The organism is Akkermansiaceae bacterium (genome assembly GCA_024233115.1).
Taxonomy (GTDB): Bacteria; Verrucomicrobiota; Verrucomicrobiia; order Verrucomicrobiales; family Akkermansiaceae; genus Oceaniferula.
On record JACKQB010000003.1, the window covers coordinates 346,029 to 461,371 of the forward strand.

The window sequence follows — 115,343 nt, forward strand, 5'->3', positions numbered from 1 at the left end:
CTCTTCGAGTAAGCCGAGCCCCTCCCCTCTATTCCATGTCCGATTTTGATCCCTATAAAATCCGTGCTGACTTTCCGATCCTCGATCAGAACATCAATGGCAAACCGTTGATCTATCTGGATAATGCCGCCACAAGCCAGACACCCCGGCAGGTTGTCGAGGCCAGCGCATACTACTATGGCAATACCAATGCCAACATCCATCGCGCTGCGCACAAACTTGCCCGAGAAGCCACCCAGGCTCACGAGAGTGCCAGAAAAACGGTTGCCGACCATCTTAACGCTACCCATGCACATGAGGTTATTTTTACCTCGGGGACAACCGACTCGATCAACCTCGTGGCAAACACGCTTTCCTTGTCGGGAAAAATCACACCGAGCGACAGTGTCATCATCTCAGGCTTGGAACACCACTCGAATATTGTCCCGTGGCAGATGCTGTGCCAGCGCACGGGTGCCCAGCTTAAAGTCATCCCGGTGCTTGACGACGGGACACTCGATATGGACGCCTATGACCAGCTATTGGACGAGCATGTGAAGCTCGTGGCGGTCAACCATGTATCCAACGCACTCGGGACGATCAATCCGATCGAACAGATCATCTCCAAAGCCAAGCACCACGGAGCACTGGTGCTCATCGACGGCGCCCAGGCCGCCCCGCATCTCACGGTGGATGTGCAAAGCCTGGGATGTGATTTTTACACCTTCTCGGGCCACAAGACCTACGGTCCTACAGGCATTGGAATTCTCTACGGGCGTGAGGAGATCATGAATGATCTGCCCCCATGGAGAGGAGGCGGTGAGATGATTAAGGAGGTTACTTTCGAACACACCACTTATAACGAACTGCCCTTTAAATTCGAAGCCGGCACGCCCGACATCGAGGGTGCTGTCGCTTTGGCCACAGCCATCGATTACATGAATACCCTTGGTATGGAAAACATCGCGGCACACGAGAATCAGCTCCAACAACGCGCGACTGATGCCTTGCAGGGAATAGAGGGCATCCGGTTTTTCGGAACAGCTGCACACAAAGCCGCTGTGGTTTCGTTTTTGCTCGATGGCGTGCATCATTATGACCTGGGGACCCTGCTCGACCAGATGGGTGTCGCCGTCCGGACGGGACACCACTGCTGCCAACCACTGATGGCTCGGTTCGGTATTACGGGCACAGTCCGCGCATCCTTCGCTGCATATAATACGGAACAAGAGGTCGATGGTTTCATAGCCGCCGTTAAAAAGGCGGCGATGATGTTAGGTTAAACCTATGCCCGCAAACTATCGTCTGGCCTTGGCCAGGCGTTTGACAAACCCCTCCATCTGTTCCTGTTTGGCTTCGAGCAGCTCAACCAGTTTAAACTGGGTCCTGGCACGGTCCAGATTATGATTTTCCCGATGCGTCTTGAAGTAGACGTCACCTTCCAAGTGGTCGGTCAGGAAACGGATACCAATCTCCAGGGAAATCAGCAATCCGGAGAATGCAAGATTATCAATTTCAGCGTCACACAAGCAGTCACAAGCGTCGAGGTACCCTTCTGCAAGGGCTTCAAACATGGGCATCCGCAGTTCTACTTTGGTCAGGTCTTGTTCATCTTCCGCCGCAGGACTGACCGCCGTGCGAACCAGGTCACCAAAATCATACAGTGACAAGCCCGGCATCACCGTATCGAGGTCGATCACACAAACCGCTTCGTCCGTATCCACATCGATCATCACGTTGTTGATCTTGGTATCGTTGTGTGTGATTCGCTCGGGGAGTATCCCGGCGTCACGTAAATCAATCAATTTGGAAACGATGCCTGCCCGCGCTTTGACAAAATCAACTTCCTTCTGCACGCCAGCAAGCCGCCCCATGGGATCAGCCTCAACGACTTGCATCAAGCGGGCAAAACGTTTGGGCGTGTTATGAAAATTCGGGATGGTTTCCTCGATATCCTCGACGGGGAAATCGCTCACCAGGTCCTGGAACGAGCCGAAAGCATGCGCCGCCTGATAGGCCTGGCGGGTGTTCTCCACGATCTCATAGGTCCGGCATCCTTCGATGAAGTTATAGCAACGCCAAATGCCCCCACCTGCACCAGTCGCGTAAAACCGACCACCTCGCGCCGGATAAAGATTGAGGGTCTGTCCGCCGATGTCACGTTTGACGCGCATCACCTTCCAGTTGATGTGGCGGGTTACCATTTCCACGTTACGCATCACTGCGTGCGGGTCTTTAAAGACATTCTCATTGATTCGCTGAAAGATATAGCGACTCAACCTGCCATCATGTTTTCTGAAGGTCGCCATATAGGTGGCGTTGATATGACCACTGTCGACCTCAGCTCCCTCGACAAATTCCCCTGCAATGGCGAATTCATCGGCAACTTCCTCAATCTGGTTTTCGTTCTCAATCATACTGAAAATTCCTATCCGTTATTTGTCTAATGCTTTGATAATGCCGGGAATAGCAAGATCGATCACTTCGGCCACTTCTTCATAAGCTTCGCGTCCCATACCGATGGGATCAGGCACATCAGCACCGGCCAGGCCTTCATCCTGATGAATGAAATCACAGAGTAATCGCACCCGGCGCGCGCATCCGGGGAAGTAGCGCTTCACCATCGCCGCATGTGAACCGGTCATCGCAACAATCAAACTCGCATCCGCAAGTAGTGCCTGATCAACCTGCCTGCTTTTAAAGCCTTTCAGCGGGGCATTTTTGGCCTTGAGGACAGCCCGTGTATCACTGCTGACCCTGTGCCCCGGCATAGCCGCTACTCCGGCCGAGCCGACATGGACATCCTTGCGATCCCTAACAGCCGCCCGCATCAACCCCTCTGCCATCGGGCTACGACAGGTATTTCCTGTGCATACAAAAAGAACGCTCTTACGCGATGCGGGTTTAGGCATGAGATTCGGAGTGAAAATAACAGCAGGGTTTTCACGTCTCCGGAAAACCCTGCCATCGGTTGATTTGCTGCTGAGTGGCTCTTGTTTAATGCGCCTTCAAGTGCATGGAAACGCGAGTGCGACCACCTTCATTCCGTGTATGGAGGGTCAGCGCATCGAGTGAGCTGAATGCCTGCATGGCTTTCTCGATCATCGGCTTGTTCGCGGTGAAGTCTTCGCGTGCCCTTTCGGATGGAATGATTTCATCTTTATTTTTATCAATGAGCTCGAGCCACTGTTGGGCATACTGGTGAAGCACCTTGAAGTCAACTTGCATCCATGCTCCCTGACGGGCTTCGCCGCCACCTTTTTTGAATTGCTCGGCAAGCCCTTCGGAGAAAGTCTTGGAGGTGGAGGCAAAAAACAGATTGTCACTCACAGAAACAGACGGCACAAAGTCATCGTTCTGGAACGGGATGGGAACAAACCATGTTTTGAGATCATTCTTCTCACTGCTCATTGGCACCTGCATCGGGATTTCCTCCCCTGACATCTCGCTGATGGTCTTCAGGATGTTCTCCACGGAAGTATTGAGACGTTTCCAGGACGCTTGAAGCTTGGCCCGGTCATCCACGGTGCTGACGTAGGCAATGCGTGGCATTTTGCCTTCCTTCAAGACCAGCTCGGGCACGTTGGGCACCTTGGGAAGCGCCCCGTTGATGTCGACGACCAAAGCGGTCTCGGCTCCCAGTCCGTCAGCCATGTCACCCCGGAGAGCTTTCCAGATTTCCAGGGCGTCATCACGGAATGACTTGTCGAACATTTCCAAACCTTCCTTGAAATCGCTGAAGTCACCGTCGTCGATATCGAGGGCTGCTACCCGCTTGGCAACCAGGTAACTGGTCTCTCCGAGTGTATCGACGTATTCCATCACCTTGTTGTTATAGGCTTCATTGCTTGTCCAATTGGCAAACAACAGCGTGCCTTCACCCGCAGCCATAGGAGCAAGCGTATGGCTTGCGTTCATGTCAATGGCGGGCATATTGGAACCGCCAAAAGCCTCGGCCTTGAGGCCGTCTTCCAGAAACGCAACATAACCGGCATCGGTTCCGGAGAACATGGATGCTAGCTTTTTACCCTGCTCGTAAAGACTCTCAAGGATCGCCTGGAGATCCTGGGTGTCACCCAGCGATGCGGCGTCCCCTAGACCATCACTCACGCCTTGGGCAATGGAGCTGATGAAGCGATAAGCGACGGCTTCAATACTACCCACCGTCTTGATGACCTTGTCGTCCCTAAAGCCTGCTGCTAGAATATCCTTGTCGAGGTAGTTATCAAGGTAAACGATGTTGTCGCTTGCGCAGATGGACTTGTTAGCGTCATCGACCAATACAAAATCCTCTTCGGACTTACCAAAGAACAGGATCACGTAGTCGCCCACGGTTCCCGCAACGGCAATGATGTTCTTGGTGGCAAGTGTCTTCTTAAACGCTTCAATATCAGCGATATCAAACACTTCCTGCATTTCCTCGACAGCGTTCTCATCGATCATCTCGGCGAGTTTGGCTCCGGACACCTTATATCCGGAAAACTCCTTATCACCGCGTTTAATGGTAATTTCCTCGGAAGCCTCCTCAAGGAAACTCAGCACGGATACCAACTGCTCCATCTGGGCCATAACAAGCTCACGGGCTTCGTCATCGGACACCTTGGCACCCTGGTAGAAGGCCGGCATATCAAAATCGGCAATCATCTTGATCAGCTCTTTGGGCGCGCCTTTAAGCGGGCCTTCCATGATGGGTTTGGGCCCCTCCGGTTTGAAGTCCTGACCGTCGCGCACGAAGCCATCCGCCATGAACACGCCAAAGCGGGAGCCGTAATAACCCAGTCGCTCGACAAATTGCATGCCCAGCTCAAACGTCTCGCCGGTTCCAGGGCCATAGGCGGAGAAATACTCCTCACTGTACATGGCAATCTGGGCGGCCACCTCGTCATTGCCCTCAAGGTCGTCGAGGGACATTCCCTCATCGGCCAGGCGCTCGAGGATAAACTCGCCGAGAGGTGTCTTGAGAAGTTGGTCAAACGCCTTCCGGCCATTGAAAATGGCATCGTAGACGGTGATGTTCTGCGGTAACTGTTTGGCAAACCCTAGCTTGGCAGCCCGATCTTCAACGGAGGCTGAAGGTTTGATCGGATCGGGAGTCGGGAGACCGGGAACAGCGGGTTGCTGCGTCTGGTCACTGCCGGCCTGACCGGAAGAGTCGGCGGGGGTTGTTTTTTCCTTACATGCGGTAAAAGCCACTGCTCCCGCCAGAATAGGGATGAATAGGTATTTGCGTTTCATACGGCGGAGATTAACGGGTAAATCCGTGATTTTTCAATTACAATCCGTGATATTTTTCATAATGACGCTAAAACTTCAGCCATGCCCGAGTTACCCGAAGTAGAAACAACCCGACGGGGTATCGAACCCCACATGCTGGGCAAGCGGATTCACCACGTTGACATCCGGGACCGGCGCATGCGCTGGCCTGTGGAAGATGATGTTCTGAACATCGAAGGGAAAGTCATCTCCAGGATCGGCAGACGAGCCAAATACCTGCTGCTCGGCTGCGATGCCGGCACCCTGATCCTCCATCTCGGCATGTCCGGGAGCTTACGTATCTGCCCACATGAGGTGGACCTCAAGAAACATGACCACTTTATTCTGGGCATCGATGGCGGTATGGAAATGCGCCTCCATGACCCGCGCCGCTTTGGTGCCGTCATCTGGCATGACGCCGCGGCTGGCGAGGTGCTGACCCACCCACTGCTCGCCCATCTCGGGCCGGAGCCACTGGAGGATGGTTTTCATGCCGATTATCTTTGGCAAACATGCCGAGGGAGGAAAACATCCATCAAACAGCATATCATGAATAACAGGGTGGTGGTCGGGGTTGGAAATATTTACGCCTGCGAGGCATTGTTTCGCAGCGGGATTCGCCCCACCCGGCCAGCGGGCAACCTATCCAAACCCCGGCTCGCCAAACTCACCTGGGAGATCCAATCGGTGCTGGGTGAAGCGATCGAACAAGGGGGCACCACCCTGCGCGACTTCCTGCGCGAGGATGGCAAACCCGGCTATTTCAAACAAAACCTCCACGTCTACGACCGGGAAGGCCAGGGCTGCCACTCCTGTGGTGCGGCGATCAAAAGAATCGTCATTTCCAACCGCTCCACCTTCCATTGCCCGAAATGCCAGAGATAATTCCATTCGACGGCTTGACATTTTTCTCAATTGCCGCAGATTCTCGCCCGTCTTCAAGCATCATGCCGGTGTGGCGGAATTGGTAGACGCGCGTGATTCAAAATCACGTTTCCTCGGAAGTGCGGGTTCGATTCCCGCCGCCGGTATTTTTTGATGCTTTTTGAAGACTTGGTGTTGATGCTATTGAAGCCTTCACGGATACCGGGCTTGGGACGTTGCTTGGGACGTCATCTCTTTCGCCGCCCCCTTCGGAGTCGCTCCACGTGTTCATTGACATCGTGCATCGAGTGATCCTCTAATTTTCCAAACTCGCTGATGAGATACTCCCTCCCCCTGATTTGATGGAGTTCAAGTACCAGCAGTGAACGCGCAGCCTGGGAATCCGGGTGTTTTCCTCCGCAGCTTTTACAGTCGGCCCAGAGTTTCTTGTTTTCAAGTTCTATGGCACCACGGGATCGTTTAAGGATCGAGCTCTCGATGGTTGCAGAAATTTTCTTCTTGTTGTTGATCCTGCCATTGGCCAGATCGACGAGGATGTAACGCCCCCAGTAGGTGCGGATGAAAAAATATTCCCTGCCATCGAGCTTGATAAATTCCCGCCAGGAAAACTGCGACCAGAAAGTGCCGGCCGTGGTATCATCACAATAGGCTGTTACCTCCGCCTTCGGCAGGTAATCGAAAACCTGGCCGAGTTTAATTTGCTCACCTGACTTACGGATGAGCCATATGGTTTCGTAAACCCCATCCTGATGACCTCGCCCTGGTCCGACACGTAGAGCGATCCCCCCCGGCTCATCATCGTCGCCGGTTTTGAATTGCCAGAGTCGCTTTTGGGTCAGCGTGTCACGGAGTTCAAACGTACAGCTGTAGTGAGCGCTCTCCGGTAAAACCGGAGGCAGAGTCTGTGGGAGCCTGCTCCGGAATAATTGCATGATTGATCGTCATAACAATCATGGTATGGTGAGATGTACCACTCGAGCCAGAGAATGAAGGACTAGACGACTCAAAGCTTATGCAATCAACACACAGATCAGCTTCGGACCCAAAGCCGGGAGATCAAGCCCCATCAAATCAATGTGAGCTTCATCATGAGCCACTGCAAGAAGGCCATGCCTACTTTGTGCATGACTCGTTTCTCAAAATGAACATGGAGTATATGAGCGCTGCACAAAAACGGTTTCCGTGTGCAAACAGCATCAGTATTTTTGGTAGCCCGTCATTCGAGGACGTTGGCCCTTTGCCGAGCACTACAAACACTCTGTATTGCCCGAAATGCCGACTGGCTGAGAAAAAGTGGCAGCAGCGCGATCGGTTTCGAAATTGGAGAAAGCGTTTGTTGGGTTTTTAATTGGACCCTATCACAATGTCCATGCATTGGCCTATACTCCAGGGATTTTTTATTCTCAGTTTTTATTTGGAGTCTTGCTTCGCGATCAGGTCACCATCTTTAGTGAGCATAACATAGCCTCCATCATCACGTTTAGCATCCGGATCGATCACATACAGACGATCTCCCCGTTTCTCAACCGTCCCTTTGAGGATACGTTTGTGAATGATACTCCTGCAAAAATACACAGCTATTGTCCAGAATTTAGCTGCTTATCCAGACAAATACTACAGTCCCCCGCCAGTAATAAACGAGGCGCACAGTGCTTCAATCGTCCCCACGCTGGCTACCCCCTCTGAAACATATCCACCAAGGGATGACACCCGGGTTTTCACCTCATCGCAGGCGTTACCCGGGCACGCTAACAGACTCGCCATCGCCGGATCCAACATATCAAGATCGTTATGGCTGTCACCGATGGCAAAGGTCTTATCCGCTGACAGTCCGAGTTGCCGGGCCACCTCCACCATCGCGCTTCCTTTGTGGTAGTGGCTGTGGCTGAAACGCAGGTAAATACCGTTACGTTGATAGGACAACAGCGGTTTGGAGCTTATTTCCTGGTCGATTTTCTGGACAATAAAATCCATCTCGCTCGCGGTGGAGGCAACGATGCCTGCCGGTTCGCCTTCTTGCATCCCCCACACAGCAGCGGTTTCAGTCTCAATCCATTGCTGGAGCTTTTTCAACACCCTGCGACACCTGCGGAAGAGTTTATGATGCTCTTTTTCACAACGCGAATTCCAGTCGGGCAGACCCACCCATCTCCCAAATTCATTGGGTGTATAGATCTCCCTTTCGCGGGCAATAATGTAGTCGGGAAGAAATGGAAAACGGGCATCCGCAAGACCTTGGACCGTTTGCATGAGTGACCTTCCCGTATTAATCCCCCAAAAGGCTTTATGGGAATCGCGCATCATCTGCATCAGTTCATAAAACTGTGGTTGCACCGGAGGATTGGCTTCGGGGATAGTGAGTGTGCCATCGAAATCAAAAGCTAACAGCCACTCGGCGGGGTTGGCTGGACTGAAGGGTGCTAGGGATTTCACAAACAAGGATGACGGTCAAATTCGTTGGATCATGCGGCGCAGCATCGATGGACTATTCCTCCACGGGCACAGCACGGCTAGGAGCCGGCACGCTGGGCTCATCCTCGGGCTCAACAATTGCCCGTGGGGGAGCAGGTGGCGGAGTTATCGCCGGGGGCTCGTCCTCTTCGACCGGAATGGCCTTCACAGGAGGTTTTACAGCAGGTTTTATAGGGGGGCTAACAGGAGGTTTTGAAACAGGCTTCGCTGCTGCTTCGTTATTCATTTTATCTCCGGACACCTCATCTTTGGGGTGGCTCTTGCGCATTTTAATCTCAACCCGCCTGTTAGGCGCCTGTTCATCAACCGTTCCCTTTTTCACCAGCGGCTGCGACTTGCCAAAACCTCGCACCGCGATGCGATCGTCTTCGAGGTCAAGCGTCTCCACCAACCACATTTTCACAGCCATGGCACGTTTCTGAGAGAGCACCAGGTTGGCCTCCTCGCCACCTATCAGGTCGGTGTGACCATCCAGCCAGCATACCAGGTTCGGATGTTTATCAATCAGCAGGGCAACCTTCATCAAGCTCACGCGGGCACTCTGCCGCAGGGTGGCGCTATTGAAATCAAACAGCAGATCACTGCCAATCAGAGCCTTACTGGTCAGCAGCGAATTGCCGTCCATCCTGGCCATGGCGTCAAGAGAAGTGAAGTCCTTGAGTAAGCCGTCGTCCGAATTCCCATCCGCGCCTTTGCGCAGGGTGTCCGTGTATGCGTCAGGATCATATTCCTCCGCATTTCTGGCACCCGGGTCCACCGTCACCTGGCTATCGTTGGCTCGTGGAAAAAAGTCCTCGGTTTTGCCCATCTCAGGGAGTTCAGGCTCAAAAACCGGGGCTTTCATGGGCTCGATACTCTCCCCCTCCGGCTCCCCTGCTGCGGCGGGATCTGACATCGGCACCTGGATCGTCTCAATGTCAGGACTGATGTCGATTTCCACATCGGGCAGGTTTTCCAACATGTCCAGCTCATCCGCCGGTGGGACAATGGGGGCCGGGTCCTCGATTTCCGGCTGCTCGGGAGGCAAAACCTCCGGCCTCGAATCATCGACATCCACACTACTAACCCGGACAACCTGGGTCCTCAGTTCCGATTCCTCGATAAATTCAGGGAGAATCACATCAATACGACTCAGGCCGACAATGATCAGGACATGAAGCAAGATGGCAACGATCATGGATATCATCACCCATTTCCCCATGCCTTCATTTTCAGGAAGCCTGAATGAGGAAGTCCCCCTCAGGCCACCGTTCCAGCTGTAGTCGTTGTCCATTGGCCCCCATTCTAGCGCAATTGGGAAAAATGGCAACCGAGGGTTTTGCCGTGGGTTTTGCGGGCGTTGACCGAATGACGAAAGACTTGGCACTGACCAGGGTGATCCCCCTGGATTGGATCGGGAAATTTTTCGGCTCGGCTGGCGTATCCCTTCGTGGGTAAGATAACGACACATGACAGATGATCCTACGCCAACAACCGAATCCCCCACTCCGGAAAATCCGAGCTCCATCCTCAAAAAGCTCCCCCCCTGGCGATGGGCATGGATCGGATTCGCCCTGGCTGCCGTCATTTGGTTTGGCTCCAGCTCTTATTTTCTCAAAGTCCATCAGTTTACGGAAATCGAATACCAGGCAGGAGGGATGGAAGAAGCTGACTACGATGCCATTACCCGTAGTCGTGCCCGCTATGCCATGGCTTGCAAGATATCGGCCGGCGTCCTGTGCCTGGCTTCACTCACCTACCTGATCAGTCAAACAGACATCCACCGCCCACGACATAACAGCTAAACCCTTTCACCCATGAACAAATCACTCCTCAGCGCACTCGGTATTTCATACACCCTTCTCATACCCATATCAGCGGGCGACCGCCAGGGAGCGCAAGCCTCTACAGCAGCCGACCGCCAGGGAGCGCAAGCCTCAGTCAAACCGAACATCTTGTTCATCCTCGCCGACGACCTTGGCTGGACCGACCTTTCCACCGGAAGTACCAACCACGGTAACGGCTCGGATTTTTATGAAACGCCAAACATCGACCGACTTGCCCGGGAGGGGATGTCATTCACCTCGGCTTATATGCAGCCCAACTGCGCCCCCACCCGGGCAGCGCTTCTGAGTGGCCAGTATGCCCCCCGCTCTGGCAATGGGGTTTATAACGTCAGCTCACTCGATCGTGGTAAAAAAAATGGCCTCGTCCCTCCACGGCAAAACGAGGACGTGCCGGCAAGCAGCACCACCGTTGCGGAAGCCTTCCAACAAGCGGGTTACGTGACCGCGCACTTTGGCAAGTACCATGCGGGTGGTCACGAGGGCGGTGCCCGCACCTTACCCGAGGCGGCCGGATTCGACTACAATTTCGCCGGCGGCAAAGCCGGACACCCCCCGGGCTATTTCGCTAAAAAGAAAAAAAACAAGTGGGCCTTTCCAAGGGGGTTCAGTCCGTCACTGGATCCCTTTTCCCAGCCCTACGATGCCGCCTACGTCAACAAACACGCGCTTCCAGCATCCGCCGTCGGCAAACCCAAACATCTCACCGACGCGCTCGCGGATGCCTTCGACCACTTCCTCGCCAAACATGTGAAATCGGATAAAAAAAACCAGCCCCTCTACATCCACTACTGGCTCTACGCCGTCCACACTCCGATCCAACCGCAACCTGACATCGCGGAGAAATTCGCCCAAAAGAAAAAGTCCTCACCATCGAAAACAGGACACGACAACACCAAATACGCGGCCCTTGTCGCCGACATGGACCGTGCCGTCGGCAGAATCATGACAGCTCTCGACGACCCCAACGGCGATGGCGACCACTCCGATTCCATCACTAAAAACACCCTCGTGGTTTTTTCCTCCGACAATGGTGGCCACCAAGGAGCCACATCCAACCGACCACTGCGGCGGGCCAAGGGAACCTTCTACGAAGGCGGTGTGCGCGTCCCCCTCATCATCCGCCAACCCGGCACCATCGAGGCGGGCAGTTGCAGCGATACCATGGTGCACGCTGTCGACTACTACCCGACCTTTCTCGCCACCGCCGGAATTCCCAGTCCACAGGGTCATTACCTCGACGGGCATTCCTTTGCCGAAGTGCTAACAGATCCAAATACCACGCGAGTGCGACCACCGATCTGCTACCACTTCCCCGGATACATGGACGATCGGGCATCTCCGTCATCGACGATCATCTCTGAAATCGGCGGCCAACGCTACAAGCTCATCCATTACTATGAAGACGGGCACAGCGAACTCTATAACATCAGCAAGGACATCAGCGAAACCACTGACATGGCGCGGAAACAACCCGAGGGGGCAATGGCCGTCAAGCGACAGCTCTACACCCAGCTCCACGCCTGGTTGACACAGACCACCCCAGGCTGGCAACCAGCCTATCCAGCGGACCGCGCCACCGGCGAACAACTCACCGCCCCCACGCCTCCCCGTTGATGACTTTCCCTGATGCCACTTACTTTCTGCCACTTACTTTCTTGACCTCGCGCCCGCGGCTCATAGGATTCCGTTGCATCGTTTCTTATCCAGGCGGAAAAAACCACCAACCACTAATCAAAGCACTCTACCTCTATGCAAATTTCATGCCCACACTGTAACATCGCACTCGATGTCACCCAGGAACACCTCGGCCAACAGGTTCAGTGTCCCGCTTGTCAAAATCGATTCGAAATCCCCAATGCCGCCGCCCCAGCCGATTCAGCCAACCAGAAGCCCGCACGCACAGGCTGGGAAGAAAAGGATCATGCCAACGTCAACTTTGGAAAAAGCCTCCTGATTGGCGCAGGTATCACCGTTCTCTATATGCTCCTTATGGTTCCTTTCCATAACACACGGCTCGGTGCCCTATTCCTCGACCGTGGCTGGGTCAACTACGCCGAGACCTTCCTGTTCTTCTGGGGTATCGTCATCCTTTTCATGAAGTGGAAAAAAATCCAGCACCAGTCACAGGCCACCCTGCTGAATCTCTTCCCCTCCCATATCGGTGAGGAAATCAATTCCTCCAATGTCGGTGCCTTCATCGACAACATCTACAGCGTCCCCCTCACCATGCGCGACAGCATCATTGTGAACCGACTGAGAAAGGCGCTCGAACTCTTCGAGTCCCGGATCGACAACGGTGAGGTCGCCTCCTTCCTCGGCACCCAGTCTGACCTCGATGCCAACCGTTCCACCGGCTCCTACTCGCTGATCAAGGTCTTTCTCTGGGCCATCCCGATCCTCGGATTCATCGGAACCGTCATGGGGCTCTCCGTGGCGGTTGGCTCGCTCGCCATGGGTGACACCGCCGACCCCGAGGCATTAAAAGCCTCCATCAACAGCCTGACCGGTGGCCTTGGTGTCGCCTTCGACACCACCTTGCTCGGTCTGATCCTCAGCATCCTGATGAGCTTCCCTCTGGCTGCCGTGCAAAAAAGAGAAGACGAGACCCTCACCATCATCGATGCGTTCTGCACGGAAAAACTCCTCCCCAAGCTCAACGACAGTCGTCACCCTGGCACCGATGCCCTGCTCGAGCAGGCCGAGAGCATTCCCCAGCTGGTGGCCTCCCTCGCGCGGGCCCACGAAACCTTCCTCGACAACCTGAACGAATCGACCCGACAGTTGAGCCAGTCGGGAGCGGCCCTCAAGACCAGCCTCGACACCCATCAAAGCACCATCGAGAAGTCCTTCACCGAGGCCGTCACCAAACTGTCTGACTCGAGTAGTGAAATCTTCCTCAAGTCCCACATGAACCTCAACCGGGCCTTTGAAAGCATTGCCAGTGGCATTGAGTCCATCAACCGCTCGCTCCGGGATCTCGGGGAAAACCAGATCCCTAACGAAGCCAAGAAAAAGCGCGGCTTTTTCTCAAGAAAATAGATCATCGTGGGCAGACGCCGGACCAGTAACGAAAGCGGGGTATCCCTGTTCCCCTTCATGAGCATCCTCGCATGCCTCATCGGCATCCTGACGTTGATGATCAGCGTCTCGATGCAGGTCCAGCAGATGGAACACGAAGGCAAGACCGAGGAGGAACTGGAGCGGGCACTGACCAACCGGGACCTCAAGAAAAAGGCGGTGAAGATCGACCAGGAAATCAAACAACTTGAGCAACAGCTCAAGGAGGATCACTCCACGGTCGCCGAACTCGAGAAAATCAAGGACCGGATCATCGCGCTGACCATGGAGCTCAAGGAACTTAAAAAAGCCAACGATCCTGAAAAGTCCGACGCCGCCTTACAGAAGTTGGTCGAGAACCTCAAAAGAGAAATCGTTGCGCTTAAAAGGGAACGCCCGCCCCTGTCCAAGCGCCTCAAGGAACTGCAAGCCGAGCTCAAAGCCAGAAAGGAAGCTCCCAAACCCAAGGAATCTGTCGTCATCCGCCCACGCGGTGTGGGTGAGCGTGGTGCGAAAAACATCTTTTTCATCGAATGCAATTCCACGGGCATCGTCATTATCACCGACGGAAAACCCGGCACCGCCATATCCACTGCGGCCATTCCCACCAGTGACGTCTACAACAGACACCTCGATACCGTCAAAAAAACACGCGACTCCATGGTTCTTTTCCTCGTCCGGAAATCGGGGTTAGCCGCCTACCAATGGGCCGCAGGCAGGGCCGAAACCCAGTACAAGGTCACCACAGGCAAACTCCCCATCCCCAACGACGGCGAAATCGACCTCTCATTCTTCAAATAACGATCTCACAGTGGCACGGAAACGAAATTCAGATTCAGAAGATGGAGTCAACCTTGACTCCCTCATGGATGCGCTCACCAACGTCGTGGCGGTGCTGATTCTCGTGCTTATCCTGGTACAGGCGGACGTCAGCCAGAAGGTGGTTCAGTTTCTTGAGGGCCTCCTGCCTGCGACACCGGAAGAGGTCGTGGCCTCGACCCAAAAAGTGGAGGAACTTGAAAAGAAAAAACTCAAGATCAAGAACCTGCTCTCCGAGGATGCGCCGACACCTGAGGACATTGAAACCGAGCAACGCCAACTGGCTTTGCTCGAGAAACAGACCAAGGAAAACAAAAAACTGTTGGTTGAAATTTCCGAACTCATCAAGCTTGAGGAAAAAACGCGCAAAGAGCGTGACGATGAAAACAAGAAGACCTCGGCGATTCAAAAGGAGATCGCACGGCTCGAGGCTCTCCTTGATGCCACCCCCCCGGTCAAAGCCCCGCCGCCGGCCGAAGTCAGTATTCCCATCAGCCGGTCCATCCCGAAGAGTGCCGAGATCTATTATGCGATCGTGGTTCACGACCGCGTCCATTTTATCGACCCCTTCACCCCGGTTGAACTTTTTGAAGCTGAATTCAAAAAACACAAACGCAAATGGCTGGTTGAACGCATCAAACGCCAAGGTGCCGACCGCTACATCTACAACCAGGCGAAAATTGCCGAACACTTCAAAAATTTCGATTTTAAAAACTCACGTAAGCAAACGGTCCGCTTGCTCGCCAATCCGTTAGGCACGCGCATGCGTATCGAAATCAAACCCGACCTCAAAGCCGGGGGCACCGCCCTTGCAGACATCAACAACCGGGAGAGCACCTATTTCAAAATCCTCAAGAAACTGGCTAACAATAACAGGGCGGTGATCCTGTACCACGTCAACCCCAACTCGTTTAACACTTACCTCCAAGCCCGTATCCTTTCGGACAAGGCCGGCATCGCCGCGGGCTGGGAGATCAATTACAGCCAGGCTCATTCCATTGTCTTGGCGGATGTTGAAGTGAAACGCTTGCAAGACCCACCACCTCCGGACCCCAACGCAAAACCCAAACCTCCCAAACCGCCCAAACCACCACGGATTGATCCAAAGCTCGATTAGGATCGATGATCATTGAGCCTGAATTGCATGGACCACCTGTGCACGTCCCCCGGGGCGAGAATACGGTGGCACCCCGACTCCACCGCTTCTAACAATTCATCATAAGGAGCTGTAGTTGGTTCTATTCCCAGATTAAAATACGGGGGCACATCGCAGCCGGACCACCCCCTCAGGTTCAGCCACAGGCCTAGGTAGGGTATGGTTTCAAGGTCCCATGAGAGTTCCAGGACACCTCCATCGGCAGCTTCGATCTTCAGCGAATCGACATCGCCTTTGGTCGTGAATATTTTATGGGCCATCGCTGCAACAGAAGCGTCACTTTGTGGGTCCGCAATATCAAATCGGCTTCCACCCGACGAGAGGTGTGTGATGGGAAGGTCTGGGATTGGGGTTGTGTCACGGGTTAGAAACCGCTGCGTTGGCACTTCAAGCACCATCCCCGGCTCCAGCGCGATCAGCGGGTGGCATGCCCACAGGTATGGCACCGCTTGGGCCTGTAACGACTCGAGCGCGTAAGCGACCCGGACCAGACTATCTTCGAGAGTGATTGTCCGTATGAATTTTGTGTTAATGGCACGGCCCAACCAGGTGGTGACAAGTGTGTGAGGACCAGTTTGCTGCACAGTTGCAGGCAGGAAAACGAGTTCTCCATGGTCCGGGATTTTGGTTCCATCAGCGAGTGTTACCGGGGAAATCGAGGGGAATATCTCGTCCCAGCCACCAAAGTCGATATTTTTGGTATAGGATTCCCCGTAGACCGGCTGACGGATTGTCAGGTGTGGGTTTTTCCACAACCATTCACGTCCGGTTCTCCGGTCTACGAGAGATGAGATTTTCCCACCCGGCTCGGGAAGGACTTCAAGGGAGATATACTTGTTTTGCAATAACACAGGATCGGTTTTGGCAGTCATCTTTCGCGCATGGAATGCTATCCCACAACAGGCATCCCTACAAGGCCGGAGCCGCCTCATGCAAAGTGGCTATTCCTTTCCACCTTGAGAAGGCTTACTACTCACCCCCTCCAAGGCATCCATCTTCTTGACCCTGGCCGCGAGTTCTGTGAGAGGTTCCCTCCTGATGCGGTCTATCAGGATACAGTCTTGCTGGGATCCGGGCACTCCGGGGTAACAGACAATGGTGATCAGCATATCCTTGGTGTAAGGCACAGAAACCGGTTGGATTCTTTGCCATTTCGATTGCCTTTGTCGATAGACAAAACCTTGCACATGGCTCAGTGTGCCGGGTGCTTTGATGACGGCAGCCCGCCCGGGTCTAGCGAAGTGAGGCGTCTTCGAGTCACCCAAGGCAAGCCCGACATTGGACTGCGTAAAATTCACCAGACGGGGTGCTGTTTTACCAGTGGTCAGCATCGGGGTTTCGAGTATAATCACCTGGGCATTGCTCCAGCTTTTCTTGTCGGGCTGTCGAGCCATGTAAACGGTGAATGCGCCGGATTCCCGGGGCAAGGTGATTTTTGCAAACGGGGCGGCGGAACCCTTGATGTTAAGCACGAGCGAAGGGGACTTTACCCGATAGGGTCTAGTCGCCACATTCAGCATCAGGTGAAGCGACTGCTGGTAGGATGTCTCCTCCTTGTTGGATGCCTTATCCTTCGTCACATTCCCTAACATAACACCGGGCGGGAGGATCGCTTCCTCATCCTGGATTTTAAAAATCGGATTGTCCCCTTCTCTTCCCACTATTTTGGGTAAGGGGGGCTTTGCCACGGCAACAAAACGCACCAGTAAAAGTGGTTTTTTATCCTGGGCGGCACATGGAACAGACAGTAATATTGTTAGAAAAACCGACAAAACAGCAAACAGGCGGACAACGGGTCTGGCTCTGGTCATAATCAAATGATGGTTGTCGTTGTTAGACCTCATCGTGGTGCAACCAACGGAATTGTGTGATGATGTAACGCCGACCATAACGTCGGGATTCTTCAGATAGTTGTGTGTTAAACGCCCTATCCGTATTGGCAGGGTTGCTGGATGTGGCGACGGTCAGGGGCTCCATGGCATCGTCCTCGGGATTCACGTAATCGGTGCTCCTTTGCACCACAGCCTCACACCAGGCTCTGGCTAGAACAGTGCCACTGTTTGCAGCCGACCGGGCTTCACCGTATGCACGGATCACGAAGGTATCCCCACGGGTGGTCATGGCAGAACCCAAGCTACTTAGGAGCGCCCCCTGGTCAAGGTATCCTGGCAGTCCGGCTGTTTTCCATCGGTTCATCAGGCGCTTGTCCATCCAGTGACTGAACGGGTCGCCCAGCCTGTCATCGGCCGTATTTCCGAGCGGTGCATTATCGGCTCCGGTCTGCAAGCTACTGTTGATACCGGAAAGCTCGATGGCTGCTTCAAGTGGGCTCATCAAAGCGGTCCCCTCGGTGGCTGTCAATTGGGGGCTGGTCCCGGAATCGATCGTCACCAGACGACGATTGACAAAGTCGCCCAAAGTCAGGAATGGGCCGCGAAGCTTCACTTGTTCCACTATCGCCTCGGCGAGGTCCTCAATTTCGGAGTCATCCAGCTCCCTGTAACCGGCGAACACCTGGCTGTCGGTATTGCTGGCTGCTTTTTGTCCTTCACTGATACCGGGGAACAACAGACCACTGAAAGCCGTCCCGCCATAACCGGCGGACGATTTGCCATCCACAGCAGCTTGCCTATGCAGTCCTCGCAAGGAGTTCAACATCACCTTCCACGCGTCCACCGAGGTCGAGTTTACATTAAACGCACCGCGGTTCATCAGATACCGACCGCTTTGGTGGTAGGCAAAAAACCCGGGTCTGCTACCCGAAAGCCCGTCCTCGAACTGCCGGGATGCGTCCTCTGCCGTTAACCCGAGATGGAGCCGGTTGTTTGCCAGGGGGTCATCTTTGTACCAGACCGGATTTCCCGATGCATCGTAGGGAATACTCGAAAGAAAAAACCGGTCCCACAGGGCATGGTTCACCTCGTAGGCGATGTCGTAGACGAGGATTTCATCGTCATGGGTCGAGGCGGTCGATGAAAAACTCCCGGGGTCATCCAAAGAAGCCTTCACTTTGCCGATGACGGACCTGTCCTGGTTCAGCCATCCCCAGCTGGCGGTGGGGTTTTTGCGGTTGTGCTGTTCCGACGACACCACGTTTTTAGTCCAGCGTTGCGAGCTCTCGGGGGTCAGGGTGCTGAAGCCCAGTGCCGAGTAGGCATTGGAGGCCCTGATGATGGTGGCATCGGGATCCGACCTGCCATCGGCCTTGCCGCGACCCACAATATACGCCGGATGCCATGGTGAGTAACTAAGCTCGGCGTGCCGCAGGTCAGCCAGAGACATCAGTGGGATCTCGGGACGGGGAAGATGGTAGATGACGATGCGCTGATCTTGCACAGGCTCCGAGCCCCTCCCTTCCCCGGCACTCAGCGGGTTGGCCAGATACTTTCCGTTCACCGGACCAAAGGGGGCGTCGGCAGCATCGCCACCCGTGATCAAGGGGAACATCGCTGGCTTGTAGTGGGTTCCTGTTGACCAAAGAGACCAAACGGCGTTCTGGCTGATCCAACTGGTGTGGCTGAAGGCGGCACGGGGGTTCCAGGAATCGAAAAGTGACATGCCGTTGATCACCTCACCAGCGGTATTGGAGCCAGAGTTGTTGCCATAAAAGTCGGGATAGAAGCCGTCCATGATCCCACCGAGTTCATCGTAGTAGTGCAGCCTCATACCATAACGCCAGAACCGTGGCGGTGGCCCGATGTCCTCCTCGGTGAAGACACTGAGCCGTTTATTGCCGACGCCATTGGCCGGATAATGAGCCAAGGCCGTCCCTCCAGTTTGACCCTCCATGGTTTTCAAACCAAGGTAACTCGCATGTTGCACGCCATTCATATCATAGAAGAGGCCGGCGGGACTGGTGTTGAGATAGGCGACGGTAGGAAAGTTTTTGGCACTTCCCGGACTGACTGCCACGGTCTTATAGTCCAACCCCCCAGTTGTGCCGGAGGGAACGGCCTTGAGCATGGCCTGCTCCCCGGCACCCGTCTCCGGTGTCCACATATGCGAGCCCTCAAATCCGTAGGTTGAGTGCCGCGTGCCGAATATGTTAGGGAAATCGAGATAGAAACTGCCCTCACCCGGATAGGCGGAAGCGGTCATCGGGTTGTCGGAAAAATCAAAGCCATACTTCGCCGTCCCCCGTGCACCCGGGCTGCTTAGGGTGGCTTTCCCCGATTTCCAATCCGGTGAGAACACCACGGTCTCGCCTGGCTCGATGGTCACGGATTTGACAAGAAACCCAAAATAGCGCCTGATTTCCCCGGCATCCAGTGGGTTGCCTTTGGCTCCGGCGTCATGGGAACCCATGTGGTTACGGAACGCCTGCAGGTGCTCGGACCTCTGGTAGGCAGCCGGCACCCCGGCTTTGAAGTCCATGGTTTGCGCCAGGTTGTTACCGCTCGGCAATCTGGAGTCACCAATACACCTGATAAGATACACGTAGTCGGGAATCTTGAGGCTTACATTGTAGGGGTTCCAGAGTTTGACGGTCGGGTAAAGGTGGGCACGCACACCATATTTTCTGGCAGGGTCCGTAGCACCGGGAATATCAAAACATGAAAAGTCAAAGGCACAGGACGCCTCCGCCATGATCGGGTGGATGTTAGGCCGGTCGACCGCTGTCAGGTCAGCCGCGGTGCCTCCCAGCTCCACCCGTTGATACTGGCCCAGATCACGCTGGCTAACACTCATTGAATAGCCAATGTCCCCGGGCAGCCGGTCCATGGGATTGATCGTGGCCTGAGCACCGCTGGCTGAGTCATTTTTCACCACGTGCCGGATCAGGTTGTATCGACGCAGCGCATCGAATTTAGGCCCTGTCTTCAGATGCCGCTCACCGGGGATCATCGAGTCCGCCCCGCTAATGCCGTCCGCCCTGCCTGCTGCGGACTCAGCAATACCGGTGACATTCATCGGTTACCCGATGAATGCGGACAAATCCTTTTTAAAACCTCCATCCAGCGGATTGGTCAGCAGACCTTCACTGTAGTTGGTCAGGGAAAAATAACTACTCCTAAGCGCGTCCCGCCCCGTCCTGGTATCCGCGCTTAAACGGGCAAGCAGGTTCTCGTTGTAGGTCAGCAATCTCGACCAGGTTTCGCTGGCAACCCTGTCATATTTGGGAAATAAGGAGCCGGTAGCATCCTTCAAGGCGTTGAGGTCCGACTTGGGTGATGTTCCCAGTAACGCAAGATACCCAGGGCTGTTTTCATTGGGAAGAGGTGCTGGGAGTTGATGGTCAATCCGGGCCTTGACGCTTTCGTCACTCACCCAGTAGGCGTAGGCACCTTTTGTGCTTTTCACCAGCGGTACCTCCACAGCCCTTGACTTTGTCGATGACCCGGCTCCTACCAATTCTGCGTATTCCGTCACGGCATCCACACCGCTGTCAGGCTGGCTCACCAACCAGTCTACAAACAGCTTATCCTTCACATAATCCGTCCCTGCCGAACGTTTGTCGGTGATATAATAGTCCGTTTCATGCCTTGCGATCACAGGCTTTATCTCACCCTCTTCACGCACCCGGTAGACACCCGTCCAGTGCTCTTTGATCCCTTGTTCGCTGCCCGCCATTGACGGGGCGGTAGCCCGGTCGTCTGCTCCTGTAGCACTCTGTAGCTGCCCGAGAGCCATCATCAACGCCATCCGTGCGTTTGCCCTTGCCTGGGCCATCGCTTTATTGCCGTCTGTAGTTCTCGTTTCAATAACAGCCAGGCTAAGCATCGCCAGTGCAATCATCGCCAGAAGAACCATCACGGAAATGGTTGCAATCAAAGCAAACCCATTTTTTGCAGGTTGCAGTCGTCTCGAGTTCTCGGATTTCATGTTATTTGTGTGTGTTAGGAGAGTCAACAACTCCCATACCATGTTAAATTGTTTTTCTGTAAGCACTATACAGTATGGACAGTATAGAGCCGTATCGAACGCGATTTACGTTTACAATATATTGACTACATCGTGCACCACTATGCCGAAAGCATCGAAGGTCAAGCTCCAAGCATCAGAATAGCTTTATGAGCAAAAAATACAGTTCAATATGACAAGTTTTACACGTTCCCCCCTTGACCCGCACACTTCGGCCCCGCATGGATAACCACCCCTAGCCTGACCCCGCTGGGTAAGAAACCTTGCAAAGCCGCCGCATTCGGGCTTCAAGTAAACACCACCCACCTTCTTTTCTTTTTTTCGGTTCCTTCTCCACTTAAACCCATGTTCCCCAGAGTAAACCTTCCATCCCCCCCACTGGCCGGGCTGACTGTCCTCGCCTTGTTCTTTCCCGCCGGCGCGGTCGGTGCAGCACCAGATGCCCTCCGGGCGGACGCAGACAAAGACAAGCGACCTAACATTATTCTTTTTTACGTCGATGACATGGGCTGGCAGGACACCTCGGTGAAGTTCCACACCTCCGGCACCATCTACAACCGCCGCTACATCACCCCGAACATGGAGACGCTCGCATCCCGCGGCGTCAAGTTCACCCAGGCCTACTCGGCGGCAAGCATCTGCCAGCCCGCCCGCTATGCGCTGATGTCCGGTCTGCTGCCGGCCGCCAGCGGATACACCTACAACGGCGCCGGTGACACCACCGCCACTATCAGGCCGCCGAAGTTCGATCCGCCCCCCATCGACCAACTCAACACCCTGCCCAGGGCGCTGCAGGCGCTGGGGTATGAGACCATCCACATCGGGAAGTGGCATATCATGGGGACGCATCCCGATTACTCACGCAACATCCTCGCGGCGGGATTCAACCGGAAAATCGCCGCCAACGACGCGGGGCAGCCGGGTAGCTTCCTCGGCACCGAGAACTTCGGGGAGCCCGGCAAGTTTCACGTACCCGGTCTTGAAGCCTACCACGGGAAGGACATTTACCTGACGGAAGCCATCACCCGGGAAAGCAACAAGGAGATCGCCCGCTGCGCTGCAGTCGGCAAACCCTTCTTCCTCTACCTCGCGCACTACGCCATTCACAAACCCATCCAGCTGGACCGCCGCTTTGCCTGCCACTACGACGGCCGGGAGGACGGCGGGCATTTCATCGACAACGACATTGAACGCTCCTACGCCACCATGATCGAGGGCATGGACAAGAGCCTGGGCGACATCATGAACCAGCTCAAGGCGCTCGGCATCGACGAGGAAACGCTGATTGTCTTCAGCTCCGACCACGGCGGCCTGACCTTCACCGACCGCGGCCCCTCCGCCTACCCTGAGGGCACCTTTCCCCCGACGGGAATCGCCGTTTCCAACCAGTCGCACAACTACCCGCTGCGCTACGGCAAGAGCTGGCTCTACGAGGGGGGCGTCCGGGTGCCCATGATCGTCTCATGGGCATCACCCAACGCCGCCAACCCCGTGCAGAAAAACTACCCGGTCCGCGTCGCCGCCACCGAGGACCGGCCGGTCAGCCAGCTCGATTTTTTCCCCACCCTCGTCAAAGCCGCCGGCGGCACGCCCCCCGGGTCCGTGCACGGTCACGATATCAGCCACTATTTCTCCGGCTCACGCGGCAGCGACCGACCGGCCATGTTCCTCTGGCACCAGCCGCACTACCGACCCGATCACAACATCCCGCACCTGACCGCCATGCGCTTTGGAAAATGGAAAATCGTCCACCGGATCGAATCCGCCACCTGGGAACTCTACGACCTGTCCACCGACATCCATGAGTGCCGCAACCTGGCACCAACACATCCCCGCGAGCTGGCCAGGTTCAGCCGCATGATGGTCCGCGAACTCGAAAAAGCCGGCGCCCGCCACCCGACACGGACCAGCGACGGCAAGGAAATCCGCCCGGTCCCCACGCCCGCCACACCTCTTCAATAGCCTGAGTTGATTTTGTTAGATTGCCCCGGATGCAACTTGTTGGTTTTTTGAAAAAAACCGCACCCCGACTAACAAACCCTATTTATCGGTTGACACGTTGCCCTGAACCACCTGCCCACGCCTTCTTGACTTGTCATATCGGGCTGTTTTTTTACCCAAAACCGCTATCCCGGCAAAGATGGGTTGACTCTCCCCGCTTTTATATCGTATGGGTCATGATCGTGGTGATCAGGTCGTTCAGGCATCATCGTCACCCAAACAAACACAATGCCATGCATGGCTAACAAAGCAGCAACCAACGCACAACATCCAACCCAGCATCCCCTCAATGAAACGATTAATGACCAAACTCCTCGCCGCCGCGCTTATGACGTCCACCGCATCCGCCGCGAGCCTCGCATACACAACAGGCCTCGACGTCTGGCTTGACGCATCAGACATCGACGGCTCCAACAACTCCACCCTGACGGATGGGGGCAACGTTAACACCTGGAAAAACAAAGGCACCACAGGTGTGAATGATGCCAGCGCAATACTCACCGGTGGGTCCGGAGGCACAAATGGGGTATTTACCGCAGGCGGAGGAAACGGCGGCCAGGACGCCGTACTGCTCGCCAACACTCGCTACCAGTTCGGGCAGGAATTTATGGATTCTCCGAATGTGACGATGTACTTTGTGGTGCAACGCACGGATACGAATGATACCCGCCAAGGTGCCCTGTTTAACGACTACGGCGATGGCAACCGGTTATGGCTGTTGAATACCAATTTATCAGGACCAACTACCCGCAACTTAATCCGCGATGTAGATGGTGATTTACTTACAAACTCTCCGGCGGCACTCACCATCAACACCTGGGCAACTATCTATTCAGCTGTCGATGCGACTGCCAAAACATCCTACTACGGACTCGTCGGAGGCACGATCGACAGCGATACCAATGCTGCTTACGATTCCACTACCTGGGATACTTCCGACTCTGGAAACACCTCCAGAAGACCCACCCTTTTCGGGTTTCACGACGGTAACAATACACACGACTTCAACGGCTATGTTTCCGAGGTCCTGATCTACGATCACCTGCTCGACGCCGGACAACGTGCCCAGGTTGAGAGCTACCTGGCAAGCAAGGTCCCCGAGCCATCCTCCGCAGCCCTGCTCGGCCTCGGTGGACTCGCGCTGCTTTTCCGCCGCAGGAAATAATTCTGTTAGTTGCGAAAAAGCATACAACCAGCCAGGCCGACTTATCACGGGCTGCGGACCTTGTTCCGCAGCCCTTTTTGCGACCATTCTTCTATAAGCCGGGAACAGTCACGGCTTCGTCTTTTTGTCATATCGAGCTAATTTTTTACCCTATCATGCTATTCTTGGATCTCATCTTGACTCAGCTTGACTCAGCTGGGCGTATTCGCTAATCATCCAAAGGCAAAGGATTGCGCTCGAGTTTTATCCTTCGCACACGCCTCGATCCCACTAGCCCCCCCCCTATGGGAACATCCATCACACCAAAACAAACCATGAAAAACACAACCATTGCCATCGCTTCATTGCTCTGCGTTACGGGTTCTCTTCACGCAGCCACAATATCCTTGGACGCCACGGCGGACACATCGCTCGTACCGGAGAGCCCCGACAACAACTACGGCAGCAGAACAGAAGTGCTGATCGGAAATGCTGGTGGCAATGTGCGCGCCGGCCTGCTACGCTTTGACACAACGGCACTGGCTGGAGCCACGATCAACTCCATGACCTTGCGTTTTGTTATTTTCCGAACCTCTACTACGGGGACTTGGAACGTCAACATGTTGCGTGAAGGCAACTCCGGATGGGTCGAGGGAACCGTAAACGGTGCAGTGCAAAATGGCTCGGCGACCTGGAACCACAAGGCGAACCCCGGCACCACATGGCTCGGTGGCAGCAGCGGAGCTAACGCAGCGGCTGACCGCTACGGCAGCATGGGATCCTTCACCCTCACCAGCGGCACAGATGTCATCGATGATGTGATCGACACCACGCTCACGGTCGGTGGCACAGGTTTCTCCGACCTTACGGCTCTCGTTGACCACTGGAACACCGGATCGAACAACGCAGGCTTCCAAATCTACGGAGGAACAGGCCAGTGGGGATTCGACAGCAAGGAGGGATCGGGTGCCGCCCAGTTGATCATCGACTACACACCCGTCCCCGAGCCCTCCTCCGCCGCCCTGCTCGGTCTCGGCGGCCTTGCGCTGATTCTTCGCCGCAGGAAATAGTCCGGCGACAACTGAAAAGCACCCATCTAACAAAATCACCAAGGGCTGTGGACATCGTTCCGCAGACCTTTTTTCGCCCGTCCTGTCGTCATAGAGCAAACAACGTTTACCCTATCACGCTGAACTCTTACCCTATCATGCTATTTCAACGTTTCTCGTTGCCCCGGGAGCATGCGCAATGTACATGCCATTCGCAAAACATTGCGCACGGATTCTCCCCCCCACTTCGTCCGACCAGGTCAAATTGACACTAACCAAATCCACACAAACCATAAAACTAAATTGCCATACCATGAAACTGAAAACCCACTTGATCACTCTGGCGTCGATGTGTGCAGCATCAGCCGTCACAAGCGCCGCCACCGTGGTGGCGTCCGAGAATTTTGACGCCCTCACTGCCTCTAGTTTTCCAGGCACCTCCCTCGCCGGACAAGGGGGATGGGTCAGCGACAACGGAAGCCTCAAGCTTCGCAACGATTACACCACAGGCAGTTTCGATGGTAACGTTGCCTACAATGGCGGCGGTGCAGCCATTATGCACAGGTACGATGGAGCCTCGTATTTAACAGCCACAGACACCTCCATCATCATCGAGATCACCGGACGCGCCGCTACCAACCGCCTATCCCGTGCCGGTGTCGCCTATGACAATGCCGGGACATCCAACCCCGGAATCTACTTTGGCTCAGGAAGCTCCGGCGGGTGGAGTGTTTACCTGGGAAGCGGCACCACGGGTGGATCAGCACTGGCAACCTCCACCAATGGTCTTGATGCTGGCGGCGATGTCTTTGACATGCGCCTCACCATTGACCTGGTCGCGGAGACCGGACATTTTGAGTTTAAACCGGACGGTGGTTCATGGACTACCCCAACAGGCATGGGGTCCATTGATTTGTCCGCGCTGGACACCGGCGCAACCGACGGCACCAATCCCCTCAATTGGAATAGCCTCTACATACGCACATCACTTGCAGGCGATACCATCGACAACATCGTGGTGTCCGCTGTGCCCGAGCCATCCTCCGCCGCCCTGCTCGGCCTCGGTGGACTCGCGCTGCTTTTCCGCCGCAGGAAATAATCCGGCGACAACTGAAAAGCATCCATCTAACAAAATCACCAGGGGCTGCGGACATCGTTCCGCAGCCCTTTTTTCGACTGATCTATCAACCGGAAACAGGTCCGGCCTCGCACAATACTTGTCATATCGCGCTATAATCTTACCACATAGGGCTATATTGACATCCTGTATTGACTCTGACATTCTCATTCATTTAGTGTTCAAAATGAAGTGAGCGTCGTGGATTTTTTCCATTGCGGATTCTTCAATCCCCCCCTTCCACACGAGGGTTCCACACTGGGGGCACTACCCATAAAAAAACAATGAAAATGAAACCTAACAAATACATCATTGCAACCGCAGTTGCATCTGCGATCACGGCGACCGCCCAGGCGGCCGTTGTTTTTCAAGTGGACATCCACATGACCGGCGGAACGAGCCAGGAACTGCAGTCCGGCTGGACTGCCTGGGATGTCGACAAGGTAACGACCAACAACTCGATCTCTACAACCCTCTCAGGCATAGGTGTGAGCATCACGTCCAATGGTGGTGGTTACGTCACCGCCCGTGGCGGTACCACGGAAGATCGTGACGGAGAGATCACGGGCACCAGCTGGGATGATGTGGTGGAGGATTTTGCTGTTGCCCGGGCTGGTAACGGGTCTGCCACCTTGAGCTTAACGGGCTTGGACAACACCAAGACCTACTCCCTTACCATTTACAACAACGACTGCTATGAGATCTCTGGAAACCCAGGCTTTGCCGGCGGCACACTGACCCCCACCATCACCACTGGGGCGATCGTTGGCGTTGCCGATGCGGGCACCATCACCAATGTCAGGGAAGGCGCACGCACGGATGGCGATTTCGACAATCAATTCATCAGCTTCACTCCTGATTCCGGCGGCAATGCTGACATCCTGATCACCAGTAGCTCCAACTTTGTGCTCTTCAGCGGCATGCAGCTCGATGTTGTGCCAGAGCCGTCCTCCGCAGCCCTGCTCGGCCTCGGTGGACTTGCTCTGATTTTCCGCCGCAGGAAATAATTCTGTTGGCTGCGAAAAACCTATACGACCAATCAAGTCGACTTATCACGGGCTGCGGACTTTGTTCCGCAGCCCTTTTTGCGACTGATCCATAAGCTGGAAACAGGCGCGGTCTGGCAGCCCCCTTTTTGCTATATCGTGCTATATTTTTACCTCATCGAGCTATTCTCACGTCTATTATTGACTTCGTCACACGTATTCACTAGCAGTACCAATATAAGGAATTGCGTCCGGATTTGTCCTTTGCAAATTCTTAAGTCCCACCCTGCCCTCGGAACAGAAGGGTAATATCCCACCAAACCAAACCATGAAAAACACAACCTTTGCCATCGCATCATTGCTCTACGTCACAGGTTCTCTCCACGCTGCCACCATCGTCTTCAAGGAAGGAGCCAACGTCGTTTCCTCCGATGGAGCCATTAACATCGCCACCTACACGGGCACGGAAGACACCTCTGTCGTGCAGGAATCTCCGAACAACAACTACGGTGGACGCACCACCATTCTCGTTGGTGTGCTTGGCGCTGGCAAGGTTCGCGCAGGCCATGTGCGCTTCGATGTGACATCGTTGGCGAGCCAGTTCGTCACGATCGATTCCATCAAATTCCGTTTCTATGTCGAAACGACCGGCGGCACCAGCCAGTCCATCAGCTATGGTGCCCATAAGGCTGTGAGCGGAGACTGGGTGGAAGGAACTGCAAACGGCGCTGGTCAAACCGGCTCCGCCACCTACAACTACCAAATCCACAGTACCTTGGGATGGGCAAGTACAGGCGGACGTGGCTCCAGTGATGCATGGCCCGACCAGTTACTGCCGGTTTCCAGCGGCGGCTATGGTGCTGCGGGCACCTGGATCGAGATGACCCTCGACCCCTCGGGCTACGACCCCTCGCTCGATACACCCACCGAATTGATCCAGTCCTGGATCACCGATGGTGCCCAGAACGACGGTATTTTGATGACCTACTCCAACAACGTGAGCAATCCGCAATGGCAACTGGCCAGCTCGGAACACGCCACCGCGGCGTGGCGCCCGGAACTGGTGATCGAATACACCGCCATCCCCGAGCCGTCCTCCGCAGCCCTGCTCGGCCTCGGTGGACTTGCTCTGATTTTCCGCCGCAGGAAATAATTCTGCCAGCTGCGAAAAACCTATACGACCAATCAAGTCGACTTATCACGGGCTGCGGACTTTGTTCCGCAGCCCTTTTTGCACCCACCAGGCAAACGGATGGCAGGCGGTGGCGAGTTCTATTGTCGCTGTGCTACCGCAATGAATGACCTGCCTTGTCTCGAGCTTTGTAAATATCCGCATGGGCTTGATTTATTCCAATAAGGCATCACACTCCCCTCGTGCCATCCAGATTCAATTCCCATGAAACCGGCGAAGCCTTCACAGAATGCTGCGATTGCGGCTGCGCACTCCTTGATGCCGGCATGTATATCATCAATCAGACCTACGTGGGCAACGAGTGTGTTTTCGAATTCGCCATGTGCCATGAATGTCGGGAGAAAATGAATGAAAAACTCTCGGAGAAGTCCCGGGTCGCCATGTTCGATTTTATGCATGACCACGCTGATATGGAAACACGCGAGAATGAGCTGGGCACGGAATCAGAAACCGATGCTTATCTCGCCTCCTGCCTGACCTGCGGCAAAGCCCGCATCGAATCTGAAGGTTACACGGTCGGAGCCATGTTCAGTGCCGGTTTCCTGATCAAAGGACCATTCCCCATGTTGATTTGCAGCGATTGTGAAAGCAAACTAGGTGAAAGCATCTCCGATGAGACCCGCGATGTCTGGGACAAATTCATCGGCGACCATTTCCCGGGACCACCGTCCGAGGTCAAACTCCCCACCCACAAACCCGTCCTGATCTAACCCGCCTACCGCCTACCGCCTACCGTCTACCGCCCCCTGAAAAAAAATGACCACCGTTCTCGACACCATCGAAAAAGGAACCTCCTACCTGGAAAGCAAGGGGATCGAGGACGCGCGTCGCAACATGCAGCTCCTGGTCACCCATCAGCTCGGCTGCTCACGGGTCGAGCTCTATATGCAGTTCGACCGGCCCATGACCGAGGAAGAGCTGGTCCCGCTGCGGGAAAAACTCAAACGCCGGGGCAGCGGCGAACCACTCCAGCACCTGCTCGGCACCGTCGAATTTTACAAACGCGAATTTAAAACCGATGCCCGGGCCCTCATCCCCAGGCCCGAGACCGAGGAGCTGGTTTCCCTGATCCTGAAACACCCGGTTCTTCAAATTGACCGCAGCGCAACAGAGCCCCCCCCCGCCACCGGCGAACCACTGGAAGAGACGTCGGCAGAACCGGTCGAGGCACCTGGGCAGGTAGAAGCCCGCTCTGACCAGCTCAGGGTTCTCGATATGGGGACCGGCTCGGGCGTGATCGGGCTCAGCCTTGCCGGGGAATTGGGTGGTCGGTGCCTTGAAGTCGTGCTGGCCGATATTTCTCCGGGTGCCTTGGCTCTGGCATCGGAAAACGCCCTCTTGCTCGGCACGCCGCGTCACACCCTGGTCAAAACCTCGCTTTTCTCCCATCTCGAGGGCGAAAAATACCATCTGATCGCGGCCAATCTCCCCTACATCGCAGAACGGGACCTCGACACACTCACACCTGAGGTCATGCACGATCCCCATATCGCCCTCTTCGGGGGAAAAGATGGGCTGGACATCCTGCGTGATTTCATTCAGCAAGTCCCCTCGCATCTCCACCCAGGCGGACTGCTCGCTCTGGAAATCGGATACGACCAAGCCCAAGCCGTCGAAGCCATGCTCAAACAAGCCGGTTTCGAAAACATCCTCACTCACAAAGACCTCAACGGTATACCCCGTTTCCCTCTCGCAACCCTCCCGGTTTCCTAATCCCCATTCTCACTCCCACCCATGGACAAACTTCTCGTACGCGGCGGAGCCACCCTTCAAGGCTCCGTCCACATTTCCGGCTCAAAAAATGCCTCCCTGCCCATTCTTGCCGCCACCCTGCTCACAGATCAACCGTGTATCATCCGTCGGGTGCCCGATGTCTCCGATACCAACTACATGATCCAGATCCTCGCCGCCCTCGGTGCCGAAGTGGAACGCTCCAGCGGCACGGTGCGTATCACGGCAGGCAGCATCAGCCACGATGCCCCCTACGAGATTGTCCGGAAAATGCGCGCCTCCATCTGTGTGATGGGGCCTCTGTTAGCCCGACTTCACAAGGCCAGCGTCTCGCTCCCCGGCGGCTGCGTCATCGGTGACCGTCCGGTCGACCTCCACCTCAAGGGACTTGAGGCACTCGGTGCCACCATCGACATGGAGGGAGGAAACATGCACATCAGCGCAACCGATGGCCTCCATGGAAAAGAGGTTGATCTCCGGGGAAAACACGGCCCCACGGTACTGGGAACGGACAACCTGATGATGGCTGCCGTGCTGGCAAAAGGCACCACCATCATCGAGTCCGCCGCCTGCGAACCGGAAGTTGTCGACCTTGCCAACTTTCTCAATAAAATGGGGGCTAAAATCGAAGGCGCCGGCACCCGTCGGATCACGATCAAAGGGGTGAAGAAGCTGCATGGTGTCGAGCACACGGTCATCCCGGACCGCATTGAAGCAGGTACCTTCATGGTGGCAGCCGCCATGGCCGGCTGCCCGGAAAACGGAGTGACCCTGCACCGCATCTGCAAAGACCACCTCGGACCATCGACCGAGAAGCTCCTCGAGGCGGGACACTCTGTCGAATTCAACGCCAAGGGAACGTCTTGCACCGTGAAACCCGGTAACGCGCCCAAGGGAGCCAACATCGTTACCGCCCCCTTTCCCGGTTTCCCCACCGACATGCAGGCCCAGTTTACAGCCTTGTTCGCGGTCACACCGGGAATATCAGTGGTCGAGGACACCATCTTTCCACAGCGTTTTATGCACTGTGCAGAAATGACGCGCATGGGTGCGGATATCAAGGTCGACAACGGTACTGCGGTAATCAAGGGCACCACCAAAATGTCGGGCGCCCCGGTAATGGCCTCTGACCTGAGAGCCTCCGCCGCCCTCGTCCTCGCCGGACTTTGCGCCCAGGGGAGCACCGAGATCAACCGTCTTTACCACATCGACCGTGGTTACGAAAACATCGATGATAAACTCATCATGCTGGGTGCTGACATCGAGCGTGTTAGAGAATAGGCCACGCTGCGGGTTACGATGTAAGTACAATACCCCGGCATCCTTTATTTTTAGAGCATCCAGGGCGTTAATGTGGCAAGTTTTCCCTTGACCTCGGCGTATCTCTCATGGAGATTCGCGCCCCGTCGGGTTTTCTCCGGCTGGCCCTACAATGGGTGGGGTGTGTCCGTCCCTCAGACACCACCCCTCATTTACCACATATTTTACCACTCCCATGGCAACAAAAAAAGCAGCGGCAAAAAAGGCAGCAGCCAAAAAAGCTCCCGCTAAAAAAGTGAGCAAAAAACCAGCCAAGAAGGCACAGGCCAAAAAAACACCTGGCAAGAAAACCACCACAAAAGCTGGTAAAAAAACCACCAAGAAAGCTGCCCAAAAAGCCACTGTAAAAAAGGCCACTGTAAAAAAAACAACGGCCAAAAAGACAACGGCCAAAAAAACAACGGCCAAAAAAACAACGGCTAAAAAGACAACGGCTAAAAAGACCACCAAAAAAGTTGTCAAAAAAGTTGTCAAAAAAGCCCCTGTAGAAAAGCCCCCCGTTGAGGATGCTCCGGCGCAAAAAGCCGTGGTCAAAAAGGACGCCCCTAAAAAACCTGCCGCCAAAAAGGCACCCAAGAGCCGGATCGACACCCCGGAGATCCAGGAAAAAATCCGTGAGCTGATCAAACTGGCCAAAGAGCAGGAATACCTCACCTATGACGATGTCAACGAGGTTCTCCCCAATGACCTTGTTGATCCGGGTGACGTCGAGGCCATCCTCGACCGGCTGCGCAAGATGGAGTTCGACGTCATCGACGCCTCCGAGGTGGACTCCTACCGCGACCGCAAAAAGGACGCCGACGATGTCAATACCACCAAGGCCGACCAGAAGCTCGATATTCTCGACGATCCGGTCAGGATGTATCTCAAGCAGATGGGCCAGGTCCCGCTTCTTACCCGGGAGCAGGAAGTTGAAATTTCCAAGCGTATCGAGGATGCCGAGATCGCAGCGAACGCCGAACTCCACAAGTTTGGCTTTATCGCCGCCTGCTACCTCGATCTCGCCGACCGCCTCGGCCGCGGCAAAGAACGCTTTGACCGTGTCATCCAGGACAAGAAAATCGAAAGCCGCGAGCGCTACATGCGTGCCCTTCCCAAGCTTTGTGAGCAGGTCCGTAACCTCCACGAGGAAAACGACCAGATTTTCCGCAAACTCCAGGCAAAGAATCCGCGTGGCAAAAAGAAACTCGTCGACAGCTTTGATAAAAACCTCATTTCCATCGCCCGCCTCTACAACCGCTTCTACTACAAACAGAAAGTCGTCGAAGACTTCAACGTTGAAGTGGAGGAAAACCAGAAGAAACTCTGGAAATACGAGAGAAAACTAAAGTCCAAGCCTGGCGACAAGGAATTCGAAACCAAGGTGCGCGAGATCCAACAACTCTCGTGGCACAAGGCCGATGACTTCACCGTTTCCCGTAAAGGACTGCGCCAGCGCACCCGTGAAGCCTATCAGGCGAAAACCGAAATGGTCGAAGCCAACCTCCGGCTTGTTATCTCGATCGCCAAGAAATACACCAACCGCGGTCTCTCGTTCCTCGACCTCATCCAGGAAGGCAACATGGGTCTGATGAAGGCGGTGGAGAAGTTCGAGTACCGTCGCGGCTACAAATTCTCAACCTACGCAACATGGTGGATTCGCCAGGCGATCACCCGCTCGATTGCCGACCAGGCACGGACCATCCGGATCCCGGTCCACATGATCGAAACGATCAACAAGCTGATGCGCGTGCAGAAGCAGCTGGTCCAGGAATACGGTCGTGAACCCAGCCCCGATGAAATCGCCGAGGAGATCCACCTCCCTGTCGAGCGTGTCCGCGCCGTGCTGAAAATGGCCCAGCAGCCCATCTCTCTCCAGGCTCCCGTCGGTGATTCAGACGATACATCCTTCGGTGACTTCATCGAGGACAAGGCCGCTGAAAACCCCATGGAGGAAGCAGGTTTTGCCATGCTCAAGGAGAAAATCGGCGATGTGTTAGACACCCTCACCGAACGTGAGCGAGAGGTGCTGGAACAACGCTTCGGACTCAAGGACGGCTACTCCCGCACACTCGAGGAAGTGGGCCGACAGTTCCAGGTGACCCGCGAGCGTATTCGTCAGATCGAGGCCAAGGCCCTGCGGAAGATGCGCCACCCAACGCGTATCCGCAAACTGGAGGGTTTCATCGAGCTTCCCAACCTACCGTAGGGCGGGTTTTCAATTTGCCGGCAACCCAGGCATCTTTGTAAACAGGCGACCTTATCATGGGCCGCCTGTTTTTTTGTTTCTATTCTCTGCCGGTATGCGTAGCAATCAGGTGACTGGGTGATCGGCTCCGTTGGAAAATCTCCACCCATCCGACGAAATTTGTCCTCCTATTCGTCATTGAATACAACGAGGTTCCCGCTAGATACACCGCATGAACAAAGTCCCGGTCGAAGTTTTTGATACACCTGAGTCTGCCGTCGCCCAGCTCGCTGCCGATACGGCCCAGCTCATCCGGACCAACGATGCCGTTGGAAAAGCCACCGTTCTGGGTCTCGCGACGGGTGCCACCCCATTGCGGTATTACCAGGAGCTCATCCGGCTCCACAATGAAGACGGGCTCTCATTTAAAAACGTGATCACGTTTAACCTCGATGAATATGCAGGTCTGCCGCGTGATCACAAGGAAAGCTACTGGCACTTCATGCATACACACCTTTTTGATCATATCGATATCAAACCAGAAAACATCAACCTCCCATCAGGAACGGTATCTGCGGAGGACATCCCGGCGCACTGCGAGCAGTATGAACAAGCGATCATCAACGCCGGTGGCATCGACCAGCAAATCCTCGGTATCGGTCGCACTGGCCACATCGGTTTCAACGAACCAGGCTCACCCAAGGACTCGCGGACCCGGGTGATCCATCTTGACCAAATCACCCGTGAAGATGCCGCTCCTGCCTTTGGCGGCATTGAAAACGTGCCGTCAACGGCCATCACCATGGGCTGTGGAACCATTCTCGCAGCCCGCCGTATTGTGCTGATGGCATGGGGCACCGGCAAGGCCGCCATTGTCAAAAAAGCCGTCCAGGGGCCGGTCAACGACATCGTATCCGCCTCATACCTTCAAGAACACGACAACGCCGTGTTTTACATCGATGCGGCCGCAGCCTCCGAGCTGTGAGTGAGCCACTCAAGTCAATGGCCATGCCCCTGTCTCAACCACAGGGGCATGATTTTGTCCACAGACCGTGTCATTACTTCACGGACTGAAAAACCTGCCATTTTTTATCGTATAATGCTACCGTCCAATCTTAATGTAGCCATCATGCGATTCCTCATCCGACTTACCACCCTGCTCTCACTTCTCCTCCTCGGCATTGTTCCTGCGCACGCCAAGAAAAAGATCCTCTTTCTCGCAGGGCCGCCAAGCCATGGCAACGGAGAGCACGAATTCCGCGCCGGCTGTATGCTGCTTGCCGATGCCCTCAACGCCAGCGGTGCCGATGTCGAAGCCAAAGTCCACTACTACGGCTGGCCGAAGGATGAATCCATCTTCGAGGGGGTCGACGCATGCATCATTTACGCCGATGCCGGGGGCCAGCTTGGAAACAAGGTCGGGTTTCTCGATCAAAAAGTCAAAGCCGGTATGGGGATCATGTTTATGCACTACGGGGTACACCCCAGCAAAGAAATCGGAGAAAAATACTTCAAACACTGGATCGGCGGATACATGGAAACCGGCTGGTCGGTGAACCCACACTGGATCGCGGACATCGAAGCCCGGAAAAACCACCCGGTTGCCCATGGCCTCGCCAAACCCATTACCGCTTTTGATGAATTTTACTGGAACATGCGCTTCCCCAGCAAAGATGAATGTGACTGTTGCCATCCGCTTGCCACCGCCACCCCTACCCCTGAAAAAGTCGTCCGCTATATCAACCTGTGGAACGAGCATGGTGAAAAATGCTTCGGCACCGAGCAGGCGCTGATGTGGTGCCGTGACCCGAAACCGGGCGCGGGTGGACGCGGCATCGGCTTTGTCGGCGGCCACTACCATCGGAACTGGGCCATCGATGATTTCCGTAAACTTGTACTCAATGCCATCGTCTGGCTTGCCCGGGCTGAGGTCCCCGAAAACGGAATCCCATCAAAACCAGTCACCCTCGATATGCTCAATGCCAATCTGGATCGTCCGGTGAAAGGCAAACCCGTCCAGCTCCCCACAGAGGCACTGCTTCAGCAAAAACCGATGCCGCTCCCAGACCTCAAAGCGAAGTCCGCAGGCAAGAAGAAAGCCCGGGGCAAGAACAGGGATGCTGGTAAAAAAAAACGCTAGGTCACTCAGGCTCGAAACCACTTTACCAAAGCCCCAGGCTCCTGGCTGCCGATAAACAACGCACCCACCAGGTCAGCGTCGATATCACGGGCCTGACTGAAATCGAACTCCACATCGGAGACCTGGGCAACTACTCCCACGACTGGGCCAACTGGATCAATCCATCCTTTGTCAACGCCAGTGGCCAATCCATCCCAGCTACCGAAAAATACGTCTCCGCCTCCAAGCAGGGCTGGAAATCACTCGCCTTCGACCGTAACATCGGGGGCAAACCCCTCACCATTGCTGGCAGGAAATATGACCGTGGCTTTGGTTGTCACGCAACTTCATGGGTGACCCTCAAGGTGCCGAAGGGCGCCGTAAAGTTCACCGCCCTTATTGGCCTCGATGACGGTGGTGCCATCCGCGGTGGCAAATTCACCCCGGCCTCCGTGCAGTTCAGCGTGCGCACGCCACGCGGACCGGACGCCCCATGGGAATCCGACCAACAACCCGAACTGGTTAGTCTGGAGCATTTCAAACTCCCCGCCGACCTCGAAATCTCGGTCTGGGCAACCTCCCCCCACCTTTACAACCCGACGAATATCGACATCGACCACAAAGGTCGGATCTGGGTGGCCGAAGGAGTCAACTATCGCCGACACAATGGCCGCCGACCAGGAGGTGACCGCATCGCTGTGTTAGAGGACACCAACGGTGATGGGAAATGCGACAAGTCACACACTTTTGTTCAGGAAAAAGGCCTCGTCGCCCCTCTCGGTGTCGCTGTTTTTGATAACAGGGTTTATGTATCACAGCCACCCGAGCTCATCGTCTACACCGACGTTAATCGTGATCTCAAATTCGACCCCGCGGTCGACAAACGCGAAGTCCTGCTCACTGGGTTCAATGCCCGCAACCACGACCATTCACTGCACTCACTCACGGCCGGGCCTGACGGGAAATTTTACTTTAACAACGGCAACTGCGGCGCGGTTTTCAAAGACCGCTCAGGCAGGAATTTCTACATGGGCGGCCCCTACAAAGGTGGCGGTGGCGATTGGCTGGTCGATCACCTCGCCGTCTCCGGAAAACGCTCCGATGACGGTCATATCTGGACCGCCGGCTTCACCGTGCGCATCAACCCGGATGGCACCAACGCCGAAATCGTCGGCCACGGCTACCGTAACTCATACGAGCAGTCGCTCGATTCCTACGGCAACGTTTTCCAAAACGACAACGACGACCCGCCCGCCTGCCGCGTTTCCTACGTCCTCGAATACGGATGCGCCGGGTATTTCACCCGCGACGCAAAACAGCTGTATCGCACGGTCAAACGCCCCGGCCAGGATCACGGACGCGCCCACTGGCGCCAGGACGACCCTGGTACCATGGATGCCGGCCACATCTACGGTGGCGGCTCGCCCACCGGCGTCACCATGTATGAAAACGGCGCCCTGCCGGAGAAATACAACGGTGCCTTCTTCTCCTGTGAACCAGGAAAAAACACCATCTTCCACTACAACCCCACCCCCAAGGGCGCTACCTTCAAACTCGAACAGGACAACCTCGTCACCACCAATCCGGACAAGAAATACGCAGGCTCGGATTTCGTTGGTGGTGGAGCCGATGCCAGCGACAGCAAAATACTCTTCCGTCCATCCGACATCTGTGTCGGCCCCGACGGTGCGCTTTATGTGTGCGACTGGTATGATGCCCGTGTCGGCGGCCACGCCGATCGCGATGACTCGTGCTCGGGCACCATTTACCGCATTGCACCGAAAGGCTTCAAACCTAACATCCCCGGCTTCGATCTCGAAACCATCGAGGGGGCGGTCACCGCCCTCAAGAGCCCCGCCGTCAATACCCGTTATCTCGGCTTTCGCGCCCTGAAAAATCACGGCGAAACCGCCCTCCCCGCCGTTGGCAACCTGCTCAACGAAACCAACGAGCACATTGCCGCCCGTGCCATCTGGTTGCTCCCGCACCTTGGGAAAAAGGGCCAGTCGGAGTGTGTCAAACTCCTCAAGGTCGGCTACCCGCATATCCGCCTGACCGCCTATCGCGCCCTAAGGCGGGCCGGCATGGACATCCTCCCCTACGCGCAACAGCTCGCCACCGACCCCGATCCCGGTGTCCGCCGCGATGTCGCCCTCTCCCTCCGCGACCTTCCTGCGGAACAAACCAAGGGCATCTTCGCCGTGCTCGCCGCACAGGTCGACCACACGGATAAAAACGCAGTTGAAGCCATCGGACTTGGTGCCGCCAACCAGGAAAACGAAATCTGGCTCGCGATCAAAGCCGCCATGAAACCCGGCGCGCCGCACGCATGGTCGGATCAATTTGCCAGACTCACCTGGAGACTCTGGCCGTCCGCCGCTGTCCCCGATCTCGTGGCCCGGGCCATCCATCCCAGCCTAACACCTGAAGCGCGTAAACTCGCCGTCGAGTCCCTCGCATTCATCAACCACCGCTCATCCGTCGATGCCATGCTTGCCTTGGCAGACAACCCGCTTACCAAAGCCAGCGCCACCTACTGGCTGCTGCGCAATGGGCTTGGCGAATGGAAACAGTACAACATCGCCGCCGAGCTCAAAAAACGGAACATCTATGATCCTTCAAAAATCAAACCTGTCGCCGTCACCGTCGCGGCACCTGCAAAACCCCAATTCAGCGTCAAAGACGTGCTCGCCCTCAAAGGCGACGCCACCCGTGGCAAGGCAACCATCACCCGCTGCGTCATGTGTCACCAGATCGGGGAAACCGGCCCTAACTACGGACCTTCCCTCAAAGGCTGGGGTGCCGGACAAAGCTCGGATGTCATCGCACGCTCGATCATCGAACCCTCTGCCGACATCGCCCACGGATACGAGGGAACGGTCATCCCGTTGAAGGCAGGTGGCGAAATCCACGGTCTGCTCAGCAGTGACTCCGATCCGCTCATCATCACCTCCACGGGTGGACAGACCCAGATGATCCCCCGCCACCTCGTCAAAGGCAAACCCCGCCACCTCAAGCGCTCGCTGATGCTCAGCGCCGATCAGTTAGGCCTCACAGCCCAAGACGTCGCCGACCTCATCGAGTATATGAAAGTCTGGAAATAACGCCATAAGGATGCCCAGCAAACCAACTCCATAGACCATTTAAACGGGCACCATTTCCTTCAAGGCCGTGGAGAGCAGGAAGCAGGTGATGTCTTCCTCCGGCACCCCGGTAATCCGGTGCATGGCCGTGCGGTAGGTGTCGAGTTGCCCGGAGTATTTCCCGGCAAGTGACTCGGTACTCTCGTCACGGTCGGTTTTAAAGTCGATGATGGTGATTCTGACGGGTTTGCCGTTCTCCAAATGAATGACAGCGCGGTCGATGACACCACTGATCCATTGGTCGTCTTGCCGCGTTTCGAAGGGTTGTTCGCGGAGCAGCTGGTAATCGCCTTGCGGGCGCATGAAGTGGGGGCGGATCGACTTTGTCTCCAGACATTCCAGCACAAGGCCGGCTGCCGCCTTGTCATCAAGTTCAGGAAGCTCATCCAACCAGGTGATTTTCTCAAAGTGGGCGTGTACCACATTGCCAAAACGCATGCCTTTCCCGTTCCTGAGTAAATCTCCAGCTTGTTGCTTCTTCGTTTGGCTGGCAATCTTCCTGGCCAGTCGTGGCGTCGCAGGCTGGAGCGGCTTTGTTGGAACCTCCCCGACACCTGTTTCCTGCCTTCTGCCTCCCGTCGGCAGCCCCCCCCCGGATTCATAGAGAACCTTGTATGGGACCTCACCTAACAAAACCTCACGAGCCGTAAACGATGCGGTTGCTTCACGTATCCAATCGTCATACTTCTTCCGTGGCTCCCACCCGTCTTTCACGGGATCGAGAATGCAGTAGGTGGCCTGTTTGGCCCGGGTCAGGGCGACGTAGAGGTTACAAAAACGTTCGTAACATTGGTCGGCCTCCCAGGCAGCCATCATCTCGCGAAGTGCGGGGTCGGCTTCGCAGATGTCCTTGGTGGGTTTTTTAATCACGTATTCGGTGGTGCCGAGATGCCCTTTTTTTTCCAAGGCATCCAGGCGACCCGCGTCAGTGAACTCCTTGCCCCCCCCGAGTTCAGGCAGGATCACCATATCGAAGCCAAGCCCCTTGCACTTGTGGATGGTCATCACCTGAATCACCCCCTCACGCGTGGTTTCGCGCAGTGAACGGCTCTCTAACATACTTACCCAGTCGTCAAGACTTCCACCCTTAACTGAAAAGTCGTTGGCGGCTGCGAGGATCTCATCAAGCCGGGACTGGCCGTAGTCGGATATTGTTAATCGATCACGCAGGGATATAACAATCTTACCGACAAGTGCCTCCACCCCATGTCTAGCCACCTCGCCGGTAAGCCAGCGCCACTGGTTTTTCGGGTCATTTGTATCACACAGCTCGTTAATAATCTCCCCGAGCGGCGACATGGAAACGTGGATCTGGCCAAAGGTGTGGGCGGGATTTCGTAACCACCGGAACAGGTCGAGAATCACCGCCCCCTCCGGCCCGTCTGCCACGACACTTTCTGATTCAGAAGCCACAGGGATATGGGGAAGTTCCGTGCGAAGAAAATCAACGATGTCGGTGACCTGATCGTTTTTGCTCACCAGTATAGCGCAGGTCAACCCGTGGGCCAGCGGCTCGGTTTTTTCGATGAGGGATTTCATACAAGCGAAACGGGCCCCGGTTTTTTCATCGCCATCCGTGTCCTTGGCATCGAGTGTTGTTTCCAAAACCAGGGTGTGACCCGGTTTGTCCCCGCTAGGTTCATGGGGGTGATAGAGCCACCGGTCGATGGCTGCGGGGGGGAATATGGACCGCCATTTGGGGGCCGACAGATCACAGACGGTATTGACCAGGTCCAGCACACTCTGGGACGAGCGGTATGAGCGATCCATATCCCACTCGGCGAGTCGCTCGCCGTAGTGCTCCTTGAGGTCATCAAAGAGCCGGGGCTCACCACCGCGCCAGCCGTAGATGCTTTGTTTGCTGTCACCTACCACAAAGACCGAACGTTGGCCGTCGGTGTCCTGCATGATTTCATCCACCAGATTGGAAACCGCCTGCCACTGCGGCTGGGAGGTGTCCTGGAATTCATCTAACAACCAATGGTCGTAGCGGGCATCGAGCCGGAAGTCGATCAAGCCCCTGACATCCTCCTCCCACAGTTTCATCGCGCCCTCACCTGCCAGCAGCAGGGTCAGGTCGGAGAAGCAGAGTCGGCCCCGACTCCGCACATGCTGGTGGTAGCGTTTTTCATAGGCCGAGATCACCGAGTAAAGCCCCTGGGTGCGTTTCATCTGGACTTCGATTTCATCCCGGATGAAACCGCCCGCCATATCGGCGATGGCCGCGGCCAGCTCGCCTTTGATCACTTGCTCGCGCTTTGAAAACACAGTGAGATAGCGACCCATTTTAAAATCATCCATGGAGACAATCGCATCGGTCAAGCGGGCCGGCAACGTGCCCACCGGGGTTCCTTTCACGCGGGTTTCCATCCAGTCGCATGCCTTTTTCCAAGAGTTCAAGTAGGAGCCATGCGCATTTTCAATATCGCCTAACAAAGACCTGACACGCCCGGCCCTGGCGGTGTAATCGCCACCCTCCGGATAGGGACATCCCTTTTCCCAGAGCCTGTCGATCCCACCCCAGCGTTCAGGATCAGGCGCGGCCAGCCAGCGGTTCTGGTGTTTTTTGACAAAGTCTTCCAGTGTCTGGCAGAGTCGATTCTCCTCCTCGCCCCAGGTCGCTTGTTTAAACGATTGGAGAAAGGCCTCGCGCTCGTCCTTGCGGGTTTGATGGTTGGAAAAAATGGTGGCCATCACACTCAGGCGTTCGGCTGAGATGGCGGTGTCCTCCATCAGGTCAAACCCACTGAGGCCTAGTTCGAGCGAAAAATTGCGCACAATCCGGACGAAGTAGCTATCGAGAGTGGATAGCGCCAGACGGTCGAGGGCATCGATAAGCGTTTCCAGTTTCCCTTGGAAAAACCCGGCATCCATCACGGGCAGCCCGGCGACCGAACCTGAGACGAGCGCCGGTATGCTGTCGGTGCCCCGGATGATTTCCTCCAGTTGCGCGGCGAGCGCGGTCGCACCATTTTCATCTGCTGCCCCGTCGGCCAAGCGGGTCATGATCCTCCCGGTGAACTCCCCCGCCGCCTTACGGGTAAAGGTGAGCGCGATGATTTTTTCCGGCGCAACGCCGAGAACCATCAGGGCGAGAAAGCGGTTGGCGAGTTGGAAGGTCTTCCCGCTACCAGCTGAGGCGCGGATCATGGTACTCTGAATGGTGCCTGGCATGTGTGGGTGATTGAACCGCTTGTGCCGGTATGTTTCAAGTTTACAGTTTGCGCAATAGCCGATTCTCGCTATCAAGAGCCATGCTTGCAGCCTTCGAACTCTACGGCATCGGCCATGTGGGAGCATTGATCTCGCTCGCCGCAGTTGCGGTGCTGGTGGTCCGCCGGTGTGGAAAAGGCGAACACACGGCCCGGGCAAAATCGGCGATCTCGCTGCTGGCCTTCTGTTGTTTTGCCGCCTACCCGGTCAATCAGGCCGCCTGGGAGTCGGTGGGCGGCACGGCGTCACTGACAGCGATCATCCCTCTTCACCTCTGTGATGTTGCGGCATTTCTCTGCGGCTTCGCCCTGATCACACGACGCGCACTGCTGTGTGAACTATCCTATTTCTGGGGGCTGGCTGGAACCGTGCAAGGATTGCTGACACCCAACCTCCCCTACGACTTCCCCCACCCCGTGTTTCTGGCCTTTTTTATGCAGCACGGCGTGGTTGTGATCACCGCTTTGCTGCTGCCGCTCGGGCTCGGTTGGCGGCCGCGCCAAAGGGCGTGGCTCAGGGCATTCGCGTGGATCATGGTCTATGCCGTGGCCGCCACGATCGTCAATCTGGCGCTGGGTACGAATTTCGGTTTCCTGATGGGCAAACCGACCGAAGCCAGCCTGCTGGACATCATGCCGCCGTGGCCGGGCTATATTCTCTTCCTGGTTGCACTGGCTGGACTCCTTTTTTACCTGCTTGAACTACCCTTTAAAAAGAGTCAGCAAAAATAGGGCGTGCCTTTTACCTCATTTTAGATTTAGTTCCCGTCTGCCCCTCAAGGCACCCACCGTCATGATTGATCCCACACCCCAGCCGTCCCCCGATCTCCCGAAAAAGAGGCAGCGCGTCAACCTCCGCCGTCCCGATGTGATGGCCATGGTCCAGGCCGAGGTGGAACAGCACTACAGGTCATCAATCGTCGAAAAACTCCGCTCCCATGGTGGCGAACTGACGATCGGCAACACCACCGTGCGACTCGCGAAGCAGTTTGGATTTTGTTACGGTGTGGAACGGGCCATCGACCTCGCCTACGCCACCCGCAAGGTGTTTGCCGACCAGCGCATTTTTTTGATTGGAGAAATCATCCACAACCCGGAAGTGAACCAACAACTCAGCGACATGGGTATTGTCTCACTGCCGTGGAAGGATATGTCCAGGGAGTATGACGATCTCAACGACGAGGATGTTGTCATCGTCCCCGCCTTCGGGGCCCCGATGAGCTTCATGGACAGACTCGCGGAGATTGGTTGCCACGTAGTCGATACCACCTGCGGCGATGTCATGAAAGTCTGGCGCCGGGTCCGCGAGTATGCCCAGAATAATGTCACCTCGATTATCCACGGCAAGGCAGGCCACGAGGAAACACGGGCGACGGCATCAAGGGCCCTGGGCAAGGAAAAAAACGGGCAGTATCTGATCATCCTCACCCTCGCCGATGCCGACTATGTCTGCGATTACATCCGGGGGCATGGTGACAAAGCCGAATTCATGGAAAAATTCGCCAATGCCTGCTCCCAAGGATTTGACCCCGACCAACATTTAACACGTCTCGGTGTCGCCAACCAGACCACCATGCTTCAAAGCGAAACCGAGCACCTTCAAGAGAAGATCCGGCAAGCCCTCGTTGACCGGGATGGCAACGAAGCGAATTACCACGTGTTCGACACCATCTGCGGTGCCACCCAGGAGCGACAGAACGCGCTCTTCACCATGCTTGACACCTCCAAGCAGAAGCCGATGGACATCCTGCTAGTCGTCGGTGGTTACAACAGCTCAAACACCACCCACCTGGCGGAAATCGGTCAGGAGAACCTGCCCACATTCTTTATCCGCAATGCCAAGTGTATCGAGTCGCTCGAAAGCATCATGCACTACGACCTCGAGCATAAGGAGGAAATCCAAAGCGAATACCCCGGACTATTCCTCCAGGACAAACCCGCCGTGATCGGTGTCACGGCAGGCGCTTCTTGTCCTAACAACCTGATCGAATCCACCATCGTCCGGGCCATGGAGCTACGGGGCATCAGCAAGGAAGATCTTGAGGCGGTGAAGTAGTCGTACCGTGAGGAGCTACTGTCGCCCGTCCAACTGGGAAGCTGGGGTGATCGACGCATAACCCCTTCCACCTCACCGTTTCCTAACCAGCTCGATGTGTTTCTGCACCCGGGCCGCGTCTTCCTTTTTCCCCAGAAGCTCGAGGCAGCGTTTTGCACCTAACAAAGATGACATATTGTTAGGGTAACGCTTCAACCCCTCTTGATAGGCTTCATAAGCAGCTGCGTTATCCCCCGTACGAAGGTAGTACTCAGCGAGCCGGTTTTCCATGGGGGAAATCACAGCGGGCGGCATCATCAATGAGGGAATCCCCTGTTTATCACGGGCCGATCTAAACCAGTTGGATGCCGCCATCCTCATGTCTTCCGGGCCATTCAACGCAATTAACCCTGCGAGCTCCATATCATAAATGGCCAGACTGCTACCGGCATTGAAATAGTGTGAGTAATCGCTCGACCGCATCGCCCCCTCGGCCACCTTGGCCATGGAAACAATCCGGCTCCGGAATGTCACATCGCGCAACGTCTTGGCGGCGGTGAGGTCTTGTGCGGCGATCGCTTTCCTGCTGCCAATATAGGCACTCAGTGCCTCCACATAGACTCCGGCCAGGGTAGGATACTTGGCATGGGCGGCGTAGGGAGCCAATGCTTCCTTGCTGGGAAATGATTCCAGCGCACGGTTCAAGTCCCCGTCAGCTCCATGGGCTGCATACAGGCGGGCGGGAAGCGTATATCCACACCAAAGAAGAATCTGGTTTCCCGGAGAACGTGGCCTCTCAGGATCGAGTTTCATCGCCCTGATCTCCTTGGCTACCCTCATGGCACTAGGAAAATCACCGCGCTGGTAGAGGGTATTCGCCAGATAACATTTTGCTCTGATATACCCCTCACAGTCATTCGGCCCGACCCCTTCCCGCTTCATCCATTCGGCATAAAGCTCGGCTGCCCGGGTAAAGGCCCGCTCGGCAAGCAGATAGTTCCCGGCACGCCATTCGAAGTGACCCAGCGTGTGTTGCCACGATGGCACGCGTGGGCACTTTTTCACCAGTTGCCTGGCGTAGGGAAGTATTTCCTTTTTAATATCCATCGCCTGGTTGGGGACCTCGGCATTCAGTGCCAACCAGAAGCCGAGCACCATCGGATTGTCAGGATGCAGTTTCAGAAGCTCACGCGTTTTCTTAATGGCAAAGTCCTGCTCCAGCGAGGGGTTGCCTAACACGTCATAGCCACCACGCGTCATAAACACCGACAACAACCGCGCCTGGATCGCTTGCGGATACTCCTCTGCCACTTTGTGAAACAAGGCACCCGCCGTGCGGGGACTGGTCGACAACGCAGCCGTCGCCAGGACAAATTTCTTTTCCACCATGGGATAACGCCCCGCCTTCCCCTCCGCAACAGCTTTGTCATCGGCATCCAGCAGATCCAGCATCCGCTCCACCGCTACCCTGCGGTATTCCGAATACTCACTGTAGGGTTTGGCCAATGCCAGCGCCACGCCACAGTATGCCATCAGACAATCCTCGTCCTCGACCAGCGCAGCGCAGAAATGCCGGTAGGCTTCAAAATCCCACTGGGCATGTACCAGGGCCAGCCCCTGCTGGACATGCTCACGTGCCTTCGGCGATGGGGATGAAATACTCATCTTGATACCCACCATGTCCGGGCGAGGCTCGGGCACCGCCATCTTGGCCACACGGGCATCCACAACCTGATTGAGTGAAAAAGGAACTTTTTTCTCCGGCTTTCCGGCAGCCGGGGTGACCGGGACTTCCTTGCCAAAGCCCACCGTCGGCACCAAAGCCATGGCAAGCAGTAAAATGAGTGAGTGCCTGCAGGACAGTCTGCGAAAGGTGGTGCGAATCATGAGCGGACTATTCATCATAAACATAGACCCTGCCAGAGGAAAAACGTTGGAAATCGATGCCCCCTGGTTCGCATAGCCCTGCGATTTTTCCATACACGTCACAATCGCGCATTGAAAGATCCTGCGAACCTGCCAGATTCCCTCCCAGATATGTCCAATAGTTTCGGCCAACTTTTCCGTATTTCCACCTGGGGTGAATCCCATGGCGGTGGTGTCGGCGTCGTCATCGACGGCTGCCCACCCCGTATCCCGCTCTCAGAAGAGGATATTCAAACCGACCTCGACCGCCGTCGTCCGGGGCAAAGCGATATCGTCACACCACGTCAGGAAAGTGACACCTGCGAGATTCTTTCCGGTGTTTTTGAAGGCCAGACGCTGGGCACCCCCATCGCCATCCTTGTCCGTAACAAGGACCAGCGCCCGTCATCGTACACCGAGATGAAGGATAAATACCGCCCGTCCCACGCCGACTACACCTATGACGCCAAGTACGGCACCCGCGCGTGGCACGGTGGTGGCCGTGCCTCGGCCCGCGAAACCATCGGCAGGGTCGCAGCCGCAGCGGTCGCCAAAAAAGTCCTCGCCAAGCTCTACCCCGACCTCGAAATCCTCGCCTGGGTGCAATCCGTCAAAGACATCGAGGCATCCGTCGACGCCCATACCGTCACCGCCGAAACCATCGAATCCAACATCGTCCGCACCGGAGACCCGCACGCGGTTGAACCGATGACCAGGCTGATCAAGGAAATGCGCAATACCGGAAATTCAGTCGGTGGCGTGGTCGAGTGTATCGTCCGTCACGCCCCGGCCGGTCTCGGCAACCCGGTTTTTGGGAAACTCGAGGCCACCCTCGCCCACGCCATGATGAGCCTGCCGGCGACCAAGGGTTTCGAGATAGGCTCAGGTTTCTCTGGCACCCAGCTCACCGGAGCCGAGCACAACGACCCGTTTTTCATGGACGGCGATACCGTGCGTACGACGACCAATAAATCCGGCGGTGTCCAGGGTGGTATTTCCAATGGTGAACACATCATTTTCCGCACCGCATTCAAACCGACGGCCACGATCATGACCGAACAACAAACGGTCACCACCAGCCACGAGGACACCGAGCTCAAAGGCCGGGGGCGTCATGACGCCTGCGTGCTTCCCCGCGCCGTCCCAATCGTGGAGGCCATGACCGCACTCGTCCTCTGTGACCACGCCCTCCTGCACCTCGCGCAGTGTAGTGCGACGTAACGATTCCATCCCGCATTTCATCTGATGAACTTCCAAGATCTGGGCGCCACGGGGATCATCGTCATCGTGATTGCGGCCTTTGCCGTCATTGGCTTTCTCAAAGGATTGATCCGCACCGTCCTGGCTATGGTTTGCCTTGGGATCGCTGGCTACACCGCACTCTGGGGGCACGAGCATGCCAGCGACCTCACCGGGCCGTGGATCAACAACCCGGGCCAGTGGCTGCCCAAGATCATCGCCCTGATCACAGGAGTCGTGGTCTTTTTCATCTGTCGCCACGCGCTGAAATTCGTCGTCGATCCCTTCAACCAGTCCTCGACCGGTAAACGTATCGGCTTCGGCCTACCTGCTGCGGCCCTGAGCCTTTGCTCGGGACTTGCCATTCTCTGGCTCGCCTTCACGGGCATCCGCTACGGTGGCTCAATCGCCGAACTCCGTCACACCCAACACAAGATCCTCAAGGGCACTGCGGCCCCCGTCGGCACACAACCCACAGACGTAACCGGTGCCTACGCCACCCCCTTGCTGCTCAAAGCCAAACACGCACTTGATGCCAGCTCGGTGGGCAAATGGCACCAACATACCGATCCCTTCTACAGACCGGGAAAAGTCGCCCTCTGCCAGATTCTCATCCTCTACCATAACTCCCAGACACGCAGCAAAATGCTTAAAACCCCTGAGCTGAACGCACTCCTCAATCGTTCCGATTTTCTCGAGCTGGCGTATGAAAGCTCCATCAAGGAACACGCCACCTCGGGTAATCCAAGAGCCCTCTATTCTGCCGGACAGATTCCAAAAACCCTCGCCAACCCTGAATTCATGGAACATTTACAGCAGGTAAGCCCTGAACAACTGTCGAAATTCATCTCCAAATAAGCGGGTCCATCGAGCACATTTCTGCGCAATAATCCGCGCAGCGATCTACAGGATACGCGAGGCAGTATTGAAAAATCTTGATACACTCACCGAGTCTTCCTAAGACCCCGTGCACATGAACGTCCTCGCGCTCACCATCCTCATCAGTGTTTGCCTTGCTGCAATCTTCATCGTCTGCTTCATCGGCGAGTTGAGGAAACCCCGCAAACGAGGCATCGAGCACCATGCGCTAATGCCCCTCGATGACGATATGCCCCTTTCCAAACATCCGATAAAAAACCAGCCTACACCGCATCAATAAAACCTCTAACCACACACCATGAATACACCCACCAATGCCGCTACCACCACGATTGTCTATGATGACAAGACCGTGCGACGCTTCATGATCGCCTCCATCATTTTCGGCCTCGTCGGAATGCTGGTCGGCGTTATCGCCGCCTTCCAGTTGAACTTCTGGCAAATGAACGGCAAATTCCTCGAATACATTACTTTCGGATACTTCAAATCCGAGGGCGTAAGCTTCCTGACCTTTGGTCGACTACGTCCGCTGCATACCAACGCAGCCATTTTTGCCTTTGTGGGTAATATGATGTTTGCCGGTATCTACTACTCGACCCAGCGTCTCTGCAAGTGCCGGACCGCATCCGATTTACTTTCCAACATCCACTTCTGGGGCTGGCAGCTGATCATTGTTGCAGCGGCTATCACCCTGCCAGCCGGCCTGACCCGTGGCAAGGAGTATGCCGAGCTGATCTGGCCGATCAACATCTGCGTTGCACTCATCTGGGTAGTGTTCGCTATCAACTTCTTCTGGACTCTGGCCAAACGCCGCGAGCCCAACCTCTACGTTGCGATCTGGTTCTACATTGCCACCATCATCACGGTGGCCATGCTCTACATCGTCAACCACCTCTCCCTGCCCACCAGCCTGACGCACTCATATCCCGTTTTCGCCGGAGTCCAGGATGCCCTGGTCCAGTGGTGGTATGGTCACAACGCCGTGGCCTTCTTCCTGACCACCCCGATCCTCGGTATCATGTATTATTTCATGCCCAAGGCCGCCGGTCGTCCAGTCTACTCTTACCGACTGTCCATCATCCACTTCTGGGCACTTGTCTTCATTTACATCTGGGCCGGTCCTCACCACCTGCTCAACACGGCCCTCCCCCATTGGTTGCAAATGCTCGGCATGCTCTTCTCCCTGATGCTCTGGGCTCCTTCCTGGGGTGGTATGCTCAACGGTCTGCTCACCTTGCGGGGTGCCTGGGATAAACTCCGCACCGATCCCGTGATCAAATTCTTCGCCGCTGGAGTCACCTTCTACGGGATGGCCACTTTCGAGGGACCTCTTATGTCCATCAAGGCGGTCAACCAGCTCTCGCACTACACCGACTGGACCATCGGCCACGTTCACTCCGGAACACTCGGTTGGAACGGTTTCATGGCTGCCGGTATGTTCTACTGGATGGCTCCAAGACTTTGGAAAAACAGCAAGGGCTCCGACGGCGGCAGTGTTCTCTGGCGTGAGAGCTGGGCGAACATGCACTTCTGGATCGGCACTGTGGGTATCCTGCTCTATGTCGCCTCCATGTGGGTTTCCGGAATCATGGAAGGCCTGATGCTCAGTGCTACCAACGAAGCCGGCACCACACTGAAATACGGCAACTTTGTCACCGTTACCCAGGCCAAGCACATCATGCTGCTATTCCGCGGTATTGGTGGACTGCTCTACCTCTCTGGATTCATCATGCTGGCGATCAACATCTTCAAGACCATCCGCATGAGCTCTGCCGTGGATGCAACGGCTGAAGTTCCTGCCGAGGCTCCCGAAGGCACGGACGACGCCCGCGGACTGAGCCTTGTTTTCCGCAACGATCCCATCACCTACACTTTCTGGGTGATCATCTTCGTGATTCTCTGGATTTTCCTACCCAAGGGAATGGACATCGGTGCCCTGGTGATCGCCTGCGGTTTGACGCTCCAAGCCATCTGGGTCTTTTCAAGAAACCCCGGACGTTGGGCCGACCTCTACGACTCCCTTGAGAAGAACTGGGTTCCCTTTACCGTCCTGGTATTCATCGCTGCCGCCTTGGGTGGCGCGGTGCAGATCATCCCCACCGTCATTGCCCAGAAGGGTGAATACATGGATGATCGCAGGCAGGTGCTCTACACACCACTGGAGCTTGCCGGTCGCGACCTCTACATCACCGAAGGCTGCTACAACTGCCACTCGCAAATGATCCGTATGCTCGAGGGTGACATCCTGCGCTACGGCAAGTCCCAGCTTAAGGACAAGGACGGCAATAGCCTCGAAGGTGGCTACTCCCGCATCGGCGAGTCCATCTACAACCACCCGTTCCAGTGGGGCTCCAAGCGCACCGGGCCAGACCTTGCCCGTGAAGGTGGCGTCCGTTCCGACGGCTGGCACTACAACCACTTGGTCAACCCAAGAAGCACCTCTGACGGATCGATCATGCCGGTTTACGATTGGATGCTGGACAAGAAAACCGACGTCAAAGCCCTGCCAGGCAAGATTGCCGCGCTTACCAAGCTTGGCGTGCCTTACGAGGCGATGACCGAAGACGTCATCGAGGATAAAGCCAAACTACAGGCCCTCGAAATCGCCCGTGGTCTGGTTGCCGCCGAAGTTGTCCTGCCCAAGGACCTGGAACAGATGGACGACGAAGCTGAAATCGCATCAGCCCTTGCTGAACGCCAGATTGTTGCCATGATCGCCTACCTGCAGAAGCTCGGTGCTTATGAAGTGATCGATAACAAGGACGCCGCTGCACCCGCCATTACCAATCCGGATCAGAAACACGCGGCCGGTGAGCCTGAGTCCAAGTAAGCCTCCAGCTAAAACCCAACCCTACAACATCATGTTCAAAGCAATAGTCACCGATGAAGGGGCCGTCGTTCAAGCGAGCGTCGCCTTCTTCCTCACCTTCTCCGTTTTTTTCCTGATTATGATCAGGGCATGGCGTGTCCGCCGTGTCGACGACGACCGCGTTGCCAACCTGCCACTTGAAGACGATTCAGAAACATCCCACACCCACTAGACCATGAGCCAAGACTCCAACACCCCATCCAAAAAGCCTGCTGCAAAAGGCGGCCCCGTTCTCCGCGATCACGTATTTGACGGCATCCAGGAGTTCGACCAAAAACTCCCTAACTGGTGGCTTTTCACCTTCTACATCGCGATTGTATTCTTCGTCGGATACTGGGTCGTTTATTACAGCACGAACTCCATGCAGACACCTACCCAGTCGATCGATGCCAGGATGGCAGCCATTGAGGATAAGAAAAAACAGGAACTCGTCGCCATGATGGACAAGCTCGACGACAAGGTGCTCATCGAGTGGAGCCAGAACAGCGATATCACAGCGGAAGGCAAAGCCGTCTACGAGCAGTATTGCATCGCCTGCCACGGTCCAGACCTCAACGGTGGCGTCATCGGACGTTCACTCATCGACGACCAATGGGAGTACGGCGGCAAGCCCATGCAGCTTTTCAACCTTGTCCTCAACGGCAGCCCCGCCGACGCCAAGGGGTTCAATGGCCAGAAAATGCAAGCTTGGAAAGATCTCCTCGGTCCAGAGAAAGCGGCCAAAGCTGTGGCCTACGTTGTGAGCAAATCACCTCACGTTGACAAAAACTAAGTTTAACCTAGTTTTAGCCTAGCATTAGCCCGACACAGCTTACCCCCCTGTGCCAATGAACCGCAGGACCCATGGCCCAACACAAAAATCCGAACCTCGACTCCGTCACCACCATCAATGAGGACGGGTCCCACTATAAGCTGCACCCAGCCAATGTATCCGGTAAGTTTACATTGGCCCGGCGCGTCGTTGGTTTCATCATCATCATCATTTATGCCGCCCTGCCGTGGATAACCATCAATGGCAACCCGGCGGTGTTCCTCGATACCGCTAACCGGGAGTTCCACCTCTTTGGCATCAGCCTCGATGTCCAGGATCTCTGGGTTCTCTTTTTCTTCATCTCCGGACTCGGCTTCTCGCTCTTTTTTGTCACGTCCTTGTTAGGCCGGGTCTGGTGTGGCTGGACCTGCCCATACACCGTATTCCTCGACCACATCTATCGTGCGATTGAGCGATTCATCGAAGGCGATGCTCCGGCCCGCAAGAAACTCGACAACGCCCCGCTGACGGGAGGAAAAATCTTCAAGCGTGCGGCGAAACACACCTTGTTCATCCTGTGCTCCACCATCATCGCGCACATTTTCATATCCTACTTCGTTTCCCTGAAGGGTCTTTACGGATTCATCCAGGAGGGCCCGGGTGCACACACCCTTTCCTTTGGTGCGATCGCTTTCCTCACCCTCGTTCTCTATTTCTGTTTTGCCTGGTTCCGCGAGCAGTTCTGCGTGGTGATGTGCCCCTACGGACGGATTCAGTCGGCTCTGTCCGACGACGATACCATGGTCATCGGCTACGACAGCAATCGGGGCGAACCCCGCGGCAAGGTCAGTGATCCCAACAATGGCGACTGCATCGATTGCCGCCGCTGTGTCAACGTCTGCCCCACCGGCATCGATATCCGTGACGGGCTGCAACTCGAGTGCATCGGCTGTGCCGCGTGTATCGATGCTTGTGATGAAATCATGGACAAAATACACCGCCCGCGTGGCCTGGTGCGTTATTCCTCACACAATGCACTGCATGGCATTGCCACTAAAATCCTTCGTCCGAGGTTCTTTGCCTATCTGGCATTAATGCTGTTAGGAACCACCGCCTTCGGGGTCACCATGTATAAAAAGGCGCGCCCCTTTAATGCGCAAATCAACAAAATGGCGGGCTCCCCGTTTCAAAAGGACAACACCGGGGTAAGAAACATCTATCAGATCCACCTGTCCAACAAACGCAACATTGAGAGTGCCTTTGACATCACCCTCAAGGATGCCCCTGAATGGATCGCCACCAGCGGCACGACCGAAGGAATCGTCCTCAAGGCCAAGGAAAAGAAAACCTACAATCTCGTAGTGATTGCGCCGGCTGACAAATACGATGGCACCTTCAAGTTTAAAATCGTCGTGCAGTCCCGCACCGACAACTCGACGGTTGAGAACGAAGTCAGCTTCCTCGGGCCAAGCCCCAAGCTCTACCGCAAAAAAGCACTTCAGGCCAAAGAATCCGCTGCCCTCCCCGCAGCCCAACCTGCTCCGTAGGCAACCACCTGCCTTGAACGTCACACCATGCTTGAACTCCCCAAAAAGCGCCCATGGCTTCTCATCATCCTGTTCTACCTCCTGGTCGTAGGTGGCTGGGTTGCTTTTTACGTCCTGGCCAAAAACCATTCGGGAAACAAACGCACCCCTGAAGAAGCCGAGGCCCTCCTCAAAGAGGCCGGCTGATACGTTTTGAGTTGATCATCACTCAACTCTTGCAACCCAGAATTCTCCTATCCGCCCGCCATGATTGAAACCATCAACACGCCGGCACTTGCCTTTGTGGCCGGTGCCATCACCAGCGTCCACTGCGCGGGTATGTGTGGTCCGATCGCCTGTTCTCTGACGGCGTTAAAAAAAGAGGAATCCAGCCGCTACGGAGCCGCCGTTTTCTATCACGGGGGACGCCTGGTTTCTTACGCCGGCATCGGTGCCATGTTAGGTGCTGTCGGCTCCAAACCCCTGGAGTTCTTCCACCACTCCTCCATGAGTTTCCTGCCGTGGGTACTGGTCGGTGTCTTTATCGCCATCGCATTGGGGTTGGAGAAAAAAATCCCCCGTCCTGCATTCCTTGATCGCTGGGCGGCAAGGCTTCGCTTCAAGGCAATGAAGGTATCCGCCTCAAAGGGAGCCCTGGCAATGGGACTGGCCACACCGCTTCTGCCCTGTGCTCCCCTCTACATCTTTTTTGCCGTATGCCTGGCGACAGGATCTGCCATTCAAGGTGCCGAGTTCGCCCTCTCCTTTGGCCTCGGAACCGTCCCCCTCCTGTGGGCAACCCAGTTGGGTATGCAGAAACTCCAGCTGAAGCTCGGCCCCAAATATGTCACTCTGCTGCAGCGTGGTCTGGCTGTGATTGCAGCGCTTTTTATCGCCAAACGGCTTCTATTTGACCCCACTCCGCTGCTTTTACCGGAGCCAGCCACACCAGGTGCCGAGCCCACAGAGCAAAGCGCCCCCCAAGCCAGCCCGGACGGCAAATACGGATGATGCAGCTAACATCGCACTTGCCCTCCGCAGTTGCGGGACGGGGCAAATCCTTATGCAAACCCCGGAGCGAAGGTTTTTCTTTGCCGGACTGACGCAGCGCGTGCCAGGCCGCGATGAGTGGGAAGTCGTCTGCTGGGTTCAGAGCGAGTTTAGATCCCTGACGCTGTTGCCTTCCATAATTTCGAGGGATAATAGCTTCATGCCCATTGGGCGCAGTCCGCCATCGATCCATTGTTTAAAACATTTTCTCACCGCCGCCTCAGAGTGCTTCTGCATGTGCGGCTTTGGCCACATCCACTCGGACTGAATATGATGCTCAGTACATAAAACAGAGAGGTCCCGAGGTATTGAAATTTTACTCGCTGTGCAAAATCCGTAAAGTGACAGTAAGTGAACCGCCTGCACCGGTATGACCGCCGTTGGCTCAAACCGCTTCAGCGAATCACGCCAAAAACGGAACCAGTCAGTCGGTTCCGAGCTAACAAAATTGGGAATATCCAGAATCACATCACGTCTATCATCATTTGATCCGATAAACCGGTGATATCCAGCGGTAACCGCTTCGTGGAAATAATTTGCGATCGGTTCCGTGTGGTAGTTCGGGATCATAATCCGACGATGCCCGTGGCGATACAGATAGGAAATGAGCTGATCGATCTGGTGGCAAAAATCAAACCCATGTGCCGTGGCGTTTTTCATATCCCCCGGCCACAATCCTCCCATGGAATAGGTTGGCAATAGTCTGGCGGCTTCCTCGAGCCATTCAGAGCGCGGAGCGATCAGCACAATGGCAACGGCCTGGTAGCGTTTGATAAGCTGCTTGAGTTGGTTTTTGGGTTTGCTGTAGCGGTCATAGTTGACCACTTGAAAAGCCACATGACCACCCCCATCGCTCCACGTGGTTTGCAAAACATTCACGTTGCTGAGGTGGCGGGCGCTAAATTCCTGCTCGGAGCAATGCAGCACCAGGAGTGTTCCTTGATGCGGATCATTTTTCCTGGGCTGGGGCGATGGACGGATGAGGATATTGCGCTTTTTCCCTACTTCGGCGGGGGCAATGACCTCCTCCTCCTCCAGGAGCAGCATGCTGGCCATGCAGGTCTTGCGACTCACCCCGTAGTGGTTTGCCAGGCTCCTGCACCCAGGTAGATGATCGCTCCACAGTCCCTTTTCAATATCATCACGCAGCCTAACGGCAACACGCACAGGTAGGGGTAAAGTGGCTTCGATGGGCTTCATTTCAGCTGAAGTCTTGGGAGAAAAGTCGCGAAATGTCGAGCCTAAACCGGACTACTGAGGGGACCGGTGAAACGTGGTAAATCCCCATTGTGCATGCTTGGGGGATATCTATTTTGCAGCAGTGCTGGTTATCAAACGAGCACCCGGGAAAAATAAACCACACAACCAATCAAACATGATGAAATCTACATTACTATCAGTCGCAGCCAGCACCGCAGTCACTGCATTTGGCATCCAGGCCAGCACGGCTGCTGTTCTCGCCAGTTATGCAACCGACAACGTATTCCCCATCTTCGCCTCCTCAGGTGAAATACCGGAGTCAAGCGCATCTTCACTGTTCACTGACAACATAGACACAGCCCAGATGACCGACCAGGGCAGCTCTATCCAGGTGCGCTCCGACCAGTTCAACGCAGGTGACGCACCCACCACCGGGGCAAGTGACCGGCGCTTCTTCTGGATAATCGATGCGGGGGCGGGCAATGAAATAGCGCTCGAAAACGTGCAATGGCGGTTTGGTGCCACGACAACCAACCAGTATGTCGAGAGGAACTACAGCATCGTTTACATCGCCACTGACCTGAACTTCACAAACATCATAGCCACTTCAACTGTTCAGACAGTCGGTGTAGCTGGAAATGGCGGAACTGTTATTAATAATCTCACCTTCACCGAGGACTTGGGAGGCTCGAAATACGAGAAGCTGTATTTCGGTATGGGGGTCAATTCCTTTGCATCCAATGCGTCCGGGACCAAGTTCCTGGACTTCGAAAGTATCACCGTCAACGGTACCATCTCGGAAGTTCCCGAGCCAAGCTCCACAGCACTGCTCGGCCTTGGAGGACTGGCCTTGGTGCTGCGCCGTCGTCGCTAGGTTCATCAACCAGATTCTAACAAAGACCATTGGGGGACTGGTTTGATGGCCGGATTCTCCAATGGTCTTTTTGATGCATCAGGCCGGGAACCGTGAATGGTTATTCTCCGTTGCGTCAGGAAATGGTGTGGATTCATTTATCAGGCGGGGTAATAACCACATCAAGGGCTTGGTGGACATGGCTGACCAATCTGGAAATTCTCGAAGAAAGCGATGCCTGGCAAAATCGATTCCTGAGAAACGTGTCTTGGCAGCATGGTCATCAGTCCTCGGGCCATAGCAGATTCCGCACATTCTATAGCAGGGAATGAATAGCCGTATCAGGTAATCCTGTCACTATTGCCGTGATTATTCGCTTGCTCATCCATCTAATATGACCGTGTGAGCCGGTCACCATAACCATCAGACAAACTCTATGAAAAAAAACCTAATCGCCACCACCGTGTGTGCAGCCGCCGTTACCTCATCCGTCCTCGCAGGCCCAGCTCCTGTTGATTCAGAAAAGACGATCATCGATCCACCTGCCGCTGGGTTTGACGCTGCGCGCCGTCCTATTTCCAACCCGACACTCTTTGATCTGGCCATCCCACGTACCAACGTGCACCCGATCTACATGTATCAGACGATGCCTTCAAGAATAGCACTGGCTGGTGGTGGCACACTGCCTCTTGGCGGTGACTTCAGCGTTTACGCGCTTCAGTTTGAATATGCTCTCAACGACCGTTTCTCCATCATTGCAACCAAGGATGGCTATATCGATTTCAATCCTGACAACACCCTCAACGAGGACGATGGTTTCGCCGACCTCGCTGCCGGTGTGAAGTATGCGTTTATCCTCGACCCTGTGCAGCAACTCGCCGTGAGCGGCTCCCTGGTTGTAGAAACCTATTCCGGTGACAGCTCCGTCTGGCAAGGCAACGGCGAGGGTGCCGTCAACCTCAGCGTCGCAGCACTCAAACTGGCCAATCAATGGCAGTTTGCCGGTGCGCTCGGTGTACACCTCCCCTTCGATGAAGACGAGGAGTCCGTCACAGGCTTCATGAGTGCCCACGTTGGTTACAACATCACCGACCGCCTGTATGCACTGGCTGAAGTGAACTGGCACCATGTCATTTCCGAAGGTAATGGCACCGCAACATTCGGTCCCCAGCTTGGCAGCACCGTCCCGACGATAGCTGGCTTCGAAGGTGGCGATCTGATCAACCTCGGAACCGCCAACCCTGTGAAAGACATCGTCACAGCAGCCATTGGCGTCCGCTACAGACTTTGCGACAGCGCTGACCTCGGCCTTGCCTACGAGATTCCTCTGACTGACGAAGAGGAAAACCTCATGGAAAGCCGTATTACGGTCGATCTGGTCGTTACCTTCTGATTCCCTTCTGATTAATTATTGGGGTTGTTTCGGGAGTGCTTGGCTAGGCCAGGCACTCCCGATTTTTTCTTCCCATCCCCCCGCATCACGACTAGCACTTCCCCGTGGCCGAACAACCTGACAATTGCATTCACTGCGGAACCCCCTTGGAGCCATCGCAGAGAGAATCCGGATTCTGCTGCACCGGTTGTGAATTTGTCCACCAACTCATCCACGACGAGGGGCTGGAACAATTCTACGACCTGAAAGGCGGTGAAAACTCGGCTCCGTTACGGGACCAGCCGTTTCAGCAATACGATTTCACCTGGCTTGAGGAAACGGTCCTCAGCTATGAACAAGAGACACCGGACTCCCTCACCACCGAGTTTGAGGGCAGCCTCCAGGGGATCTCGTGTATTGGTTGCGTCTGGCTGGTTGAAAAACTGTTTCTGCGCCACCACGGCGCGGTCCGCTGCGATATCATCCCCACCACAGGCAGCATCCACCTCACCTGGTCGCGTGGTGAACTCGACATCCTCGAATTTGCCCATGAGTTACAAAAATTCGGCTATCTGCTAGGCTCGGCCAGAGCCGGCAGTAAACACTCGGGGGAATTCCGCCAACTCGGCGCCCGGCTCGGCATCTGTGGTGCGTTTGCCATGAACGCAATGGCATTCTCGCTGCCGCGCTACCTCGACATGCCGGATGACTTCGCCTTTGCCGGTATCTTTGATCTGATCACCTTCCTGTCGGCCACCCTCGCCATGCTGGTAGGTGGCTCGTGGTTCATCAAGAGAGCCTATTACGGCATCCGCACTGGTGTGCTGCACATGGACACCCCGATCGCACTCGGCGTGTCACTGGCCTACCTCGGCTCGCTCGCAGGCTGGATGTGGCGCTATGAGGAATTGAAGTACTTTGACTTTGTCGCCATTTTTATTTTCCTGATGTTAGGTGGCCGGTGGCTGCAAACGGCCGCTGTGGAACGCAATCGCAACCGGCTGCTAGAGCAGACACCCGTGCCGCGGAACGTCAAAAATGCCGATACCGGCGAGACCGTGGACATCGATGCCATCCAGTCCGGCGACCAGTATATTCTCCCAGCCGGTCAAACCGCGCCCGTTTCCTCGGTGATGGCCGGGGGCAGTGCCGATTTCTCCCTCGAATGGATCAATGGCGAGCCCGACCCGGTCCACCGCAGCACCGGCATGCCCGTTCCCGCGGGAGCCATTAACCTGAGCAACCACCAAGACGGACATCCGACGGTGCTCACCGCTGAAGAGGACTGGAAGGACTCCCTGCTCGCCAAACTCATCAAGGCCAGCGAGCTGGTCACCCGTTCGCCGCTGATGGAAAAAGTCCTACGCTACTACCTGACGGCTGTGTTTGTGATCGGAATCGGCGGTGGCCTGACTTGGCTACTCATGGGCAGGCCGGTAGCAGCGGCGTTGCAGGTCACCATTTCAGTTTTTGTCATCTCATGCCCGTGTGCCTTGGGAGTCGCCCTACCTCTCGCCGACGAACTGGCATCGGGACGCATGCGCACCCTGGGGGTGTTTATCCGCAAAGCTGCGTTCTGGAGTCGGCTGCGATTGATCAGAACCATATTTTTCGACAAAACAGGCACCCTGACGATGGATCTGCCCGAGTTGACCAATGCCGTCGAGTTAGAGAAACTTGATGATCAGACCACCACCCGCCTTGTGCTGCTGTGTTCCGGGTCGCGTCACCCCCTGTCCCGCTCGGTGATGCGCGCTCTGGGGCTGCGTGGGCAGACTTTGTTAGCTCAAGCAGCGAAGACCAAGCCCCCACGGCCTGAGGACATCCCCGGACTCGGCACCCGGATGACCGACCAGCAAGGCTCGCTCTGGTCGTTGGGAAAATGTGGCTGGGACGGCAGCTCAACGGATATGGTGGACGCCACCCGCCCAGGCTGCGAACTCCGCCACAAGGGCGGGCTGGTCATCTATTTCCAGTTCCAGGAGGCCCTTCGTCCCGAGGCAGCCAAGACCCTGCAAAGGCTGGCTCAACTCAACCCGCATATTTTAAGTGGCGACCACAACGAACGTGTCGACCAGATCGCGGCCATACTCAAAATCAATCCTGACAACGTGCACGCAGGCCTCAGTCCTGATGACAAGGCTGATCTCGTGGCCAGGATCGACCCTGGTCATAGTCTGTTTCTCGGTGACGGTGCCAATGACTCGCTGGCCTTCGATACCGCCGCGATGACCGGTGCCGTGGCGGGGCGCGGCCTGCTCGAAGCCAAGGCCGACTTCTATTTCCTGTCAAGTGGCCTGCATTTCCTCCCCGCCATGTTCCGCTTGGCCGACAAACACGCCCAGGCCGTAAGGACGGTATTTACCTTCAGCATCAGCTACAATCTGATCGCCGTAGCCGTGTGCCTGGCCGGGCTGATGAACCCGCTGCTCGCCGCCATCCTTATGCCTTTGAGCTCCATCATCTCGCTGGCCCTCGTCGGTATGACACTGCCGGTAAACAATCGTTCCAACGAACTCATTGCCAAATAAGTTCCCGTACGTTACAATCCGCGTAACAATGAGCGGAGAAAGAATCCACCACCTATCTGAAGCGATATTCCATCGACTCATCGAGAGCAAGTCATTCAGCGAGTATGAGGTCGCTTTCAGGTCGGCGACAGGCCTACCGATGCGTCTCGTTGAGGCTAACCCCAACTCCTGGGACCTCAAGGAACGCCGGAAAAACCAAAGCGGTTTCTGCGAAGCCCTCAACACCTGCGATAGCGCCTGTGAAGCCTGTATCAAGGTCAACCGCGACCTTATGCACAAATCGGCGATCAAGGGGCCGACATCCTGTAACTGCTTTGCAGGCCTCAGCGCGACCTCCATCCCGGTGTATGCCGGAACGATGGTTGTCGGATACCTGAAAACCGGCCAGGTTTTCCAGAAAACCCCGTCTCAAGAAAACTTCGATGCCGCCATGGCCGATCTCAATGACAGACATTTTACGGCCAAACAGATTGAAATGCTCAAAAAAGCCTACTTCGAAACCACCGTTGTTAGCCCCGAGCGCTACCAGAGCATGGTCACCCTGCTCGACCACTTCGCCCGTGAACTTTCGGCGCAAGCCGAGAAACTCGCCATTGCCGCAAATGAAGAAGAGCCTGAATCCATCAGTCGTGCCCGTGAGTACATCCACTCGCAGCTCGATGAATCGATCAGTCTTCCTCAAGCCGCACGAGTCGCGGGTATGAGCGAGTCACATTTCTGCCGCCAGTTCAAGCTGGCCACGGGTATGACGCTCACCGAATACGTTAATTACGCGCGTATCCTCTGGGCCAAGAAGGAGCTGCTCAAGCCCAACGCCCGGATTTCCGAGGTCGCGTTTATGGTTGGCTTCCAGTCGCTTTCCCAGTTTAACCGCTGCTTCGCCAAATTCCACGGCGGCTCGCCCAGTCAGTATCGTGACGAGGTCGCGGCACTGCCAGCTGCCAAAGTCGCCAAGGTTGCCAGCTAAGAACAAGACCCGTATTTTCAATCCAGGCTTTACATCAAAAAGCGGAACGGTTGCCCGTTCCGCTTTTTTTATGGTGGCAATAGAATATCTCCGCTTTACTTGGCCAGCTCAGCGAGCTTGGCGCGGGTGACGGGCTCTTTTACATCTGCCCACTTGGCGCGGTATTTGGCAGCATCTTCCTTGGTTACGGCAGCGGCGGTGTTTCCGAGCGAGGTGCGCACGTAAGTCATGACATCCGCAAGTTTTTGATCGTCATAAACAGCTTCAAGGGGGGCCATGATACCAATGTAATCGGTACCTTCTTTTTTAATCCCCTTGAGGATCACCAAAGCGAGTACGGAAGGATCACCTGTGGCGATCTTGGAACCAACCAGTGGAGGTGCCATTTTTTTGTCGCCAACCGGCAGACCTGTTCCGTCGGGATTGTGGCAGGCACTGCAAGTGGTGTAAGCTGCTTTTTGCGCGGCTTCATCGGCATGGGCAACCATCGTTGCGAATCCGACAAGCATGGGGGTCAGGAGTAATTTTTTAATCATAATGTGATATGTTGGAGTGATTGGATGCGGCCGCCAGCACAAATACCGGGGTGCCCGGCAACTATTACATAAGTTTTCGGGATTTCCAGTGCTTTCCTCCGGTGGTGACATATTTTCGGATGTTTGGCCAGGCCGACCAACAAATCCATCAAATGTGCCACAATCGGGCGTTGAACTTGCCCCCGTATTCGGCTTAGTTCCTCTCGCGACTCATAATACGCGTTTCCCGTTATCATGCCCATTTCAGATTATATCGTCACCATCGGACTTGAGGTCCACTGCCAGATCAAGTCGAACAGCAAAATGTTCTGTGGCTGCGCAACCAGCTTCGGCGAGGAGCCCAACAGCAACGTCTGCCCGGTTTGCCTTGGGCTTCCCGGCGCGCTGCCGGTGCTCAACAAACACGCCATCGAGCAGACGATCCTCGCCGGCATGATGCTCAACTGCACCACGCCCCCCGTTTCCAAATGGGACCGGAAGAATTATTTCTATCCGGACATGCCGAAGAATTACCAGCTCACCCAGTTCGATTTACCGCTGTGCATGGGCGGCGGCGTGCCGCTCTACGACCTCGCCTATCCCAAGGAGGTGCAGAAAAACATCCCGAACCCGGGAAAAGTCGTCAAGCTCACCCGGATTCATCTGGAGGAGGATGTGGCGAAGTCCACCCACCACGCGAGCAACTCGACCATCGACTTCAACCGCGCGGGCACGCCGTTGATGGAGATTGTCTCCGATCCGGACATCGAGACACCCGAGGAGGCCTTCGCCTATCTCAAGTCGCTGCAGCAGATTCTGATCTACGGGGGGATTTCCGACGCCGACATGGAAAAAGGCCAGATGCGCTGCGATGTCAACGTTTCCCTGCGCCCGCACGGCCAGAAGGAACTCGGGGAAAAAGTGGAGCTCAAGAACCTGAACTCGATCTCCGCCGTCAGGGCGGCACTGCACCACGAGATCGAGCGCCAGGCGGAGGAGCTCGACGCGGGTATCGCGCAGATCCAGTCAACCCGCCGCTGGGACGCCGACATGGGGGAAACCCAGATGATGCGCACCAAGGAGGACGCCCACGACTACCGGTATTTCCCGGAGCCCGACCTGCTGCCGATCCAAACCGCGGAACTTGTCGGCAAAATGCGTTCGCGGGTGCCCGAACTCCCCCATGAGAAACGGGAGCGTCTGGAGCAGGACTTCGGACTCAGCCCCTACGACGCCGGTGTGCTGACCAGCGACCAGAATCTCGCCGACTACTTCGAGCAGGCCGCCGCAGACCCGCGCCTCGGCAAAAAAGTCGCCAACTGGATCACCAACAGCGTGCTCGCCAAACTCAACGAGGACAACGCCGGCATCCTCGAATGCCCCCTCCCCCCCGGCCACATTCTCGAACTCGTCCAACTCGTTGACGCGGGCACCATTTCCAACAACCAGGCGCGCGAGGTCTTCACCGCCGTCTGGGAGAAACCGGAAAACCAACCGGCGGCCGTCGCCAAGGCCATGGGCTTCGAACCCGCCGACACCGGAGCGATCGAGGGCATCATCGACGAGGTCATCGCCGCCAACCCCGACAAGGTCGAGGAGATCCGCGGCGGCAACGACAAACTGCTCAATTTCCTCACCGGCCAGGTGATGAAAGCCTCCAAGGGCAAGGCGAACCCGAAGATGGTGACGGATACGCTGCGCGGGAAACTTCTCTAACAAACACTGTCATGCCGCAGGAAATCATACGTTCTCTGTTCAGCCTGTTTGAACGCAACGAACTCAATCCCATCCTCGTCGGCGGATGGGCTGTTAGTTACCATGGGTACCCCCGAACTACCCTGGATATCGATTTTCTGCTCTGTTCCGATAAAAAAACCGAGCTAACAAGCCTGCTTGAGCCATTGGGTTACAGCCCGTCCAGCAGTGGCACCATGGTCACTCGCTATGCATTCAAGGACCCCTGGTATCCCATGCTCGACATCCTCTGGGTCGACCCGGATACTTATCAAGAGATGTATTCCCACAGCGAAGAACCTCCCCACTCGCCCGTCACACGCGTCATTTCGCTCCAAGACCTCATCGCTATGAAACTTCATGCCATGCATAATCATGAGGAGCGCGACGGCAAAGACCTGTTGGACATCCGCACGCTACTGCGTTACAATAAGGGAGTCATCAGTGATCCCGAACTGAAAAAGCTTTGCTCCAAATATGGCCCCGATAACGCTTACGCAATGATCACATCCCCATCTGCATAAAATGAAAGACAAACTCATCTTCCCAAGCTCCGGATTTCCCGAGCCTGTAATGGGGTCCATACCTTTCCCTCGTTATGCCGAGTGGATTTGCCAGCAATTGCTGGATTTATACAATCAGGGCAAACTTGATGAGTTGCGGGAACGGGAACGCCCCGAACTCAACGGCACGCCATTTCGTTTTCGCCCTGATTTCCGCACCCAATAACTTCAAGCTTGCCGTGATCCGCATTTTTATTGTTTTAAGCCTGACGACATTTCTCTCCCATGCCGGTGTCTATGGCGACCTCGAGTTCGGGGACAGCCGGGAAACCGTCACCCGGAAAATGTCGGCCAGCCAACTGGTCGAGCAAACCATCGACAGCACGTTTTTTGGCAGGACCGGACTCAACGGGGTCTTCAAGTGCAAGGCGAAGCTCGCGGGCCTCAGCTACCACCTTTACTTCGGGTGGAACGAAGACGGAGGTCTCAACGAGGTCACCCTGCGCTCCAGCGAACTCAGCATGGAGGAATACGGCAGGGGGCTGCGCCGCGCCTGGGGGGAGGCCGAGGCCCTCTTTTCCCAGGTCTATCAGAAGCCGTCACAGAAGGCTGACTATCCGGATCAGAAGGCGTTCACAAAACACAACATCCTCATTTCCCACGTCTGGCATCGCGGTGAAAATCAATCGATCCTGATGGGGCCGGGCATCGACAAAGGCAAATGCTTCCTCGCCATCCGTTATGTGAACCAGCGCATCGTGCTGCCCAGCCTGCCGAAGAAGCCGAGCAACCCGAAAAAAAACCGGTAAGCGGCGGCACCAGAATCAGCCGCCAACACGGCACTCATGCGCCGGACTGGATTTTTCCTCGCTCCATGTGGGTGTGAAAACCCGCGAGCTTATGGATTTGCCGACGGGAGTGGGAGACCATGACAATGGTGTACTGGCCTGCGAGTTCCAGGATCAGGTCCTCAATGAGTTGCCCCACCTTGGGGTCCAGCGACGAGGTCGGCTCGTCCAGGAGAAGGATTTCCGGTTCGAGCGCGAGCGCCCGCGCCAGGCAGAGGCGTTGTTTTTGCCCTCCCGACAACGACTCGGCCGGCTTGTTCAGGCGGTCCTTCACCTCTGACCACAAGTGGGCCTGCTGGAGCGCCTGTTGCAGACTTTGCCCGGCTTCATCGCCTTTGAGCCGCTTGACCACTTTGAGCGGCAGCAGCAGATTGGACGCAATACTGCCGGGCAGGACGTTCGGGTTTTGGAAAACCATGGCCACTTTTTGCCGTAGCCGGGGAAGCTCGGCATCGCTCAGTTGATAGATGTTCCGGCGTTGGCCTTCGAGGTCGATCACAACCTCACCCCGGGTCCTGCATGCGTCAAAGCAGTCGTTGAGTCGGTTCAATGTCCGCAGCAGCGTCGTTTTTCCCGAGCCCGACGGTCCGGAGAGACAGTGGATGCTGTGGCGGCGCACCGCGAGCTTGATCCGGTGCAGCACCTCGTGATTACCAAAGGATACATGGAGATCCGAAATTTCGGCGGCAAGGTCGTCTGTGCTTGTTGTTTGATTAAGATCCAAGGTTGAAGCGTTTGTTGTTAGTGATGATCCCGGCGATGGAAAAACTAGCGGCGGTAAAAAACATGAGTGTTAGAGCCGCCCCAAAAGCCATGGCGAGTTCATCCGGGGTTTGATACTGGGCGCTGTAGTAAAAAATGGCGAACGGCAGGGCTTCATACCGCTCGAACAGCCCACTGGGTAATCCCGCATTGGCCACCACACCGGTAAGCATGATGACAGCCGTGTCTTCGGCGGCGCGCCCGACCGACAACATCACGCCACGGCCGATCCCCTTGACCGCCTTCGGCAGCAGGATGTGCCGCAGGCTTTGCCAAGGCGACATCCCGAGCGCCTGCGCGGTAAGCCGGAGGGAAAACGGGACGGCCTGCAGGGCTGTGCGCGTTGTTCCCGCCAGATACGGAAGAATCAGCATCGCCAGGCAGCTTGCCGAGAGCAGAAGGCATGCGTTGGCGGCGGGTGAGATGTATTGCCTGAAAAAAAGAATCAGCGAGAACCCGAACAAGCCCATTAGGATGGATGGTATCCCGGCAAGGACATCGACGGCGAGACCAAGTACGCGCGCGAGACGGGAATGGTGGTATTCCGACAGCCAAATGCCGGTCGCGACACCCGGCAAAAAGGCCAGGGCGAGAGCCAGCATGACCACCATCAGCGTCCCCACACAAGCCGGCCAGATCCCGTCCCAGACAGGCTGCCGTCCCAGCAATGCCTGCCATGCCGGGGTGTCTCCAAAAAACAGGGGCGCGCCGAGCGTGGGAACCCCTTTGTAGGTGATCAACCCGATCAAGTAACCCATCGCCACCAGCAGTAGCCCGACACTGAGGTAACATCCCGTCTGAAACAGCCTCGCTTTCATAACCCGGCTCCTTCCATCGCCCGGATTTGCCTGCCCCCGACCGACCGGGTGAGCAGGGTGACAAACAAACTGATGGCTAACAGAACCAGCCCCGCCGCAAACAGCGAGTTGTAGGCCGCGCTACCTTTTTCGGTTGCGATCACCAGTCCGATGTGGGCGGTGAGGGTCCTGATGGAATCAAACGCACTATCCGGCATCTGGGTGGCATTTCCAGCCAGCATCAAAGGCAGCATGGTGTCGCCGATCGCCCGGCTGAATCCTAGTATGGCAGCCGTCGTCAGCGCCCGGACCGAATGCGGGATCACCACATACAGAACCGTCTCGCGCGGACGCATCCCCAGGGCCGTCGCCGAAAGCGCGATGTTCTCGTGGAATGGCGTCAGTTGGGAATCCAGGATCATCACCATCACCGGCAAGATCAGCAGCACCACCATCATGACAGCGGCCAGCAAACTGAAGCCCGAGCCCTGTCCAAAAACATCACGCAGCAGTGGAATCAGTAAAAACAGGGCCGCCAACCCGTAAACAACGGTGGGTATGCCCGCCATCAACTTGACCAGGTAGCGGACGACGCGGGTGGCCATCGCCCGGGGATGTATCAGGCAGAATCCGCAAATTCCGACCGCCATGGGAAAGGCGGCCAAGGAGGCGGACACCGCAAGCAGGGCGGAGCCGACAATCATCGGCACAATACCAAAGCGTCCCTGCCCGGGCTGCCAGACCGAGGAGAAAACCTGCGTGTCCCGGGCGAGAAACACAGGCAGTGAAAACCAGAGGATAAATCCAATGAGCAGGGCGAGCAGCACAAAAACCACACCGACAAGCGCCCGCAGTAGAAATGCCGACCACCAATCGCCCCGCGGATGGTTTTTTTTCCGCATCAGTTCCGCATCAGTTTTGCGCCGCCGCTGGAATCGGGATGTATCCGGACGAGATGATGTGTTTGGCACCCTGCGGCCCCTGGATGAATTCGATCAAGGCCTTGGTCAGTCCCGTGGGCTCCCCCTTGGTGTTCATGAAGAGCTTGCGGACCACCGGATAGGTTCCATCGACACAGGATTGTTTGTCAGGGGTGACGCCGTTGAGCTGCGGTGCCTTCACCGTGTCATCCATGTAGCCAACACTGCAGTAGCCAATGGCGTTGGCGTCGTTGGACACCGCGGTTTTCATCGCACCATTCGACGCCACCACATTGGCACTGCTCGCGACGGGGCTGTTGTTGAGCAGCTTTTCCACAAAAACATCCCGCGTGCCACTCGCCTCGTCACGCGTAAACAGGTTGATCGTTTGGTCCTGCCCGCCAAGCTCCTTCCAGTTGGTGATTTTCCCCGAGTAAATTGCGATGACATTTTCGCTGGTCAGATTGGCCACCTGGTTTTTCGGGTTGATGATCACGGCGACCCCATCGATGGCAAACGGAAAAGAGACCAGGCCCTGGCTGGCTTCGCTTTCCTTGAGGGGGCGTCCCGTGTTGCCGATATCGACCAATCCTTTCGCCACTTGCTGCGCACCCACGCCGGAACCGCCGCCGGCGATTGTTATTTTGACGTCGGGATTGTAGCGCATGATGTCCTTGGCCGCTTTTTTCATCACCGGGATGTGGGCGGTTCCTCCGGCGATGTTGATGGTGCCGGACTGGCCGTCAAAGACTTTCAACTCCGCGAGCTCAGCCGCTGAGGCGGTGCTGTCATTGTTTTGCCGTTGGCATGATGAGCCCATTGCGAGCCCCAGAAAAATAGCGGTCAACTGGATGGATCTTGATTTCATAGATACCGTAAAATCGCACAACTGCCCCGGTAATAACCACCGATATCCTTGATAATTCGGCGCATAAAATACCATCCCCAACAAATGGCCTCCGCAGCTGTTCATGACTTACCGGGCCAGCGGACCAGATCCCTCCACGCGCAAATTTAATCCCCTCTCTAGAAAAATTTCGCGTGCATTTTTCTGCGTTCGGATATTCATAGACGCCATGAAAGCACTCGTCAAATTCAAGCCCGAAGCAGGTCTCTGGTTGGAGGATGTTCCGGAACCCGAAGTGGGGCCGATGGACGTCCTGATCAAGATCAACAAAACCTCCATCTGCGGCACGGATGTACATATTTGGAAATGGGACAAGTGGGCCCAGAAAACCATCCCGGTCGGTATGACGGTCGGCCACGAATACAGCGGCACGATTGCCGCCGTCGGCAATGGCGTGACCGATTTTGAAATCGGCGAGCGCGTTTCCGGCGAGGGCCATATCGTCTGCGGCCACTGCCGCAACTGCCTGGCGGGCCGGCGCCACCTCTGCCCTAACACCCAAGGCGTGGGCGTCAACCGCACCGGTGCCTTTGCCGAGTACCTTTCCATACCCGCCCGCAACGCCTACAAGGTGGATGCCTCGATCCCCGAGGACATCATCTCCACCTTCGATCCACTCGGCAACGCCGTCCACACCGCCCTTTCCTGGGACATGGTCGCCGAGGACGTGCTGATCACCGGCGCCGGACCGATCGGCTGCATGGCGGCGGCCGTCGCCAAATTTGCCGGAGCACGCCACGTGGTTGTCACCGACGTCAACCCCTACCGTCTCGACCTTGCCAAAAAACTCGGCGCCACCCGCGTGGTCGATGTTTCCAAGGAGTCGCTCGATAACGTGAAGAAGGAGCTCAACATGAACGAGGGCTTCGATGTCTGTCTGGAAATGTCCGGCCACCCGAGCGGCCTCAACGACATCCTGCAACACTCGTCCAACGGCGCCAAGGTGTCGTTGTTAGGCATCTTCCCGGACGATGTCGCCATCGACTGGGACAAGGTGATTTTCAAAGGACTGATCCTCAAGGGCATCTACGGCCGGGAAATGTTTGAGACCTGGTATAAGATGACCTCGATGATCCGCGCCGGGCTGGATATCGCCCCCGTGATCACCCACCGCTACCACTACACGGAGTTTGCCAAGGGATTTGAAACCATGCTGTCGGGCCAGTCGGGCAAGGTGGTTCTTAGTTGGGATTGATCGATGAGCCTATCTGTTGAAAAAAACGCCGACGACCTCGGTATTCCCCACAATATCGAACGACATATTTTTCTCTGCTGTGACCAGGGGAAAGACAAGTGCTGCAAGCGTGACGACAGCTTGGTCTCATGGGGCTACTTGAAAAACCGGCTCAATGAGCTCGACCTCAAACCGGTCGGCAGGGTGTTCCGCACCAAGGCGAACTGCCTGCGCGTCTGCACCCAGGGCCCCATCGCGGTGGTTTACCCCGATGCCGTCTGGTACCACTCCTGCACACCCTATGTGCTGGAGCACATCATCGACAAGCATTTGATAGGCGGCGAGATCGTCAAGGAATTCCAGATCCCCTCCCCTGCATCCCCTTCAGGTCGCGACTAGAACTTCCACTCCCCTTTGTCCAATTCACAGACACAGGCGGCGAGTAGTTTGATGCAGTTCTCGATGTCCTTTTTATCCGACATCTCGATACTCTGGTGAATGTGCCGGGTCGGGATGGAAATGGCTCCAGCGATGGAGCCCCCTGGTGTCATCCGTTGCAGTCCTGCCGTATCCGTCCCTCCCGCACCCAGGATCTCGGGTTGCCAATCGATCTTCTTCGCAGTAGCGGTCTTTTTCATGTAGGCAACCATCCGGTAGTCGCAGATCGTGGAGCTATCCATGATCTTGATGGCCGCTCCCTTGCCAAGCTGGGTCACCCGCTCTTGTGGCAGCGCCCCCGGTGTATCAAAGGCGATGGTGGTATCGAGACCAAATCCAAAATCAGGCTGAATGTCCAGTGTACTTACGTTGGCTCCCCGAAGGCCGACTTCCTCCTGCACTGTGAATACCGCGTAAAAATCATAGGCTGGCTTACGCCGGCTCTTTTTGATCGCGCGCAGGGCTTCAAGGAGAACAAACACGGAGACCCGGTTGTCCAGCGACTTGACATTGACACAGTCGCCCAACTCTAACAAATCACTACGGCGCGTGACCGGATCACCGATGGTCACCAGCTTATCAACCTCTTTTTTACTCATTCCCAGATCGATAAAATAGTCGGTGAGCTTGAGGTTCTTGCCACGCTCTTCAGGCGTCATAATGTGGATCGGTTTGCACCCCATCACACCAATCACATCCTTCTTCCCATGCACAATGACCCGCTGGGCCGTGAGCGTTTTGGGGTCGAACCCACCAAGGGGGTTGAAACGGATAAAGCCGTCATCATCAATGTGGGTGACAATAAAACCAATCTCATCCATGTGCGCGGCGGCCATGGCTTTCTTCTTTGAGGATCGTCCTTTTTTCAAGGCGACGACGTTACCCATGTTGTCGACCCGCACGCTATCAGCGAGTCCTTTCAGTTCCTTGAGAACCAGTTCACGGATCCTGGTTTCAAAGCCGGGGGCACCGGGAGCTTCACAAATACGGGCAAGTAACGGGACATCGATAGGCATACGCTGGAAACTAGCTATACCACGTCGTATGGCCAGAAAAATAACAGCTTGAGGAAAATCGACGATTCAACGTCAATTTCTACGCCCCGAGATCAAGCAACTCGTTGTAGCGCTCAATGGCCAGTGCCTTGCCGGTACCCTCGTCAATATCCACCATCACGCCACACAAGCGCACCTGGCCTTTGGCGACAGGAAACCGGGTCGGCATACCGGTTTTGAACCGCCAAACCACCGACTCCACGTTTCTGCCCAACACCGAGCGTTCCGGGCCGCACATACCGGCATCAGTGAGGTGGGCTGTGCCATTTTCCAGAATCCTTTCATCCGCCGTCTGGACATGGGTGTGCGTTCCCACCACGGCCGATACCTTGCCATCGAGATGATAGCCCATCGCTATCGATTCGCTGGTGGTTTCTGCATGGAAATCAACAAATATGACCTTCACCCCCTCATCCGCGCGTAGCCGCCGGGCTTCATCCTCCAGTCGGCTGAATGGATTATCAAGGGGTGGATTCATAAACGTGCGCCCTTGCCCGTTGATGACGGCCACTTTTCCCTTGGCGGTTTCCAGCACCACGCTGCCATTCCCCGGTGTCCCGTCAGGATAATTGATCGGCCGTAAAAGCCGTGGCTCCGTCGGAAGATATTCGACTATTTCCTTCTGATCCCATATATGGTCACCAGACGTGAGCACGGCAATACCGCAACGCAGTAAATCGATCGATATTTTTGGCGTGATTCCCCTGCCAGAGGCAGAGTTTTCACCATTTGCGATGATAAAATCGATTTCCTTCTCGCGTTTTAAACTCGGTACACGATTAATCACGGCCTTACGTCCGGGCTCGCCAACAATATCTCCTAGAAACAGAATACGGATCACAAGCGCAGTGAATCACAGCCCGCATCATCAGCCAATCTTTATCCTTCATTCCCAGCCTTCCATTTTCCCGTCTTCTCCTTTGCACTCCCCCCCGCCTGAACCATGTCCGATTCCCATCAAAGCCGTAAACTCTATCCCGTCATCGCCATCCTCCTGTTGCTTCTCATTGCGGCGGGTGGCTACATCGTGACCCTCAATCTTAAAAACCAGCAACTCCAGACGACTCCAACAACCGGGAGCCCCCCCATGGATGATGCCGTCACCGTCGAGCCCTTGCCAGGCGGCCACGACACCACCCTGGCCGACCTCGGCACCAGACCGGATTGGAGCACCCTCGACCTTTGGCAGGAAACAATCACCCGCGAGGACTTCCTCTATCTTCTTACTGAGGTTTACACCGTGGATGATACCTGGAAACGTTACATCACCGTCAATGCTGACCACGCCATGATCCGCACCGATACACGTGAACAAGGCGCGACCTACCGACTCGATTTTTCCCCGGTCATCAGCGAGGTCTCACCTAACAGAAACTGGAGGGCTGCTGGAGACCTGGCTCCAGGCACCCAGGACAAACCGCTCGCCGGTGTTCATATCGCCATCGATCCTGGACATATCGGCGGAGACTACGCAAAACTCGAGGAACGCTGGTTTCAAATCGGCGACAAGCCACCGGTCAAGGAGGGCGAAATGACCCTGATCACTGGAAAAATCATCAAAAAACAACTTATCGCCCTGGGTGCCAAGGTCTATCTGGTGCGCGGCTCTAACAACCCCGTCAACCCGCGCCGACCTGAATTCTATCGCGAGGCAGCGACAGCCAAAGCCAGGTCACTGGGTAAGCCGGATGAGGCGACCATTACCTCCATTCAAAATAAATTCTTTTACCGGACAGGCGAAATCCGTGAGCGGGCACGCCGGGTCAATCTCGCCTTCAGCCCGGATCTCGTACTCGCCCTTCATTTCAATGCCGAGTCATGGGACGATCCTGCCAACCCGACATTAACCAGCAACAACCACTACCACGTCCTTCTGCACGGTGCCCTGACCAGCGATGAGATTGCCCACGATGATGAACGGTATGAAATGTTGGTAAAAATCCTCCAACGTAGCCATGATGAGGAAAAGCCACTTGGTAAGTACATCGCGCATTCACTCGGTCTGGCGACCAAACTCCCTCCGTATGAATACTCGGGCATGTCCATGCGCGCTAGAAAAATCAAGGATGTCCCCGGTCTCTGGGCTCGCAACCTCCTCGCCAACCGGCTTTACCAATGCCCGGTTATTTTTCTGGAGCCCTATGTGATGAACAACCAGGATGTTTATGACCGGATTCAGTTAGGCAACTACACGGGTACCAAAACCATTCATGGCGTCGAGAAAAAATCCATCTACTACGAATATGCCGATGCTGTGGTCCTTGCACTCAAGGAGTACTATCTCGACTACCGTGTAATCTATAAGCAAGAAGACCACTAGCCGCCTAACGGTGTCCTTGCCCGGAAATATCACCACCAAATATTTTCTGCACCTGGTCGAGGTACTTCTGCGTGGAATCATCGGCAGGTGGGCGTAACTGTTCCTTTTCCAGCCCTTGCTTCAGCTGGATGTATTTTTCAAAGTCACCACTGACTTCGTTCGACTGCGTGATGTAATACCAGTCCAGATAATCACGCACCCGCTTACCCGACTCCTGTAGTTTTAAACGGATATCCATCAGCTTGGCAAGACGCTGCTCAATATCCTTGTCCTTGCCTAGAATCACATCACGCAGGATCATCTCATATTCACTTAAAAGCGGGCGGTAGGTTGGAAAACAACGGTAACTCAGCCGCTCAAGCTCGGCCCGCGCACTGGCAACCGCCTCAAAACGCTCAGCAGGCTTGAGCTTCAGCACCTCGGCATAATCATCAATTTCCACGGTGGTGGCCGCCCCCTCCTTGTCGCGGTAACGTAACTTGAGAATACTATCGAGCCGCTTGTCGGTTTCCAGAATCGAGTGCACATCGGTCTGTCGTGCGGTCCCAAGCTCTAACAGTTCCAGGTTGACCCATTTTTGCAGACTGTTTCTGGATTGGTTCATGCCGGGAAAGTGTTTACGCAGAAGGTTTTCATTCTCGCCCTTGAACGTAGCCACATCCGCCAGGTATGCGGACATCGCGGGTCGCCCCCCCGGCTGACGCAGAAGCGAGTTCACCATCGCTCCGGAAATCGCACGGAAAGCAATAGGATTACGACCGATCATTTCCCGCCATTCTTTTTCGGTGGCATCAAACACCTTCTGCAAGGGAAGAATCTCCATATAGGAGACATCGGCCAGGTAAATACGTTTATCCGCTCGGCCGGCTTTGATATCGAGCGACTCCAGCATCCCTACAATCAGCCATGGTTTGACGATCAACCGTTCACCTTCGGCCACCTCTTGCCCGTCGCCCAGCCCGCGCTCGAAGAGGAGCATTTCCATAAGGTGGTAACGAAGCCGTTGATAATCGACTCCCTTGCCAAGGTTGACGTAAATCATGAGTTGATACTGACCCTGCACCTGTTTGATACCACTGGCCACGCTGAGAGCACCCTCGCGATCCTCTTTCCGGTTCATCAAGCGGATAATGATCGGCAGCTTCATTGCCCGCTGCTCATCGCTACAGACCTTGTTGAGCTCCACCCTCAAACCCTCAGCCATCGAGGCGATACTTCCCCGGACGTTCTGCTCGCTTCCGACAACCGATATTTTCCCAAAGTGGGTGACTCCCGGTTTATTGACCATGCCGGCGGGCAAAACCGGTTGCGCGGGTGGGTTGGCAGGCGCCCCGGGCGGCTTCGGCGGGGTTGGCGGATCAGGCAAGGCTGGCAGCGTTGGTTCCCGGCGGGCCGGTTCAGATGACGGCTCCAGCCGGGCGTCCTGGGCACTCAGACTCGACAGGGAGGAAAACGATACCGACAGGCACACGCCCATCAGCGCTGCCATCAGGCCACCCGAAGACATAGGCACGCCACTCCTTCTGGTCCATGCGATCATAACCTCTCGTCCGGCCTGCGAGGATCGAATGTGATCTTTCCATCCTCCACCCGGACATCACGTATCTTTTTGTCGTAATAAGGCTGAAGTTCATCGGCAAGTTCATCGGCAAGGTTGCCGAACGCGGGCATGATGAGCCGGGCAAATCCTCCCGGTGCCCTCACCTGCCCGATGTGGGCCGCGTGACGGGAAATGCTGAATCCCAGCTTGCTGCGGTTGAACTTCATAAACATCGAAGTCACGTGCATACGGCCCGGTGATAATTCACGCTCGATGATCAGCTCGATTTCGTCCTGTTTAAAATCCACCCAGACGCCACGCACCTTGGCAAACGGGGCAAGTGATCCGGCTTGCTTGACTTCAAGGCGCTTATTAAGCCAGGCATTGATTTCCTCCTCACGGAATGTCAACGGGTAGTTGCGCTCGATCGCCAGTTGCAGCCGCTCCTTCAGAAGCGGGGCGGCTATTCCCGTACCATTCAGGATCTCAGCCCGGCCCGCCACGTGATCCAGGGGGTATGCCTGTATAGCGGGAAACACTTTTATTCCCGCCACATTGGCATCGATGACCGACTGGTTGACGGAATCGGGTTTACCGGCTGGCTGCCAGAGAAAATAGATATGTACTCCCAGGTAGGCCATGACACCTATCAACAGCAACAGTGCCAGCTTCTTGATGCATCCACCATTTTTCTTGGTGGCTTCTGGCTTCTTTTCATCTTTCTCTTTACCCATGTCCCGGGCAGAATTAGCAAATCCTTGCTGACATGGGAAGCACGGATTCCCGCCAACCGACATCAAGTGGCTGGGTGGCTCAGAATCCCCTTGCATGCCTCGGCTTTGGCGACGAAAATCATTGCAACTCCAAGCGTCGAAGGTGGTTTAATGGGACATTACCAATTAGCCATGACAAGAGCCGCCCTACAACACTCTCCCATGAGGCTGACTCCAGACGCGCTGCCTGCCCACTTCCTCCCTATGCCGCACTCGCCTGAATCCAATGCCGCGCCCTCAGCAGGGGCTGAGGATGCTTCCGGTAAACCCCATGCACCTGACACCTCAGGAGATGAGGTCGATGTGGCTCTGATGCTCCGTGTTGGCGATGGCGATGAACAAGCCTTTGAAGAGCTGATCGAACGGCACCAGAGTGCCGTGATCGGCACGGTGGCCAAGATGCTTGGCAATGCCTCGGATGCCGAGGACATCGCACAACAAGTATTCATCCGGCTCTGGAAAAGTGCTCCGCGCTACCAGGCGACGGCAAAATTCACCACGTTCCTCTTCACCATCGCCCGCAATCTTGTGTTCAACGAAAGCCGGAGGCGCAGCCGGAAAAAGGAATACTCGATGGATGAACGCCAGGACGACTTCCATCTCCAGACACAGGACGACGTCACGGCATCGCCCGATGACGTGATGCTCCAGAACGAACTACGAGCCGCCGTCGACAAGGCGATCGCAGACCTGCCGGAAAAACAGCGCCTCGCGGTGATCCTGAGACGCTACGAAGGCATGCCGTATGATGAGATCGGCCGCGTGCTGGAGCTCTCCGTTTCAGCTGTAAAAAGCCAGCTGTTCCGTGCCCGGAATACCCTGCGCGATTCACTCCAGGAGTATCTGGAGTCTTGAGCCGTCACCCCGGCCCTGGCCCCGGCCTCAATTCCGCGACTTTCCTACTTTGCAGAAAATCCCGGCTCGTCTAGGGTGCCCTCATGCTCCGCTTCCTCAGTGCTCTCATCCTCACCATCCTCCCCCTCAGCCTCAGTGCCAGGGTGTCCACGACCATGCTCGCCTCCGGCTTTAAGGAGGCCGTCTGGGCCGAATCCCCTGCCGGTGTCAAAAACTTCCTCTGGGTGGTCGAAAAAGAAGGCACCATCCGCATACTCAACCGCGCCACCGGCGGGAAAAGTGATTTTCTCGACATCAGGGACCGTATCAAGATCAGGATGAACGAACAGGGTTTGTTAGGGATGGCGTTCAGTCATGATTACCTCGAGTCCGGGCGCTTCTATGTCTATTACACCAACCTCAAGGGCGACAGCGAGATTTGCCGGTTCACCGCCCACGGTGAGGGCATGCGGAGCTGCAACGCGGCCAGCCGTGAACTCGTTCTCACTTTCCACCAGAATGCCCGCAACCACAATGGTGGCTGGATCGGTTTCGGCCCCGACGGCTATCTCTACATCGCAACCGGTGATGGCGGTGCAGCCAATGACCCCAAAGACCACGGTCAGGACCTGTCCACCCATCTGGGCAAGCTGTTACGCATCGATGTGTCCCCGGAAAAAGGCTACCGCATCCCGAACGACAACCCGTTTAAAAACCGGGCAAACGCCAAACCCGAAATCTACGCCTACGGTCTGCGCAATCCATGGCGGTGCTCGTGGGACAGCAAAACAGGCGACTTCTACATCGGTGACGTCGGCCAAAACCACTGGGAGGAAATCAACTTCATGCCCGCGGGAAAAGGCAATGGCGCCAACTACGGCTGGCGACTCCGTGAAGGATTGATCGCCACTCCGAACCCACAAGCCGGGGGCGACCGGCCAGCCAACGCCATCGACCCGGTCTACGTTTACAAACATGGCGGCAAGTCCGACGAAGGTGTCTCCGTCACCGGTGGCTACGTCTACCGGGGACCGATCGCGAGCCTCCAGGGGAAATACTTTTTTGCCGACTACGCCAACCCTCGCATCTGGTCATTTGAAGTAAAAAACGGCAAAGCCACCCACTTCGAAGACTGGACAGACCGCTTGCAGCCGGAAAACGGCAGGATTACCACCATCGCCTCTTTCGGCCAGGACAACGATGGCAACCTGCTCATCATCTCCCACTCTGGCAGCATCTATCAGGTTGTTGAGAAGTGATCCAAGAATACTGCCTTCTACACTCTAAAAGGAACCCCCACCACCCATGGACGATTTTTCAGACTCGCCGTCGACTCTCTCCAAAGACCGCGCGGAGTCATTATGCCCCTGCAAAAGCATGCACAGCTATTACACCTGCTGTATGCCTCTCCATTACCACAAGGCCAAGGCTGAGACGGCCGAGGAATTGATGCGGTCACGCTACAGCGCTTACTTTTTCAGAATGAGCCAGTATCTGGTCGAGACAACCCACCCCGATACCAGGGAGCCCAGGCTCAAGGAGGAGCTGGATAAAACCATCCATGACATCAACTGGTATTTTCTCGAGATCGTTGCCACCTCCAAGGGGGGCACCAACGACAAAGTCGGCAAGGTTGAGTTTATCGCCCGTTGTTATGTCGACGGCGAAGCCCGGGAACTCCACGAACGAGCCCGCTTCAAACGCTATAAAGGCGTCTGGAAATACCTGGCGGGGAAGTCTGGATAGTCGGGAAAAAAGCTGCCCTTGCCCAATAGTCATGGCGTATTATCCTCGGAGCGTGTCCGAGACCTCCACCACCCCCGATCAAAAAGTCATCGTCGTAGGCGACCTGCACTTGTTTGCAGCCCGCTCGCGCGGATTGGATCATTGGGAGCAATTGCCGGGCCGTATTGCGGCAAGCAATGCAGGCCGTTGTGTCTTGATGGGAGATATATTTGATTTCCCGTGGGCACGTCAGTTAGGCAAAAAGCGGGCCATCACCAAAGCTGCTTCGATGGTGGAGGAACTGATCGCAAAGTTTCCAAGCACTCAATTCCACTACCTCTACGGCAACCACGATCAGCACCCCGAATTTGAACATCAACTGGAGCTTCACGGCAACACCTTCGGAAACCTGACTTGCCATTCCGTCTGTCTGCGTATCGCGAACACGGTCTTCATGCATGGTGATGCCGCGGACCGTCGGGACATGGATACGGAAACCATGGTGCGCCGTCGACGTGACCGCACAACCAGGCCACTCCACGGCGGCATCCACGAATTTCTATACGGCCTGGCCGTCCGCTTGAGGATCGATGAGGCTGTTACTGCCCCACCCTTTTTCCCCGACTTCATCCACCGACGGCTAATCGACTTCATTGAGCGTCAGGGCCATGAAAACATTGAACACATCGTCTACGGCCACACCCATCGGAAGATCCAACAACATCGCTACGACGGCATTACCTTCACCAACGCCGGAGCGCCAAGTGGCTACCGACGCTACGAGCATTTGACTCTCAAGATCCGACCATCAATCCCACATCAATCCACATGCGGGATATCGTAAACGTCGCGCAGCTTGTCCTTGAGTTCCTTCCCAATGACCATCAGTGCGGGCAACAAGACCAGCGTGATCACTGTGGCAAAGAGTATACCAAAGGCGAGCGACGCGGCCATCGGCTTGAGGAACTGGGCCTGCACCTCGGTTTCCAACAAAATCGGAGCAAGCCCCAAAAACGTGGTCAGCGATGTCAGTAGGATGGCGCGGAAACGGTCGGCACCAGCACGTCGGGCTGCATCAATTAAGGTCATCCCCTGCTCCCGCAGGCTATCCACATGGCACACAAGCACCAGCGAATCGTTTACCACCACACCCGAGAGTGCCAGGATACCAAAAACGGACAAAATTGAAACAGGCATCCCCATCGCAAAGTGGCCTAACAGGGCGCCAATAATTCCAAAGGGAATGACCGCCATGATGATCAGGGGTTTGGCGTAACTCTTCAGCGGGATTGCAATGAGGATGTAGATGAAGACGATTGAAAAAACAAAACCCTTCTTCAACGAGGACATTGATTTTTGACGCTGTTCAATATCACCACTCTGACTGATGGAAATGCCAGGATGTTTCGCCAGCAGTTTCGGGAAAAACTCCTCGTCCAGACGGCTCGTCACATCGCCGGGCGAAGTGGTGGCTTTATCCACCGATGCCTCCACTCCTACCACCCGCTTGCTGTCGTAACGCTCAATGGATGCCAGTGATTCCGAGTAACGGGTCTCTGCAACAACCCCAAAGGGAATGATTGTGCCGTCCTGTTTTCTGACACGCATATTGCGCAGTGTATCGAGTGAATCACGTTGTTCGATAGGGTAGCGCACCATCACCCTTACTTCATCGCGACCTCGCTGCACGCGCTGGGCTTCACGCCCGTAAAAGGCATCACGGACATTGAGAGCCAGATCACGTTTGGTCAGTCCGCCGGCCTGGGCTTCCGGTGTGATCGAGTAAAGAATTTCAGGTTTTCCTGAATCAAAGGTGTCAAGGATATCGTAAACGCCACTGTAGGTAGCCAACTCCTGCTTCATTTCTTCGGCAGCGGCTTTCAATTCCTCAAGATTCTCACTCTCAAGGTTTACCTTGAGGTCGCCACCGGGTGGGCCGGCTCGGGCAGCTACCTGCAAGGACCGCGCGCCGGCGATGGGACCAATTGCCTTGCGCCAGTCTTTGATGATCTGATCGGTCGATAAAAACTCACGCGTGGTCGAGCGAGTCAGTTCCGTAGCAATGGCAGCCTTGGTATTGGTATCACAAGACACCTGGATCTCGACAAATGGGTTATGCCCGTATTTTTCCTGATACTTTGCACCCAGCTCGTAGGCTGCGGCAGCGATGCGTTCTGCGTTGGCATGCAGGTATTCGACCGATTGCCCTTGTTCTAATTCCAACAGCACGGCCGCATTGTCGCGATAAATGTTAGGGAATGTAACAAAGCGCAGCTTACCGGCAGGAAACAGACCGATCACAACTATAAAGATAGCAACAAACACGCCCACTGTAGCATAACGCCACTCGATGACAAAGCGGACCGTTGGCCGGTAGGTTTTATCGATCAACCAGTTCAGGCCATTCGAAACAGCTTTCTGAAAACGAGCCCAGGACCTGGTAACCGGGTTGCGCGGTTTTTTGTGAACATTCAGGTGCGCCAGGTGCGACGGAAGGATCAGCTTCGATTCGATCAAGGAGAAAATAAGACACAGAACCACCGCTGTCGCAATTTGGCCAAAGACGTTGCCCATCCGGCCACTTACCTGGGTGAGAGGAAGGAAGGCGGCGATGGTGGTGATCACTCCGAAGGTCGCGGGCGTCACCACCTTGCTGACACCCCGCACCGTTGTTATCACCGGGCCGTCCCCCTCCTCGGCATGGTCGTCATTTTCTTTTTCAGAATAGATCGATTCCCCGATGACGATGGCATCATCCACCACCACACCTAACACAATCAGGAAGCCGAAGGCTGAGATCACATTCACAGAAAGATCAAGCCCGGGAATGGGAAAGAGCGCGAGTGCTCCGGAGAGAGAAATGGGAATTCCCAGGGCCACCCAGAAGGCCAGCCGGAGGTTCAGAAAGAGCATGAGGGAGCCAAGCACAAGCAGGACTCCAATCGCGCCATTTCTGCCTAACAGCGACAAGCGATCCCGGATGTCCACCGACCCGTCGAGCCAGCTAGCCAGCTGCACCCCCTCGGGTAACCCTTCATACTCCTCCACCACTTTACGCGCTTCAGAGACGGCATTGATAATATCGTCATTCCCATCCGTCGTAATTTTCAAACTGGTTGTCGGCTGGCCACGAAAACGGTTGAGGAAGGATTGGTCGACAAAGGCATCGCGGACTTCGGCCACATCCTTCACAAAGATCCGGGTTCCATCTGGATTGGTACGCACAGGGATGTTTTCAAAATCCGCTTTCCGGTAAGCCTGGTCACGTGAACGAAGTGAAATGTCCCCCCTTTTTGACCTGATCACGCCACCGCCGAGATCCAGCGAGTTATTACTCACCGCACTGGCCACCTCATCGAAGGTCAACTGATAGAGCCGTAGCTTTTCCTCGGAGGGCTCAATGGATATCTCATAATCACGGGCGCCAAAGGTTTCCACTTTGGAAATCGAGTCTTCACGCAACAAGGCGTCACGGAACTTTCTGGCTGCCTCTTTCCTAACGGCTTCGGGCACGTCTCCGTAGAGCTCGACCCATAACACGTTGTTGGTGCGTTTATTCTCGGTAATCACCGGCTTCTCCGCCTGTTCGGGGAATGAAGGGATGGCATCCACCCTGATTTTGACATCATCGAGCAACTTATTGATAGGATAGCCTTCCTTGGCATCGATGGTGATGGTGGCAATGTTATCCTGACTAACAGAGCGGACGTGGTCGATGCCATCAACGTCCTGGATCGCCTCCTCGATCTTGATGGCGACACCGCGCTCGACATCCTCAGGCGTGCCGCCGCGTATCGGCACACGCACCGTCACCGACTCTGCCGCAAAAGCCGGGAAACCTTCCTTGCGAATGTTTAATGCCGTGAATACCCCTGCTGCCAAAATGGTAAGCATCAGGATGTTCGCCACCACGGGATTGGTCGCAAACCAGGTGATGAAAGGATGTTTTTGAAGTGGGTTCATTGCTGTGGAGTGCGGTGGCTTGACACCGCTTTGCGGTTGGATGGAGCTTGCTCCATGCGGTGGCGGGGCATCGTGTTGGGAATTCCTTGTGCTGGGTGTGAAGAAGAAGTGCGGCTATCGCCGGAGCAAGAACCGTCGAGCCGGTTCTGGAGGAAGCGGAGGCAAGCCTCAGCACTCCCAATCAGTCATCCTTGCTAACAGGTTTTACTTTTTCTCCTTGTTTGAAATTGGTGAGTGGTCGGGTGACAATACGGAGCGGGAGCGAGATGGCATGTTCAGCCAGGTCGTCGACCGAAAGCTGAAGGTAGACGTTGGCATTATAGCTGTGGACCCGCGTGGCTGAAATCCGGCAGAGTTGGTCGGCCTTGTCGAGCACCCAGACGTAGCTGTCATTGACCAGGGCTGACTCTGGAGCCTTGTAGGCACCCGGTATGGTTTTCGCAGGGATGGATGCGTTGACAAAAGTCCCCACCACCAATGGCTCCGGCTCGGCCACATAGGGGCTATCCACTTCCGCAATCACATAAGCCACCTGGTTTTTCGCATCAACCGCCGGTTCCGTGCGTGTTAGCCGCCCGTTCCATTGGACCCCCTCCCTGGTTGCGCTGGTCAAGGTGACCTGAATGGCATGGCTTGAATCCTGGGCACCCAAACCTGGCAAGTTTACCCGAGCGACCTGATCCGCCGTGAGCGGCAGCCTGATCTCGACGCGTTCGGTCGCGACAAGTTTGCCGAGCGACTGCTGCGGTCCGGCATAGTTACCAAGGGAAGCCGTGCGGGTCAGGACCACTGCATCATAGGGCGCACGGATGATGGTGCGCTGCACGTCGACCTCCGCTTTTTTGACCGCGGCCTCCGTCGATTGGATACTCGCCTTGGCGGCAGCGAGTTGAGGTTTGCGCAACACAAAATCGGAGGCCGTTGCCAGGTCCCGGCCGGATGCAATCCAGTCCTCGGCAGCTTGTTTTGCCTTGATCTCCTCCTCCGCCAATGTGCGTTTGGCAGTGGATAAGTTAGATGTCTCGCGTGCCAGGGCCGCCACGTAATCGGCATCGTCGATCCGCGCTAACACCGTTCCCTTTTTCACCAGATGACCAACGTGGAATTCTTTGGCGACATCGACGATTTGCCCCCCGACTTGAGGTGTCAGCGTAGTTTCAAAATAACTCTGCACCGTACCGTAGGTGATCACCGGTGGCTGGTGGTCCTGTTTGTTCACGCTGATGACCTCCGCCTGGGGAACCACGAGGGGGGGCGTCCCGGCCGGCATCCCTTTTTTGTTTTTGATCATGATGCTGACGCCAAAACCGGCCAGGGCGATAAAGACAAACGGAATGATGATTTTGAGTGCGAGTTTCATTGAAAATAGTTGTTAGAGCCCCTTACCCAGGGCTAATGCCAGGGTGACACGGTTCTTGTAACGCAGGGCCTGGGTATTGATGAGCGATTCCTCGGTGCTGAACGAACGACGCTGGCTCTCGAGGAGGGTGAGGATTTCCACCAGCCCCGTTTCGTAGTTCCTCTGGATACGGGCTTCCGCACTACGGGCCGCAGCCAGGGCCTTGCGGGTGGACAGTTCCTGGCTGAGAAGATAACGCTCCGAGCCAAGGGCGTTCTCCACTTCCCTGAAGGCATTGAGAACCGTCGATTGATAGTTCGCCAGCGCTTGTTTGGCACGGGCATTGGCGGCCCCGAGTTCAGCCCGACGGCTACCACCATCGATCAGCGGTGCCGTGAGATTGCCAGCGATCGACCAGACATTAAAATTGGCATCAGCCAGGCTTTTCAAAGTCGACGATTGATTGCCACCACTCGCCGTGAGCGAGAACCTGGGATAGAGATCCCGATGCGCGACGGTGACCCGGGAGTCGGCGGCACGGATACGCTGGTAGGCGGCATCAATATCGGGCCGGTTCATCAGCAAGGTCGATGGGATACCGGCCCGCACACCGCGCTGAAGCGAGGGCCATGCACTGGCTGATGACCTGGCATCGGGGTAGGCTCCTGTCAGCACGGCGAGTCTGCGTGCAGCTTGATCACGAGCATCCTTGCGCTGGGCCAGCTGGGCGCGGGTGTTCTCGACATCCGTGCGCGCGAGATCAAGGTCGCCCAGGTTTCCTGTCCCTGCCTCGAAACGTCGGTTCACAAGTTGGTAGGATTTTTGAAAACTGGCCAGGCGTCTTTGCGAAAGACCTAACAACCTATCAGCGGCTACCAGGTCAAAGTATGCCTGGATCGTCTGCGCGGCAATCGACTGCCGGGCTGATGCGTAATCAGCGAGTGCCGCATTACGATCACTCGCCGAGGCACTGACACCGGCCCGGATACGGCCCCATACATCGATTTCCCATTGGGTATCGAGCGATGCAGAGTATCGGCTACTCACCGATGACGCGGTTCCCACCAGACTTTTGGACCGGGCCGCAGCACTGCCCGCACTCAAGGATGGAAGCAGTGGCGCGTAGGCTTTTCTAATGTTGAAACCGGCTTCTTCGAGGCGTGCCGCGCTCGCCTTGAGATCCGGGTTATGGGTCAGCGCCCTGGTCACGTAGGCACGCATTGCGGCATCGGGAAACAGATCTAACAACCCGGATTTCACTTCGGGAACCGGAGGCGCTGTGGCGTCATAGCGCTTGGGGATACTGAGGTCTGCATTCCTGTTTTGCGACACAGTATCCGGACTCGGCACACAACTTGCAACGAGGAGGCCAAGGGATATGATTTCAATCAAGCGGATCTTCATAAGGAGGTCAGGTGGCGGTTTGTTCAAGATGGCGTGCCATCGACTTGATGGTTGTGAGTACCACACTCACCTGGACTTCGATAAGCTCGTTGATGGCATCCTCGGTCGGTTCATGCGCAAATAGCCCCTTGAGTCCCCTGGGGCTTTTGGAAATAATGGTGGCCAGGGCAAAAAAATTCAACTTGGCCAACTCCACAAGGGGTGCAAACCCGGTATCCAGAAGCTCTGCCAACACAGCTTCAAGATAATCATGCTCCATCGACCTGACCTCATTGAGTATCAACTCGATGGGCGATCCGGGAACGTGGATCGTTTTGCTCATGATCCGGTTAAAATCCCCCGCCTCTCCCGGGTCGAAGGATCTCCTCAGAATACCACGGGCGATGGTTTTGATTTTCTCTTCTGCACTCGCCGTGTCCGGCAAGTCCCCCTTCGTGGGATGCGCAGCATTGGCCAGCCTGTGTGCCTTGCGCAGCGCATGCACAAAAAGGTTCTCCTTGGAGCCAAAATGATAATTGACCGCTGCAATATTCGCATCAGCCCCCTTGACGATATCCGCGACTTTACCATGGCGGTAACCATGCTCAGCAAACACCGAAATGGCGCTGTTGATGAGCTTGTCTTTTACCGTGTCCGTCATGCCTGCCGGAACATGGGACATTTCCGGTGGATTTCAAATAGTTTTTTCAAATGCTTATTTGAATTTGTGTCATCCAGCTGCTGGAGGATTAACATGCGTAATGACCGAGGTCACCTCATCCCATCCTATGCAAGGGCAACAATCGTGATTTTGTGCCCGTCGCACATGGCTTTCACCTCTTTGCTGCCAAGCATGAGGGTTTTTCCTGCCTCGATGGCGATGACACTGATTCCGGATTGGGCGCAGTTTTTTACGGTGTCCGGGCCGATGACCGGCACGTCAAAGCGGAAATCCTGGTTCGGTTTGGAAACCTTCGCCAGGGTGACGTCTTTGCCTTTTCCTAACTCCCCACCCCGGCGGATGCAGGCGTTGGTACCCTCGAAGGCCTCGACGGCGAGCACGGTGCCATTTCTAACAACCACTGTCTGGCCGATGTCGAGTCGGGAGGTTTCCTTGGCGATGTTAAAGCCGTATTGCGCATCTTCGATCGCAGCTTTTTTGAGTTCAGGGCCGCATACGCGACCTGCGGCTGGCATGATGTCCTCCAGGAAAGTGGTGGCAGGCAAAAGCGTGATACCGTCTTTGTCGAGTTCCTCGGCGATAGCACCAAAGATGGACTCGGCGTTTTTTTGTTTCAGACGGGCTAATAGCATCGCCGTGCGGATATCGGGCCGGAGGTCGAAAAGGTTGCGTGGTGCGATCTGACCGACCATCACCGCCTCCGTAGCGCCCTCCTTGGCGAGAAACTTGATCATTTTCCCCAGCTGGCCAACACGGAACCAGGCGCTGGCATCGGCTTGATCGGCCAGTTCTTGTCGGGTCTCCCCTTTAAAAGCAGCCATCACCAGGCGAGCATCGGGTGCCTTGGCACGGGCAGCCGACATGAACTCCTCGGGATAAATCCCGGAGCCTGCGATGATACCGATGGTGCGGGGCATGAGTAAGTATTCAGTTTGAAGTATTCAGTGTTCAGACCAGCGAACAATCATCCGCTCCTTCATTCCTCCAATGATTCATTCAAAAGGTATTTCGCGGCTTGCTCGACGTCCTTGTCGCCGCGACCGGAAAGGTTGGCGATGATCACGGTGTCCTTCGGCAGCCCCGGGGCGATTTTGGATACGTAGGCCATGGCGTGGGAGGACTCGAGTGCTGGCAGGATGCCCTCGGTCTCGGCAAGTTCCTTGAAGGCCGCAAGCGCCTCGTCGTCGGTGGCGTAGGTGTATTCGGCGCGACCGATGTCCTTGAGATACGCGTGCTCCGGTCCCACCGCCGCATAGTCCAGCCCCGCACTCACCGAGTGGGTGAGCTCGATCTGGCCGTCGTCGTTGGCGAGCAGCCAGGTCTTGGAGCCTTGCAGGACGCCGAGTTTTCCACCCTGGAAACGGGCGGCGTGGCGCTCGGGGATGATGCCCTCGCCTCCGGCCTCCACACCCATCATACGCACGTCCGCATCACTGAGGAAGGGGTGGAACAGGCCGATGGCATTGGAGCCGCCGCCGACGCAGGCCACCAACAGATCTGGTAAACGCCCCTCCTGTTCGAGAATCTGCTCGCGCGCCTCAAGGCCGATGACGCGGTGGAAATCGCGCACCATCATCGGAAACGGATGCGAGCCGAGGGCAGAGCCGAGGATGTAGTGGGTGTGCTCAACGGAGGAAACCCAGTCGCGCAGGGCTTCGTTGACGGCTTCCTTGAGGGTCGCCTGCCCCGCTGTGACCGGCACGACTTTGGCCCCCAGCAGATTCATCCGCGCCACGTTGAGCGCCTGGCGCTCCATATCGACCGCCCCCATGTAAACAACGCACTCCATACCGAAGCGCGCGCAGACGGTGGCGGTGGCGACCCCGTGCTGGCCGGCGCCGGTTTCCGCGATGATGCGTTTTTTGCCGAGTCGTTTGGCGAGCAGGATCTGGCCGATGGCGTTGTTGATCTTATGGGCGCCGGTGTGCAGCAGATCCTCGCGCTTGAGGTAGATTTTGGCACCGCCGAGTTTTTCCGTCCACCGCTCGGCGTAGTAGAGGGGGGTAGGCCGGCCACAGTACTGCCTGAGCAGGTAATCCAGCTCCTTTTGAAACTCCGGGTCGGCCTTGGCTTTCTCATACTCCGCCGCAAGCACCTGCATCGGGTCCATCAGGGTCTCCGGCACAAACATGCCGCCATAGGTGCCGAAGTGCCCGTGCGAGTCGGGAAGTTGTTGTCTAGTATCAGTCGTTGCCACGCGCATGCCTTAATCCATGGCGAGAAAAGGTGCAAGTGCTGTCTTAGGCTTAAAGATGAGATAGCGTTCGTATCGGGTGGAGCCGCTTTCGGACTGCGGCGAGGTATCGCCGCTTTTGCTACGGATTGCATGGCTCCCATACAGATAGCACTCAACGGCGCCAAAAACTTACGCAGATTCACTTATCTGATCGAATATCCGCTTTGTGCGTGCATCTTAACATCAAGGGTCATTCAAAAGCGGCGATACCTCGCCGCAGTCCAAAGTAACTTACATTACACAAAAAAAGACTTCCAAACGCAGCGGTAAACTTCGCGACGCGGGATCTTGACCCGCTGCTCCAACTGCTGCCAGTCCGCTGCATCGAGCCAGTCAAGGGTGCGCCCGCCGATGAGTCCGGGCAGCGCGGTGGCGGCACGGGTGCGGCGGTGCAGCAGCGAGCATGCGTAATCGTGGCCTTCCTCCAGATACCCCCGGGCACGGGCGCGCCAGCGGGCGGATTGCGCCATCAGGGCATCCCGGTTGGCCGGCTCGACGCCGGGTAGGTAACAGCGGCCGTTTTCCAGATCCCCCGGCAGGTCGCGCAGGATGTTGATGAGCTGCAGGCCCTTGCCGTAGTTTGCACCCCAACGGTGCAGTCGGGCCGATTCGATACGGGAGAATTTCCCCAACGAAATCTCACCGACGTCGGTCCAGAACTCACCGACGCAACCGGCGACCAAGTAGCAGTATTCCTCCAGCTCCGCATCGAGAGTGAATCGGAACCCTTGCTGAAGTTCAAAGCGATCAATGTCGAGTCGCTGGCCGTGTACAATATGGCCTATGACTTTTAAAATGGCAGAGTGTTGACCTTGACCGATCGATTGGGAATCCGGCGCCCCGTAGTGGGTTTCACTTTTCACCTCAGATGCATGCAACAAGGAATCAAGCCATGTGAATACGCCGTCCATGTTTTCCAACAACACTTTTTCTCCCGGGTGTTGTTGCAGATGGATGACTTCCCGGCGGAGGCGCTGTAACCAATCGGTTCGCCCCTCCCCTTTGAGCACCTCTTCAAAACCGGCTAACATCGCTGAGCGGAGTGAGGCGTCAAGCCCCTGGCTATCGGCCAGCGTGTCACTGGCCCTGGCTAACAAATACCCCAGACTGATGGGCTCGCGCATCGCCATGGGCAGCACCCGCATACTGAGGTAGAATGACCTCGATACGTCTTTGAGTATTTGCTTTCCGAGTGGGTTCACTTTTTTGGACAGGATCAACAGAATTGACAGGATTTTTGCCAGACAGGTGCGTTCAAGTGATGGTGACTTTTTTGCCCCAGAGTGTGGGGTCGAGCTCTTGTCGGGCACGCCCTAACAAACCTTCAGCCTTTTCAGGATCATCAAGAAAGGCCATCATGGTGGAGCCGGAGCCAGACATCATGGCAGCTTGGACTTCCGGCTGGTTCAGAAGCCAGGTTTTTATTTCCGCTAGAAACCGGTGCTTGTAAAAAACGGGTTTTTCCAGGTCATTGACGATCTCACCCCAGGGCAATTTTTGAGGGCCATAGTCCACACCATAAAGAGGTTCGGCGTTTAGGCTGTTTTTGTAGGCATCGGGAGTGGCTACCCCGAAGCTGGGTTTGAGCAGCAGGATACGGGTGCCGGCCACCCGGGGCAGGTCGACGGGTGTCACATGCTCCCCCCGGCCACCGATCATGCAGGCTTGTTGGTAGATGAAAAACGGCACATCGGAGCCAAAGGCCGCGCCCATCCCGGCGAGTTCATCCAGCGACAGCCCTGCGCCCTCGAGATCATTGAGTGCCAGCAGCGTGGTTGCAGCGTCACTACTCCCCCCCCCCAGTCCGGCACCGTGGGGGACGTTTTTTTCCAGGGTGATTTCCCAGCGGCAGGGATTTCCTGACTGTTTTTCAAAGCACCTGACCGCCATGGTGATCAGGTTTGTTTCATCCAGCGGCACCCCGGGGGTATCGCAGAACAAGCGATACCGGTCCGCCTTTTCAAAATGCAGCACATCCCCCAGATCGAGAGGAACCATCAGGCTCTCCAACTCGTGAAACCCGTCGTCGCGTTTACCCAGAACCTTCAAGGTAAGGTTGACCTTGGCGGGAGCGGTCCAGGTTTTCCGAGGCATGATGAAGAGCGGGGGTCAAACAACCCTTACAGGTGCTGGCACACAAACCACCTGCATACCAGCAGATTGTGCAGCCATCATCCCGGCAGCGGCATCTTCAAAGGCAAGGCAGCGCTCGGGCGCAACACCTAGGCGGGCTGCAGCTTCAAGGTAAATATCAGGGGCGGGTTTGCCACAAGGAACTTCGCTGGCCGTAACCACCTCATCAAACAGATCGCTGAGTCCAACAGCCTGCAAGACCTTTTCCGCCTCGACCCGAACCCCGCCAGTCGCCACGGCCATCGGGAGTTTTCCGCGCAGGCTTTTGGCAAAATTAACGACATCCTCGATAATCACCACCTCGTGGAGATGACGGAGGAATGCCTTTCGTTTGTCCATGGCCACTTCTTCAGGATCCATCTTCAAACCCAAATCACCATTGAGCTCACTGACGATATCGTGTGTGGGCCTACCACCCATGGCATAAAAAACATCCTCGGGGAATACATGACCCGCATCCTGTTTTGTTAGAGCCTCACACCATGCTATGAAGTGTGCAGGCATGGAATCGACCAAGGTTCCATCGAGATCAAAAATCACGGCATCGTAGCCGTCCTGCGGAATTTCAAGGGTTGCAAATTGCGTCATTTCGGGTGCGGATATGGCGGCTCTACGGCAATCTTGCAACTCGATAATCCGTGAATTTAGTCATTCCCGCCGAGCCAATTAAACCTCAGTGACTTAGCATGACACAGGGTGCCGGGAAATAGCTTAATCGAGGATCACCTCCTCATTATCATAGGTCCCCCCAGCCACCCATTTGGTCTCGCCGGTTTCATTGATAAAGCTGACATCGCCTACAATGGTCACCCCGTCCGCAAAGCGCACACAACCACGCACGGTGAGTTTTCCTGCCTTGAGCAACGACGGCATACCAAGCCCTTCAAGACTATCGACCAATTTGTATTCATCACAGAGGTCAATCACGGGCGGGGTCCCTTGGCGCGCCGCCACCAGGGCGATCCGGCCATCGGCGGTTTGTTCGTAGGCGTCCGAACGAAGCGCAAACAGATCGGAGGTGGTCTTGACCGGTGCAAAACGGGACCGTGGCACACAAACGGCACCCGACCCCGGGAAGGACTCGATCGCCGCGCCCATGGCAATTTCAAGCTGGTAGACAGCCGTTGAAGTCTTGTCGCGCGGATCGACCGTTTTTTTATTTTTGATCATGGGCAACGGCAGCACTCCGTGTTCCTTGTTCAACAGGTCCTTGAGCACATCGAGGCGAATCCACAGGCTGTTCGTATTGAAGTACTGGTGTCTCTGGATATTCTGAAACGCGCCGAGATCTTCGTCCGCGCACTGGGCAACCTCACGCAAAAGCAGTTGGTTGTCGGCATTGCGCACGGCAAGGTGGCCACCTTTTTTATCCGCCTCGGTGCGGCGTGTTGCCTCCATCAGAAACGGCATCCCACTCTCGGCAAAGTAACGTAACAACCCTGCGTCGAGCACAGCACCCAGATTATCCGCATTGGAAACAAAGGCAAATTTTACGCCGCCTGAGAGCAGGGCGTCAAGCCATCCACTACCTTCCAACGCCGCATAAAGATCACCGTGGCCAGGAGGACACCATTCGTTGGCTGGGGATTTTTCCCACACCACCGGCTCCAACGTTTCGGCATCGATCTTGGGAATCTGGTTTTGCATCAGCTCGATTTTTTCGGCTCCCGACAGATCATGGTCTTTATAGGCCTCCATGTGCTCCAGGGTATCTTCCGATGTGCTGAAGCTGTCCATCAGCAGGAAGCGCACCTTGGCTCCGGTTTCTTCACGCAGGTGGATGATCTGCTGGGCGATGATATCCAGAAACGTCGTATCACCCTTTACCGGAAGAAGGCTCTTTGCCTTCTGCAGCCCCATGCTGGTTCCCAGGCCACCATTGAGTTTAATGACCACGGTCTTGGCAAGCAGGGACGGGTCGAACCCCTCGTTTTCGGAAGCCACGTCTTCAAGCATCGGCACGCTGTCGCAAGGGCTGATACTATCCTCTGGAATCATACCGCTTTCATTGCGCAGCAGCGCTTGATAATTACGTTCAAAGGCACGGATGGCGGCTTCACTAACAGCTGCCGCTTCCATCTTCTCGCGGAAAGGGGAAAAGTCACTCATATGAATTGATGCGATACATTCGCGACCGCGCAATAACCCAGCCATTGACGATGTTCAACCTCAATCGGTCCGGGATCACACCACCTGCTGGCAGGTTGTACCCACCGAGCCAAATACACGGCATACGATCTGCTCCAAACACGCCTGGTCTACCTCGTCAAAAGCTCCGGGCTGACGGGAATCTATGTCCAGGACCGCCATCAACATCCCGGGCGTGTCCCAAATCGGCACCACAATTTCGCTCCGCGAGCTGCCGTCACAAGCGATGTGCCCCGGGAACGTATGCACGTCATCGACCACTAACGTCCTCCCCTGCCTGACGGCGGCGCCGCAGACCCCCCGGTCAAGCGATATCCTCAAACAGCCGGGAGTGCCCTGGTAGGGGCCGATGACCAGCTCACCGTCAAGCAGTCGATAGAACCCTACCCAGCAAAACGCATCAAACTCCCCCGCCAGAACCGAGCATACACTTGCCATACGGGCGATTTCATCCGGTTCACCGGCGAGCAGGGCGTTGATTTTTTGTGCGGCATTCGCATAGGCCGATTTCTTGTCGATCTCGTTCACGGCGCGACTATTGCCGAGTGTTTGGAAAAAGACAAGCAGATCGGGATTGATAATTTTCCCCACCCCCCTAGATTACCCCGCGTGAGCTACCAGGTCTTTGCCAGAAAATACCGTCCGAGAACATTTGCCGACGTTCTCGGTCAGGATCATGTTATTTCCACCCTGCGAAATGCGATTGCCCGCGACCGGCTTGCCCACGCATGGCTCTTCGTAGGTCCCAGGGGTACCGGAAAAACCACCACCGCGAGGATTCTCGCCAAAGCACTGAACTGCCCGAATGGGCCGAGCATTGATTTTGATCCGGACCATCCAATCTGCAAGGAAATCGGGGAAGGCAACTCGCTGGACGTCTTGGAAATGGATGGAGCCTCCAGAAACAAGGTCGAACACGTCAGGGAGTTGCTGGAATCTGTCCAGTTCGGTCCCTCACAAGGGAAATTCAAAATTTACTACATTGACGAGGTCCACATGCTCACAGACTCGGCATTCAACGCCCTTCTGAAAACCCTCGAAGAACCTCCCGAATACGTAAAGTTCATTTTTGCCACCACCGAACCCACCAAGATTCTGCCCACGATCATCTCCCGCTGCCAGCGCTTTGACCTCCGCCCCATTCCTACAGAGACCATTGCCAAACACCTGCAGTACATGGCATCCAGGGAGGGCTTTGCGATCGACCAGGCCGCAGCCTGGGCCATCGCCAAAGGTGCCGATGGCGGTATGCGCGACGCCCAGTCCATGCTCGACCAGCTTGTCGCTTTCTGCGGCGACACCATCACCGAGCAAAACGTGCTCGAAATCTTCGGTTTCACCTCACGTGAAACCGTCGCAACCCTGACCACCCACCTCATCAAGAAAGACAGCCCTGCTGCCCTCGAACTCATTCACCAGCAGGCGGAAACAGGAAAAGAACTCTCCCAGCTCCTCGGCGAGCTCATTGGTTGCCTCAGGGCGCTTCTCGTCACCCGGCTCGACCCGTCTGCTGGCAATGAAGGCTTTCCCACGGAGCTTTGGGAGCCCCTTGTGGCAGACTCCAAAGGTGTCCCGACGGACCGGATCCTCAACCTGATTGACGTTCTCGCAGACACTGAAGGGCGGATGAAATGGGCGGCCAACAAGCGACTCCATTTCGAAATAGGCCTGATCAAGGCCATCCAGTCCCTCAACGACGCCCGTATCAGTGATGTCATCAAAGCCCTGGCCGGTGCAAGCCCCATTGAAACAAACACCGGGCCAGCAAGTGCAACAACCGCAGCTCCCGCTGAATCCCCCGCCCCCGCGTCGGCAACAAAACCGGCACCCGCGTCGGCAGAGCTCCCATCCCCCCCTCCGCCAACCCAAGGACCGGTCCAGCCAGAACCGGTCCAGCCAGAGCCAACACCCGCCAACGAACCTGCCCCCATGACAGGCGGCCTGGACGCCTTTATCAACGATGCGCCGGACACAGCACCAGAACCACCCCCACAGCTCGACCCCGAACCGATCGAGGAGGAACCGACAGAAAAAGAAGATGACGCTCCAAAAACCGACGATGATTTCTACCAGGACCCACTCATCCAAAAAGCCCTCGAGGTCTTCGAAGGCACACTCAAGGCCTGAACTTCCAAATTCCAAACTCCAAATTCCAAGACTCTCCGAGCCGCACTATCTGAATACTGAATACTAGATACTTATAAAAAATGGATATCCAAAAACTGATGAAACAAGCCCAGCAAATGCAAGCTGGCATGCAGAAAACCCAGGAAGAACTCGCTGCCAAAAACGTTGAAGCCAGCGTAGGCGGTGGCAAGGTCGTGGTCGTAGCCAACGGCGCGGGCGACGTCCAGTCGATCACGATCGACCCCTCGGTTGTCGACCCCGAAGACGTTGAATTCCTCCAGGATCTCGTTCTCTCCGGCGTGCAGGAAGCTGTCTCCAAAGGCAAGGAAATGGCCGCCGCGGAAATGTCCAAACTCACCGGTGGCCTCGGTATACCCGGCATGTGAGGCACCCCAGCCCCCTGACACCCGCCCCCTGAAAAATGCGCCGCTGGATACCCAGAATCCTGATCCTTGCGTCGCTGGCTTTGCATGTGTTCACCGCCGCCTGCTACATCCGCCAGCCGGATAAAATGGCGGCCTTCACCGTCTACCCGATCTGGATGTGGGGGATGCTGGGACTCTTTCTTGCCGCCCTGGCCTTCGTCTGCTGGCGAGCCCCCCTGTCACTGATGCTGACGCTGCTGTGGTCACTGACCATCCTGATCGCATCCGATGAATCACACGCGCTGGCCCGGATCGGGCACGAGGCTCCGCAGCCCGGACCTTCAAAACCATTCCAGACCCAGGAGACACTGCGGATATGCACCCTGAACTGGGGCGGCATGAAACAAACCAAAGACGAAGTCAAACACCAGGCAGAACTCATCGCCTCCTACCACCCTGATATTCTATTTCTTCAGGAGATCCACCCCTGGCAGGCACGACTCATCGCCGATGCCATCTACGGCGGCGGCGGCGATTATCGCACAGGAGCCGATACCGCCATCCTGACACGGTGGAAAGTCCACGTGGCCATCCACAACCCGATGCAGCATAGCCAACACGCCACACTCCAGCTTCCTTCGTCCTTGGAGCACCCTAACGGACGACTGGTCGATTGTGTCAACTTCCACCTGCGTTCCGCCAACACCGATATGCGCCTCTGGCGGAGAAGCTGCTGGCAGGGGCACTCCGCCAACAGAAAACTGCAACGCCGTGAAGTCATCTACAGTCTGGCGGTCCTGCAAAACTCCACCCCCTTCCCTACGCGCCCCGTCGTGGTTGCCGGCGATTTCAACTCCCCGGCCAGCGACCCACTCCACGACCTTCTCCGGGCGCATTTCAACGACTCCTTCAGCGAGGCTGGCACTGGATGGGCCAACACCTGGCACCGCCGTATCCCGCTACACCGGATCGACTACATATACACCAGCCCGCTTTTCAAGGCCGTCCGCTCACATACCGTCATCGTACCAGCCTCCGACCACCGTATGCTGGTATCCGATTTCCTCCTGATGCCGTAACTTGGATAAACTCTAAGCTTTAAACTCCAAACACCAAGTTCTTGTCTTTTAAACTCCACCATACCTGTCCTGACACCTCGGCGCGCACTGGCACCCTGACAACGGCCCACGGCGATATTCCGACGCCGATTTTCATGCCCGTCGGCACCCAGGGCATGGTCAAAACACTTTCACCGGATGAGCTGGTGGACATTGTCGATGCCCATATCATCCTCGGCAATACCTATCACCTCTACCTGCGCCCCGGTCTTGAGGTGATCCGTAAAATGGGGGGGCTTCACAAATTCTCCACCTGGGAAAAACCGATCCTGACCGACTCGGGAGGTTTCCAAGTCTGGTCACTCGCCAAGCTCCGCAAGATCAGCGAGGAAGGGGTCCGGTTCTCCAACCATCTCGATGGAGCCAAAACCATGCTCACCCCCGAACTCAGCATGGAAATCCAGGCGACCCTCGGCAGCGACATCGCCATGCTTTTCGACGAGTGCCCCCCCTACCCCTGTGAAAAAAAATACGCCGCCGACTCCCTGTCCCTAACAACACGCTGGGCCAGACGCTGCAAGGAATGGCATCAGGAAAATGCGGCGAAACACATCCCTTGGGTGCTTGAAACTGAAAACTTGAAACTTGAAACTGACCAGCCCCAGCTGACCTTCGGCATTGTTCAGGGAAGTGTGTACGCCGAGCTCCGTGAGCAATCGGCCCGGGAATTGGTCGACATCGGATTTGATGGTTATGCCGTGGGGGGCATCTCTGTCGGCGAACCAGAACATGAGATGATGCGCGCCATCGAAAATGCCGTACCCTTTCTTCCGGAAGACAAACCCCGCTACGCCATGGGTCTCGGCACACCGCCGCAGATGCTGGAAATGATTGCCCGGGGGGTGGATATGTTCGACTGCGTCATGCCCACACGGGTCGCCCGCCACGGACTCGCCTTCACCGAAGACGGCCCGATCCATATCAAAAACAAGGAATTTGAGTTCGATGCCCGGCCACTGGATGAAAACACCCACCCAAGCCTGCTGAAATACTCGCGCTCCTTTATCCGACACCTTTTCCGGTCGCGCGAAATGCTCTCTTTAAGGTTGCTTTCCCTGCATAATCTGCATTTCTACCTGCGCCTCATGCGCCAGGCGCGTGAGACCATCGAAAACGGCACGTTTGCCAGCTTCAAAAACAACTTCAATCAACGCTATCTCAACAACCATGAATAACACTATCACCACCCTGCCCACCTTCCTCGCAGAAGGAGGACTCAATATCCTCGGCAACCCCATGATCATGATGGTTCTGATGTTCGTCATCTTCTGGGTCGTCCTCATCCGACCCCAGCAGAAACAACGCAAGGAACTCGCCGCCCGTCAAGCCGCCCTGAAAAAAGGCGACGAAGTGGTCACCATCGGAGGTATGCACGCCACCGTCAATGCCGTCAGCGAGAAAACCGTCTCCCTCAAAGTCTCCGAAGGCACCTTTGTCAAATACGACAAAACCGCCATCGCCAGCGTCATGCCCAAGGGCAGCAATAAGGAGGATGTTGCCGCCCCCCAGCCTAAAGGTTGAGGCATCGGTTAGCCCCACGGACCCGGTCCGGGTTCGCTTCCAAACTCCCTGCTGATCCATTTCTCTGCGGCATGCTGCGGCTATTGTCATCCCCATTCCTGTTTTTCTCCTGCCTTGTCCTAACGGCAATGGGAGAAAATGCGCCTTCGCAGACGGAGATCATTTTTTCCATTGTCTCGGGCGAAAAAACAGAGCCGCCAAAAGGATTCACCCAGCATGAGAAAAACATCGCGGAGCACTCCATCCATACCAGCCTCCGGGAAATGGGACTTTCGCCCCTCTCCCTCACATGGACACCCGGGGGGGAGCTCAAAGTCGTCCTCCCCGCCCTCGGAGAGGCCGTCCGTCAGGAGGCAGTCAAAGAACTCACCGAAAACAAACTGATCCGCTATGGGCACCTCACGCTGAACATCGTCCACCCACAGTCCCGGGTGCTGGTTCTGAATATGGTGGGCAACCCATCCGCCACCCAAGTCCCGGGCTACCGCCTGGCCACCATGACCGATACCGACGAGGACGGGCAGCTCACCGAGGAGCACCTGCTCATCAAGAAAACCCCGGTCCTCGACAGCTCGTTCATTGAGCACGCCCAGGAGCTCTACGGCCCCCACGAAGGGAAAATCTCCGTCAAACTCAACAAGGAGGGAGCCGGGAAAATGTTCGCCGCTACCCGGAAAATGGCACACGGCGCAGATCGCCTTGCGATCATCCTGGATGGAAAAATCCTCAGCGCCCCCGTCGTCCAGGACACCCTGGGTGCACAGTTTGAAATCTCCGGCATGAAAGATGCCGCTGAAGCCAAAGCCATCGCCGCCGCACTGCTTTCCCCTCTCAACCACGCGCTGAAAGTGAAATCCATTAATCCCCCGCTTGCCAAATAGCGATTCCCCGACTACATCCGTCCCCGGCGCCCCACGCGTCCGCTCTTTCCCAATAACTGATAACTAATAACCGATAACCATGCTAGCCTCTCTCTTCAGCGACGACCGCCTCCTGACCTTCCTCGCGGGTCTCGGCCTTCTGGCTCTCTTTTTCTGGTACTTCGCGACCGATTTCGATCGTAAGAAGCGCAACATCGGAACCATCATCGTGGTTCTGATCGCTATATTCAGCCTGCTTTCTATTTTTCCGAAGGGACAATGGGGTAACATCATCACCGGCAAAACCCCGATCAGCGAAGGCCACAACCTCAAGGGGGGCATTGACCTCATCGGCGGCTCATCCTTCACCCTGCGCGTGCAGCCGAGCAAGGATGCTGACGGCACCGACATCCCCGTTTCCTCCAATGCCGTCCAACAAGCCATCGAGACGGTTGAAAAACGCCTCAATAACCTCGGCACCGCCGACCTCCTGATCGTGGCCCAGGGCAGCGACCGTATCCTCGTCCAGATGCCCGGCGTCACCCCGGAAGAAGCCGCCGGCGTTCGCAAGACCCTGGAAAAAATCGCCAAACTCGAACTCAAGATGGTGCACCCTGAAAGCAGGGTTCTCGGCGATACACTCGCCGCAGAAAAAGAAGAGGACCGCGTCCTTCCACCGGGTTACAAGCTCTACGTCTATGAGGACGAGGATGAAGACGGCCAGAAAACCACGGAAAACATCCTGCTCAAACGCCGCTCCGCCCTCGACGGCTCCTACATCGTGCACGCCCAGGAACTTTTCGGCCCCTACGAAGGAAAACTGACCGTCAAACTCAATGGCGAAGGTGCCAACAAAATGTTCGATCTCACCAAGAGAATGCGCCACGGCGTCGACCGCCTGGCCATCGTGCTCGATGGTAAAGTGCTCAGTGCCCCGGTGGTGCAAGACAGCCTCGGTGCCCAGTTTGAAATCTCAGGCATGAAAGATGCCACAGAAGCCCGCGGCATCGCCGCCGCCCTGCTGAACCCCTTGAAAAACCCTCTCGTCGTCGACGAGGAACGCACCGTTTCCGCGACCCTCGGTAAGGAAACCGTCTACCAAGGTATCACTGCGGGTATCGCAGGCCTTGGACTGACACTGGTTTTTGTCCTGCTTTACTACCGCTTCGCCGGTCTGATCGCACTGATCGGCCTGATGCTGAACATTCTGGTCCTCTTCGGCACCATGGCCATGTTCGGCTTCACCTTCACCCTTCCCGGCATCGCCGGTATCATCCTCACCATCGGTGTGGGGGTGGATGCCAACGTGCTGATCTACGAGCGACTCCGCGAGGAGCTCGCCGGAGGCAAATCCGTCAAAGCCGCCATCAGCGCGGCCTACGATAAAGCGTTCTCGGCAATTTTTGATGCCAACATCACCACCCTGCTCACCGCCCTGATCCTCTTCTGGAGGGCAAGCGGCACGGTCAAGGGTTTTGCCGTGACCCTGACCATCGGTATCCTGGCGACTCTCCTCACCGCCCTGCTCTGCACCCGTGTGCTGTTCTGGTGGTGCTCCGATACCGGAGTCCTCAAGAAGCTTAACTTCATGAACCTGATTCCTGATAGAGCCTTCGATTTCCTCAGCAAACGCAAGCTCGCTTTCGGCGTCTCCGCGGTCCTCATCCTGGCAGGCGTCGGGGCCGTAGGGATCAAAGGCAACTCCGCACTCGGCATCGACTTTGTCGGCGGTGCCCAGCTTTCCTTCCAGTTTGATCAAAATACAAAAATCGAGCAGCCCGCTGTGCAAAAAATCCTCGATGACCTGAACGCGAAAAAGCTGCTGTCAAAAAGCGCCTCCTCCCAGGAGGAAACCAACACCTCCGGCGAGCTCCTCACGGTCCGCTGTGGTAACCCTGACCCCGATAGCTTGCAAGACGGCCAACGCCCCGACTCGGAGGTCATCGAAGAAGCTCTCCGGGCCGCCTTCCCCGTCCTCCAGGAGCAAGAGCCAGTGCTTGATGCCAACGGCCAACCCAAGATGAACGACGGAGTGGCCGCAACCCAGTACAAATGGCAGATGGCCAAGGAAACCATCAGTGCCAGCCTCGGAAGCGAATTCCTCTCCACGGCGGTATGGGCCTTGATCATCGGCCTGGTAGCCATCCTCATCTACATCACCATCCGCTTCGAGTTCTCGTTTGCACTGGGTGCCTTCATCGCCTTGTTCCACGACATCCTGATCTGCCTCGGTATCGTCGTCTTCTCCGGCCAGGAGCTGTCGCTGATCCACGTCGGCGCCTTCCTCACCATTGCCGGTTATTCGATCAACGACACCATCGTCATTTTCGACCGCCTCCGCGAAGACCTCCGCTCGCGCCGTGGCGAGGTCAAGGACGTCATGAACCAGGCCATCAGCGCCACCCTTTCACGGACGGTGCTTACCTCGTTGACGACCTTTGTCTCCGTGCTGGTCCTCTACATCTTCGGCGGTACCGCCCTGCAGGACTTCTCCTTCACCATCATGGTCGGGATCATCGTCGGTACCTATTCCTCGATATTCATCGCCTCCCCGGTCGTCTACATCTGGAGCAAACTACGTGGCGCCAACCTCCGCCGCGAACTCCTCGATGCCAACCTGGAGGCCGAGGTCAATCCGGCTAAGTCGTAAGTTTCAAATTCCAAAAACCAAAAGCGCAATTCTCAAACGGCGGTACTTCGGTACTGCCGTTTTTTTGTCTAGGGAAGACTCTACGATACATCATTCACAAAAACGCAATTTTTCCCCTAAAAAATCTTGCAATACTATGTTTATCTGGCATTTTCCCGCCCGTCCAAGCCCCACAAGGGCGGTCGACACGAAATTGGAAATTCCTGCGTAGCTCAGCGGTAGAGCGGGTGACTGTTAATCACTAGGTCCTTGGTTCGATCCCAAGCGCAGGAGCCATTTCCTTCTTCAGCATTCATTCACATAAACGCACAAGGCCTTGGCTAGTGCGTTTTTTTGCGTACCGATCCCCCCTCATTTCTATGACTCACCTCAGGGTTCTCTTTGTATGCGCCAGGAATCAATGGCGCAGTCCTACTGCGGCGGCTGTGTACCGAAATGATCCTAGAATGTCGGTGCTGTCGGCCGGGCTAAGCCGGCAGAGCCCCTGCCCCCTCTCGGTCAAGCATCTGGCATGGGCGGATGTGGTCATGGTGATGGAAAAGACCCACGCCACAAGAATCAGGGATTTGTATCGCGACAACTGTGAGCTACCGGAAATTATTTCGTTAGACATCCCGGACGACTACCTATTTATGGACAAAACACTCGTCGAACTACTCAAGGAGTCGGTCGAGGAGCTGCTGCCCGGTTATCTGTAGCGAATGCTGACGAAGGATGTGGCCCCCTCGCTACTCACCGGAAAGAACCACGGCATTGGCCGCGGCGTAATGCTGGGCATGGGTCAGGCTGATCTTGATTTGCCCGAGATGCTTGTCCTTGGCGAACTTGGCGCCGTTACCTGATAGAAACACTTCAGGCTCGCCGCTGTCACGCCGGCGAATTTCCATATCGAGCCAGGACAAGTCTTTGCCAATACCTGTGCCGAGTGCCTTGGCTACCGCTTCCTTGGCCGCAAAGCGCGCCGCGTAGTGGATGGCTGGACGTTTCTGGCTTTCACAGTAGGCCCGCTCGGCCTCGGTGAAAACACGGCTTGCAAATCGCTCGCCGAACTCGGCCATGGATGACTCCAGTCGCTCCACTTCCACAACATCAATGCCAATACCAAAGATCATTATCCTTGCCCCCCTTCCATCGCAACACGCATTTCCTTGACCGCCTCGGTTAGTCCCACGCGGACCGATCTCGCAATCAGGGTGTGCCCGATATTAAGCTCCGTTAGATGCGGCACGGTGAGTAGTTCCGGAAGGTTCTGTAAATTAATCCCATGACCCGCATTCACTTGCAGCCCCAGGCTGTTCCCCAGTATGGCCGCCGCGATGAGGCGACGGGTTTCCTGGTTCCGGTCCTCGTTAAAGGCATTGGCAAAACACCCGGTGTGCAGCTCGATCATTTCCGCGCCTATTCTAGCAGAAGCCTCCACCTGGTGGGCATCGGGGTCGATAAACATACTCACCTTGATACCTGCCTGTTGAAGCCTGGAAACAGTGCCTTGCAGCGATCCAAAAAGCCCCTCGACATCCAGGCCTCCCTCGGTGGTGACTTCTTCCCGTGTTTCGGGAACCAGACAGACGAAGTCGGGTTTCAGTCGTAGTGCCATCTCCACCATCTCCGGGGTGTTTCCCATTTCGAAGTTCAAGGGCAGGTCGATTTTCCCACGGATCTCAAAGGCGTCCCGCTCCTGCATGTGTCGGCGGTCGCCACGCACATGGATGGTGATGGAATCCGCTCCTCCAGCCATGGCGTCTTGCGCCGCTGTTAGCGGGCTGGGTTCGGCATTCGGCGAATCCGGCATATCTGCATAGCGGGCCTGACGCAGCGTGGCCACGTGATCAATATTGACTCCCAAGAGTAAACGCATGGCAGTGAGATAAGCGACAACTGAATATGTGCCAACATCTTTTCTCCGTCTTTTTGTTCCGGTTTTATCATTCCTCCATTGCAATTTCCCTCGCCAGGGAGTTATCTAGAGGCATGAAGATGCTTTTGAAGTTCCCCCGGGTCGCCGCATGCCTGATCTCGTTTTCGCTGCTAGGCATTATCAATGTCCAGGCGCAGGAAGATGAGGAAAAGGAACCCGTCGGCCGCCCTGCCGTACCGGATGATCTCATCGACGATCCCCACGTGAGGGAAGAGCTTGGGGTCAATGAGTTTACAGCGCCGTCGATCAAACGTATTTTGGATGACCTCGACAAACTGGCCCCTCTGCCGGCCGATGAATTGGTGCATGAAATCCCCGAGCGCATGCCTCTGAATCGTACTGATCTCGCCCTGGAGATAGGATTCCTCATTGCCGATGGATTTATGGCGGTCCAGGCTGGCCAAATGCAAAAAATCGAACCCCTGGCGAAGGAGCTCTCACGATACGGCCGTGCCCTTGGTGCCGGCGAACGGGTCAACCGACACGCGGCCAGCCTGTTGGAAAATGCCCGTAAAAACAATGTCGAGGCATTGAAAAAAGAACTGACGGCCACGCAGAGGGACGTGGAAACCGATCTCATTCACCTGCGGGACGTCGACCTCGCCCACCTGATCTCGCTCGGCGGGTGGATCAGGGCACTGGAAGTCGGCTCACATGCCGTGAAAATGAAATACACCCCCGAACGGGCCAGACATCTCTACCGTGAGGACATAGCCGACTACTACGAAGGCTCGATTGGAGCGCTTGATCCCAGGATATCAGGACGGCCCGACCTCAAAGCCATGAGGACCATCATCGCCGGCCTCCGCAACATCATGACTCTGGGCGAGGACGGGGAACCCACAGAAAAGGGGGTGGAGGAAATTGCTGCTGCTGCCAAGCGACTCGCTGTCCTCGCGCTCAACCGGAAGAAATAACCCTGCTTCAGACCGCCGACGACCTCCGGGGCTTTTACCACCGCCTTCCCCCACGGCTTTTTCCTACCCCACTTCAATAACCCGTTGTCGCCAGCATCTGCGGATCTTTATTAGCATCCGTGAAATGACCCGGCATGACAGTCAGCGACCCTGGTTCGCGTTCCACACTCCAAAAGCCCCCGTGAGCCGGTCTGGTTTTGTTCCAACTCACTCATCGAGTGCAACTTATACAGCCATTCGCGGAAACTACCACTGGAGCCAAGACATCGCGATATAAAAAAGGTGATGCTTCCCTTGACTACTCAGCTCTCTCTAAGGCATACGGGAGACCGTAAAATGAATGTGACCGAGCCATCTCGCTACCCACATTACAATATTGTCACACCGCACCCATACACACGCGTATCATGATCGTCTGGACCACACTCATTGCCATTCTCAAAATCCTCGGCTCACTCGGAATCTTCCTTTACGGAATGAAGGTGATGTCGGAGGGCATTCAAAAAGCCGCCGGCAGCGGTATGCGTCACGCGCTTGCCACCATGACACATAACCGGGCCAGCTCGGTGTTCACAGGATTCTTTACCACCTCGCTCGTGCAATCGTCGTCCGCGACCACCGTACTTGTCGTCAGTTTCGTCAATGCGGGGCTCCTAACGCTCACTGAATCCATTGGTGTGATCATGGGTGCCAACCTCGGCACCACCATCACCGCCTGGCTCGTCGCGTGGATTGGAAAATTCAGCATCTCGGCCATCACCCTGCCAATCATCGGTATCGGCCTCCCTCTCTTTTTCATCGGCAAGGCCAAAGCCAAGGCAACGGGTGAAAGCCTGATCGGATTTGGCCTCCTCTTTACCGGTCTTTCCTACCTGAAGGAATCTGTTCCTGACCTCAAAGCCGGAGTAGAAAAAAACGCAGAACTCCAACAAACCGTCCAAGGTATCATCGAGTCCCTCAATAGCTTTGGCCCCGGCTCCATCGTCCTCTTCCTCATTGCGGGTATCCTGCTGACCCTGATCGTGCAATCCTCCTCCGCGGCCATGGCCATTACCATCACCTGCGCGTGGAATGGCTGGTTAGGCCCCGATCCTTACGAGGCGTTCAAAATCTCCGCCGCCATCGTCCTTGGTGAAAATATCGGAACCACGGTGACCGCATGGCTTGCCTCCATCGGCACCAATGTGAGTGCCAAGCGTGCCGCCCGCGCCCACTTCCTCTTTAACGTGATCGGCACGATATGGGCCATGGCGCTCTTCATTCCGCTCTCGAAATTGGTATGGAATATGACCGGGTTCTTCCCTGACAGCCTGGTGGAAATCAAAACAGCCAAAGGCGACATCAGCAACCCCCTCACGATTGTCGCCTTCGCCGTGGCCGTCTTTCACACCACCTTCAATCTGCTCAACATTTTCCTACTCGTCTGGTTTGTTCCCCAGATCGCCAACTTCGTCCAGAAGTGGGTCAAAGACCCGGTATCAGAAGAGGAAACCCATCTCCGCTATATTTCCCAGAATCTCGTCGACCTCGGCGAACTCAACATCGCCGAGGCAGAAAATGCCATCCGCAAAATGTCCGCCCTGTCTGTGAAAATGTTCAACGGCTTTATCGATGTCTTCGAACACCCCAAGGATGACATGTCGGCCCAGGTGAGCGCCCTCAAGCATATCGAGGACGAGTCCGACATCATGATGCAGGAAATCACCGAGTACCTCGTGCGTTGTTCCTCCAAGGATATTGGACCGACCAATGCCATGAAGATTGCCAACATGCTCCGTATCACCCAGGAAATCGAGGAGTGTATCGACTGTATCTACCGTCTGGTGAAACTCAACGAGCGCCGCTACAAGAAAGGGCGCCAGTTCTCCCAGGAGCAGAAAGACACCCTGCGCGAGTTTGCCGGCAGCGTGGCCCAGTTCATCATCTTTACCGATGCCCACCTGCTGGCCAAGATCTCACCTGCGGACATCAGCAAGGCCAAGGCCATGGAAAACACCGCTGACACCATGCGCAAGAAGTTCAACAAGAGCGCCATGAAACGGATGGCACAGGGCAATGTCAAAAGTAACGTCAAGCTGGAGATGATCAATATCGACATCAACAACCACTTCGAAGCCATCGCCAACCACGCCCTCAACATCGTGCAAACCAGCCAGGCCATGCACGAGGTGCATTAAAATCCCGCTACCATCTTCAACCAAACCTGCGGCAGCTCACGCCCCGCAGGTTTTTTGCGCCCCCATAACTAATAACTAATAACTACCCCCCTCCTCCTCCACAAGGATCCTCACGCCGTCCTCGGAAACAACCACCACCTGTTTTTTCGATTCGATAAAGCCGCTGGAGGCGGTGATATCAAGCACCTTGCCGTTGAAATTTCCTTTTCCGGCAGGACGGAGCGCAGTGGTGGTCACGCCACGCAAGCCAACATGCGCACCCGTGCCACCCGAGACAGAGTCCTCACTCGCAGCATCCCCCTGTGCGAGTTCCCTGGACATGACGAGCCGGTTGAAGAGTGGAATGCTCGGCAGATACCGCATCATCACCATCATCAGAATCGCTGACCCCAGCAGTCCGATCGCGAGGTTCAGCGAGGGACCGTTGATGAAGTCAAGTGCGCCCTCGGCATCCCACCCCCGCACATCGTTGTCCTCGAAGGCAAACTCATCGACCATCGCCATAAAGAGAGAACCCATGATCAGGAGCCCCCCCACCAGACCGGGGACAATCATACCCGGAAGAATGACAAATTCGACAATCACTAGAATCACCCCGAGCACAAACAGCAGCATCAAACCGTAGCCAGCCATGTTTCCCGCCGCATAATTGCCAAAGAAAAACATCCCGAACGCGAGCAGCGAAATACCTCCGCCAATACCAAAACCCGGTGTTTTCATCTCCAAATAGGCACCCCCCATACCAATGAGAATCAACACACCTGAAAAGGCTGCCACCCAGTAGGCGAATTTCTCCATACCCGTTGGCTCGGCCAGGATCACCTCGGCATCAGCGAGGCCTTCCTTTTGGAGCAATTCCTCAATACTACTCACTATCCCCTTGGCAAGCAGCGGCTTGCCCTCGAATTCCATCATCGCCTCGTCCGCCGTCAGGGTAAGCAACTCTCCCTCCTCGACCTGGATCTCGCCAAAATCATAATACTCCTTGGTGATCATCATCGCCCGGATGACATCGGGATTGCGCCCCTTGCTCTTCGCCACGGCCCGGACAAAGGCGTTGAACGCCGACTCGATCTTCGCCCGCATGGTATCGGGAATTTCCGCCCCACTGCCGCTGACAATGGCCGCGGCACCAATGGCGGATACCGGGTGCATATAAATCCCATCGGTCCCGGAGGCCACCAGGGCACCCGCACTCAGTGCTTTCTGGTTCACAAAGGCATATGATGGCACCTTGAGCTTCTGCATATCCACCATGATCAGCTCCGCGGTGTCAAATGCCAGCCCCCCCGGGGTATCGAGGTCGAACACCACCGCACGAGCATGTTCCTCATTCACCCGCTTGATCACACGCCGCCAGAACTTGAAGGCATGTTTATTGACCAGATCATCCTCACCCACCTTGATAATCACCACCTTGCCCTTGAAGCTCTCCTCATCGGATTTCCCGAAAACCCGCTTTTGCAGCGGCTTTTCCACCTTGTCTCCAGACGGGCTCGCCGGATTGCCCTGCTTGCCGGATTCCACCGGGACAGGTTTCGCTGGCGCCACTCCGGGGGCATCCGGCTTTTCCTGTGCCTGCAGTGGTAAAATCAGGCTCAACAACGTCACTACATTCAGAGTCAGGGTAAACATCGGCTTCATGTCCATATCTGTAGCATAAAGCGAAAAAAGGGATACCGCAAATTCCACCGGGATGCAATTGGCACAACAATTCTCCGAATCCCTCCAAATTCTGGAAAAAACGATTGCATTATGCCCTCACATCCCCTTTATTCCCCGCCCCGCGAGCTAGAAACTGCCGTAGGTCCTCCGCAAATCTGCCAACTGTCAATCCTTGACGACCCGCTGACCCCGCTCGCCGGAGGGCAACCCGGTAAACCCAATAAAAACATGTCAGAAGACACATCAAAAAAAACCGCAACCACAGAAGCCACCGAGGAAGATACAGACACCGCATTCAAGCTGGACCGTTTTGAACTTCCTAACCGCCTCACCAAGAACGAGGACACCGAGTCCGAAACCTATGCCCAGTTCACCGCTGAGCCGTTCGAGAGCGGATACGGTCACACCATCGGAAACTCCCTGCGCCGCGTGCTGCTCTCCTCGCTGGAGGGTGCCGCCATCACATCCGTCCGCATCGCAGGCGTCCAACACGAATTCTCCAGCCTCCCCGGCTGTGTCGAGGACGTCACCGATATCATCCTCAATCTCAAAAAGGTGAAATTCAAGCACCACGGCAAAGAACCACGCGTTCTGACCATCAAGTGTGAGAAAGAAGGCGTCATTACTGCCGCTGACATCCAGGACGACAACATCTACGAAGTCGTCAACAAAGACCAAATCATCTGCACACTCGACCGCAAGGTGAAGTTCGACTGCGAATTTGAAGTCAAGGTCGGCCGCGGTTTTAATACCGGCGACGAGAACAAACGCCCTGACATGCCCATCGGTGTCATCGCTATTGACTCAATCTTCTCACCAGTCGTGCGCGTGAAATACTCCGTTGCCGCTACCCGTGTCGGCCAGATGACCGACTACGACAAACTTGTGCTCGATGTCTGGACCGATGGTCGCGTCGAGCCATCCGACGCCCTTCTCCAGGCCTCCGCCATTCTCCGCCACCACCTCGACGTGTTTGTCAACTACGACGAGAACGCGGTCGACTTTGAAGAGGCTCCTGCTGAGCAAAGCGAGGAAAACGCCGCACTCAAGAAGCTCCTCAACATGAGCGTCAACGAGATCGAACTTTCCGTTCGTGCTGCCAACTGCCTCAACAACGCCAACATCACTACCGTTGGCCAGCTCGCCACGAAGACTGAAGCGGAAATGCTCAAGTACCGTAACTTCGGTAAGAAGTCACTGAACGAAATCAAGGAGAAGCTCGTCGAGCTTGGTCTTGGTCTCGGCATGAACATCGATCCATCCCTGCTCACAGGCGCACTTCCAACCGTGAATGCACCACGCCTCGGAGCGGAAGAGGAAGCTCCTGTTGGCCTTGCCGACCTCATCGCACAAAACCTGAACGACTAATTTAAAATACAAACCGTCCGCAAGGACATTATCCCATGAGACACAGAAAAAAGACTGTCAAACTTCAACGCGACGCCGCACACCGCCGTGCGCTTCTCGCTAACCTCGCCTGCAGCCTGATCGAACACGGCCGCATCCGCACCACACTCGCCAAGGCCAAGGCCCTGCGCCCTGTGGCAGAGAAAATGGTTACCCTCGCCAAGCGGGGTGACCTGCACGCACGCCGTCAGGCACTCGCATTCCTCCGCCAGAAGGACAACGTGAAAAAGCTCTTCGAAGAGGTCGGCCCGGCCTGTGAAGACCGTCAAGGCGGTTACTGCCGCATCACCAAGTTAGGTGCGCGCATCAGTGACTCCGCCCCGATGGCTTACATCGAGTGGACTGACGTCGAGGACATGGCTGTTTCGCTCGCCGACGACGAATAACACACCCCAAAAAGTTCGTTAGTGCCCAGAATGACAACTTAGTTATATTTCCTAACTTATACTAACATCTTTACAAAACACGTATTTGCGCAAGTAAATGCGTGTTTTTTTGTACTACTGTTTGAAAAAAAATTGATTTTTTTTTAAGAGTTGTTGGACATATCGCCATCTATCATCTATTAGTCAGCAGGACTCAACACACACAATTATGAAATCCAGAAAGAACCTAACGCGTTTCACATACGAAACCACAGCATTCCAGGGCTGGCGTCTTTGCCTCAGCCGTGCCGGTACCACCTTCACCAAGTATTTCTCCGACAAGAAATACGGTGGCGAGCGTAAAGCGCTCAAAGCCGCTGAAGGTGCACTCAATGATCTCAAAGAGATGCTTGATAAGGCACGTAAAGTGAACGGCAAGCACACTAAGACCACGATCGCCAAGGCTCAGAAGCTGCTCAAAGCAGCCTAGGCCTATCGCTTGGAACACGCAAAAACATATCATTCAGCAGACGGGGTCATTCCCGTCTGCTTTTTTGTGCCTGCTTTTTTTGTGCCCAGATAGAAACGTTGTGCTAGGCTCACGCCAGTGAAAGACATTCAGTTTTACAATCGCTACACCGGCCAGCTGGAAACCGAGCAGGTTTACGGGGAATCCTTCCTCAAGTGGGCCTACGGCAATCCGCTTGGCAAACTGGCACTGCACAGCTTTGTCAAACGCCCCGCCTTCTCGCGCTGGTATGGCAAACGGATGGACCATCCGGCGACCAGGTCGAAAGTCGGGCCATTCATCGATGACTACGCGCTCGACCCCTCGGAATTTGCCGATGCGCCGGACCGGTTTTCCACTTTCAACGAGTTCTTCTACCGCAAGCTCAAACCTGGTGCCCGGCCGATTGCCGACTCCGCTGTGGTCTTCCCGGCGGACGGTCGCCACCTCGGGTTTGCCAATATCGATGACATCCCCGGCTTCTTTGTAAAGGGGCAACGTTTTGACATCCACCAGCTCATCGACGACCCCGGGCTGTCGGCCCGATACGCTGGGGGCACCCTTGTCTTGTCCAGACTCTGTCCAGTCGACTACCACCGTTTCCACTTCCCTGTTAGCGGCAAGGCTGGTGCAACTCGCCTGATCAACGGGCCTCTGTTTTCCGTCTCCCCGATCGCACTGGCCCGTAACCTCGCCTATGTGTGGCAGAACAAACGCACCGTGACCCGGATCATCACCGAAACCATGGGCACGGTGCTCATGCTGGAAATCGGGGCCACCTGTGTAGGCTCTATTTTGCAGACTTATGATCCTGACCAACACGTCAATAAAGGCGACGAAAAAGGCTACTTCGCGTTCGGGGGCTCGTCCACCATCACCGTGTTTGAACCCGGGAAAGTCAAACTGGCCGATGACCTGCTGGACAACTCCGCCCAACAAACCGAAACCTATGCCAGGATGGGCGATACCATGGGATCATCCATTGTTGGCTGATTGACGAGCATGAACACACCGGAGCAAGGCCAGGATCAAAAGCTCCATGAGGAATTCTCGTTAACGACTAGAATCCCTCAAGCTCCATTACCGAGCGCCCAACCTAACGGGGCGATCTTCTGGATGAGGTTCGTTGTCTGGATCAGTCCAGCGCCGTTAGCAACTCTCGCCAGCGTTGGCCTGGTATGGGTGAAGCTGGGACATGACTTTGAGTTAATACTCGCCCTGCCCATCATTGCATTGATTACATTCGGCTGCGGCTACTGCGATGCCTTTCTCGCTACATCCGTGCGCAAGGAAAATGGCATACCTGTTCTATCCCAGGCGCTGAGTCACTCTCTATCTTTCACCCTGATGCAAATACTTGTTGGCCCTTTTGCACTTGTTGGATTCATAGCCGTCATTGGCCTGCTCTATACATTGATCAATCTTTTCAGCTGACCCAAGGAACCATCAAACCCGGCAAATTTCCGGAAATGACTCAGCGTTTGAAATGCTGCCAACCCACTTCACCCAGGCTGGTGTCACCTTCTCCGGAAACCAGCTCGCCTACAACTGTCAATGGCAGACCTGGGAATCTCCTGGCCCATTCCGCGCATACTTTTTCCACAGCGTGGCGGCAAACTGTAAAAAGCAACTCGTAATCCTCACCATCACCAAGTGCCTGAGCTGGGTCACATCCGGGATTGAGTGGCAGGCATTGCGCATCGACCCGGAACCCACAGCCGCTTGCCCTCGCCAACCTCGGAAGATCGCGACCAAGACCGTCGGAAAGATCCATCATTGACCGGATCTGAAAGTTTTCCGTTAGCCATGCTGACTCCTCCAGACGCGGCAGAAAATCGAGATGCTTGCCATTCATCGAGCCCCCCAGCCTGCCGGTCACGAGAATGCGGTCGCCCACCATACCGCCACAACGCGTGATCTGTTTTCCTTTGCCCACCCAACCAGTGCCCGCGATTGAAATCACCGCAGCTGAACCCAAAGGAACCGAACTTGTTTCACCACCACAGATCGTAGCTCCGTAAGTGGTGGCGCATTTTTGCATACCACCGTAGAGATCCTCGACGTATTTTACCTTCTTGTCTGCGGGCATGGCAATGGTCACCAACAATTGTCCCGGCCACCCGCCCATGGCGGCAAAGTCGCTGATCACCCTGGCCACCGCCTTCCAGCCCACCCTGGATGCTTCCGTTCCAGCCAGGTAGTGAACCCCCTCCACCAGGGAATCCGTCTTCAGCAACTGGTATCGATCCGCTAACCCCACGTCCACCACGGCACAATCGTCACCCGGTCCCACGACGATCGAATCGTCAGCACCAACGGCATTTTCCAGCTGACCCAGCAATCGTTCGATCAGGGCGTCCTCTCCCATGTCATTCAGTTGTTTCATCCCAACACCATTGCAGGCTAAAACGCCCGGAAACCCAAAACAATTCTGATGAAAATTATCCGAACAAATCCTGTAAATCTACCTTTTTTTCAGCATAATGGGTGTGTGCTCCACCGACTTACCATCCTGATTCTCATCTTGACGCTGCCAACCATCGCCGCGCCCAGGGGCAGCGGATTGCCCGGCAGTGTCGCCAAAGAGCTAGGCAAAGCACCAGCCTACCAGGAAGGTGTCCAGGCCATGGAGGATCAACTCCACGATATCGCCGTCACTAAGTTCAGGGCAGCTTTGGAAGACAAAAAAATCAGCAGCGCCTCCAAACCCTACCTTACCCTGGCTCTGATCGAGGCATTGGTCCGCTCAAGCGCCTCTCCCCATGGCGACCTCAAGCAGGCGGAGGAGGCGCTCAAGCTGATCGAAGAAAAAACCATCAAGGACTTGAACTCAGCCCCCATTTGGAAAGCCGAAGCGTTGGCCTCGTTAGGCCGTTATCAGGACGCCGACAAGTCGCTGTCTGAAATCCCGCCAACACATCCTCTGAGCGGTGAAATTCTCCTTGCCCGCGCACGCATCCTTCTTGCCCTGGACCGCAGCAACGAAGCCCTGGGCATCCTCGTCAAACTTGGCCAGTCGAAAGCATCAAAGATCAGCAACGAGGCCAACTTACTCGCTGCCGAGATTCATATCGACCAGTCAAGATACGACACGGCCCAGAAGATGCTCGAAAAAATCGATGGTCAGGATGCGGAAACAGCCAGATTAAAAGAATACCTGGGGGCGCGCATCACTCTTGCCGAAGGAAATTCCGCCGAGGCAACAAACCGTTTCCAGTCGCTTATCACGGCACCCGACAACCTGACGGAACGTATTTTCCATGCCTGCATTCTCGGCAAGGCTGATGCCCAGGTCGCCAACAAACAAAGTGAAGCTGCCATCGCAACACTCGAACAATTCATTTCCGACTACCCGGAATCTTCGGCCATCCAAGAGGCGTTTATCCGGCTTTCCGCCCTGCTGCCTGAAAACCTGGCCGACGATGCTCCCAGCATGGTCAAACTCCGGCAATGGAGCAGCGAAACACCGCTCCCGGAGGATGTCCTGTATATCGGAGGTGACAGCAACGCCGCGATTCACCCACTCATGCCAAGTTCCAACGAACATGCTGACCGGGTTAGCCTGGCACTTTACCATCGCGCACTCCTGTTAGCCCGCACCAAGGATCAAGATAAACATGATCAGGCAATGGCCTTGCTCAGGCGGCTCAGGTCCCAGCATAGCGACAGCCCCAAACCTCCCAGTGAACTGTATTTCAAGCTAGCCTCCGCCTCATTGCTGGACACGGCCTATCTCCACCTCAAACAAAACCATCCCGAGCAAGCGACCTATACCCTTTCCGTGATGGAGAAGGTGGCATTCTCGCCACGCCTCAAAGACCAGGCCAGTTACATCCGGGGATTGTTACTCGCCCGGGAAGGCAAACTGGACATCGCCCTCGAGGCATTCAACTACGCCCGGGAATCCACTTCCGAGGACATTGCCCATGCCGCCAAGGTCAATGCCGGCATCGTGGCACTCAAAGCAACCAACCTGATTGCCTTTGAAAAAATCCTGCAATCATCTGCGCAAGCCAACGTCCGCACCGCGCTCCTACTCGAACGGGCCTTATGGAAATGCAGTCAGGAGGATGCCACGGGGCGCAGTGAACTGGAGTCATTCATTGTGACACACCCGAATCATCCACGCGAAAACGAAGCCCGTTTGGCACTCGCCGCCGCCTCAGTGAATATTTCCCCACCTGATGTCATGCTTGCGACGGCCCAGCTCGAAATCATCTCGCCCCGCCTAAGCGATGCAGCATCCCAGCTTACCATCACACGCATCCTGATCAGAGCGGAGGAGCTGAGCCTCAACTGGACTGCCGCTGCCGCTGCCGCTGAAAGATTCATCACCACTTTCAAGGACGACCCCAACATCCCGTCCTTACAACTCAGGCGGGGTGAAGCCTACTACCATAACGAGGACTACAACAAGGCACGCCTGATCTTTAACGACATCACAACCAAGTACCCGGACAGTCCGTTCTCGCCCTATGCCAGTTTTTTTGCCGCCATGTCCGCGCGGCTTGGCGGCACGGCCCAGGCACGGGAAGAGTGTATCACGATGTTCCAGAAAATCATCGACAGCAACCATGAGCTGTCCGCCGAGTCACGGATTCAGCAAAGCCGGGTGCTCATTGATCTCCGTCGGTATACGGAGGCGGAAACAAGCCTCAAACCATTACTCGACCCGAAAAAAACACCCGCTCCGCTCTGCCGTGCCGCCGGGGTGTTGATGGCTGATTGCCTACACCGGCAAGGTGCAGCCGACTCCGCGAAATACGAAGAGGCTATCAAAATCTACAATGAGCTGCTTGCCGCCGAAAATTTGCCTCTGGCCTGGGAAAACCGACTCCATTTTCTCCGCGGGCAAACCTACGAAAGCATGTCCAAGGTCAGTGATGCCTTTGGCTCCTATTACGATGTCGTCATACGGGGCAACATCCCCACCGCCGGCAAGGCCAACAAGGAGGAATGGCTCTGGTTCTATCGATGTGGATTCAAAGCCCTCGCTATGTTGGAATCAGACAAACGCTGGGAGGCCGCCGTCAAACTCGCACGCCGCATTGCTTCATTCAATGGCCCCCGTGCGGAAGAGGCAGCCAAACGAGCCAATAGCCTGGCAAAAAAACACATGATTTGGGAAGACGTCGATCCAGAGCCCATCGAGCCCGACCCCATCACCGGCAACAAAGACAAAGCCGCTCCCGCCTCTGAATAGATTCCCCCCAATCAACCAACCAGCCAACCAACCAACCACCCCATGCGCACAGCAGTTTATGCAGGGTCATTTGACCCCCTCACCAATGGCCACCTTTGGATGATTGAAAAAGGCTTGGAGATGTTCGACCGCCTCTACGTCGCCAT

General features: G+C 55.8%; 100 protein-coding genes, 2 tRNA genes and 3 pseudogenes (2 of these 105 cut by a window edge). 67 read left to right on the forward strand and 38 right to left on the reverse strand.

Features of this window, described 5'->3' with window-relative positions:
- Positions 1-12, forward strand: the end of a protein-coding gene (locus tag H7A51_09420) for a DUF4340 domain-containing protein (protein MCP5536438.1). Its footprint begins 1,914 nt before the window's first position; only the last 12 of its 1,926 coding nucleotides appear in the window; the start codon falls outside the window, past its left edge; it ends in the stop codon at positions 10-12.
- Positions 13-35: 23 nt separating this feature from the next.
- Positions 36-1,262: a cysteine desulfurase gene (locus H7A51_09425; GenBank protein MCP5536439.1), complete on the forward strand. Its 1,227-nt coding sequence runs from the start codon at positions 36-38 to the stop codon at positions 1,260-1,262.
- Between the two features lie 15 nt (positions 1,263-1,277).
- Here the strand turns inward: H7A51_09425 and H7A51_09430 are convergent, their stop codons facing one another.
- The 3 genes from H7A51_09430 to H7A51_09440 form a co-directional block, all read right to left on the reverse strand.
- Entirely contained in the window at positions 1,278-2,396 is a 1,119-nt protein-coding gene (locus tag H7A51_09430; protein ID MCP5536440.1) for an aminoglycoside phosphotransferase family protein, read from the reverse strand.
- Between the two features lie 18 nt (positions 2,397-2,414).
- Positions 2,415-2,891, reverse strand: a complete 477-nt coding sequence (locus H7A51_09435; protein MCP5536441.1) for a low molecular weight protein arginine phosphatase — start codon at positions 2,889-2,891, stop codon at positions 2,415-2,417.
- A gap of 85 nt (positions 2,892-2,976) precedes the next feature.
- Complete coding sequence (locus H7A51_09440; protein MCP5536442.1) at positions 2,977-5,214, reverse strand: hypothetical protein; 2,238 nt, start codon at positions 5,212-5,214, stop codon at positions 2,977-2,979.
- Between the two features lie 81 nt (positions 5,215-5,295).
- Between H7A51_09440 and mutM the strand changes: the two genes are divergently transcribed.
- Together mutM and H7A51_09450 are read left to right on the forward strand one after the other, a co-directional pair.
- Positions 5,296-6,117: a bifunctional DNA-formamidopyrimidine glycosylase/DNA-(apurinic or apyrimidinic site) lyase gene (mutM, locus tag H7A51_09445; GenBank protein MCP5536443.1), complete on the forward strand. Its 822-nt coding sequence runs from the start codon at positions 5,296-5,298 to the stop codon at positions 6,115-6,117.
- Positions 6,118-6,181: 64 nt separating this feature from the next.
- Positions 6,182-6,263 (forward strand) — tRNA-Leu (locus H7A51_09450).
- 81 nt (positions 6,264-6,344) lie between these two features.
- On the opposite strand, the gene H7A51_09455 is transcribed toward H7A51_09450, so the two are convergent.
- From H7A51_09455 to H7A51_09465, 3 genes are all read right to left on the reverse strand, one after another.
- Positions 6,345-7,049 (reverse strand): hypothetical protein, encoded by a 705-nt coding sequence (locus H7A51_09455; GenBank protein MCP5536444.1) that lies wholly within the window; start codon positions 7,047-7,049, stop codon positions 6,345-6,347.
- Between the two features lie 682 nt (positions 7,050-7,731).
- Positions 7,732-8,550, reverse strand: a complete 819-nt coding sequence (locus H7A51_09460) for an HAD family phosphatase (GenBank protein ID MCP5536445.1) — start codon at positions 8,548-8,550, stop codon at positions 7,732-7,734.
- A 52-nt stretch (positions 8,551-8,602) separates the two neighbouring features.
- A complete protein-coding gene (locus tag H7A51_09465; GenBank protein ID MCP5536446.1) occupies positions 8,603-9,862 on the reverse strand; it encodes an OmpA family protein in 1,260 nt (419 codons plus the stop codon).
- A 175-nt stretch (positions 9,863-10,037) separates the two neighbouring features.
- Between H7A51_09465 and H7A51_09470 the strand changes: the two genes are divergently transcribed.
- From H7A51_09470 to H7A51_09490, 5 genes are all read left to right on the forward strand, one after another.
- Positions 10,038-10,373, forward strand: a complete 336-nt coding sequence (locus H7A51_09470; GenBank protein ID MCP5536447.1) for a hypothetical protein — start codon at positions 10,038-10,040, stop codon at positions 10,371-10,373.
- A 12-nt stretch (positions 10,374-10,385) separates the two neighbouring features.
- Complete coding sequence (locus H7A51_09475; GenBank protein MCP5536448.1) at positions 10,386-12,029, forward strand: sulfatase; 1,644 nt, start codon at positions 10,386-10,388, stop codon at positions 12,027-12,029.
- Between the two features lie 135 nt (positions 12,030-12,164).
- Positions 12,165-13,454, forward strand: a complete 1,290-nt coding sequence (locus H7A51_09480) for a MotA/TolQ/ExbB proton channel family protein (protein ID MCP5536449.1) — start codon at positions 12,165-12,167, stop codon at positions 13,452-13,454.
- A 57-nt stretch (positions 13,455-13,511) separates the two neighbouring features.
- Positions 13,512-14,273, forward strand: coding sequence for a hypothetical protein (locus tag H7A51_09485; GenBank protein ID MCP5536450.1), 762 nt, complete (start codon positions 13,512-13,514; stop codon positions 14,271-14,273).
- Between the two features lie 64 nt (positions 14,274-14,337).
- A complete protein-coding gene (locus tag H7A51_09490) occupies positions 14,338-15,408 on the forward strand; it encodes a hypothetical protein (GenBank protein ID MCP5536451.1) in 1,071 nt (356 codons plus the stop codon).
- On the opposite strand, the gene H7A51_09495 is transcribed toward H7A51_09490, so the two are convergent.
- The 4 genes from H7A51_09495 to H7A51_09510 all read right to left on the reverse strand — a co-directional run bounded on the left by H7A51_09495 (position 15,405) and on the right by H7A51_09510 (position 21,270).
- On the reverse strand, positions 15,405-16,319 hold the full coding sequence (locus H7A51_09495) for a hypothetical protein (GenBank protein ID MCP5536452.1): 915 nt from the start codon (positions 16,317-16,319) through the stop codon (positions 15,405-15,407). The genes H7A51_09490 and H7A51_09495 overlap by 4 nt on opposite strands.
- Positions 16,320-16,388: 69 nt before the next feature.
- Positions 16,389-17,258: a hypothetical protein gene (locus tag H7A51_09500; protein ID MCP5536453.1), complete on the reverse strand. Its 870-nt coding sequence runs from the start codon at positions 17,256-17,258 to the stop codon at positions 16,389-16,391.
- Positions 17,259-17,280: 22 nt separating this feature from the next.
- Positions 17,281-20,358, reverse strand: coding sequence for a hypothetical protein (locus H7A51_09505; GenBank protein ID MCP5536454.1), 3,078 nt, complete (start codon positions 20,356-20,358; stop codon positions 17,281-17,283).
- A gap of 3 nt (positions 20,359-20,361) precedes the next feature.
- Positions 20,362-21,270 (reverse strand): hypothetical protein, encoded by a 909-nt coding sequence (locus H7A51_09510; GenBank protein MCP5536455.1) that lies wholly within the window; start codon positions 21,268-21,270, stop codon positions 20,362-20,364.
- Between the two features lie 384 nt (positions 21,271-21,654).
- Here H7A51_09510 and H7A51_09515 point away from each other — a divergent pair, with 384 nt between their 5' ends.
- The 6 genes and pseudogenes from H7A51_09515 to H7A51_09540 all read left to right on the forward strand — a co-directional run bounded on the left by H7A51_09515 (position 21,655) and on the right by H7A51_09540 (position 28,759).
- Positions 21,655-23,271: a sulfatase-like hydrolase/transferase gene (locus H7A51_09515; protein ID MCP5536456.1), complete on the forward strand. Its 1,617-nt coding sequence runs from the start codon at positions 21,655-21,657 to the stop codon at positions 23,269-23,271.
- A 1,132-nt stretch (positions 23,272-24,403) separates the two neighbouring features.
- Positions 24,404-24,475, forward strand: a pseudogene (locus tag H7A51_09520) (PEP-CTERM sorting domain-containing protein).
- Positions 24,476-24,789: 314 nt separating this feature from the next.
- Complete coding sequence (locus H7A51_09525; protein MCP5536457.1) at positions 24,790-25,524, forward strand: DNRLRE domain-containing protein; 735 nt, start codon at positions 24,790-24,792, stop codon at positions 25,522-25,524.
- A 292-nt stretch (positions 25,525-25,816) separates the two neighbouring features.
- On the forward strand, positions 25,817-26,602 hold the full coding sequence (locus H7A51_09530; GenBank protein MCP5536458.1) for a PEP-CTERM sorting domain-containing protein: 786 nt from the start codon (positions 25,817-25,819) through the stop codon (positions 26,600-26,602).
- Between the two features lie 302 nt (positions 26,603-26,904).
- A complete protein-coding gene (locus H7A51_09535; GenBank protein MCP5536459.1) occupies positions 26,905-27,627 on the forward strand; it encodes a PEP-CTERM sorting domain-containing protein in 723 nt (240 codons plus the stop codon).
- 307 nt (positions 27,628-27,934) lie between these two features.
- Entirely contained in the window at positions 27,935-28,759 is an 825-nt protein-coding gene (locus H7A51_09540; GenBank protein MCP5536460.1) for a DNRLRE domain-containing protein, read from the forward strand.
- 45 nt (positions 28,760-28,804) lie between these two features.
- On the opposite strand, the gene H7A51_09545 is transcribed toward H7A51_09540, so the two are convergent.
- Positions 28,805-28,942, reverse strand: coding sequence for a hypothetical protein (locus H7A51_09545; GenBank protein ID MCP5536461.1), 138 nt, complete (start codon positions 28,940-28,942; stop codon positions 28,805-28,807).
- A 38-nt stretch (positions 28,943-28,980) separates the two neighbouring features.
- On the opposite strand from H7A51_09545, the gene H7A51_09550 reads away from it, so the two are divergent.
- From H7A51_09550 to H7A51_09585, 8 genes and pseudogenes are all read left to right on the forward strand, one after another.
- A complete protein-coding gene (locus H7A51_09550) occupies positions 28,981-29,508 on the forward strand; it encodes a hypothetical protein (GenBank protein ID MCP5536462.1) in 528 nt (175 codons plus the stop codon).
- Between the two features lie 46 nt (positions 29,509-29,554).
- Positions 29,555-30,511: a peptide chain release factor N(5)-glutamine methyltransferase gene (gene prmC, locus H7A51_09555; protein ID MCP5536463.1), complete on the forward strand. Its 957-nt coding sequence runs from the start codon at positions 29,555-29,557 to the stop codon at positions 30,509-30,511.
- A gap of 21 nt (positions 30,512-30,532) precedes the next feature.
- Positions 30,533-31,810, forward strand: a complete 1,278-nt coding sequence (gene murA / locus H7A51_09560; GenBank protein ID MCP5536464.1) for a UDP-N-acetylglucosamine 1-carboxyvinyltransferase — start codon at positions 30,533-30,535, stop codon at positions 31,808-31,810.
- 214 nt (positions 31,811-32,024) lie between these two features.
- Positions 32,025-34,037, forward strand: coding sequence for an RNA polymerase sigma factor RpoD (rpoD, locus tag H7A51_09565; protein ID MCP5536465.1), 2,013 nt, complete (start codon positions 32,025-32,027; stop codon positions 34,035-34,037).
- A 211-nt stretch (positions 34,038-34,248) separates the two neighbouring features.
- Positions 34,249-35,001, forward strand: a complete 753-nt coding sequence (gene nagB / locus H7A51_09570; protein ID MCP5536466.1) for a glucosamine-6-phosphate deaminase — start codon at positions 34,249-34,251, stop codon at positions 34,999-35,001.
- 144 nt (positions 35,002-35,145) lie between these two features.
- Positions 35,146-36,156 (forward strand): ThuA domain-containing protein, encoded by a 1,011-nt coding sequence (locus H7A51_09575; protein MCP5536467.1) that lies wholly within the window; start codon positions 35,146-35,148, stop codon positions 36,154-36,156.
- Between the two features lie 41 nt (positions 36,157-36,197).
- Positions 36,198-36,602: pseudogene (locus H7A51_09580) on the forward strand (NPCBM/NEW2 domain-containing protein).
- A 60-nt stretch (positions 36,603-36,662) separates the two neighbouring features.
- Positions 36,663-39,239, forward strand: a complete 2,577-nt coding sequence (locus tag H7A51_09585; protein ID MCP5536468.1) for a c-type cytochrome — start codon at positions 36,663-36,665, stop codon at positions 39,237-39,239.
- Between the two features lie 39 nt (positions 39,240-39,278).
- Here H7A51_09585 and H7A51_09590 read toward each other — a convergent pair whose 3' ends face one another.
- Positions 39,279-42,452 carry a UvrD-helicase domain-containing protein gene (locus H7A51_09590; GenBank protein ID MCP5536469.1) on the reverse strand — a complete coding sequence of 1,058 codons (3,174 nt, stop codon included), beginning with the start codon at positions 42,450-42,452 and terminating at the stop codon, positions 39,279-39,281.
- Between the two features lie 80 nt (positions 42,453-42,532).
- On the opposite strand from H7A51_09590, the gene H7A51_09595 reads away from it, so the two are divergent.
- Both H7A51_09595 and H7A51_09600 read left to right on the forward strand, forming a co-directional pair.
- Positions 42,533-43,222, forward strand: coding sequence for a TIGR02206 family membrane protein (locus H7A51_09595; GenBank protein MCP5536470.1), 690 nt, complete (start codon positions 42,533-42,535; stop codon positions 43,220-43,222).
- 61 nt (positions 43,223-43,283) lie between these two features.
- Complete coding sequence (locus H7A51_09600; GenBank protein ID MCP5536471.1) at positions 43,284-44,546, forward strand: 4-hydroxy-3-methylbut-2-enyl diphosphate reductase; 1,263 nt, start codon at positions 43,284-43,286, stop codon at positions 44,544-44,546.
- Between the two features lie 72 nt (positions 44,547-44,618).
- On the opposite strand, the gene H7A51_09605 is transcribed toward H7A51_09600, so the two are convergent.
- Positions 44,619-46,412 carry a tetratricopeptide repeat protein gene (locus H7A51_09605; protein ID MCP5536472.1) on the reverse strand — a complete coding sequence of 598 codons (1,794 nt, stop codon included), beginning with the start codon at positions 46,410-46,412 and terminating at the stop codon, positions 44,619-44,621.
- 150 nt (positions 46,413-46,562) lie between these two features.
- On the opposite strand from H7A51_09605, the gene aroC reads away from it, so the two are divergent.
- From aroC to H7A51_09650, 9 genes are all read left to right on the forward strand, one after another.
- Positions 46,563-47,651, forward strand: a complete 1,089-nt coding sequence (gene aroC, locus H7A51_09610; GenBank protein MCP5536473.1) for a chorismate synthase — start codon at positions 46,563-46,565, stop codon at positions 47,649-47,651.
- Between the two features lie 24 nt (positions 47,652-47,675).
- Positions 47,676-48,527, forward strand: coding sequence for a CvpA family protein (locus H7A51_09615; protein MCP5536474.1), 852 nt, complete (start codon positions 47,676-47,678; stop codon positions 48,525-48,527).
- Positions 48,528-48,642: 115 nt separating this feature from the next.
- A complete protein-coding gene (locus H7A51_09620; protein ID MCP5536475.1) occupies positions 48,643-48,828 on the forward strand; it encodes a hypothetical protein in 186 nt (61 codons plus the stop codon).
- 18 nt (positions 48,829-48,846) lie between these two features.
- Complete coding sequence (gene ccoN / locus H7A51_09625; GenBank protein ID MCP5536476.1) at positions 48,847-51,378, forward strand: cytochrome-c oxidase, cbb3-type subunit I; 2,532 nt, start codon at positions 48,847-48,849, stop codon at positions 51,376-51,378.
- Between the two features lie 31 nt (positions 51,379-51,409).
- A complete protein-coding gene (locus tag H7A51_09630; GenBank protein ID MCP5536477.1) occupies positions 51,410-51,589 on the forward strand; it encodes a hypothetical protein in 180 nt (59 codons plus the stop codon).
- Positions 51,590-51,592: 3 nt separating this feature from the next.
- Positions 51,593-52,189: a c-type cytochrome gene (locus tag H7A51_09635; protein MCP5536478.1), complete on the forward strand. Its 597-nt coding sequence runs from the start codon at positions 51,593-51,595 to the stop codon at positions 52,187-52,189.
- Between the two features lie 71 nt (positions 52,190-52,260).
- Complete coding sequence (ccoG, locus tag H7A51_09640) at positions 52,261-53,715, forward strand: cytochrome c oxidase accessory protein CcoG (protein ID MCP5536479.1); 1,455 nt, start codon at positions 52,261-52,263, stop codon at positions 53,713-53,715.
- A gap of 27 nt (positions 53,716-53,742) precedes the next feature.
- The gene (locus tag H7A51_09645) at positions 53,743-53,901 is read left to right on the forward strand and encodes a hypothetical protein (protein MCP5536480.1); all 159 of its coding nucleotides are present in this window, start codon (positions 53,743-53,745) and stop codon (positions 53,899-53,901) included.
- Between the two features lie 60 nt (positions 53,902-53,961).
- Positions 53,962-54,705: a sulfite exporter TauE/SafE family protein gene (locus tag H7A51_09650; protein ID MCP5536481.1), complete on the forward strand. Its 744-nt coding sequence runs from the start codon at positions 53,962-53,964 to the stop codon at positions 54,703-54,705.
- A 138-nt stretch (positions 54,706-54,843) separates the two neighbouring features.
- On the opposite strand, the gene H7A51_09655 is transcribed toward H7A51_09650, so the two are convergent.
- On the reverse strand, positions 54,844-55,944 hold the full coding sequence (locus tag H7A51_09655; protein MCP5536482.1) for a substrate-binding domain-containing protein: 1,101 nt from the start codon (positions 55,942-55,944) through the stop codon (positions 54,844-54,846).
- An 802-nt stretch (positions 55,945-56,746) separates the two neighbouring features.
- On the opposite strand from H7A51_09655, the pseudogene H7A51_09660 reads away from it, so the two are divergent.
- The 4 genes and pseudogenes from H7A51_09660 to H7A51_09675 all read left to right on the forward strand — a co-directional run bounded on the left by H7A51_09660 (position 56,747) and on the right by H7A51_09675 (position 61,667).
- Positions 56,747-56,818 (forward strand): annotated as a pseudogene (locus tag H7A51_09660) (PEP-CTERM sorting domain-containing protein).
- A 415-nt stretch (positions 56,819-57,233) separates the two neighbouring features.
- Entirely contained in the window at positions 57,234-58,190 is a 957-nt protein-coding gene (locus H7A51_09665) for a hypothetical protein (protein ID MCP5536483.1), read from the forward strand.
- Between the two features lie 104 nt (positions 58,191-58,294).
- Entirely contained in the window at positions 58,295-60,700 is a 2,406-nt protein-coding gene (locus tag H7A51_09670) for a heavy metal translocating P-type ATPase metal-binding domain-containing protein (GenBank protein MCP5536484.1), read from the forward strand.
- A 28-nt stretch (positions 60,701-60,728) separates the two neighbouring features.
- Entirely contained in the window at positions 60,729-61,667 is a 939-nt protein-coding gene (locus H7A51_09675) for a helix-turn-helix domain-containing protein (protein ID MCP5536485.1), read from the forward strand.
- 95 nt (positions 61,668-61,762) lie between these two features.
- On the opposite strand, the gene H7A51_09680 is transcribed toward H7A51_09675, so the two are convergent.
- Positions 61,763-62,203 carry a cytochrome c gene (locus H7A51_09680; GenBank protein ID MCP5536486.1) on the reverse strand — a complete coding sequence of 147 codons (441 nt, stop codon included), beginning with the start codon at positions 62,201-62,203 and terminating at the stop codon, positions 61,763-61,765.
- A gap of 234 nt (positions 62,204-62,437) precedes the next feature.
- Between H7A51_09680 and gatB the strand changes: the two genes are divergently transcribed.
- The 4 genes from gatB to H7A51_09700 are packed head-to-tail and all read left to right on the forward strand — an operon-like array spanning position 62,438 to position 65,228.
- On the forward strand, positions 62,438-63,898 hold the full coding sequence (gatB, locus tag H7A51_09685) for an Asp-tRNA(Asn)/Glu-tRNA(Gln) amidotransferase subunit GatB (protein MCP5536487.1): 1,461 nt from the start codon (positions 62,438-62,440) through the stop codon (positions 63,896-63,898).
- A gap of 11 nt (positions 63,899-63,909) precedes the next feature.
- Positions 63,910-64,440: a nucleotidyl transferase AbiEii/AbiGii toxin family protein gene (locus H7A51_09690; GenBank protein MCP5536488.1), complete on the forward strand. Its 531-nt coding sequence runs from the start codon at positions 63,910-63,912 to the stop codon at positions 64,438-64,440.
- Between the two features lies 1 nt (position 64,441).
- Positions 64,442-64,645: a hypothetical protein gene (locus H7A51_09695; GenBank protein ID MCP5536489.1), complete on the forward strand. Its 204-nt coding sequence runs from the start codon at positions 64,442-64,444 to the stop codon at positions 64,643-64,645.
- Positions 64,646-64,658: 13 nt separating this feature from the next.
- Positions 64,659-65,228, forward strand: a complete 570-nt coding sequence (locus tag H7A51_09700) for a hypothetical protein (protein ID MCP5536490.1) — start codon at positions 64,659-64,661, stop codon at positions 65,226-65,228.
- A gap of 34 nt (positions 65,229-65,262) precedes the next feature.
- Here H7A51_09700 and H7A51_09705 read toward each other — a convergent pair whose 3' ends face one another.
- Genes H7A51_09705 through H7A51_09720 form a run of 4 tightly spaced genes read right to left on the reverse strand, consistent with a single transcriptional unit; the run spans position 65,263 to position 68,614 of the window.
- Positions 65,263-65,991, reverse strand: coding sequence for an ATP-binding cassette domain-containing protein (locus tag H7A51_09705; protein ID MCP5536491.1), 729 nt, complete (start codon positions 65,989-65,991; stop codon positions 65,263-65,265).
- A complete protein-coding gene (locus H7A51_09710; GenBank protein MCP5536492.1) occupies positions 65,981-66,847 on the reverse strand; it encodes an ABC transporter permease subunit in 867 nt (288 codons plus the stop codon). Before H7A51_09710 ends, H7A51_09705 begins: the two co-directional genes overlap by 11 nt.
- Positions 66,844-67,728, reverse strand: coding sequence for an ABC transporter permease subunit (locus H7A51_09715; protein ID MCP5536493.1), 885 nt, complete (start codon positions 67,726-67,728; stop codon positions 66,844-66,846). The genes H7A51_09710 and H7A51_09715 overlap by 4 nt, the downstream gene beginning before the upstream one ends.
- A 10-nt stretch (positions 67,729-67,738) precedes the next feature.
- Positions 67,739-68,614, reverse strand: coding sequence for a phosphate ABC transporter substrate-binding protein (locus H7A51_09720; protein MCP5536494.1), 876 nt, complete (start codon positions 68,612-68,614; stop codon positions 67,739-67,741).
- Positions 68,615-68,822: 208 nt separating this feature from the next.
- Between H7A51_09720 and tdh the strand changes: the two genes are divergently transcribed.
- Complete coding sequence (gene tdh, locus H7A51_09725; protein MCP5536495.1) at positions 68,823-69,848, forward strand: L-threonine 3-dehydrogenase; 1,026 nt, start codon at positions 68,823-68,825, stop codon at positions 69,846-69,848.
- A gap of 3 nt (positions 69,849-69,851) precedes the next feature.
- Positions 69,852-70,226: a (2Fe-2S) ferredoxin domain-containing protein gene (locus H7A51_09730; GenBank protein MCP5536496.1), complete on the forward strand. Its 375-nt coding sequence runs from the start codon at positions 69,852-69,854 to the stop codon at positions 70,224-70,226.
- Here the strand turns inward: H7A51_09730 and H7A51_09735 are convergent.
- Both H7A51_09735 and H7A51_09740 read right to left on the reverse strand, forming a co-directional pair.
- A complete protein-coding gene (locus tag H7A51_09735; protein ID MCP5536497.1) occupies positions 70,223-71,281 on the reverse strand; it encodes a M42 family metallopeptidase in 1,059 nt (352 codons plus the stop codon). The two genes, H7A51_09730 and H7A51_09735, sit on opposite strands and share 4 nt — an antisense overlap.
- Positions 71,282-71,360: 79 nt before the next feature.
- The gene (locus H7A51_09740; protein ID MCP5536498.1) at positions 71,361-72,158 is read right to left on the reverse strand and encodes a TIGR00282 family metallophosphoesterase; all 798 of its coding nucleotides are present in this window, start codon (positions 72,156-72,158) and stop codon (positions 71,361-71,363) included.
- 105 nt (positions 72,159-72,263) lie between these two features.
- Between H7A51_09740 and H7A51_09745 the strand changes: the two genes are divergently transcribed.
- Entirely contained in the window at positions 72,264-73,640 is a 1,377-nt protein-coding gene (locus H7A51_09745) for an N-acetylmuramoyl-L-alanine amidase (GenBank protein MCP5536499.1), read from the forward strand.
- A gap of 4 nt (positions 73,641-73,644) precedes the next feature.
- Here the strand turns inward: H7A51_09745 and H7A51_09750 are convergent, their stop codons facing one another.
- Positions 73,645-75,147 (reverse strand): hypothetical protein, encoded by a 1,503-nt coding sequence (locus H7A51_09750; protein MCP5536500.1) that lies wholly within the window; start codon positions 75,145-75,147, stop codon positions 73,645-73,647.
- 29 nt (positions 75,148-75,176) lie between these two features.
- A complete protein-coding gene (locus H7A51_09755) occupies positions 75,177-75,914 on the reverse strand; it encodes a hypothetical protein (GenBank protein MCP5536501.1) in 738 nt (245 codons plus the stop codon).
- A gap of 243 nt (positions 75,915-76,157) precedes the next feature.
- Here H7A51_09755 and H7A51_09760 point away from each other — a divergent pair, with 243 nt between their 5' ends.
- The 4 genes from H7A51_09760 (at position 76,158) to H7A51_09775 (ending at position 79,356) form a co-directional block, all read left to right on the forward strand.
- Positions 76,158-76,808, forward strand: coding sequence for a sigma-70 family RNA polymerase sigma factor (locus tag H7A51_09760; protein MCP5536502.1), 651 nt, complete (start codon positions 76,158-76,160; stop codon positions 76,806-76,808).
- An 83-nt stretch (positions 76,809-76,891) separates the two neighbouring features.
- Positions 76,892-78,046: a PQQ-dependent sugar dehydrogenase gene (locus H7A51_09765; protein ID MCP5536503.1), complete on the forward strand. Its 1,155-nt coding sequence runs from the start codon at positions 76,892-76,894 to the stop codon at positions 78,044-78,046.
- A gap of 46 nt (positions 78,047-78,092) precedes the next feature.
- Complete coding sequence (locus tag H7A51_09770; protein ID MCP5536504.1) at positions 78,093-78,533, forward strand: SecC motif-containing protein; 441 nt, start codon at positions 78,093-78,095, stop codon at positions 78,531-78,533.
- 52 nt (positions 78,534-78,585) lie between these two features.
- A complete protein-coding gene (locus H7A51_09775) occupies positions 78,586-79,356 on the forward strand; it encodes a metallophosphoesterase (protein MCP5536505.1) in 771 nt (256 codons plus the stop codon).
- Here the strand turns inward: H7A51_09775 and H7A51_09780 are convergent.
- The 11 genes from H7A51_09780 to H7A51_09830 all read right to left on the reverse strand — a co-directional run bounded on the left by H7A51_09780 (position 79,332) and on the right by H7A51_09830 (position 92,834).
- Positions 79,332-82,475 (reverse strand): efflux RND transporter permease subunit, encoded by a 3,144-nt coding sequence (locus tag H7A51_09780; GenBank protein ID MCP5536506.1) that lies wholly within the window; start codon positions 82,473-82,475, stop codon positions 79,332-79,334. The genes H7A51_09775 and H7A51_09780 overlap by 25 nt on opposite strands.
- A 181-nt stretch (positions 82,476-82,656) precedes the next feature.
- Positions 82,657-83,835, reverse strand: coding sequence for an efflux RND transporter periplasmic adaptor subunit (locus H7A51_09785; GenBank protein MCP5536507.1), 1,179 nt, complete (start codon positions 83,833-83,835; stop codon positions 82,657-82,659).
- A gap of 12 nt (positions 83,836-83,847) precedes the next feature.
- Positions 83,848-85,218 (reverse strand): efflux transporter outer membrane subunit, encoded by a 1,371-nt coding sequence (locus H7A51_09790; GenBank protein MCP5536508.1) that lies wholly within the window; start codon positions 85,216-85,218, stop codon positions 83,848-83,850.
- Between the two features lie 7 nt (positions 85,219-85,225).
- Positions 85,226-85,879, reverse strand: a complete 654-nt coding sequence (locus H7A51_09795; GenBank protein ID MCP5536509.1) for a TetR/AcrR family transcriptional regulator — start codon at positions 85,877-85,879, stop codon at positions 85,226-85,228.
- 104 nt (positions 85,880-85,983) lie between these two features.
- Positions 85,984-86,796, reverse strand: a complete 813-nt coding sequence (locus tag H7A51_09800; protein MCP5536510.1) for an LpxI family protein — start codon at positions 86,794-86,796, stop codon at positions 85,984-85,986.
- Positions 86,797-86,855: 59 nt separating this feature from the next.
- Positions 86,856-88,082: a tryptophan synthase subunit beta gene (trpB, locus tag H7A51_09805; protein ID MCP5536511.1), complete on the reverse strand. Its 1,227-nt coding sequence runs from the start codon at positions 88,080-88,082 to the stop codon at positions 86,856-86,858.
- Positions 88,083-88,351: 269 nt separating this feature from the next.
- Positions 88,352-89,317: a squalene/phytoene synthase family protein gene (locus H7A51_09810; protein ID MCP5536512.1), complete on the reverse strand. Its 966-nt coding sequence runs from the start codon at positions 89,315-89,317 to the stop codon at positions 88,352-88,354.
- A gap of 52 nt (positions 89,318-89,369) precedes the next feature.
- Positions 89,370-90,209, reverse strand: a complete 840-nt coding sequence (ispE, locus tag H7A51_09815; GenBank protein MCP5536513.1) for a 4-(cytidine 5'-diphospho)-2-C-methyl-D-erythritol kinase — start codon at positions 90,207-90,209, stop codon at positions 89,370-89,372.
- Positions 90,210-90,224: 15 nt separating this feature from the next.
- Complete coding sequence (locus H7A51_09820; GenBank protein ID MCP5536514.1) at positions 90,225-90,836, reverse strand: HAD family phosphatase; 612 nt, start codon at positions 90,834-90,836, stop codon at positions 90,225-90,227.
- A gap of 123 nt (positions 90,837-90,959) precedes the next feature.
- A complete protein-coding gene (locus H7A51_09825; GenBank protein MCP5536515.1) occupies positions 90,960-92,357 on the reverse strand; it encodes a UTP--glucose-1-phosphate uridylyltransferase in 1,398 nt (465 codons plus the stop codon).
- 75 nt (positions 92,358-92,432) lie between these two features.
- A complete protein-coding gene (locus tag H7A51_09830) occupies positions 92,433-92,834 on the reverse strand; it encodes a GAF domain-containing protein (GenBank protein ID MCP5536516.1) in 402 nt (133 codons plus the stop codon).
- A gap of 171 nt (positions 92,835-93,005) precedes the next feature.
- Here H7A51_09830 and dnaX point away from each other — a divergent pair, with 171 nt between their 5' ends.
- The 9 genes from dnaX to H7A51_09875 all read left to right on the forward strand — a co-directional run bounded on the left by dnaX (position 93,006) and on the right by H7A51_09875 (position 101,735).
- Positions 93,006-94,523: a DNA polymerase III subunit gamma/tau gene (dnaX, locus tag H7A51_09835; GenBank protein ID MCP5536517.1), complete on the forward strand. Its 1,518-nt coding sequence runs from the start codon at positions 93,006-93,008 to the stop codon at positions 94,521-94,523.
- 80 nt (positions 94,524-94,603) lie between these two features.
- Positions 94,604-94,909, forward strand: coding sequence for a YbaB/EbfC family nucleoid-associated protein (locus H7A51_09840; GenBank protein MCP5536518.1), 306 nt, complete (start codon positions 94,604-94,606; stop codon positions 94,907-94,909).
- Between the two features lie 35 nt (positions 94,910-94,944).
- Entirely contained in the window at positions 94,945-95,967 is a 1,023-nt protein-coding gene (locus tag H7A51_09845) for an endonuclease/exonuclease/phosphatase family protein (protein ID MCP5536519.1), read from the forward strand.
- A gap of 41 nt (positions 95,968-96,008) precedes the next feature.
- Positions 96,009-97,181, forward strand: coding sequence for a tRNA guanosine(34) transglycosylase Tgt (tgt, locus tag H7A51_09850; protein ID MCP5536520.1), 1,173 nt, complete (start codon positions 96,009-96,011; stop codon positions 97,179-97,181).
- On the forward strand, positions 97,174-97,527 hold the full coding sequence (gene yajC, locus H7A51_09855) for a preprotein translocase subunit YajC (GenBank protein ID MCP5536521.1): 354 nt from the start codon (positions 97,174-97,176) through the stop codon (positions 97,525-97,527). Before tgt ends, yajC begins: the two co-directional genes overlap by 8 nt.
- A 71-nt stretch (positions 97,528-97,598) precedes the next feature.
- Positions 97,599-98,408 carry a hypothetical protein gene (locus H7A51_09860; GenBank protein MCP5536522.1) on the forward strand — a complete coding sequence of 270 codons (810 nt, stop codon included), beginning with the start codon at positions 97,599-97,601 and terminating at the stop codon, positions 98,406-98,408.
- A gap of 79 nt (positions 98,409-98,487) precedes the next feature.
- Entirely contained in the window at positions 98,488-101,037 is a 2,550-nt protein-coding gene (secD, locus tag H7A51_09865; GenBank protein ID MCP5536523.1) for a protein translocase subunit SecD, read from the forward strand.
- A 201-nt stretch (positions 101,038-101,238) separates the two neighbouring features.
- Positions 101,239-101,313, forward strand: a tRNA-Asn gene (locus H7A51_09870).
- An 83-nt stretch (positions 101,314-101,396) separates the two neighbouring features.
- Positions 101,397-101,735 (forward strand): protein tyrosine phosphatase, encoded by a 339-nt coding sequence (locus H7A51_09875; GenBank protein ID MCP5536524.1) that lies wholly within the window; start codon positions 101,397-101,399, stop codon positions 101,733-101,735.
- A gap of 30 nt (positions 101,736-101,765) precedes the next feature.
- Here H7A51_09875 and acpS read toward each other — a convergent pair whose 3' ends face one another.
- Both acpS and H7A51_09885 read right to left on the reverse strand, forming a co-directional pair.
- Positions 101,766-102,152, reverse strand: a complete 387-nt coding sequence (gene acpS, locus H7A51_09880; protein ID MCP5536525.1) for a holo-ACP synthase — start codon at positions 102,150-102,152, stop codon at positions 101,766-101,768.
- Positions 102,149-102,895, reverse strand: a complete 747-nt coding sequence (locus H7A51_09885; GenBank protein ID MCP5536526.1) for a pyridoxine 5'-phosphate synthase — start codon at positions 102,893-102,895, stop codon at positions 102,149-102,151. The genes acpS and H7A51_09885 overlap by 4 nt, the downstream gene beginning before the upstream one ends.
- A gap of 113 nt (positions 102,896-103,008) precedes the next feature.
- Between H7A51_09885 and H7A51_09890 the strand changes: the two genes are divergently transcribed.
- Together H7A51_09890 and H7A51_09895 are read left to right on the forward strand one after the other, a co-directional pair.
- The gene (locus H7A51_09890) at positions 103,009-103,872 is read left to right on the forward strand and encodes a hypothetical protein (protein MCP5536527.1); all 864 of its coding nucleotides are present in this window, start codon (positions 103,009-103,011) and stop codon (positions 103,870-103,872) included.
- 407 nt (positions 103,873-104,279) lie between these two features.
- The gene (locus H7A51_09895; GenBank protein ID MCP5536528.1) at positions 104,280-106,049 is read left to right on the forward strand and encodes a Na/Pi cotransporter family protein; all 1,770 of its coding nucleotides are present in this window, start codon (positions 104,280-104,282) and stop codon (positions 106,047-106,049) included.
- A 75-nt stretch (positions 106,050-106,124) separates the two neighbouring features.
- Here the strand turns inward: H7A51_09895 and H7A51_09900 are convergent, their stop codons facing one another.
- Positions 106,125-107,699, reverse strand: a complete 1,575-nt coding sequence (locus H7A51_09900) for a hypothetical protein (GenBank protein MCP5536529.1) — start codon at positions 107,697-107,699, stop codon at positions 106,125-106,127.
- 243 nt (positions 107,700-107,942) lie between these two features.
- Between H7A51_09900 and H7A51_09905 the strand changes: the two genes are divergently transcribed.
- The 5 genes from H7A51_09905 (at position 107,943) to H7A51_09925 (ending at position 111,428) form a co-directional block, all read left to right on the forward strand.
- Entirely contained in the window at positions 107,943-109,082 is a 1,140-nt protein-coding gene (locus H7A51_09905) for a DNA-directed RNA polymerase subunit alpha (protein ID MCP5536530.1), read from the forward strand.
- Between the two features lie 35 nt (positions 109,083-109,117).
- Entirely contained in the window at positions 109,118-109,507 is a 390-nt protein-coding gene (gene rplQ / locus H7A51_09910) for a 50S ribosomal protein L17 (protein MCP5536531.1), read from the forward strand.
- Between the two features lie 208 nt (positions 109,508-109,715).
- Positions 109,716-109,976, forward strand: a complete 261-nt coding sequence (locus H7A51_09915; GenBank protein MCP5536532.1) for a hypothetical protein — start codon at positions 109,716-109,718, stop codon at positions 109,974-109,976.
- A gap of 117 nt (positions 109,977-110,093) precedes the next feature.
- Complete coding sequence (locus H7A51_09920) at positions 110,094-110,987, forward strand: phosphatidylserine decarboxylase (GenBank protein MCP5536533.1); 894 nt, start codon at positions 110,094-110,096, stop codon at positions 110,985-110,987.
- Positions 110,988-110,996: 9 nt separating this feature from the next.
- On the forward strand, positions 110,997-111,428 hold the full coding sequence (locus H7A51_09925) for a hypothetical protein (GenBank protein ID MCP5536534.1): 432 nt from the start codon (positions 110,997-110,999) through the stop codon (positions 111,426-111,428).
- A 40-nt stretch (positions 111,429-111,468) separates the two neighbouring features.
- On the opposite strand, the gene thiL is transcribed toward H7A51_09925, so the two are convergent.
- A complete protein-coding gene (gene thiL / locus H7A51_09930; protein MCP5536535.1) occupies positions 111,469-112,380 on the reverse strand; it encodes a thiamine-phosphate kinase in 912 nt (303 codons plus the stop codon).
- Between the two features lie 105 nt (positions 112,381-112,485).
- On the opposite strand from thiL, the gene H7A51_09935 reads away from it, so the two are divergent.
- Positions 112,486-115,197: a tetratricopeptide repeat protein gene (locus H7A51_09935; GenBank protein ID MCP5536536.1), complete on the forward strand. Its 2,712-nt coding sequence runs from the start codon at positions 112,486-112,488 to the stop codon at positions 115,195-115,197.
- 42 nt (positions 115,198-115,239) lie between these two features.
- Positions 115,240-115,343, forward strand: partial view of a pantetheine-phosphate adenylyltransferase gene (gene coaD / locus H7A51_09940; GenBank protein ID MCP5536537.1) — the 5' portion only. Its footprint extends 391 nt past the window's final position; only the first 104 of its 495 coding nucleotides appear in the window; its start codon is at positions 115,240-115,242; the stop codon falls past the right edge of the window.

Excerpts from the sequence above, each read along its gene's own strand:
- H7A51_09590 (MCP5536469.1), bottom strand. The coding sequence starts at position 42,452 with ATGCCAGGCACCATTCAGAGTACCATGATCCGCGCCTCAGCTGGTAGC.
- H7A51_09535 (MCP5536459.1), top strand. The coding sequence starts at position 26,905 with ATGAAAATGAAACCTAACAAATACATCATTGCAACCGCAGTTGCATCT.
- yajC (MCP5536521.1), top strand. The coding sequence starts at position 97,174 with ATGAATAACACTATCACCACCCTGCCCACCTTCCTCGCAGAAGGAGGA.
- H7A51_09595 (MCP5536470.1), top strand. The coding sequence starts at position 42,533 with ATGCTTGCAGCCTTCGAACTCTACGGCATCGGCCATGTGGGAGCATTG.
- H7A51_09890 (MCP5536527.1), top strand. The coding sequence starts at position 103,009 with ATGAAGATGCTTTTGAAGTTCCCCCGGGTCGCCGCATGCCTGATCTCG.
- H7A51_09645 (MCP5536480.1), top strand. The coding sequence starts at position 53,743 with ATGCTTGAACTCCCCAAAAAGCGCCCATGGCTTCTCATCATCCTGTTC.
- H7A51_09795 (MCP5536509.1), bottom strand. The coding sequence starts at position 85,879 with ATGTCCCATGTTCCGGCAGGCATGACGGACACGGTAAAAGACAAGCTC.
- H7A51_09655 (MCP5536482.1), bottom strand. The coding sequence starts at position 55,944 with ATGAAGCCCATCGAAGCCACTTTACCCCTACCTGTGCGTGTTGCCGTT.
- H7A51_09680 (MCP5536486.1), bottom strand. The coding sequence starts at position 62,203 with ATGATTAAAAAATTACTCCTGACCCCCATGCTTGTCGGATTCGCAACG.
- secD (MCP5536523.1), top strand. The coding sequence starts at position 98,488 with ATGCTAGCCTCTCTCTTCAGCGACGACCGCCTCCTGACCTTCCTCGCG.
- H7A51_09530 (MCP5536458.1), top strand. The coding sequence starts at position 25,817 with ATGAAACTGAAAACCCACTTGATCACTCTGGCGTCGATGTGTGCAGCA.
- H7A51_09745 (MCP5536499.1), top strand. The coding sequence starts at position 72,264 with ATGTCCGATTCCCATCAAAGCCGTAAACTCTATCCCGTCATCGCCATC.
- H7A51_09770 (MCP5536504.1), top strand. The coding sequence starts at position 78,093 with ATGGACGATTTTTCAGACTCGCCGTCGACTCTCTCCAAAGACCGCGCG.
- H7A51_09635 (MCP5536478.1), top strand. The coding sequence starts at position 51,593 with ATGAGCCAAGACTCCAACACCCCATCCAAAAAGCCTGCTGCAAAAGGC.
- H7A51_09620 (MCP5536475.1), top strand. The coding sequence starts at position 48,643 with ATGAACGTCCTCGCGCTCACCATCCTCATCAGTGTTTGCCTTGCTGCA.
- H7A51_09630 (MCP5536477.1), top strand. The coding sequence starts at position 51,410 with ATGTTCAAAGCAATAGTCACCGATGAAGGGGCCGTCGTTCAAGCGAGC.
- gatB (MCP5536487.1), top strand. The coding sequence starts at position 62,438 with ATGCCCATTTCAGATTATATCGTCACCATCGGACTTGAGGTCCACTGC.
- H7A51_09735 (MCP5536497.1), bottom strand. The coding sequence starts at position 71,281 with ATGCCTATCGATGTCCCGTTACTTGCCCGTATTTGTGAAGCTCCCGGT.
- H7A51_09760 (MCP5536502.1), top strand. The coding sequence starts at position 76,158 with ATGCCGCACTCGCCTGAATCCAATGCCGCGCCCTCAGCAGGGGCTGAG.
- thiL (MCP5536535.1), bottom strand. The coding sequence starts at position 112,380 with ATGAAACAACTGAATGACATGGGAGAGGACGCCCTGATCGAACGATTG.
- H7A51_09885 (MCP5536526.1), bottom strand. The coding sequence starts at position 102,895 with ATGCGTTTACTCTTGGGAGTCAATATTGATCACGTGGCCACGCTGCGT.
- H7A51_09465 (MCP5536446.1), bottom strand. The coding sequence starts at position 9,862 with ATGGACAACGACTACAGCTGGAACGGTGGCCTGAGGGGGACTTCCTCA.
- H7A51_09915 (MCP5536532.1), top strand. The coding sequence starts at position 109,716 with ATGAAATCCAGAAAGAACCTAACGCGTTTCACATACGAAACCACAGCA.
- prmC (MCP5536463.1), top strand. The coding sequence starts at position 29,555 with ATGACCACCGTTCTCGACACCATCGAAAAAGGAACCTCCTACCTGGAA.
- H7A51_09425 (MCP5536439.1), top strand. The coding sequence starts at position 36 with ATGTCCGATTTTGATCCCTATAAAATCCGTGCTGACTTTCCGATCCTC.
- H7A51_09525 (MCP5536457.1), top strand. The coding sequence starts at position 24,790 with ATGAAAAACACAACCATTGCCATCGCTTCATTGCTCTGCGTTACGGGT.
- H7A51_09545 (MCP5536461.1), bottom strand. The coding sequence starts at position 28,942 with ATGCGGATATTTACAAAGCTCGAGACAAGGCAGGTCATTCATTGCGGT.
- H7A51_09790 (MCP5536508.1), bottom strand. The coding sequence starts at position 85,218 with ATGAAGATCCGCTTGATTGAAATCATATCCCTTGGCCTCCTCGTTGCA.
- H7A51_09500 (MCP5536453.1), bottom strand. The coding sequence starts at position 17,258 with ATGACCAGAGCCAGACCCGTTGTCCGCCTGTTTGCTGTTTTGTCGGTT.
- H7A51_09695 (MCP5536489.1), top strand. The coding sequence starts at position 64,442 with ATGAAAGACAAACTCATCTTCCCAAGCTCCGGATTTCCCGAGCCTGTA.
- H7A51_09575 (MCP5536467.1), top strand. The coding sequence starts at position 35,146 with ATGCGATTCCTCATCCGACTTACCACCCTGCTCTCACTTCTCCTCCTC.
- H7A51_09690 (MCP5536488.1), top strand. The coding sequence starts at position 63,910 with ATGCCGCAGGAAATCATACGTTCTCTGTTCAGCCTGTTTGAACGCAAC.
- tdh (MCP5536495.1), top strand. The coding sequence starts at position 68,823 with ATGAAAGCACTCGTCAAATTCAAGCCCGAAGCAGGTCTCTGGTTGGAG.
- H7A51_09615 (MCP5536474.1), top strand. The coding sequence starts at position 47,676 with ATGAACTTCCAAGATCTGGGCGCCACGGGGATCATCGTCATCGTGATT.
- H7A51_09820 (MCP5536514.1), bottom strand. The coding sequence starts at position 90,836 with ATGACGCAATTTGCAACCCTTGAAATTCCGCAGGACGGCTACGATGCC.
- H7A51_09600 (MCP5536471.1), top strand. The coding sequence starts at position 43,284 with ATGATTGATCCCACACCCCAGCCGTCCCCCGATCTCCCGAAAAAGAGG.
- H7A51_09710 (MCP5536492.1), bottom strand. The coding sequence starts at position 66,847 with ATGAAAGCGAGGCTGTTTCAGACGGGATGTTACCTCAGTGTCGGGCTA.
- H7A51_09510 (MCP5536455.1), bottom strand. The coding sequence starts at position 21,270 with ATGAAATCCGAGAACTCGAGACGACTGCAACCTGCAAAAAATGGGTTT.
- H7A51_09925 (MCP5536534.1), top strand. The coding sequence starts at position 110,997 with ATGAACACACCGGAGCAAGGCCAGGATCAAAAGCTCCATGAGGAATTC.
- H7A51_09860 (MCP5536522.1), top strand. The coding sequence starts at position 97,599 with ATGCTGCGGCTATTGTCATCCCCATTCCTGTTTTTCTCCTGCCTTGTC.
- H7A51_09505 (MCP5536454.1), bottom strand. The coding sequence starts at position 20,358 with ATGAATGTCACCGGTATTGCTGAGTCCGCAGCAGGCAGGGCGGACGGC.
- nagB (MCP5536466.1), top strand. The coding sequence starts at position 34,249 with ATGAACAAAGTCCCGGTCGAAGTTTTTGATACACCTGAGTCTGCCGTC.
- H7A51_09435 (MCP5536441.1), bottom strand. The coding sequence starts at position 2,891 with ATGCCTAAACCCGCATCGCGTAAGAGCGTTCTTTTTGTATGCACAGGA.
- ccoN (MCP5536476.1), top strand. The coding sequence starts at position 48,847 with ATGAATACACCCACCAATGCCGCTACCACCACGATTGTCTATGATGAC.
- H7A51_09485 (MCP5536450.1), top strand. The coding sequence starts at position 13,512 with ATGAGCATCCTCGCATGCCTCATCGGCATCCTGACGTTGATGATCAGC.
- H7A51_09875 (MCP5536524.1), top strand. The coding sequence starts at position 101,397 with ATGACTCACCTCAGGGTTCTCTTTGTATGCGCCAGGAATCAATGGCGC.
- H7A51_09475 (MCP5536448.1), top strand. The coding sequence starts at position 10,386 with ATGAACAAATCACTCCTCAGCGCACTCGGTATTTCATACACCCTTCTC.
- rpoD (MCP5536465.1), top strand. The coding sequence starts at position 32,025 with ATGGCAACAAAAAAAGCAGCGGCAAAAAAGGCAGCAGCCAAAAAAGCT.
- H7A51_09845 (MCP5536519.1), top strand. The coding sequence starts at position 94,945 with ATGCGCCGCTGGATACCCAGAATCCTGATCCTTGCGTCGCTGGCTTTG.
- H7A51_09515 (MCP5536456.1), top strand. The coding sequence starts at position 21,655 with ATGTTCCCCAGAGTAAACCTTCCATCCCCCCCACTGGCCGGGCTGACT.
- H7A51_09715 (MCP5536493.1), bottom strand. The coding sequence starts at position 67,728 with ATGCGGAAAAAAAACCATCCGCGGGGCGATTGGTGGTCGGCATTTCTA.
- H7A51_09440 (MCP5536442.1), bottom strand. The coding sequence starts at position 5,214 with ATGAAACGCAAATACCTATTCATCCCTATTCTGGCGGGAGCAGTGGCT.
- murA (MCP5536464.1), top strand. The coding sequence starts at position 30,533 with ATGGACAAACTTCTCGTACGCGGCGGAGCCACCCTTCAAGGCTCCGTC.
- H7A51_09730 (MCP5536496.1), top strand. The coding sequence starts at position 69,852 with ATGAGCCTATCTGTTGAAAAAAACGCCGACGACCTCGGTATTCCCCAC.
- H7A51_09455 (MCP5536444.1), bottom strand. The coding sequence starts at position 7,049 with ATGCAATTATTCCGGAGCAGGCTCCCACAGACTCTGCCTCCGGTTTTA.
- H7A51_09750 (MCP5536500.1), bottom strand. The coding sequence starts at position 75,147 with ATGTCTTCGGGTGGCCTGATGGCAGCGCTGATGGGCGTGTGCCTGTCG.
- H7A51_09765 (MCP5536503.1), top strand. The coding sequence starts at position 76,892 with ATGCTCCGCTTCCTCAGTGCTCTCATCCTCACCATCCTCCCCCTCAGC.
- aroC (MCP5536473.1), top strand. The coding sequence starts at position 46,563 with ATGTCCAATAGTTTCGGCCAACTTTTCCGTATTTCCACCTGGGGTGAA.
- H7A51_09840 (MCP5536518.1), top strand. The coding sequence starts at position 94,604 with ATGGATATCCAAAAACTGATGAAACAAGCCCAGCAAATGCAAGCTGGC.
- H7A51_09495 (MCP5536452.1), bottom strand. The coding sequence starts at position 16,319 with ATGACTGCCAAAACCGATCCTGTGTTATTGCAAAACAAGTATATCTCC.
- H7A51_09800 (MCP5536510.1), bottom strand. The coding sequence starts at position 86,796 with ATGCCCCGCACCATCGGTATCATCGCAGGCTCCGGGATTTATCCCGAG.
- H7A51_09785 (MCP5536507.1), bottom strand. The coding sequence starts at position 83,835 with ATGAAACTCGCACTCAAAATCATCATTCCGTTTGTCTTTATCGCCCTG.
- H7A51_09825 (MCP5536515.1), bottom strand. The coding sequence starts at position 92,357 with ATGAGTGACTTTTCCCCTTTCCGCGAGAAGATGGAAGCGGCAGCTGTT.
- H7A51_09780 (MCP5536506.1), bottom strand. The coding sequence starts at position 82,475 with ATGAACCCACTTCAAAAACATCCTTTCATCACCTGGTTTGCGACCAAT.
- H7A51_09905 (MCP5536530.1), top strand. The coding sequence starts at position 107,943 with ATGTCAGAAGACACATCAAAAAAAACCGCAACCACAGAAGCCACCGAG.
- H7A51_09675 (MCP5536485.1), top strand. The coding sequence starts at position 60,729 with ATGAGCGGAGAAAGAATCCACCACCTATCTGAAGCGATATTCCATCGA.
- ccoG (MCP5536479.1), top strand. The coding sequence starts at position 52,261 with ATGGCCCAACACAAAAATCCGAACCTCGACTCCGTCACCACCATCAAT.
- H7A51_09430 (MCP5536440.1), bottom strand. The coding sequence starts at position 2,396 with ATGATTGAGAACGAAAACCAGATTGAGGAAGTTGCCGATGAATTCGCC.
- H7A51_09665 (MCP5536483.1), top strand. The coding sequence starts at position 57,234 with ATGAAAAAAAACCTAATCGCCACCACCGTGTGTGCAGCCGCCGTTACC.
- mutM (MCP5536443.1), top strand. The coding sequence starts at position 5,296 with ATGCCCGAGTTACCCGAAGTAGAAACAACCCGACGGGGTATCGAACCC.
- H7A51_09605 (MCP5536472.1), bottom strand. The coding sequence starts at position 46,412 with ATGATTCGCACCACCTTTCGCAGACTGTCCTGCAGGCACTCACTCATT.
- H7A51_09755 (MCP5536501.1), bottom strand. The coding sequence starts at position 75,914 with ATGGGTAAAGAGAAAGATGAAAAGAAGCCAGAAGCCACCAAGAAAAAT.
- H7A51_09720 (MCP5536494.1), bottom strand. The coding sequence starts at position 68,614 with ATGAAATCAAGATCCATCCAGTTGACCGCTATTTTTCTGGGGCTCGCA.
- H7A51_09650 (MCP5536481.1), top strand. The coding sequence starts at position 53,962 with ATGATTGAAACCATCAACACGCCGGCACTTGCCTTTGTGGCCGGTGCC.
- H7A51_09540 (MCP5536460.1), top strand. The coding sequence starts at position 27,935 with ATGAAAAACACAACCTTTGCCATCGCATCATTGCTCTACGTCACAGGT.
- H7A51_09490 (MCP5536451.1), top strand. The coding sequence starts at position 14,338 with ATGGATGCGCTCACCAACGTCGTGGCGGTGCTGATTCTCGTGCTTATC.
- rplQ (MCP5536531.1), top strand. The coding sequence starts at position 109,118 with ATGAGACACAGAAAAAAGACTGTCAAACTTCAACGCGACGCCGCACAC.
- H7A51_09895 (MCP5536528.1), top strand. The coding sequence starts at position 104,280 with ATGATCGTCTGGACCACACTCATTGCCATTCTCAAAATCCTCGGCTCA.
- H7A51_09900 (MCP5536529.1), bottom strand. The coding sequence starts at position 107,699 with ATGGACATGAAGCCGATGTTTACCCTGACTCTGAATGTAGTGACGTTG.
- trpB (MCP5536511.1), bottom strand. The coding sequence starts at position 88,082 with ATGCGCGTGGCAACGACTGATACTAGACAACAACTTCCCGACTCGCAC.
- H7A51_09830 (MCP5536516.1), bottom strand. The coding sequence starts at position 92,834 with ATGGCAAGTGTATGCTCGGTTCTGGCGGGGGAGTTTGATGCGTTTTGC.
- ispE (MCP5536513.1), bottom strand. The coding sequence starts at position 90,209 with ATGCCTCGGAAAACCTGGACCGCTCCCGCCAAGGTCAACCTTACCTTG.
- H7A51_09480 (MCP5536449.1), top strand. The coding sequence starts at position 12,165 with ATGCAAATTTCATGCCCACACTGTAACATCGCACTCGATGTCACCCAG.
- H7A51_09470 (MCP5536447.1), top strand. The coding sequence starts at position 10,038 with ATGACAGATGATCCTACGCCAACAACCGAATCCCCCACTCCGGAAAAT.